The sequence below is a fragment of the Romboutsia sp. LXY-2 genome (genome assembly GCF_056171995.1).
On the sequence record NZ_JBKFGI010000002.1, the window covers coordinates 1 to 115,343 of the forward strand.

The 115,343-nt window shown below is 29.4% G+C and carries 108 protein-coding genes, 1 pseudogene, 1 riboswitch and 1 other annotated feature (1 of these 111 running past the window's edge); of the genes and pseudogenes, 15 read left to right on the top strand and 94 right to left on the bottom strand.

Annotated elements, in window-relative coordinates; translation table 11 throughout:
* From ACI48P_RS05080 to ACI48P_RS05105, 6 genes and pseudogenes are all read right to left on the bottom strand, one after another.
* A pseudogene (locus ACI48P_RS05080) lies at nt 1-231 on the bottom strand (3-phosphoshikimate 1-carboxyvinyltransferase); the annotation flags it as partial.
* Complete coding sequence (aroB, locus tag ACI48P_RS05085; RefSeq protein ID WP_475214174.1) at nt 224-1,270, bottom strand: 3-dehydroquinate synthase; 1,047 nt, start codon at nt 1,268-1,270, stop codon at nt 224-226. The gene aroB and the pseudogene ACI48P_RS05080, both read right to left, overlap by 8 nt.
* Nucleotides 1,258-2,427, bottom strand: a complete 1,170-nt coding sequence (aroC, locus tag ACI48P_RS05090) for a chorismate synthase (protein ID WP_475214176.1) — start codon at nt 2,425-2,427, stop codon at nt 1,258-1,260. Before aroC ends, aroB begins: the two co-directional genes overlap by 13 nt.
* A 100-nt stretch (nt 2,428-2,527) precedes the next feature.
* Entirely contained in the window at nt 2,528-3,127 is a 600-nt protein-coding gene (locus ACI48P_RS05095) for a flavodoxin family protein (RefSeq protein WP_475214178.1), read from the bottom strand.
* Between the two features lie 9 nt (nt 3,128-3,136).
* A complete protein-coding gene (locus ACI48P_RS05100) occupies nt 3,137-4,900 on the bottom strand; it encodes a GAF domain-containing SpoIIE family protein phosphatase (protein WP_475214180.1) in 1,764 nt (587 codons plus the stop codon).
* A 30-nt stretch (nt 4,901-4,930) separates the two neighbouring features.
* Nucleotides 4,931-5,404, bottom strand: a complete 474-nt coding sequence (locus ACI48P_RS05105) for a hypothetical protein (protein WP_475214181.1) — start codon at nt 5,402-5,404, stop codon at nt 4,931-4,933.
* A 176-nt stretch (nt 5,405-5,580) separates the two neighbouring features.
* Here ACI48P_RS05105 and ACI48P_RS05110 point away from each other — a divergent pair, with 176 nt between their 5' ends.
* Nucleotides 5,581-6,054 (top strand): hypothetical protein, encoded by a 474-nt coding sequence (locus ACI48P_RS05110; protein WP_475214182.1) that lies wholly within the window; start codon nt 5,581-5,583, stop codon nt 6,052-6,054.
* 57 nt (nt 6,055-6,111) lie between these two features.
* On the opposite strand, the gene ACI48P_RS05115 is transcribed toward ACI48P_RS05110, so the two are convergent.
* From ACI48P_RS05115 to hpt, 5 genes are all read right to left on the bottom strand, one after another.
* A complete protein-coding gene (locus ACI48P_RS05115) occupies nt 6,112-6,282 on the bottom strand; it encodes a hypothetical protein (protein WP_475214183.1) in 171 nt (56 codons plus the stop codon).
* A gap of 291 nt (nt 6,283-6,573) precedes the next feature.
* Nucleotides 6,574-6,789, bottom strand: coding sequence for a small, acid-soluble spore protein, alpha/beta type (locus ACI48P_RS05120; protein WP_475214184.1), 216 nt, complete (start codon nt 6,787-6,789; stop codon nt 6,574-6,576).
* A gap of 117 nt (nt 6,790-6,906) precedes the next feature.
* Nucleotides 6,907-8,133, bottom strand: coding sequence for a BaiN/RdsA family NAD(P)/FAD-dependent oxidoreductase (locus tag ACI48P_RS05125; RefSeq protein ID WP_475214185.1), 1,227 nt, complete (start codon nt 8,131-8,133; stop codon nt 6,907-6,909).
* A 24-nt stretch (nt 8,134-8,157) separates the two neighbouring features.
* Complete coding sequence (locus tag ACI48P_RS05130; RefSeq protein WP_475214186.1) at nt 8,158-9,102, bottom strand: phosphatase PAP2 family protein; 945 nt, start codon at nt 9,100-9,102, stop codon at nt 8,158-8,160.
* Nucleotides 9,103-9,468: 366 nt separating this feature from the next.
* Nucleotides 9,469-9,993, bottom strand: coding sequence for a hypoxanthine phosphoribosyltransferase (gene hpt, locus ACI48P_RS05135; RefSeq protein ID WP_475214188.1), 525 nt, complete (start codon nt 9,991-9,993; stop codon nt 9,469-9,471).
* A gap of 387 nt (nt 9,994-10,380) precedes the next feature.
* On the opposite strand from hpt, the gene ACI48P_RS05140 reads away from it, so the two are divergent.
* Nucleotides 10,381-11,457 (top strand): pyridoxal phosphate-dependent aminotransferase, encoded by a 1,077-nt coding sequence (locus tag ACI48P_RS05140; protein ID WP_475214191.1) that lies wholly within the window; start codon nt 10,381-10,383, stop codon nt 11,455-11,457.
* Between the two features lie 84 nt (nt 11,458-11,541).
* Here the strand turns inward: ACI48P_RS05140 and ACI48P_RS05145 are convergent, their stop codons facing one another.
* From ACI48P_RS05145 to asnA, 3 genes are all read right to left on the bottom strand, one after another.
* On the bottom strand, nt 11,542-12,051 hold the full coding sequence (locus ACI48P_RS05145; protein WP_475214193.1) for a signal peptidase I: 510 nt from the start codon (nt 12,049-12,051) through the stop codon (nt 11,542-11,544).
* Between the two features lie 232 nt (nt 12,052-12,283).
* Nucleotides 12,284-12,673: a YkvA family protein gene (locus tag ACI48P_RS05150; protein WP_475214195.1), complete on the bottom strand. Its 390-nt coding sequence runs from the start codon at nt 12,671-12,673 to the stop codon at nt 12,284-12,286.
* An 86-nt stretch (nt 12,674-12,759) separates the two neighbouring features.
* Nucleotides 12,760-13,764 carry an aspartate--ammonia ligase gene (asnA, locus tag ACI48P_RS05155; RefSeq protein WP_475214196.1) on the bottom strand — a complete coding sequence of 335 codons (1,005 nt, stop codon included), beginning with the start codon at nt 13,762-13,764 and terminating at the stop codon, nt 12,760-12,762.
* Nucleotides 13,765-13,874: 110 nt separating this feature from the next.
* Nucleotides 13,875-14,141, bottom strand: a binding site (T-box leader).
* Nucleotides 14,142-14,610: 469 nt separating this feature from the next.
* On the opposite strand from asnA, the gene ACI48P_RS05160 reads away from it, so the two are divergent.
* From ACI48P_RS05160 to ACI48P_RS05170, 3 genes are all read left to right on the top strand, one after another.
* The gene (locus ACI48P_RS05160) at nt 14,611-16,125 is read left to right on the top strand and encodes a bifunctional metallophosphatase/5'-nucleotidase (protein WP_475214199.1); all 1,515 of its coding nucleotides are present in this window, start codon (nt 14,611-14,613) and stop codon (nt 16,123-16,125) included.
* Between the two features lie 130 nt (nt 16,126-16,255).
* A complete protein-coding gene (locus tag ACI48P_RS05165; protein ID WP_475214201.1) occupies nt 16,256-16,426 on the top strand; it encodes a hypothetical protein in 171 nt (56 codons plus the stop codon).
* A gap of 383 nt (nt 16,427-16,809) precedes the next feature.
* A complete protein-coding gene (locus ACI48P_RS05170; protein ID WP_475214391.1) occupies nt 16,810-17,868 on the top strand; it encodes an NAD(P)H-dependent flavin oxidoreductase in 1,059 nt (352 codons plus the stop codon).
* Between the two features lie 150 nt (nt 17,869-18,018).
* On the opposite strand, the gene ACI48P_RS05175 is transcribed toward ACI48P_RS05170, so the two are convergent.
* The 18 genes from ACI48P_RS05175 to fsa all read right to left on the bottom strand — a co-directional run bounded on the left by ACI48P_RS05175 (nt 18,019) and on the right by fsa (nt 33,034).
* A complete protein-coding gene (locus ACI48P_RS05175) occupies nt 18,019-18,471 on the bottom strand; it encodes a MarR family winged helix-turn-helix transcriptional regulator (protein WP_475214203.1) in 453 nt (150 codons plus the stop codon).
* 118 nt (nt 18,472-18,589) lie between these two features.
* The gene (locus ACI48P_RS05180; RefSeq protein ID WP_475214205.1) at nt 18,590-19,405 is read right to left on the bottom strand and encodes an acetyl-CoA carboxylase carboxyltransferase subunit alpha; all 816 of its coding nucleotides are present in this window, start codon (nt 19,403-19,405) and stop codon (nt 18,590-18,592) included.
* Nucleotides 19,398-20,279: an acetyl-CoA carboxylase, carboxyltransferase subunit beta gene (gene accD / locus ACI48P_RS05185; protein WP_475214207.1), complete on the bottom strand. Its 882-nt coding sequence runs from the start codon at nt 20,277-20,279 to the stop codon at nt 19,398-19,400. Before accD ends, ACI48P_RS05180 begins: the two co-directional genes overlap by 8 nt.
* The gene (locus ACI48P_RS05190) at nt 20,272-21,624 is read right to left on the bottom strand and encodes an acetyl-CoA carboxylase biotin carboxylase subunit (protein ID WP_475214209.1); all 1,353 of its coding nucleotides are present in this window, start codon (nt 21,622-21,624) and stop codon (nt 20,272-20,274) included. Before ACI48P_RS05190 ends, accD begins: the two co-directional genes overlap by 8 nt.
* Before the next feature lie 8 nt (nt 21,625-21,632).
* Nucleotides 21,633-22,055 carry a 3-hydroxyacyl-ACP dehydratase FabZ gene (fabZ, locus tag ACI48P_RS05195; RefSeq protein WP_475214211.1) on the bottom strand — a complete coding sequence of 141 codons (423 nt, stop codon included), beginning with the start codon at nt 22,053-22,055 and terminating at the stop codon, nt 21,633-21,635.
* A gap of 3 nt (nt 22,056-22,058) precedes the next feature.
* A complete protein-coding gene (gene accB, locus ACI48P_RS05200) occupies nt 22,059-22,544 on the bottom strand; it encodes an acetyl-CoA carboxylase biotin carboxyl carrier protein (protein ID WP_475214213.1) in 486 nt (161 codons plus the stop codon).
* Between the two features lie 18 nt (nt 22,545-22,562).
* Nucleotides 22,563-23,798: a beta-ketoacyl-ACP synthase II gene (gene fabF, locus ACI48P_RS05205; protein WP_475214215.1), complete on the bottom strand. Its 1,236-nt coding sequence runs from the start codon at nt 23,796-23,798 to the stop codon at nt 22,563-22,565.
* A gap of 10 nt (nt 23,799-23,808) precedes the next feature.
* Nucleotides 23,809-24,549: a 3-oxoacyl-[acyl-carrier-protein] reductase gene (fabG, locus tag ACI48P_RS05210; protein ID WP_475214217.1), complete on the bottom strand. Its 741-nt coding sequence runs from the start codon at nt 24,547-24,549 to the stop codon at nt 23,809-23,811.
* A gap of 13 nt (nt 24,550-24,562) precedes the next feature.
* Entirely contained in the window at nt 24,563-25,507 is a 945-nt protein-coding gene (gene fabD / locus ACI48P_RS05215; protein WP_475214219.1) for an ACP S-malonyltransferase, read from the bottom strand.
* Nucleotides 25,500-26,432 (bottom strand): enoyl-[acyl-carrier-protein] reductase FabK, encoded by a 933-nt coding sequence (gene fabK / locus ACI48P_RS05220; protein ID WP_475214221.1) that lies wholly within the window; start codon nt 26,430-26,432, stop codon nt 25,500-25,502. The genes fabD and fabK overlap by 8 nt, the downstream gene beginning before the upstream one ends.
* 36 nt (nt 26,433-26,468) lie before the next feature.
* The gene (locus ACI48P_RS05225; RefSeq protein WP_475214223.1) at nt 26,469-26,693 is read right to left on the bottom strand and encodes an acyl carrier protein; all 225 of its coding nucleotides are present in this window, start codon (nt 26,691-26,693) and stop codon (nt 26,469-26,471) included.
* An 82-nt stretch (nt 26,694-26,775) separates the two neighbouring features.
* The gene (locus ACI48P_RS05230) at nt 26,776-27,753 is read right to left on the bottom strand and encodes a beta-ketoacyl-ACP synthase III (RefSeq protein ID WP_475214225.1); all 978 of its coding nucleotides are present in this window, start codon (nt 27,751-27,753) and stop codon (nt 26,776-26,778) included.
* Between the two features lie 321 nt (nt 27,754-28,074).
* Nucleotides 28,075-28,890 (bottom strand): ABC transporter permease subunit, encoded by an 816-nt coding sequence (locus ACI48P_RS05235; protein ID WP_475214227.1) that lies wholly within the window; start codon nt 28,888-28,890, stop codon nt 28,075-28,077.
* Nucleotides 28,890-29,780, bottom strand: coding sequence for an ABC transporter ATP-binding protein (locus ACI48P_RS05240; RefSeq protein WP_475214229.1), 891 nt, complete (start codon nt 29,778-29,780; stop codon nt 28,890-28,892). Before ACI48P_RS05240 ends, ACI48P_RS05235 begins: the two co-directional genes overlap by 1 nt.
* Nucleotides 29,781-29,794: 14 nt before the next feature.
* Nucleotides 29,795-30,229: a hypothetical protein gene (locus tag ACI48P_RS05245; protein WP_475214231.1), complete on the bottom strand. Its 435-nt coding sequence runs from the start codon at nt 30,227-30,229 to the stop codon at nt 29,795-29,797.
* Nucleotides 30,230-30,242: 13 nt separating this feature from the next.
* Nucleotides 30,243-30,680 carry a LytTR family DNA-binding domain-containing protein gene (locus ACI48P_RS05250; RefSeq protein ID WP_475214233.1) on the bottom strand — a complete coding sequence of 146 codons (438 nt, stop codon included), beginning with the start codon at nt 30,678-30,680 and terminating at the stop codon, nt 30,243-30,245.
* Nucleotides 30,681-30,871: 191 nt separating this feature from the next.
* Nucleotides 30,872-32,269, bottom strand: coding sequence for a cation:dicarboxylate symporter family transporter (locus ACI48P_RS05255; RefSeq protein WP_475214235.1), 1,398 nt, complete (start codon nt 32,267-32,269; stop codon nt 30,872-30,874).
* Nucleotides 32,270-32,365: 96 nt separating this feature from the next.
* Nucleotides 32,366-33,034 carry a fructose-6-phosphate aldolase gene (fsa, locus tag ACI48P_RS05260; protein ID WP_475214237.1) on the bottom strand — a complete coding sequence of 223 codons (669 nt, stop codon included), beginning with the start codon at nt 33,032-33,034 and terminating at the stop codon, nt 32,366-32,368.
* A gap of 384 nt (nt 33,035-33,418) precedes the next feature.
* Here fsa and ACI48P_RS05265 point away from each other — a divergent pair, with 384 nt between their 5' ends.
* Nucleotides 33,419-34,315, top strand: a complete 897-nt coding sequence (locus ACI48P_RS05265) for a cation diffusion facilitator family transporter (RefSeq protein WP_475214239.1) — start codon at nt 33,419-33,421, stop codon at nt 34,313-34,315.
* 62 nt (nt 34,316-34,377) lie between these two features.
* Here ACI48P_RS05265 and ACI48P_RS05270 read toward each other — a convergent pair whose 3' ends face one another.
* The 10 genes from ACI48P_RS05270 to uppS all read right to left on the bottom strand — a co-directional run bounded on the left by ACI48P_RS05270 (nt 34,378) and on the right by uppS (nt 46,444).
* Nucleotides 34,378-35,013 carry a pentapeptide repeat-containing protein gene (locus tag ACI48P_RS05270; protein ID WP_475214241.1) on the bottom strand — a complete coding sequence of 212 codons (636 nt, stop codon included), beginning with the start codon at nt 35,011-35,013 and terminating at the stop codon, nt 34,378-34,380.
* 533 nt (nt 35,014-35,546) lie between these two features.
* Entirely contained in the window at nt 35,547-37,259 is a 1,713-nt protein-coding gene (gene ptsP, locus ACI48P_RS05275; RefSeq protein WP_475214243.1) for a phosphoenolpyruvate--protein phosphotransferase, read from the bottom strand.
* A 163-nt stretch (nt 37,260-37,422) separates the two neighbouring features.
* Nucleotides 37,423-37,683 carry an HPr family phosphocarrier protein gene (locus ACI48P_RS05280; protein ID WP_475214245.1) on the bottom strand — a complete coding sequence of 87 codons (261 nt, stop codon included), beginning with the start codon at nt 37,681-37,683 and terminating at the stop codon, nt 37,423-37,425.
* Nucleotides 37,684-37,810: 127 nt separating this feature from the next.
* Nucleotides 37,811-39,022 carry a patatin-like phospholipase family protein gene (locus ACI48P_RS05285; protein WP_475214247.1) on the bottom strand — a complete coding sequence of 404 codons (1,212 nt, stop codon included), beginning with the start codon at nt 39,020-39,022 and terminating at the stop codon, nt 37,811-37,813.
* Nucleotides 39,023-39,140: 118 nt separating this feature from the next.
* Nucleotides 39,141-39,485, bottom strand: a complete 345-nt coding sequence (locus ACI48P_RS05290; RefSeq protein ID WP_475214249.1) for a hypothetical protein — start codon at nt 39,483-39,485, stop codon at nt 39,141-39,143.
* Nucleotides 39,486-39,547: 62 nt separating this feature from the next.
* Entirely contained in the window at nt 39,548-41,278 is a 1,731-nt protein-coding gene (locus tag ACI48P_RS05295; protein ID WP_475214251.1) for an Eco57I restriction-modification methylase domain-containing protein, read from the bottom strand.
* A 67-nt stretch (nt 41,279-41,345) separates the two neighbouring features.
* Entirely contained in the window at nt 41,346-42,245 is a 900-nt protein-coding gene (locus tag ACI48P_RS05300) for a patatin-like phospholipase family protein (protein ID WP_475214253.1), read from the bottom strand.
* Nucleotides 42,246-42,436: 191 nt separating this feature from the next.
* A complete protein-coding gene (locus ACI48P_RS05305; protein WP_475214255.1) occupies nt 42,437-44,701 on the bottom strand; it encodes a bifunctional diguanylate cyclase/phosphodiesterase in 2,265 nt (754 codons plus the stop codon).
* A gap of 175 nt (nt 44,702-44,876) precedes the next feature.
* Nucleotides 44,877-45,707 (bottom strand): N-acetylmuramoyl-L-alanine amidase family protein, encoded by an 831-nt coding sequence (locus ACI48P_RS05310; protein ID WP_475214256.1) that lies wholly within the window; start codon nt 45,705-45,707, stop codon nt 44,877-44,879.
* A gap of 92 nt (nt 45,708-45,799) precedes the next feature.
* Nucleotides 45,800-46,444 (bottom strand): polyprenyl diphosphate synthase, encoded by a 645-nt coding sequence (uppS, locus tag ACI48P_RS05315; protein ID WP_475214258.1) that lies wholly within the window; start codon nt 46,442-46,444, stop codon nt 45,800-45,802.
* 144 nt (nt 46,445-46,588) lie between these two features.
* Between uppS and ACI48P_RS05320 the strand changes: the two genes are divergently transcribed.
* From ACI48P_RS05320 to ACI48P_RS05335, 4 genes are all read left to right on the top strand, one after another.
* On the top strand, nt 46,589-47,059 hold the full coding sequence (locus tag ACI48P_RS05320; RefSeq protein ID WP_475214260.1) for a DUF4358 domain-containing protein: 471 nt from the start codon (nt 46,589-46,591) through the stop codon (nt 47,057-47,059).
* A 171-nt stretch (nt 47,060-47,230) separates the two neighbouring features.
* On the top strand, nt 47,231-48,607 hold the full coding sequence (locus ACI48P_RS05325; RefSeq protein WP_475214262.1) for an MBOAT family O-acyltransferase: 1,377 nt from the start codon (nt 47,231-47,233) through the stop codon (nt 48,605-48,607).
* A gap of 15 nt (nt 48,608-48,622) precedes the next feature.
* Entirely contained in the window at nt 48,623-49,750 is a 1,128-nt protein-coding gene (locus ACI48P_RS05330) for a DHHW family protein (RefSeq protein ID WP_475214264.1), read from the top strand.
* Nucleotides 49,751-49,765: 15 nt separating this feature from the next.
* Nucleotides 49,766-50,809 carry an NADH:flavin oxidoreductase gene (locus tag ACI48P_RS05335; protein ID WP_475214266.1) on the top strand — a complete coding sequence of 348 codons (1,044 nt, stop codon included), beginning with the start codon at nt 49,766-49,768 and terminating at the stop codon, nt 50,807-50,809.
* Between the two features lie 52 nt (nt 50,810-50,861).
* On the opposite strand, the gene ACI48P_RS05340 is transcribed toward ACI48P_RS05335, so the two are convergent.
* The 9 genes from ACI48P_RS05340 to ACI48P_RS05380 all read right to left on the bottom strand — a co-directional run bounded on the left by ACI48P_RS05340 (nt 50,862) and on the right by ACI48P_RS05380 (nt 61,397).
* Entirely contained in the window at nt 50,862-51,431 is a 570-nt protein-coding gene (locus ACI48P_RS05340) for a hypothetical protein (RefSeq protein ID WP_475214268.1), read from the bottom strand.
* Nucleotides 51,432-51,533: 102 nt separating this feature from the next.
* On the bottom strand, nt 51,534-53,549 hold the full coding sequence (locus ACI48P_RS05345) for an ABC transporter permease (RefSeq protein ID WP_475214270.1): 2,016 nt from the start codon (nt 53,547-53,549) through the stop codon (nt 51,534-51,536).
* Nucleotides 53,539-54,306 (bottom strand): ABC transporter ATP-binding protein, encoded by a 768-nt coding sequence (locus ACI48P_RS05350; RefSeq protein WP_475214272.1) that lies wholly within the window; start codon nt 54,304-54,306, stop codon nt 53,539-53,541. The genes ACI48P_RS05345 and ACI48P_RS05350 overlap by 11 nt, the downstream gene beginning before the upstream one ends.
* Nucleotides 54,307-54,597: 291 nt before the next feature.
* Nucleotides 54,598-55,614 carry a sensor histidine kinase gene (locus ACI48P_RS05355; RefSeq protein ID WP_475214274.1) on the bottom strand — a complete coding sequence of 339 codons (1,017 nt, stop codon included), beginning with the start codon at nt 55,612-55,614 and terminating at the stop codon, nt 54,598-54,600.
* Nucleotides 55,611-56,282: a response regulator transcription factor gene (locus ACI48P_RS05360; RefSeq protein WP_475214276.1), complete on the bottom strand. Its 672-nt coding sequence runs from the start codon at nt 56,280-56,282 to the stop codon at nt 55,611-55,613. The genes ACI48P_RS05355 and ACI48P_RS05360 overlap by 4 nt, the downstream gene beginning before the upstream one ends.
* A gap of 475 nt (nt 56,283-56,757) precedes the next feature.
* Nucleotides 56,758-59,385, bottom strand: a complete 2,628-nt coding sequence (locus ACI48P_RS05365; RefSeq protein ID WP_475214278.1) for a cation-translocating P-type ATPase — start codon at nt 59,383-59,385, stop codon at nt 56,758-56,760.
* A gap of 372 nt (nt 59,386-59,757) precedes the next feature.
* Nucleotides 59,758-60,006, bottom strand: a complete 249-nt coding sequence (locus ACI48P_RS05370; RefSeq protein ID WP_475214280.1) for a TIGR03905 family TSCPD domain-containing protein — start codon at nt 60,004-60,006, stop codon at nt 59,758-59,760.
* A gap of 218 nt (nt 60,007-60,224) precedes the next feature.
* Nucleotides 60,225-60,743: an amidase domain-containing protein gene (locus ACI48P_RS05375; RefSeq protein WP_475214282.1), complete on the bottom strand. Its 519-nt coding sequence runs from the start codon at nt 60,741-60,743 to the stop codon at nt 60,225-60,227.
* The gene (locus ACI48P_RS05380) at nt 60,744-61,397 is read right to left on the bottom strand and encodes a DUF3298 domain-containing protein (protein WP_475214284.1); all 654 of its coding nucleotides are present in this window, start codon (nt 61,395-61,397) and stop codon (nt 60,744-60,746) included.
* Nucleotides 61,398-61,565: 168 nt separating this feature from the next.
* Here ACI48P_RS05380 and ACI48P_RS05385 point away from each other — a divergent pair, with 168 nt between their 5' ends.
* Complete coding sequence (locus ACI48P_RS05385) at nt 61,566-62,549, top strand: LCP family protein (RefSeq protein ID WP_475214286.1); 984 nt, start codon at nt 61,566-61,568, stop codon at nt 62,547-62,549.
* Nucleotides 62,550-62,605: 56 nt separating this feature from the next.
* Here ACI48P_RS05385 and ACI48P_RS05390 read toward each other — a convergent pair whose 3' ends face one another.
* The 35 genes from ACI48P_RS05390 to ACI48P_RS05560 form a co-directional block, all read right to left on the bottom strand.
* A complete protein-coding gene (locus ACI48P_RS05390; protein ID WP_475214288.1) occupies nt 62,606-64,714 on the bottom strand; it encodes a family 10 glycosylhydrolase in 2,109 nt (702 codons plus the stop codon).
* Between the two features lie 223 nt (nt 64,715-64,937).
* Nucleotides 64,938-65,888: a C40 family peptidase gene (locus ACI48P_RS05395; RefSeq protein WP_475214290.1), complete on the bottom strand. Its 951-nt coding sequence runs from the start codon at nt 65,886-65,888 to the stop codon at nt 64,938-64,940.
* A 102-nt stretch (nt 65,889-65,990) separates the two neighbouring features.
* Nucleotides 65,991-67,418, bottom strand: a complete 1,428-nt coding sequence (locus tag ACI48P_RS05400; RefSeq protein WP_475214292.1) for an N-acetylmuramoyl-L-alanine amidase family protein — start codon at nt 67,416-67,418, stop codon at nt 65,991-65,993.
* 445 nt (nt 67,419-67,863) lie between these two features.
* On the bottom strand, nt 67,864-69,513 hold the full coding sequence (locus ACI48P_RS05405) for an N-acetylmuramoyl-L-alanine amidase family protein (protein WP_475214294.1): 1,650 nt from the start codon (nt 69,511-69,513) through the stop codon (nt 67,864-67,866).
* 74 nt (nt 69,514-69,587) lie between these two features.
* Nucleotides 69,588-70,919 (bottom strand): M15 family metallopeptidase, encoded by a 1,332-nt coding sequence (locus ACI48P_RS05410; protein ID WP_475214296.1) that lies wholly within the window; start codon nt 70,917-70,919, stop codon nt 69,588-69,590.
* Nucleotides 70,920-71,156: 237 nt separating this feature from the next.
* Nucleotides 71,157-71,849: a sugar phosphate nucleotidyltransferase gene (locus ACI48P_RS05415; RefSeq protein WP_475214298.1), complete on the bottom strand. Its 693-nt coding sequence runs from the start codon at nt 71,847-71,849 to the stop codon at nt 71,157-71,159.
* Nucleotides 71,850-71,868: 19 nt separating this feature from the next.
* Entirely contained in the window at nt 71,869-72,834 is a 966-nt protein-coding gene (locus ACI48P_RS05420) for a DMT family transporter (RefSeq protein ID WP_475214300.1), read from the bottom strand.
* Between the two features lie 17 nt (nt 72,835-72,851).
* Nucleotides 72,852-74,729: an NTP transferase domain-containing protein gene (locus ACI48P_RS05425; protein WP_475214302.1), complete on the bottom strand. Its 1,878-nt coding sequence runs from the start codon at nt 74,727-74,729 to the stop codon at nt 72,852-72,854.
* 203 nt (nt 74,730-74,932) lie between these two features.
* Nucleotides 74,933-75,037: a hypothetical protein gene (locus ACI48P_RS05430; RefSeq protein ID WP_475214392.1), complete on the bottom strand. Its 105-nt coding sequence runs from the start codon at nt 75,035-75,037 to the stop codon at nt 74,933-74,935.
* Nucleotides 75,038-75,078: 41 nt separating this feature from the next.
* Nucleotides 75,079-75,936, bottom strand: coding sequence for an N-acetylmuramoyl-L-alanine amidase (locus ACI48P_RS05435; RefSeq protein ID WP_475214303.1), 858 nt, complete (start codon nt 75,934-75,936; stop codon nt 75,079-75,081).
* Between the two features lie 138 nt (nt 75,937-76,074).
* Entirely contained in the window at nt 76,075-77,613 is a 1,539-nt protein-coding gene (gene murJ, locus ACI48P_RS05440) for a murein biosynthesis integral membrane protein MurJ (protein ID WP_475214305.1), read from the bottom strand.
* A gap of 18 nt (nt 77,614-77,631) precedes the next feature.
* The gene (locus ACI48P_RS05445) at nt 77,632-78,450 is read right to left on the bottom strand and encodes a LicD family protein (RefSeq protein WP_475214307.1); all 819 of its coding nucleotides are present in this window, start codon (nt 78,448-78,450) and stop codon (nt 77,632-77,634) included.
* 50 nt (nt 78,451-78,500) lie between these two features.
* Nucleotides 78,501-79,592, bottom strand: a complete 1,092-nt coding sequence (locus ACI48P_RS05450; protein WP_475214309.1) for a glycosyltransferase — start codon at nt 79,590-79,592, stop codon at nt 78,501-78,503.
* Nucleotides 79,593-79,608: 16 nt separating this feature from the next.
* A complete protein-coding gene (locus ACI48P_RS05455; RefSeq protein ID WP_475214310.1) occupies nt 79,609-80,904 on the bottom strand; it encodes a UDP-glucose dehydrogenase family protein in 1,296 nt (431 codons plus the stop codon).
* A 27-nt stretch (nt 80,905-80,931) separates the two neighbouring features.
* The gene (locus ACI48P_RS05460) at nt 80,932-81,684 is read right to left on the bottom strand and encodes a glycosyltransferase family 2 protein (protein ID WP_475214312.1); all 753 of its coding nucleotides are present in this window, start codon (nt 81,682-81,684) and stop codon (nt 80,932-80,934) included.
* Nucleotides 81,685-81,709: 25 nt separating this feature from the next.
* Nucleotides 81,710-82,810: a hypothetical protein gene (locus tag ACI48P_RS05465; protein ID WP_475214314.1), complete on the bottom strand. Its 1,101-nt coding sequence runs from the start codon at nt 82,808-82,810 to the stop codon at nt 81,710-81,712.
* Nucleotides 82,811-82,834: 24 nt separating this feature from the next.
* On the bottom strand, nt 82,835-84,037 hold the full coding sequence (locus ACI48P_RS05470) for a CDP-glycerol glycerophosphotransferase family protein (RefSeq protein WP_475214316.1): 1,203 nt from the start codon (nt 84,035-84,037) through the stop codon (nt 82,835-82,837).
* A 29-nt stretch (nt 84,038-84,066) separates the two neighbouring features.
* Nucleotides 84,067-84,879, bottom strand: a complete 813-nt coding sequence (locus ACI48P_RS05475; protein WP_475214318.1) for a glycosyltransferase family A protein — start codon at nt 84,877-84,879, stop codon at nt 84,067-84,069.
* A gap of 21 nt (nt 84,880-84,900) precedes the next feature.
* Nucleotides 84,901-85,671 (bottom strand): glycosyltransferase family 2 protein, encoded by a 771-nt coding sequence (locus ACI48P_RS05480; protein ID WP_475214320.1) that lies wholly within the window; start codon nt 85,669-85,671, stop codon nt 84,901-84,903.
* Between the two features lie 85 nt (nt 85,672-85,756).
* Entirely contained in the window at nt 85,757-86,419 is a 663-nt protein-coding gene (locus ACI48P_RS05485; RefSeq protein ID WP_475214322.1) for a sugar transferase, read from the bottom strand.
* A gap of 106 nt (nt 86,420-86,525) precedes the next feature.
* On the bottom strand, nt 86,526-87,593 hold the full coding sequence (locus ACI48P_RS05490; protein WP_475214323.1) for a cell wall-binding repeat-containing protein: 1,068 nt from the start codon (nt 87,591-87,593) through the stop codon (nt 86,526-86,528).
* A 14-nt stretch (nt 87,594-87,607) separates the two neighbouring features.
* Nucleotides 87,608-89,587 carry a cell wall-binding repeat-containing protein gene (locus tag ACI48P_RS05495; RefSeq protein WP_475214325.1) on the bottom strand — a complete coding sequence of 660 codons (1,980 nt, stop codon included), beginning with the start codon at nt 89,585-89,587 and terminating at the stop codon, nt 87,608-87,610.
* Nucleotides 89,588-89,689: 102 nt separating this feature from the next.
* Nucleotides 89,690-90,733: an acyltransferase family protein gene (locus ACI48P_RS05500; RefSeq protein WP_475214327.1), complete on the bottom strand. Its 1,044-nt coding sequence runs from the start codon at nt 90,731-90,733 to the stop codon at nt 89,690-89,692.
* 395 nt (nt 90,734-91,128) lie between these two features.
* Nucleotides 91,129-93,471, bottom strand: coding sequence for a preprotein translocase subunit SecA (gene secA, locus ACI48P_RS05505; protein ID WP_475214329.1), 2,343 nt, complete (start codon nt 93,469-93,471; stop codon nt 91,129-91,131).
* 168 nt (nt 93,472-93,639) lie between these two features.
* The gene (locus tag ACI48P_RS05510) at nt 93,640-95,751 is read right to left on the bottom strand and encodes a cell wall-binding repeat-containing protein (protein WP_475214331.1); all 2,112 of its coding nucleotides are present in this window, start codon (nt 95,749-95,751) and stop codon (nt 93,640-93,642) included.
* Nucleotides 95,752-96,143: 392 nt separating this feature from the next.
* The gene (locus tag ACI48P_RS05515) at nt 96,144-99,302 is read right to left on the bottom strand and encodes a cell wall-binding repeat-containing protein (RefSeq protein WP_475214333.1); all 3,159 of its coding nucleotides are present in this window, start codon (nt 99,300-99,302) and stop codon (nt 96,144-96,146) included.
* Between the two features lie 126 nt (nt 99,303-99,428).
* Entirely contained in the window at nt 99,429-100,697 is a 1,269-nt protein-coding gene (locus ACI48P_RS05520) for a hypothetical protein (RefSeq protein ID WP_475214335.1), read from the bottom strand.
* A gap of 40 nt (nt 100,698-100,737) precedes the next feature.
* On the bottom strand, nt 100,738-101,175 hold the full coding sequence (locus ACI48P_RS05525; protein WP_475214337.1) for a COG2426 family protein: 438 nt from the start codon (nt 101,173-101,175) through the stop codon (nt 100,738-100,740).
* Nucleotides 101,163-102,434 (bottom strand): hypothetical protein, encoded by a 1,272-nt coding sequence (locus ACI48P_RS05530; RefSeq protein ID WP_475214339.1) that lies wholly within the window; start codon nt 102,432-102,434, stop codon nt 101,163-101,165. Before ACI48P_RS05530 ends, ACI48P_RS05525 begins: the two co-directional genes overlap by 13 nt.
* Before the next feature lies 1 nt (nt 102,435).
* Nucleotides 102,436-103,371, bottom strand: coding sequence for a glycosyltransferase family 2 protein (locus tag ACI48P_RS05535; RefSeq protein WP_475214341.1), 936 nt, complete (start codon nt 103,369-103,371; stop codon nt 102,436-102,438).
* A 33-nt stretch (nt 103,372-103,404) separates the two neighbouring features.
* Nucleotides 103,405-103,809: a GtrA family protein gene (locus tag ACI48P_RS05540; protein WP_475214343.1), complete on the bottom strand. Its 405-nt coding sequence runs from the start codon at nt 103,807-103,809 to the stop codon at nt 103,405-103,407.
* Between the two features lie 153 nt (nt 103,810-103,962).
* Nucleotides 103,963-104,949 (bottom strand): hypothetical protein, encoded by a 987-nt coding sequence (locus ACI48P_RS05545; protein ID WP_475214345.1) that lies wholly within the window; start codon nt 104,947-104,949, stop codon nt 103,963-103,965.
* 141 nt (nt 104,950-105,090) lie between these two features.
* Nucleotides 105,091-106,335 (bottom strand): D-alanyl-D-alanine carboxypeptidase family protein, encoded by a 1,245-nt coding sequence (locus tag ACI48P_RS05550; protein ID WP_475214347.1) that lies wholly within the window; start codon nt 106,333-106,335, stop codon nt 105,091-105,093.
* A gap of 135 nt (nt 106,336-106,470) precedes the next feature.
* A complete protein-coding gene (locus tag ACI48P_RS05555) occupies nt 106,471-107,442 on the bottom strand; it encodes a L,D-transpeptidase (RefSeq protein WP_475214349.1) in 972 nt (323 codons plus the stop codon).
* Between the two features lie 306 nt (nt 107,443-107,748).
* Nucleotides 107,749-108,003 (bottom strand): Mor transcription activator family protein, encoded by a 255-nt coding sequence (locus ACI48P_RS05560; RefSeq protein ID WP_475214351.1) that lies wholly within the window; start codon nt 108,001-108,003, stop codon nt 107,749-107,751.
* Nucleotides 108,004-108,214: 211 nt separating this feature from the next.
* Here ACI48P_RS05560 and ACI48P_RS05565 point away from each other — a divergent pair, with 211 nt between their 5' ends.
* Nucleotides 108,215-108,436, top strand: coding sequence for a DUF1659 domain-containing protein (locus ACI48P_RS05565; protein WP_475214353.1), 222 nt, complete (start codon nt 108,215-108,217; stop codon nt 108,434-108,436).
* A 32-nt stretch (nt 108,437-108,468) separates the two neighbouring features.
* Complete coding sequence (locus tag ACI48P_RS05570) at nt 108,469-108,696, top strand: DUF2922 domain-containing protein (protein ID WP_475214355.1); 228 nt, start codon at nt 108,469-108,471, stop codon at nt 108,694-108,696.
* A 119-nt stretch (nt 108,697-108,815) separates the two neighbouring features.
* On the opposite strand, the gene ACI48P_RS05575 is transcribed toward ACI48P_RS05570, so the two are convergent.
* Genes ACI48P_RS05575 through ACI48P_RS05585 form a run of 3 tightly spaced genes read right to left on the bottom strand, consistent with a single transcriptional unit; the run spans nt 108,816 to nt 110,846 of the window.
* Complete coding sequence (locus tag ACI48P_RS05575) at nt 108,816-109,076, bottom strand: Mor transcription activator family protein (protein WP_475214357.1); 261 nt, start codon at nt 109,074-109,076, stop codon at nt 108,816-108,818.
* A gap of 28 nt (nt 109,077-109,104) precedes the next feature.
* The gene (locus tag ACI48P_RS05580; RefSeq protein WP_475214359.1) at nt 109,105-110,406 is read right to left on the bottom strand and encodes a replicative DNA helicase; all 1,302 of its coding nucleotides are present in this window, start codon (nt 110,404-110,406) and stop codon (nt 109,105-109,107) included.
* A gap of 11 nt (nt 110,407-110,417) precedes the next feature.
* Nucleotides 110,418-110,846 (bottom strand): hypothetical protein, encoded by a 429-nt coding sequence (locus ACI48P_RS05585; protein WP_475214361.1) that lies wholly within the window; start codon nt 110,844-110,846, stop codon nt 110,418-110,420.
* Nucleotides 110,847-111,069: 223 nt separating this feature from the next.
* On the opposite strand from ACI48P_RS05585, the gene ACI48P_RS05590 reads away from it, so the two are divergent.
* On the top strand, nt 111,070-111,438 hold the full coding sequence (locus tag ACI48P_RS05590; RefSeq protein WP_475214363.1) for a helix-turn-helix domain-containing protein: 369 nt from the start codon (nt 111,070-111,072) through the stop codon (nt 111,436-111,438).
* Between the two features lie 164 nt (nt 111,439-111,602).
* On the top strand, nt 111,603-111,953 hold the full coding sequence (locus tag ACI48P_RS05595) for a hypothetical protein (RefSeq protein WP_475214365.1): 351 nt from the start codon (nt 111,603-111,605) through the stop codon (nt 111,951-111,953).
* Nucleotides 111,954-112,075: 122 nt separating this feature from the next.
* On the opposite strand, the gene ACI48P_RS05600 is transcribed toward ACI48P_RS05595, so the two are convergent.
* The 5 genes from ACI48P_RS05600 to ACI48P_RS05620 form a co-directional block, all read right to left on the bottom strand.
* Complete coding sequence (locus ACI48P_RS05600; protein ID WP_475214367.1) at nt 112,076-112,681, bottom strand: LuxR C-terminal-related transcriptional regulator; 606 nt, start codon at nt 112,679-112,681, stop codon at nt 112,076-112,078.
* A gap of 22 nt (nt 112,682-112,703) precedes the next feature.
* A riboswitch (cyclic di-GMP riboswitch) is annotated at nt 112,704-112,788 on the bottom strand.
* 314 nt (nt 112,789-113,102) lie between these two features.
* The gene (locus ACI48P_RS05605) at nt 113,103-113,525 is read right to left on the bottom strand and encodes a response regulator transcription factor (RefSeq protein ID WP_475214369.1); all 423 of its coding nucleotides are present in this window, start codon (nt 113,523-113,525) and stop codon (nt 113,103-113,105) included.
* Nucleotides 113,526-113,613: 88 nt separating this feature from the next.
* Entirely contained in the window at nt 113,614-114,303 is a 690-nt protein-coding gene (locus ACI48P_RS05610) for a glycoside hydrolase family 113 (RefSeq protein ID WP_475214371.1), read from the bottom strand.
* Nucleotides 114,304-114,336: 33 nt separating this feature from the next.
* Nucleotides 114,337-114,744, bottom strand: a complete 408-nt coding sequence (locus ACI48P_RS05615) for a hypothetical protein (RefSeq protein WP_475214373.1) — start codon at nt 114,742-114,744, stop codon at nt 114,337-114,339.
* Between the two features lies 1 nt (nt 114,745).
* A protein-coding gene (locus tag ACI48P_RS05620; protein ID WP_475214375.1) for a DUF2334 domain-containing protein crosses the window boundary here: on the bottom strand, nt 114,746-115,343 show its final stretch. Its footprint extends 1,001 nt past the window's final position; only the last 598 of its 1,599 coding nucleotides appear in the window; the start codon falls outside the window, past its right edge — the gene reads right to left on this strand; its stop codon occupies nt 114,746-114,748.

Genomic DNA, 115,343 nt, shown 5'->3' on the forward strand with positions numbered 1-115,343 from the left:
AATATCACCCGGTCTTTTTAATCCTCTAAGTCCATTACCTTTTACAAAAACGTCTTTTCCTTCTATATTGATATCTATTCCCATTTGTCTAAAGCAAGATATTGTGCTTAAACAATCTTCTCCCATTAAAAAATTACTTATTTTATTATTTCCTTTTGCTATAGACGAAAACATTATCGCCCTATGAGAAATAGACTTGTCCCCTATAAGTTCAAAACTTCCTTTAAGCATTTTTACACCTCTTTATTGTCTCTAATATCTTACTTTCGCTAATATCTTCTGCCACTTTTACTTCACCACGTCCAACTGGAAGAATTAAAGCTATATTTCCAAAGCTGTTTTTCTTATCACTTCTCATAACTTGAAGTATTTCTTCTTCATTTATATAATCATATCCTAGTTCAATATTATATTTTTTGCATAAATTTATAAATTCATTATAGTAAGCTTCATCTATTATACTTTCTTTTAATGCTAAATTAAAAGCCATATTCATTCCTATTCCTATAGCTTTTCCATGACTTAATTGCCCTAGTTTTTCTACTCCATGTCCAAAGGTGTGCCCAAAGTTTAGTATTTTTCTTAAACTAGATTCTTTTTCATCTTTTTCAACTATCTCTGCCTTTATTCGTACACATTTACTTGCTATGTAAGATAAACAATCTGTATCTCTATCTAATATTCTTTCACTATGCTTATATAGATAATCTAAAAACTCATAGTCATATATTATTCCATACTTTATTACTTCACTAATTCCATCCAAAAACTCTTCTTCAGGTAAGGTCTTTAGTGATGATATATTTATATATGTAAATACAGGTTGATAAAAGCTACCTATAATATTTTTAAATTCTCCTAAGTTTATTGCTGTTTTTCCCCCTACAGAAGAATCTACTTGTGATAGTAAACTAGTAGGAATTTGGATAACATCTATTCCTCTCATATATGTAGATGCTATAAATCCTGCTAAATCTCCAACTACACCTCCACCTAAAGCTATAATTGCTGATTTTCTTGATAAGTTTATTCTTATACAGTATTTCATTATCTCTTCATAAACTTCCAGTGACTTTGAATCTTCACCTGGCGGAATAATATATTCATATATAGTTTTACACACTACATTATCTATAAATTTATTAATTTGGTGATTATAAACATTTTGGTCTGTTATAATAAGTACATTATCATATTTTTTAGGTAATTCGAAAGATTTATAACTATTGTCTATTAATATGTTGCATACCTTATTCTCTATTTTTTCCATCCTCTATCACCTAGCCTTTTTACATATAAATTATAATTTGATTTTATATCTTGTAAATTATCTCCACCTATTTTATCTAAAAAATATTTACAAATTACAAAAGCTACTACATTTTCACAAACAATACTACATGCAGGTACTGCACAATTGTCCGACCTTTCAATACTAGCTTGGTATGTTTCTAAAGTGTTTATATTAATAGAGTTTAAAGGTTTATATAAAGTAGGTATTGGCTTCATTGCACATCTAATTATTATTTCTTCTCCTGTTGTCATTCCGCCTTCAATTCCACCTAATCTATTTGTTTTTCTAGTTATTCCATTATTATTTGAATAAGTTATTTCGTCCATTACTTCAGAACCATAATTACTTGCAACATCAAATCCTATTCCTATTTCTACACCTTTGATAGCTTGTGTACCCATAAGATGCATAGCTAGCTCTCCATCGATTTTTTTATCAAAGTGAGTGTATGAACCTAACCCTGGGATAACATTTTTTACTCTTATCTCAACAACTCCACCTATTGTATCCCCTTGAGCTTTTACCTTATCTATTTCTTTTATCATTTCTTCTTCTACAACTTTATTAACACATCTTACTGCACTACTATCTACATTTTCTTTTATGTAATTAAATTCATTTATTTCACTATTTTTAACTTTTCCTATTTGTATAACATGAGAAACAAAATCTATATCAAAGTTTTTAAGAATTTGTTTACATATAGCACCCACCGCAACTCTACTTGCAGTTTCTCTTGCACTTGATCTTTCTAAAACATTTCTTGCATCTTCAAAATCATACTTTAAACATCCAACTAAATCTGCATGCCCTGGTCTTACATTGCTTACTTTTTTGCTTTCAAAATCAACTTCTTCCATTGGATTCATGTAACTTGTCCAATTTTCATAATCCTTATTTATTATTTCTATTGATATTGGTGCACCTAAGGTTTTTTTACCTCTTACTCCTCCCAATATATTTATTTTATCTTGTTCTATTTTCATTCTTCCACCGCGACCATATCCACCTTGTCGCTTTTTTAATTCTTCATTTATTTCATCTATATTTAGCTCTACATTTGCTGGTACTCCATCTAATATAGAAATCAGACTTTTTCCATGAGATTCTCCACTAGTCAAATATCTAAGCATATCTTTCTCCTTGTCTATTATATTAAGCATTAAAAGGTATGAAATACTGTGTAATTCCATACCTTCTCTAATCTTGTTTAACTTTATTATTTATTAATTTTTATTTGTTTTTTACATCCTTTATATACAGCTCTAATTGCCTATTAAGATTATTTCTAAATTCATCATTTTCTAAAAATGATACTTTATCTGTATTATTTAAGTGTAAGTTATATAATAGTTTTGTATTTATACTCTTAAAGAAAAAGTCCATTACTAGTTGTCCCGCTTTAAACTGGGTTTCGTAAGTTCCACTTCCTCCAACTGCTATAAACATACCTACTCTTTTTTTACTTCTATCTATACAAGATTTTTTTAATATATATTTACTTGCATATATTGCTTGAGTTCTATCTACTACTGTCTTTAATTTTGCAGATATACAGTCAAAATGAACAGGGCTTATAACTATGCAACCTTCAGCTTCATCAAACATTTTATACATAGGAGTCATATCATCTTTTATCCTGCAATATCCTGTTTTATCACAAAATCCACATGCATTACAATAATCTATATCCATGTCATATATATCAAATACTTTATTGCTAATATTATTATTATCTAGCTCTTCTGATATATTTTTTACAATTTCACTGCAATTTTTACCTTTTCTTGCACTTCCATTTATTATTAATATTTGTGGGTATTTATTTTCCATAAACTCCTCCTACTTATTTTTCAGCATAACTACCAAGATATCATCGTCATAATCATCTAGTGATGAAAATAATTTTAGGTCTTTCTTTAAGCTTACTATTATTTCTTCTTGGCTAAGTTCATAATGTTTATGTAGGAATTTTTTTAGTCCGTCTACTCCATACTCTTCTTTTTCTTTATTTTTTATTTCTAAAATACCATCTGTATACATACATACCATAGAATACTTACTAATATCAAAGGTATTACTCTCATATTCTATATCATCTAATATTCCTAATGGTATTCCTTTTTTACATTTTAAGGCTTCTTCTATCGCCCCATCATCTTTTATTATTATCGGACTATAATGTCCTGCATTACAAACAGACATTATATTTTCTTTAGTATTCACTACACTTATCATACATGTAGTAAATACCCCCATTTTGTCAAATTCATCATATAAAGTTCTATTTAATTCTGACATTATTTCACCAGGCGTTCTATACCTATGACATAGTACCTTAAATGCACCTTTTATCATAGCTACTACGTAGTTCGAAACTATACCATGACCCATTACATCTGCAACTATATATATAATATTTTCTTCATCAATTTTGTAAGCATAATAAAAATCTCCTCCTACTACGGTAGCTGGTTTATGATAAAAGTATAATTCTTTTTCATCATTACAATCCATCTTACTTTTATCCATAATTAATTTTTGCTGCTTGCTTAATACATTAAGCTCATTTGCTAATACTTTATGTCTTACTTCTGTAATGTTATATTCATAAAGTTGCATACCAACAGATACTTGTTTAGCCAGAATGCTTAATATATTTAAATCATCATTTGTATAATTCTTACTATTTACACATACTATGCTTCCAAATATCCGATTTCTATCCTCTAATTTATAGTATATATAACTATCTACACCATTGTATTCTTCCGATTTTGCTTTATTACTATAAGCACCCATATCTTTTTTTCCAAAAATATTATCTATAACGGGATAACTATTTAGTTTCTTGTTTGAATCATGATTATAGTAACTAAATGTCCTCTTTTTATTATTAGTCTCATTAATTACAATTAATGCTTCTTTACTATTAGTAATGTTGCATGCTTGCTTACTTAAATGTTCTAAGAATTCATTTATATTTTTATTTTGATAAAGTCTTTTGGTTGCTTCATTTATAGAACTTATAGCCGCTCTTAATTTGTGTATTATCATTTTAGTATTACTATTATTTGAAGTAACTTCTATTGATAAACTTATTAGTGATGCAACAGAAGAAATATAATCAATATCATCTTGATTTATATAATCTTCATTAGTTAAGAAGCATGTCATAAATCCAATTACTGCATTATTACTAATAAGTGGGAATACTATTCTTCCCGTATATCCTTCTTCTCTAGCTAAATCCCACTCATCTTTTGCTCTTTCATCTTTAAATATATCTTCTATATATATTATTTTCTTTTCCTTAACTGCTTCGTGTATGTATTTTGGGTAAACATTAAAATCAATTTTTACTCCTGTTGGGTTTTCCATAGGAAAGACTTGTGGTACAAATTCTAAAGTTTGTGAACATACTAAATAGGCATGTTTATAGTTATTTTTATAAAATAAATTAACACATGCCTTTGTTGGATGAACTACTTCTAGCATCTTTTCTACTATTTTATCTTTTATACTAAAGAAATCTGATGATTGAGCAACCATAGATGATATTTGTACTAAATTACTCATTCTTTTGCTATCATTATTTTTGTTCATTTGACCCTTCCTCTCCCCCTAATTTATTATCTATTTTATCTTACTATATATATCTTTCATAGTAAACATAAAAACAGTTATAAAACTAAGTACTATTGCCCAATTAAAACTTGTCAATAGTCCGATAATAAGTAAAATAATCAATACATTTATTCCACTCTTACCTCGCTCACTTATTATGTCTATTGATGTGGCTTCTATATTATTTTTAATATTATATATTCTTTCTTTAACTTGTTGTTCAACATTTCTTTTGTAAACTACATAAGCTATTTCAACCAATAAAATTCCTATGCCACACATAATATTAATATTGAATGCTATTAATAATACGGCTAAACCTATTATTAATTTAATAATTTTAAATAGTAGGCTATCTATTTTTAGTGTTATGTTTTTTAGTTCCTTGCATTCTTCTCTTAATGTATATCCTTGAGATGGCATAGACTTCATTTTAGTTTTTACTACCTCAGAGTAAAATAACTTAATTATTCCATTTATCATTCTATCAACTCCTATTTTTAAGCATAATAATTTAAACTACATATTATTTTTAATTATTGCAATTATATTTTTTTTTATACTTGTCAATAATAAAAATATGGAATTTTTTATTTTATATGCAGTATATGTATTTACAAATTATTTTCATTATATATTTATCAAAGGAGTGTTTTTTTATGCAAATCGATCAACTTGATTTAGAGACACGTAGCAAATTATATGGCTATACAAAAAAGGTACTTAGAAAATATCAAAAAGGAATAGTAACTGGTAAATTAACCGCTGACAAATTTGCAGATAACATTTTATCTAACGATTCAATTGGAGATATATTAGATGAAGAATTATTATCACAGCAAGATTTTAAGACATCCTATATAGACTATATAGATACACTAATAAAAATGCAAAATACTAATTTATCAAATTCTAAAAAGAAAAAAAATGATTCTTCTAAAGATAAACCAACCATAAGTCAAAAAATTCAACTTAGAAACTTACTCGATTCTACAGGTTACAATTTATCTATACCTGATCAATATCTAACAGGAATTGATGTTGAAAATATTACAAAATACATAACTACAGGGTCAATTGATTTAGGAAATGAAAGAATATACAATTATGTTAGTAAATCAACTACGCATTAAAAAAAGAAGTCTCACGACTTCTTTTTTTAATTGACCTAACTCATTATAAAATTTTGTTTATCCTAGTGCTTTTTCCAATTTTGATAGATATTGAATTGGATAGTATTTTAGCAACTCTCTAAATTGCTCTACAGATAGTCCTTCCGTAGTTGTATAAATACGTATTTTTCCATCTAAATCTGCATTTATGAAATTAGTTTTAATTTCTTCAAAATTAACAGTAGACATGTCTGGACCTCCTTGTTTTTTATGTACTATCAATTCTATTTTTACCATTAATAGATTTTTTATAATGTTTTTATATAAATTTTATGTTAAATAATAAAAAATTCACTTTGCTCATGTCGCCAACGTCTGCTCGACAAGCTTTGAGCGACTACGTCTGCGAACCACTTCACATACCGTTGCTCAAGTTGAAAGCTGTGGGGTTTAAAACTAAAATAAAAGAAGATATGTATCTATAAAAGCTACATATCTTCCCTTACTATTTAATATTTAATTTACTTTATTAATTTTTGATTATTGTTGCTTTCCAGCCATTTGTTGCTCAGCCATTTCTACAAGTTTCTTAGTCATGTATCCACCTACATAACCATTTTCTCTAGCTGTAAGGTTTCCTTTATCTACTTGTTGATAGTTAGACATACCAAGTTCGTTAGCTATTTCTAATTTCATTTGGTTAAGTGCTGCTTTTGCTCCTGGAACTACTGTTGTGTTGTTATTGTTGTTTGACATTTTAACTACCTCTTTCTGTAAATAATTTTGTTTCTTGGTAGTATTATATGAATTTACAATTTTTTAATCCGAGGTAATTTTAACCTATTTTTTCAGTTTGAACCAACAACAAATTTACTAACAGTTATATCCCGCTAAATAAGCTGTAGAGAATGCTATCTGTAGGTTAAATCCGCCTGTATAAGCATCTACATCTATTACTTCTCCTGCAAAAAATAAGCCTTCAACTAATTTCGATTCCATAGTACTCGCATTTATTTCACCAACTTTTACGCCACCTGAAGTTATAATTGCTTCTTCAATTGGTCTATATCTTTTTACTGTTAATGTTAAATTCTTAAGTACGTGAATTAGTTTCTTTCTTTGCTCTCTTGATACTTGATGTACCACTGTTTCTGGTGGTATTTCACTTAATTCAATTATTATAGGTATTAATTTTTGTGGAAGTAAATCATCTAGTGATTTTTCAAACTTCTTATTTGTATATTTTTGGAAGTCCTTTTGGACTCTTTTATCTAATTTTTCTTCGTCTAAAGCCGGCTTTAAGTCAATTACAATTTTATAATTTTCCTTAGTAGTATCTTTCATTCTGCAACTTGCAGATTTTATTGTAGGTCCATCTAATCCATATTTAGTAAATTCTAACTCTCCAAAGTCATCATAAACTTTCTTATTTTTGCTATTATATACTGATATAGCAATATTTCTAAGTGATAGCTTTTCTAAGTCTTTCACATAATTTTCTTGGACTTCTATCCCTATTAAAGACGGCTTTATATCAGTGATAGTATGTCCATGATATTTTGCAAATTTATAACCATCTCCAGTTGAACCAGTTAAAGGATAACTTAATCCTCCAGTTGCAACTATTACTGAATCACACTCTATTTCTTTTTTATCGCTTAATATTACTTTTTCTATTTTATTATCCTTAGAAACAATTTTATCTACTTTAGAATTAAGCATTACCTTAACCTTTTTGTTTCTTAACTGCTTTTCTAAAGCAGCTACAACATCATGCGCTTTATCACTTTCAGGGAATACTCTTTTCCCTCTTTCTGTCTTAGTTTTTAATCCTAAGCTATTGAACATATCAATAACGTCAGTATTTGTAAATGTATAAAATGCACTATATAAAAACTTTCCATTAGTAGGAACATTTTCTATAAGTTCTTCAATATCACAATCATTAGTTATATTACATCTACCTTTACCCGTTATTAATATTTTTCTTCCTAATCTATGATTTTTTTCTAGTAGAGTTACATCCATACCTCTGTCAGCTGCTACTGCTGCTGCCATCATACCTGCAGCTCCTCCGCCTATTACTACTATTTTCTTCAAATAATCACCTTCCAGTAAATCTATCTATTGATCTAAGTTTAATTTTTTAAATAATGCAGGTGCACCTGCTACTGCGTAAAATACTATAATTGTATACCTTATGTAGTCTAGTATCATGGTTAATCTTTGTGTATTTGCCATTATTTCACTTACTATTAAAAACTCTGCTAAATACTTTAATCCTACGTATACTAGTCCTAAAGTTATTATTCCAATAATAAATCTATATATATTTATTGTTAACTTATTTTTGTTTTCAAATCTTCTCGTTTTGTTACCAAAGTTAATTTTTCGTCTATATTCCTCACCTGTTTTAAATTGAATAAATTGATCTTCAACTATATAACCAAATACAAACCCTGTAAGTAAACCAAACATTTTTACATACTCAACACTATTTAATAAAAATACTATTATTGCAAATGGAATCAGTAACAACAATAATAGATAATATTCTTTTGTATCATCTACCCTATCAAATATTTTAAGTAAAATAAGAGTAAACAATATAGCAAATATCCAGCCACATAATACGTCTATTGGCCAATGTACTGCTAAGTATAATCTAGATATACCTATTCCTAGAATCATTATCGTTCCAAGAATATACATCCAATTTGTTTTAAATACTTTCATTAAACTAACCCAAAAAGTAGTTCCTATTTGAGTGTGACCACTAGGGAAAGAATATCCTGTAGCTGTTGAAGTTCTTAAAGATTCTAAACCTGGTGTACCAATAGGTCTAGGTGCTTTGACAAACTCTTTTATCCCAGTGTTTATAGCTATATTTCCAACTAATGCAAATAAAATTCTCTGACCATACTTTTTATTTATACACCAGTACATAATAGCAGTAAATAAAATAATTACTGGTAATTCAGTACTAATAGTAAATATTAAAAATAACCCACTTAATAGAGGTGATCTTATACTCTGAAAAAATTGTAATATATTTAATTGAATATCCATAACTAAAAAACTCCTCCTTATAAAAATCTTTTGCCCTGTAAATATTTTAAAACACCTTAATATGTAAAAACATCTCCTATGAGATTATACCTAAATTTTGTTTAGAAATATACCTATTTGTCAAATATATGCTAAAATTCACTTTTACTATATGTAAAAAATTCGCTTCGCTTGAGCGACTACGTCTGCGAACTACTTCATGTCTCCAACGACTTCGTCCGTTGCTCAAAATCTTTTTTACGCTCAAAACCAGTCTATTGATATTACTTAAGTTCAGAAATTATCCACATAATTCGAAGTATTATAATATCATTAAGCGTAAAAAAGGTAAGTATCAAATTTACTATTTAATACTTACCTTTAATATTAAGCTTCTCCTACTACACCTATGTATGGTAGGTTTCTATATTTCTCAGCATAGTCTATTCCGTATCCAACTATGAACTTATCTTCGATAACAAATCCTACATAGTCAACAGGTATGTTTACTTTTCTTCTTTCTGGCTTGTCTAGTAATGTACATAACTTTAATGACTTAGGATTTCTAACCTTTAATGTTTCAACTAAATTACTTAATGTTAATCCAGAATCTATTATATCTTCAACTATTAGAACATTCTTTCCTTCTATATCCACATCAAGGTCTTTTATTATTTTAACTGTTCCTGAACTTTCTGTAGAGTTTCCATAACTAGAAACACTCATAAAATCTATATTAACGTCTAAATCAATAGTTCTTATTAAATCTGCTACAAATACACTTGCACCTTTTAATATTCCAACTACTAATAATTCTTCTCCTGCAAAATCTTTCTCTATTCGTTTACCTAATTCTTGAACTTTCGCTTTTAACTGCTCTTCAGATATCATTGTTTCTGTGATCTTGAACATTGTTAATCCTCCCGATATTCCGTATATTATGCTAATTTATTATAACATACTATCTCATTTTATTGAATATTTTTTTTGATTTTTATTATATAATTCGTAATTTTTATCATTTCAAATATATATTCCTTATATATTTTTCCTAATAACGAATATTTTATTTGATAATTCTTCACAAAATATTTATTAAAAAAATTCGCTTCGCTCATGTCGCCAACGTCTGCTCGGCAAGCTCACATCCCGTTGCTCAAGTTTGAAGGCGTTGATAAAAAATAAGTATAAAATATATTTAATCGTTAAATAAACCAATACTCCTTGTAATTTGAATTTTCTTTATACTATAATTTATATATGCAACAATAATTATACTTTAATTTTGGAGGTGCTTTTATGAGTGTTAATCATGGCGCTAATTTATACGATTTGTCTAGCAAATTTGGTTTTTCTAAAGAAGAATTTATGGACTTTAGTTCTAATATAAATCCTCTAGGAACTTCTAAACTTGCAAAAGAATATATAGTAAATAATATAGATATGGTATCTATGTATCCAGATCCAGATTACATAAATTTAAAAAAATCAATTTCTACATACTGTAACTGTCAACCTAACAATATAATACTTGGAAGTGGTGCAACAGAACTTATTTCTGCTTTTATAGAAACAATTAATCCTTCTAAGGCCTTACTTCTTTCTCCTGCTTATTCTGAGTATGAAAAAGAATTAAATAAAATAAGCTGTAATATTACTAAATACTACTATAAAGCTGAAGATAATTTTAGAAATGATGAAGAAGACCTTATTACCACTATCAATAGTGATAACTATCAATTGGTAATAATATGTAATCCTAATAATCCTACAGGATTTACATTTTCAAAATCTCAAATAGAAAAAATATTAAAAAATACCAATGCATTTGTAATGGTAGATGAAACATATATTGAATTCACTAATACAGAAGAGTTTTCTTCCGCTCAATTAGTGGATAATTACAGTAACTTATTTGTAATTAGAGGTACTTCTAAATTTTTCTCTACACCTGGTATAAGACTTGGATATGGACTTATCGGAAATGTACATATAAAAGAAAATATCTGCTCTAACTTAGATTTATGGAATATTAATATTTTTGCTTCTTCTATGGGTGAGATAATGTTTACAGATAATGATTTTATAAAAACTACTACTGATATTATGCTTAAAGAAAGAGACTATTTAACAAAAGAGCTTAGCTCATTAACTGATCTTAAAGTTTTTGAAAGCCAAGGAAACTTCATATTATGTAATATAAAATCTAAAAAGATTACAGCTAGAGAACTTAGAGAGCAGCTTATACCTCATAAAATAATAATAAGAGATTGTTCTTCATTTGATGGACTTGATGAGTATTACTTTAGAGTATGTATACTAAAGCCTGAAGAAAACAGAATATTAATTAATAATATAAAAAATATATTTAATTAAGTATATAAATAGGAGATATCTTTATATTAAGATATCTTCTATTATAGAAGTAATAAGTTTCTACTTTTATTTGTGCCTTTATTTTTAATTATTATGGGTATCTTTACTCCTACTATTAATAAGTATTAAAACTCCCATTAAAATCAATTCTGACCCTATAACCCAACTTTGAGAAAGAAGCTTAGAAACATATCCTACCTTAGGTATTTTAAATACGACTTTTCCGATAATATCTTCCTCTTTAACTAATTCCTCGTCTACAGAATTATTATTATCTCCTTTTGTTACATAACCTTTCTCATCAATTTGTTCTATTCTATGTGTGATAACTTGATTATTGCTATTAAAAGTAATAATATCTCCTACTTCTAATTTTTTAGGGTTAGATTTAAATGTAAATATTAAATCCCCTGGATAAAGATTTGGTTCCATACTTCCAGACAAAACAACGTAGCTTCTATATTTTATTATGTTATATGCTTTATCAGATTTTTGAGAAATTAAGTTTAATGCCATAATAACTAAGATGACTATTAAAATGCAATAAGTTAGATTTGCTAATGATGTCTTTTTATTTATTACTTTACTTTCCATAATTTTTCTCCTTTTAATTCAAGGCTCTATATAAATAATAATTAACCTAGGATTATATATTTATACTATTTTTCATCCTTATACAAAAAATTCGATTAGCTTGAGCAACTACGTCTGCGATTTTATTTTACTTACTATTAGCACATTGGCCTCACTTGGTTGCATGAGTTATTCACAGATTATGAGCCATTATAATCACCTAATACGCAAAAAAGAGTAAGGTTATTAAACCTTACTCCATATCATCTTTTATTGTAAAATCTACATCATCTATTACATTTGGGTCGTGTTCATCTTTAAGCATCGCTTTATACTTTTCTATTTCTTCATTAGCTATACCTAAACTCCATATGATTACAAATATATCATCAATAAATCCAAATATACCAGCAATCATCTCAGGTATTAAATCTATTCCAGAAATCATATATATTAATGCCGTTGCTAATGCAAATATTAATCTAGATTTGTTAATTATATTTACTCTTTTATCTATAAGAAAATCAGGTATCTTGAATATGTTAATTATAAATCCAAGTCCAAATTTGGCTTTTCTAAATCTTACTAAAACTCTTTTTAAAGAATCTAAAAGTATATCTATTATTCTAGTTAGGTTTTCCATATTTATCACCCCTCACTAACTTTCTTAATACAAGTTTATCATATATTATATACCATATAGTGAGTTTGATAAATATTTTTTAAATTTTATAGTAGGTGAATTCCTGAGGCACTACACTCTCTTACCATGTCTTCTCCCCATAAACCAACTTGAACTTCTCCTATATGTGCTTTATTTAAGAAATACATACAGATTCTAGATTGACCTATTCCTCCACCTATTGTGTATGGTAATTCTCCTTCTAATAAAGCTTTGTGGTAGTCTAATTCTTTTCTCTCTTCACAACCTGACATTTTTAACTGTCTTTCTAAGCTTTCTTCATCTACTCTTATTCCCATTGATGATAGTTCTATTGCTCTATCTAAAACAGGGTTGTAGAATAATATATCTCCGTTTAATTCCCAGTCATCATAGTCCGGACTTCTTCCATCATGCTTTTCTCCTGTTGTTAAGTCTTTACCTATTTGCATTAGGAAAACAGCACCTTTATCTTTAACGATTTTATCTTCTCTTTCCTTAGGACTTAATCCAGGATACATATCTAATAATTCTTGAGAAGTTATAAAGGTTATTTTTTCAGGTAATACTGATTCTAAACCTTCATACATACCGTGAATATGTTCTTCTGTTTCTTTAAATACGCTATATATTTTTTCTACCACACTCTTTAATGTTTGAGTATGTCTATCTTTTTTATCTATTATTAATTCCCAGTCCCATTGATCAACGTATAGAGAATGTAAGTTATCTAGTTCTTCATCTTTTCTTATTGCATTCATATCAGTATAAATCCCTTTACCTACTTCAAATCCATACTTCTTAAGAGCCATACGCTTCCATTTTGCTAAGGAATGTACTATTTCTGCCGTTTTATCCATATCTGGTACATGGAATTTTACTGCTGTTTCTATTCCGTTTAAGTTATCATTCATACCTGATTCCGGTAACACAAATAGTGGTGATGATACTCTAGTTAACTGTAATTTTTCTCCTAATTTATTTTCAAAAAAGTCCTTTAAATCCTTTATTGCTTGTTGAGTTTCTATTACTCCTAATTTACTTTCATATCTTTCTGGTATTACTAAACACATATTAATCACTCCTTGTAAATTTTTATTTTATAGTTGTTTAAAAATTTAGGAGTATGGCGCCATATCTCACAAATTAATTTTTTATAATAAAAAAAGCCCTTCATCCCTATAAAAGGGACGAAAGGCTACTCTTCCGCGGTACCACCCTGATTAGTTTGAAATTAATCAAACTCTACTCAAAACATGTACGGAGTATAATACTCGATACATCTCCAATTTGATAACGGTTTGGGTTCCGGCTAAGCCTACTCTTTAGGGTGAAAATTTCGGTTAGCGACTCCAGGATGTTCTTCAATATAGCTCTCGTGTTGGACTTCCACTACCACCAACTCGCTGTGACTACCTTCTATATTTACTCTTCCTTTCACTGTCTTTAAGGGTTTTATAAATTATATTATAGTAATGATAAGTTAAAAAAATACTATTGTCAACAATAATAATTTTTTTATTATATTAAATATTGATATTTATTATTACTAATATTTAATATAATATTCATTATATTTTATTTTGTTACACAATTTTTAATTTATTGCTTAATTAATAAAGTAATATGTAGAATTTTTTTTATTTAACCAACTCTTATTTTTTTTATCTCAATTGCTTTTTTTTACTTTTAAAACAACTATAGGTACAAACATTCCTTCATCTCCCAATATAGAAAGTATCCCCTTTTTCTTTTTAATTTCATAGGTATTTTGCTAATTAATAAAAATTTACTTTTTGGATATTTTAAATACTAATGCTATTATTTTAAGGCTTGATATTACTTTGTTTCTTATAATTTAATTATTTATACTATGATATAATTAATATAATATTATTAACTATCAGCGAGGTGTTATAATGAAAAATTTAAAAATATACTTTACATCAGATTTACATGGATATGTATATCCAACTAACTATGTAGATAAAACTCAAAAAAATATAGGTCTACTAAATATAATCAATGGATTTGAAAAAGATGGAAATACTTTAGTGATAGATTCTGGAGATACTATCCAAGGCTCTCCTTTTACAAATTACTTAAGCAATGCAAAATTTGATATTCATCCAATGGCTACTATAATGAATGCTGGTGGATATGACTACATAACTTTAGGTAATCATGACTTTAATTACGGATATGATTACTTAAAAAAATATCTTAATAACTTAAACGCAAAATGTTTATGTTGTAATGTAGAAGATAAAACTTCTCAAGTTGAAATACTGCCTTACGATATAAAAACAATGGAAAATGGGCTTAAAGTTGGTTTAATCGGCTTTACTACTGACTTTATAAATAGATGGGAAAGAGCTGAACATATTGCAAACTTCACAATTAGTGATACTTTTAACGCTGTAGAAAATATATATGACAAAGTTAAAAATCAGTGTGATTTATTAATAGGTATTTATCACGGTGGATTTGAGTATGATTTAGAAACTCACAAACAGTTAAGTAAAACTTCTGAAAACATAGCATACAAAATATGTAAAGAGTTTGATTTTGATGTGCTTCTTACAGGTCATCAGCATCTGGAAATAGGAGGACATAATTTACATGGAACTTACATAGCTCAAACACCTCCTAATGGTTCTAAATTCTTAGAATTAGATTTAGAGATAAGTGATGATAATAATATAAATATAAATTCTTCACTAAAAAATGTAGAACTAAATCCTAATAAAGAAATGTATGAACTATTTTTACCTCTTGAAACTAAAGTTCAAGAATGGTTAGATACTCCAGTTGGGTTCTTAGATAGTGATCTACAACCTTCTACCCATCTAGATATGGCAATAAACGGTTCACATTTAGCTAACTTTATAAATCAAATTCAATTAGAAGAAAGTGGCGCAGATATTTCATGTACTTCTTTTGCCAACTCGATCAAAGGATTTGATAAAAATGTTACTGTAAGGGATATAATGTCTACTTACATGTACCCTAATACTCTAGTACTCCTTGAAGTTAGCAGAGAAGATTTAAAGCTTGCTTTAGAAAGGTCTGCTAGCTACTTTAACAATAATAGTGGAGAGTTATCTGTATCAGATTTATTCTTAAAGCCTAAAGTTGAACACTATAACTACGACTATTTTGCAAATATAAATTATACTTTCGATTTAAATAAAGAGATTGGTAATAGAGTTACTTCTATTAAGTATAAAGGAGAAGAATTATCTGAAAATGATAGACTTACTCTTGTTATGAACAACTATAGAGCAACTGGTGCAGGTGGATATGAATTCTACAATGACTGTAAAATAATAAAAGAAATTCTTGTTGAAATGCCTGAAGTTATAATTAATTACTTTAAAAATAATAAAAATGTTGTAGTTGATAAGTCTAAATATATCAATATAATTTACTAATAATACACAACAATAGTATAGCCAATAGGTAAAAATTATTAAGTTTAAAAACACCCTTTCAGGAAATTCTATTATTGAATGGATTTATATATGAGTTATCCATTTAATAAAATAATGAAAGGGTGTTTTTATGAGACAATCAAAAAAATATAAAGAAAATAAAAACCAATCTATACAAAATATAGTGAATCACGCTCAAGGTGATACTGATTTAAAAGCTCAAGTTGAAGAAAAACAATCAGTTAAAATGAAAGTTCCTGAAAAAGGTCAAGATTTAGTGAAAAAGAATAATCTTTCTTAAATTATATATAGCTTAATTCTGTTGTTACTTAGAATTATTTAAGCTTATGTATCTAGCTTATTCGTAAAATTTCTGTAGACTTTATGTAATAGTAAAGACCGCAGAAATTTTTACGTATAAGGAATTTTTGATAGCTAATAATCTGTATATCACACCTAGAACCAAGTTCAAATAATCATCACTACACTACCTCTATTTTACCTTCTAAATCTATATAAAAATGTCCTTAAATTATAGTCATAAATTTAACACTTTTTTTCTTACATATTAGTATTTTACTATGTTTTTAAAGGTGTTTTTATAGTATAATATTAATTAGTACCAGGTGATAATATTTAGTATTATTATTGGTTCTCTAAATCAGAAAAGTAAGGAGAGGATTTATCATAAAACCGTTAATTATAGGAGATTTAATATCCAAGATACCCGTAATACAAGGGGGCATGGGAATCGGAATTTCAAGATCATCATTAGCAGCTGCTGTTGCTAAAGCTGGTGGTATTGGTGTAGTTTCAGGAGCTCAAGTTGGATATGATGAAGATGATTTTGAAAGTAATACTTTAGTCGCTAATTTAAGGGCTTTAAGAAAACATATAACAACTGCAAAGGAGAACTCTTCACAAGGAATAATCGGTGTAAACCTTATGGTTGCTATGAACCACTATGAAGAGCATGTTAAGGAATCTATTAAATCTGGTGTAGATTTAATAATTTCTGGAGCTGGACTTCCTATCAAGCTTCCAAGTTTAGTAAAAGAAAGTAAAGTTAAGATAGCTCCAATAGTATCATCTGCAAAAGCAGCTAGTGTATTATTAAAGATGTGGGATAAAAAAGATAACACTACAGCTGATTTAATAGTTGTTGAAGGTCCAAAAGCAGGTGGACATCTTGGTTTTTCAAATAAAGAATTAGATGATGTTGAAGCAATAGACTATGATAAAGAATTTGTAGATATACTTGAAATCGCTAAAACTTACGGTGAAAAATATAATAAAGAAATTCCAGTAGTTGCAGCTGGAGGTATTTCTACAAGTGATGATGTTAAAAAGTACATTGATATGGGCGCTAGCGGTGTTCAAGTAGGTACTAGATTTGTAACTACTCATGAATGTGATGCACATGAAAACTTTAAAATGGCATATGTAAATGCAACTGAAGATGATATAGCGATAGTTAAAAGTCCTGTTGGTCTTCCTGGAAGAGCACTACAAAACAAGTTTATTGAAGAAGTTACTATAAGTAGACCTGAAATTACAAAATGTTATAGATGTATATCTCATTGTAATCCTAAGACTACTCCATATTGTATATCTAAAGCACTTATAAATGGTGTTAAAGGTGATCTTGACAATGCTTTATTATTCTGTGGAGCAGATGCATATAAAGCAGACAAACTAAGCTCTGTTCAAGAAGTAGTGGATGAATTAGTTTCAAAACTATAATAAAAAAAATGTTAACTATCTCAATATGAGTAGTTAACATTTTTATGTGAATATCTTTAATTAATTAAAATACATATAATTTAACCAGTACGCTTTATATATGATGTATGTTTTTTAGTTTTAAAAATACACAAAAAAATAAAAAGCTTACTATAGTAAGCTTTTATATTTATCCTCAAAGAATACATTTAATTTTTCAAGAGCTACAGTAATAACTTCTTTTTCTTCTGATGTGAAAAGTCCTGTCATCGACTTTACCATTTCTTCATGGAAGACATAATGCTTTTTATATACGTCTTTTCCTGCATCAGTTAGACTTACTAAAACAACTCTTCTATCTTCTTCTATTCTTTTTCTTTCAACATATCCTTTTTTTATAAGCTTATTAATAGCAGTAGTTAAAGTACCCACTGTTATTCTTAGGTCATAGGCAACTTCGCCCATTGTTCTTCCACCTTCTAAGCCTATTGCCTCAATAGTGTGAATTTCTGTCATTGATACATCTTTGTAATCAGTCTGTTTTAAAGACTTTTCCTCAATGTGTAAAATATCATTAAATAGTTGCACCAATAATTTGTTTAATAAAATTTCTGTATTTCCCATTTTTCCGCTCTCCATATTCTATTCTTATTATTAATTATAATAAAGTTTCTACATAATTTCAATTGGTGCTAGACATATTTTGATAATATAATACTTTGATTGATAAAATTATTATATTTTAATAAAAATTCCCCATCTTTCTGAATTTTTCATATCTAATTTCTACTAATTGATCATTGTCCATATCTTTTAGTTCCATTAGATCCGTTATAATTTGTTCTTCTATCTTTTTGGCCATTTCATGAGGATTTTTATGTGCACCGCCTTGAGGTTCAATTATCACATTATCTATCATCTCGAATTCATTTAGATCATAAGAGGTAATTTTCATGACATCCGCCGCTTCTTTTGCTCTAGACGCATCCTTCCAAAGAATTGATGCAAATCCTTCTGGAGATAAAACTGAGTAGATGGAATTTTCTAGCATATATATTTTATCAGCTACAGCTAATGCTAACGCTCCACCACTGCCACCTTCTCCAATAACTATGGATATTATTGGAGTTCTTAGCCTACTCATCTTAAGAAGATTCTGTGCAATAGCATGACCTTGACCTCTTTCTTCCGCTCCAATCCCGCAAAAAGCACCGGGTGTATCAACAAAACAAATTATAGGTCTATTAAACTTTTCTGCTTGTTCCATTAGCCTTAGGGCTTTTCTATATCCTTCTGGGTGAGGCATACCAAAGTTCATATCTATATTTTCTTTTGTTGTCTTACCTTTATTTATTCCAATAACAGTAACATTTATACCTTCAATGGATGCAATTCCACCAATTATAGCTTTATCATCTCGAAAACATCTATCTCCGTGAAGTTCTACAAAATCAGGAAATATATTTTCTATATAAAATCTAGCATTAGGTCTATCCTTATGCCTAGCAGTACTTACTCTATCCCAAGATGAAACTTGGCTTATAATTTCACTATACATTTTTACTCACTCCATGTAAGCTTAATAATTTTGACAAATACTTCTTCATATCTTTTCTCTTAACTATCGCATCTATAAAGCCTTTTTCTAGGCCAAATTCTGCACTTTGAAAATCATCAGGAAGTTTTTGTCCTATTGTACCCTCAATTACTCTTCTTCCAGCAAATCCTACAGTTGCCTCAGGCTCACTTATTATTATATCACCTTGCATTGCAAAACTTGCTGTTACTCCTCCTGTAGTAGGATTTGTAAGAACACTAATATACAAAAGATTTTCTTCATCATGTTTCGCTAGAGCTGAAGATATTTTTGCCATTTGCATTAATGAGAAGATTCCTTCTTGCATTCTAGCTCCACCAGAAGCTGAAAATATTATAACAGGCAATTTATTTTCTGTTGCATATTCAACTATTCTGGCTATCTTTTCTCCAACTGCACTTCCCATACTCCCCATCATAAAGTTGCTATCCATAACTGCTACAGCAGTTTTCTTAGAAAAAATAGTTCCGTAACCTGTTATTACAGCTTCATTTATATTAGACTTTTCTTGATTTACTTGTATTTTCTTTTCGTAGCCTTCAAAGTCTAGTGGATTATGAGAAGTTATATCATCAAATAAAGTAACAAAACTATCCGCATCAAAAATTTGAGCTATTCTAGTTTTAGATCCTACTCTAAAATGATTACCACAATTTATACATACATTGTTGTTATTATCTAAGTCCTCATTATAAATTATGTTTTTACATTTATTACAATTAATCCATTTTCCTTCAGGAACATTAGGTTTTACTTCCTGAACAGTTTCATTGTTCTCCAATGGAATTCTTTTAACAGTTACATATTCTTTTTTCTTAAATAAATTCTTAAGCATACTCTTTTACCATCTTTTCTTCTAAAAATGATGTGGTATAATTTCCAGCAATAAAATCTTTATGTTCTAAAATTTCATATTGGAAATCAATATTTGTAGTAACTCCACCTATTGCAAATTCACCTAAAGATCTCTTCATCTTAACTATAGCTTCTTCTCTATCTTTACCATGAGTAATAAGTTTACCTATCATTGAGTCATAATAGTGAGGTATTTTATAACCACAGTAAATAGCACTATCTATTCTAACTCCAAGTCCTGATGGCATACTTAACTCAGTTATTAGTCCTGGACAAGGTGCAAAATTTCTCTTTGGATCTTCTGCATTTATCCTACACTCTATTGCGTGACCACTTATAACTATATCTTCTTGAGTCATTTCAAGTTTTTGATCACTAGCAATCTTTAGCTGCTCTTTAACTATATCAATATTTGTTATCATCTCTGTAATAGGATGTTCTACTTGGATTCTCGTATTCATCTCCATAAAATAATAATTACTTTGGCTATCAACTAAAAATTCTATAGTACCTACATTTTTATAGTTTACAGCTTTAGCAGCTCTTATTGCATCTTCACCCATTCTTTTTCTTAGTTCTTCATTCAAGAATGATGACGGAGCTTCTTCTAATACTTTTTGATTATTTCTTTGAAGAGAGCATTCTCTTTCTCCTAGATGAATTGTGTTTCCATGTTGATCTGCCATTATTTGAAACTCTATATGTCTTGGATTTTCAATGTATTTTTCAATATATATTTTGTCGTCTCCAAAGCAAGCTCTTGCTTCTGCTTTAGCAGCTTCATAGTTATGTTTGAAATCCTTAAGATCTCTAACTATTCTTATACCTTTACCGCCACCACCGCTAGCAGCTTTTATCATCAGAGGACAACCAATACCTTCTGCTATCTTATAAGCTTCTTCATAAGACTCTATATGCCCTTCATAACCTGGAACTACAGGAACCTTAGCCTTTTTCATTATTTCTCTAGCTCTGGCCTTATCTCCCATTAACTCAATAGTTTCATAATCTGGACCTATAAACTTAATATTACATTCCTCGCACATCTTAGCAAACTTTGGATTTTCTGATAAAAATCCAAAGCCTGGATGTATTCCCTCACATCCTGTTAAGATACATGCGCTTAGAATATTTGTAATGTTTAAGTAACTATCTTTAGAAGCAGGTGCACCTACACAAATAGCTTCATCAGCTAATTGTGTGTGTAGTGCATCTCTATCGCCTTCAGAGTAAATTGCAACAGTTTGTATTCCAAGCTCTCTACAAGCCCTTATTATTCTTACTGCAATTTCACCTCTATTTGCTATAAGTATTTTTCTAAACATTGTATCACCTATCCTATAGCGAACATTATTTCACCTTCGCAAACTATTTTACCATCTACAGTGGCTTTTCCTTTTGCCACCCCTATGTTACCTCTCATTTTTACTAACTCAACGAATAAATCAAGTCTATCTCCTGGTACAACTTGTTTTTTCCATCTTACTTTATCTGCACCTACTAAAAATCCGATTTTCCCTTTGAATTCTTCTTTTGATAATACAGCTACAGCTCCCATTTGAGCTAAAGCTTCTAGTATAAGCACTCCTGGCATAACAGGGTACTCTGGAAAATGCCCATTAAAAAACGCTTCATTTGCACTTACATTTTTATAACCTTTAACACTTTCACCTTCTACTATTTCTTCTATTCTATCTATCATTAAGAATGGATATCTATGAGGTAATATTTCCTTAATCTCTTTAATTCCTAACATAACTTATCTCCTAACTTTGAACATTGGTTGACCATACTCCACCATTTGTCCATTTTCAGCTTCTATACTTAATATCTCACAGTCAAAGTCTGCAACAATTTCATTCATAAGTTTCATAGCTTCAACTATACAAAGTACTTGACCTTTTTTTACCTTTTGACCAACATTTACAAAAGGATCTGCTTCTGGAGATACAGCTTCATAGAATGTTCCAACCATTGGTGAATTAATAAATTCACCATCTTCTTCTTTCGCTGATGCCATTTCTACTTGAGCTGATGGATCTATTTTTTCTATTTGTTCTTTTTTTACTATATCTTTATCAGCACCTTGTATAGGTGTATTATCTACCACTGTGCTAGTTGTTTCACTATTTCTATATAAACTCTTATCCATTTTTACGTAAGTATTTTCATTCTTTACTTCAAAATAAGATAAATCTGAGTCATTAACTAATTGAATTAATTCTTTTACTTGTTCAAATTTCATATAAATAAACCTCCCAGTTTACTCCCATCTCTTAAATAAAAGTGTTGCATTGTGTCCACCAAATCCAAGAGAATTTGTTAAAGCATATTTTAAATTAGCTTCTCTTCCAACATTAGGTACATAGTCTAAGTCTAATTCTTCATCTTTACACTTGTATCCAATTGTAGGCGGTACAAAACCTTCTTCTAATGCTTTGATACATATTATTGATTCTATGGCACCTGCTGCACCTAATAAGTGACCTGTCATAGACTTTGTTGATGAAACTGGTATATTATATGCATTTTCTTTGAATACATTTTTTATAGCTCTAGTCTCGAATAAATCATTATATGGTGTTGATGTACCATGTGCATTTATATATGAAACTTCATTAGGGTCTATATTTGCCTCATTAATAGCTTCAAGCATTGCTCTTGATGCACTATATCCTTCAGGATCTGGTGAAGTTATATGATATGCATCACAAGTACTTCCATAACCAACTATTTCACCGATTATGTTTGCTCCTCTATTTTGAGCATGCTCTAAACTTTCTATAATAAGCGCTCCACAACCTTCACCCATAACAAATCCACTTCTTTCTTTGTCAAATGGTACTGAACCTCTTTGTGGGTCATTATTACTATTTAGTGCTCTCATATTAGAGAATCCTGCAATTGCAATTGGTGTAATAGATGCTTCTGTTCCACCACATATCATTACATCTGCGTACCCATGCTTTATATATCTAAATGCATCACCTATGTTGTTAGTTCCAGTAGCACAAGCAGTAACAGCTGATGTACAAGTACCTTTTGCTTCATACTTAATAGCAACATTTGCCGCTGCTGCATTTATAATCGTCATAGGTATATACATTGGTGATACTCTCTTAGGTCCCTTTGCATGTATGTTATTAAACTCTTGCTCATGAGTATGGAATCCTCCGATTCCTGAACCAAGCATTACACCAAATCTTTCTCTTTCAATATCTGCAGTATCTAAACCAGATTGCTTAATAGCTTCTTCTGTTGCTATCAAAGCATATTGAGTAAATTTATCCAATCTTCTCATATCCTTTTTGTCTAGATAATCTGCTATATTAAGATTCTTAACTTCTCCAGCTATTTTTACTTCTAAGTTTTCAGTATCTATAGATTTTATAAAATCAATTCCTAATTGACCATTCTTTGCATTATTCCAAAATTCTTCTACATTATTCCCTATTGGAGTTACTGCTCCAACTCCTGTTATAACAACTCTCCTACTCATAGGACCTCCTCTACATAGCCATTCCGCCATCAACACTTATTACTTGACCTGTTATATAATTAGACTGATCACTTGCTAAAAATGCTGCTAAATTAGCTACATCCTCAGTAGATCCAAGTCTTTTTAAAGGTACTTGTAATAGCATTGATTTTTTTTGTTCATCAGTTAGCACTTTAGTCATATCAGTATCTATAAAACCTGGCGCTATAGCATTTACATTTATATTTCTACTTCCAAGTTCTCTTGCTAAAGATTTAGTCATCCCTATTACCCCTGCTTTAGAAGCACAGTAATTTACTTGCCCTGGATTTCCTAAAAGTCCTACAACAGAAGACATGTTTATTATTTTTCCACTTTTTTGTTTTAACATTATTGGAGATACTGCTCTTAAGCAGTTAAAAGCTCCTTTTAAGTTAACTTCTATTACTTTATCAAAATCTTCTTCCGTCATTCTTATTATTAATGTATCTTTAGTTATACCAGCGTTATTAACTAAGATATCTATTTTTCCAAATGTATTTTTTGCTTCATTTATTAGATTTGACGCTTGCTCAAAGTCACTTACATCTGCTTTGACAATCAAAGTATTAACTCCTAACTTTTCAAGCTCATTCTTAAGCTCTACTGCTTCAGCATCACTACTTCTATAATTTATAACTATATTTGCTCCTAAAGACGCATACTTAAGGGCGATTTCTCTACCTATCCCTCTAGTAGCTCCTGTTATTACTGCACATTTTCCACTTAACATGACTTAATCCTTCCTAAGAATATACAGGTACTAGTATATCAATAGTGGCTCTTAGAGAATCCATATCTTCTATGTTAAATACCCTTATGTTCTTATCTATTTTCTTTACAAAACCACTTAGGGCTTTTCCAGGACCTATTTCAATAAATGTATCTACACCTTTTGAAATCATGTCTTTTATACTATCTTCAAATAATACTGAAGACATGATCTGTCTTCTTAATAAATCTTTTATGTCATCCTCATTGCAATACGGCATTCCTTTTACATTGCTGTAAACCGTCTTTTCTAGAGAGTTGATTTCAGCTTCTTTTAATTCTTCATAATATTTATAACTTGCTTCTTCATAAAGTGAACTATGGAAAGGACCACTAACCTTAAGAGGTATTGCCATTCCTCCAAGCTCTTTTGCAATTTTAGCACTAGCTTTTATTGCTGGTATTTCTCCTGCTATAACAACTTGCCCTGGGCAGTTGTAGTTAGCTGCTTCAATAACACCAAACTCTGATGCTTTTTCTAATAATTCATTTATTTTTTCTCTGTTTAGTTTTACTACTGCTGCCATACTTCCAGCATCTTTGTCTAAAGAGTTTTCCATTATAGATGCTCTCTTTTTTACAAGCTTTAATCCATCTTCAAAAGATAAAGCTCCTCCATATATAAGTGCAGCATACTCACCTAATGAAAGGCCTGCCACATAATCTGCTTCTATTCCTTCTAATTGTAGTGCTTTAAGGCAAGCCAGAGATGTTAATAATATCGCTGGCTGATTATTTTCTGTCCTAGTAAGTTCTTGTTCAGGTCCTTCAAATATTATTTCTTTTATTGGCATATCTAATAGTTCTTGACCTTTATCAAAAATCTCTTTGCACTCTTTAATATTTTCATATAAGCTTTTTCCCATATTTACATATTGAGCACCTTGGCCAGGAAAAAGAAATGCTATTTTCTTACTCATAGAACCTCCTAAGATTGTTTTCACATTCAGTAACTACTTCTTGTATTATTTGGCTACAACTTTGCTCAGCTTTTACTAAACCTGCAATTTGCCCTGCCATTACTGATCCATTTTCTACGTCTCCATCTTTTACTGCTCTTTTTAAAGCTCCTCTTCCAAGCTCTTCAAGCTCTTCACAGTTTCCTTTTTCTTTTTCTATCTTTAAGTAGTCCCTAGTAAGCTTATTTCTAAGCACTCTTATAGGGTGAGATGTAGACATACCTGTTACTTCCGTATCTATATCTTTTGCTTTTATTACTTTTTCTTTGTATTTTGGATGTACTGTACACTCTGAAGATACTAAGAATCTAGTTCCCATTTGTACACCTTCTGCACCTAACATAAATGATGCAGCCATCCCTCTACCATCTCCTATTCCACCTGCTGCTATTACAGGAATATTAACAGCATCTACAACTTGTGGAACTAAAGACATAGTTGTTAATTGACCTATATGTCCTCCTGCTTCCATACCTTCAACAATTACAGCATCTGCTCCGAATTTCTCCATACGCTTAGCTATTGCAACTGATGGTACAACAGGAATTACTTTTATATTGTGAGCTTTCCATTTTTCCATGTACTTTCCAGGGCTTCCTGCACCTGTAGTTACTACTGTAACACCTTCTTCACAAACTAAATCAGCTATTTCATCTACATTATCTTGCATTAGCATGATATTTACACCAAATGGTTTATCTGTAAGTGATTTAGCCTTTCTTATTTGTTCTCTAACCACCTCAGTAGGTCCTACTCCTGTGATTATACCTAGACCTCCACCTTCACTAACTCCAACAGCTAATGATGCATCTGATATCCAGGCCATCCCACCTTGTAAGATGGGATGTTTTATATTAAGTAATTCTGTAATTTTAGAATTCTTCATATTTCCTCCTATAAGCATTTAGTGCTTAGCTTATTACTATGCTTGAACTTTCGATTCTATATAATCTACAACGTCTTTTATACTCTTCATGTTTTCTGGTGATTCTACTGATATTCCAAATTGCTCTTCTATTTCTATAACTAATTGGAATGTATCTAATGAGTCTATTTCTAAAGATTCAAAAGTACTTTCTAAAGTTATATCGTCTGCCTCTAAAGATAAGTTTTCTACCATTATTTCTTTTACTTTATTTAATATCATTTTTCATTACCTCCAAAATTTTAATTAGTATTTTTTATATTTCAGGAAACTTTATATTTCCAAATTTATGATTTTAATTAAGCTATATGCTCCATTCTATTAGTGAAGCCCCATAAGTTAAGCCTCCACCAAATCCAACTAGTATGACCTTATTATTTTTCTTTAACAAGTTCTTCTCTTGCATTTCACTAAGAGCCATTGGTATTGATGCTGCTGATGTATTTCCATAATTTTGTATATTCATATAGAATTTATCTGTTGAAATCTTTAGCTTTTTCGCAGCATATTCAATAATTCTTGTATTTGCTTGATGAGGAACTATGTAGTCAATGTCATCAATCGTTAAGTTTGATTTTTCTAATATTTCTTTTATTAAACTTGGTATTATTGATGTTGCAAATTTAAATACTTCTTGACCATACATTCCTAACATTTTATCTTTTTCAGTTTCCTTTTCATAAAAAGGATTTGAAACATCATTGGCACCAAGAGTAATATACTCACCTTTTTCTCCATCACTGCCACATATTGTTTTTATGATTCCACCTTCATTACTCTTTGATAATACTGCTGCTCCAGCACCATCAGCAAATAATACACATGTACCTCTATCTTCCCAGTTAACTACTTTTGACAAGTTCTCTGATCCAATAACAAGAGCATGTTTAAAGTCATTAGTCTTCATAAGTGACTCTGCTACTTGTAAGCCATATATAAAACCAGTACATGCTGCACTAATGTCAAAGGCTAATGCATTTTTTGCTCCTATGTTTGCTTGAACAATACATGCTGTAGATGGAATAAACATATCTGGTGTACAGGTTGCTAATACTATTAAGTCTATATCTAAAGCTGATATTTTAGCCACTTCTAAAGCTTTTTTACTAGCTTCTGTTGCCATATGAGAAGTATCTTCCCCTTGAGATATACGCCTTTCTTTTATACCAGTTCTACCTGCTATCCATTCATCGTTAGTCTCAACAATTTTGCTAAGGTCCTCATTGGTAACAATCTTTGAAGGTGTATATAATCCCATACCTTCTATGATTATATTGTCCATATTTGTCTCCTTATTTGTTTTTTTGATATTCATATATTTAGATAATCAAAATATACAAATAAATTTTTTTCACTCTTTCGAGTAAAGGATTTTGATTTTTAAATATTACGATAATCAAAATATAATATATTCAAAACACATTGTCAACACTTTTACTCTAAATTTCTTTCCCCATAATTTTACACAAATAATTTTTAAAGCTTGAAGACAAGCAATTTACTAAGTTCTATAAATCTAAAATTATTAAAAAAAAATTAGAAAATAAATTACTTATTTTCTAATTTTTAATTTGTATTTCTATTTATTTAATTGTTTATATTTTTAGATATTCATATCTTTTTTGCTATAAGATACATAAGTACCTATTAGTGATGCTACTATTATAACTAGACCTATGACTACAAATTTCATTTCAAATCCGTCATTCATTATTTTATTTGGAGCGTAATAATCAAATGGTGAAAAATATGTTACCCACTCAAAGCTTTCTTTTAGCTTTCCAATTATACCTATAAAATAACTTACAAAAAATATTCCTATAGATATTGGTATTGCGCCTTTATCACTTTTTATAATAGATGATATAAGCATTCCTATTGACATAAATATAAGTCCTAATAATGATATTCCAATAAATACTGATTTTAGTTTTATTATCATATCCATAGCTTCTATATCTTCAGGTTTTACTGCATAACATACTCCCATTGTAAATATACCTACTATGATAATATATAAGTAAAACGCTACAAAATTTGATAATAGTTTTGATGTAACAATTTTAGTTCTAGTAACAGGCTTTGAGTATAAAAACTCTATAGTCCCTTGACTTTCTTCTCTTATAAGAGAATTAACTCCTAATATAGCACCATAAATTGCACTTGCCATTGCAATATATTGAATGCAATATCCTAAGTAATTAAATATATTTGAAAAGTCCATACTTTCATCAATGTTAAATGCTTTTAGTATTTCTTTAGGAAGTGCATCCATCTTATCATTTACCAAGGATTGCATTCCCATATCTTTCATAGAAGGGAATAAGGCCATAAATAATACTACTAATCCTCCACATATTAAAGACCATATAATGCAAGATTTTAATAATCTTTTAAATTCAAATTTAAATATATTCATTACATTTCCCCCTTGTGATCTTCATAATAATTTAAAAATGCATCTTCAAGATTCTCTTTTTCTATTAATAATTCTTCAATATTGTACTTACTAATCTCTTTTAATAGATAATTCATATCTTTTGAGTATATAAATGTATAGCTTTCTTTATTTTTAGATAGTATTTTGTCTCCTAACTTTAAAATAATTTCTTCACTAATCTCATTACTACATAAGGTTATTTTTAAACCTAATTTTGTCGTAGCTTTTTCAACTTCTATTATATCTACAATATTACCTTCTTTTATTACACATACTCTATCACATAAATTTTGAACTTCTACAAGGTTGTGAGAGGATAAAAATACTGTAGTTCCTTTTTGCTTTTCATTTATTAATATATTAAATAATTTCTTCTGCATTAATGGATCTAATCCATTAGTCGGTTCATCTAAAATTAAAACCTTAGGCTTATGAATAAGTGATTGTGCTATTGCTACTTTCTTTTTATTTCCAAGACTTAGCTCGCCCATTTTCTTATTCATATCTAATTCTAATTCATTACAAATTTGTTCTACTTCCTCATTATTAGCTTTCGGATAAAAACTTTGAGCATATTTTATAATGTCTTTAACTTTTACATCATCATAATATCTTACTTCACTAGGAACATAACCAATGTATTCTTTAATCTTTTCACTTTCTTTAACACTATCCATGCCAAGTATTTTCGCGCTTCCACTAGTAGGGTAAATAAAGTTTAGTATTGTTTTAATAGTTGTAGACTTTCCAGCTCCATTTGGTCCTATAAAACCAAATATTTCACCTTTTTCTACAGAAATATTAACATTTTGAATACCTCTATTTTTACCATAATTTTTAGTTAAATTATTTATTTCTATAACATTCACTTAAATATCCCCCTTTATTTTTTATTTTTGTAGCTATTTAGTTTCTCGTTAAACCTTTCTCCTGTGATTTTGTAGTATATTGCCATTGCAGTAAATACAATTATGTACATTATTGTAAATATTATTGCTGCCTTATTAAAACTTTTCATATTAGATATATCAAATAATTCAAATATATTTGAACTTATTACAAATATACTTAGCATACTTATATAATGAACTATTGTTCTTATATAAACTGATATTTTTAGTGCTTTATCATATGTATAAAATAAATATTGAAAAATAACAATAATAAACGCTAGAAGCAATAGCTGAATTAATGTAGTTATATTTATATAGTTAATTCCATTTATATAGGATATAAATCCATAAATAAAAACTTCTCCCATAAAAAACATAGATGTTAGTGCTTTTATTTCATATAAAAATTTAAGTTTATCTTTCATATCTTTTTCCTTTCTAGTAATTTATTTTTTTCTTCAGAACAGGAACATATTGCCTTGATACTAATTGTTTTTCTTCATTTTCTAATAAAACTTCTACCTTACCTCCAAATAAAGGCTTAATCATTTTAATCTTAGCTACATTAATTATTGTAGATTTAGACGCTCTAAACAAATCTGTATCACTATAAGTTTCTTCTATTTCATATAATCTTAATGATATTTCATAAACCTCTTCTTCTGTATAAGCAAATGTTCTCTTATCTACTGATTCAAAATATAAAATACTATCTATGTCTAATACAAATAAATTATTATCTTTATTTGCAGTGATTTTTTTATCCTTAGATTTTATTAGAGATATAATCCTAAGCAAATTTTCATCGATTTTATTACAGTTTATTACTATTTCTAATTCTTCATTAGAAGGACTTTCATTTATTATTAATTTCATAACTATAATCACCTTTTTAAATTTATACTATTAGTATATTTATCTTCTATTGTAATTACAAACATTTAAAACTAAGTTGTAGTATTTTGTTACTAAGTTGCTAATATGTACTCCTACATTATTAATTATATATTTTTTCAAAAAAAATATGGGATATAGACTTATTTTAGTCTTATCCCATATTTGTTATTTTAAGCTACTATATTTTTATTTTCATCTACGTTATTTAAAACATTCTTATCTAATTTGTCTATTGAATTCGCAACAGTTACTGCAGATGTCATAGTTCCATTAACGTTTAACATAGTACGCCCCATATCTAGTATTGGATCTATCGCAAGTATTCCACCTGCTAATGGGAAGTATGCTCCAAGTCCCATACCTGATATTACTACAGATACGGCCATAGTAGCTGTACCTGGTATACCAGCTATTCCTATAGAACCTATTGTTATAACTACTATTAGCATTGCATAGAAACTAAAGTTCATTTCAACACCTGCCATATTAGCTATTGTTACTGCCATTAATGCTGGATATATTCCTGCACATCCGTTCATACCCATATTTGTACCTAAACTTCCAACGAAACTTGCTGTTCCCGAATCTACACCTACATTATCAGTTAATGTTTCTATAGTTACAGGTAAAGTTCCTAAGCTTGAACGAGAAGTAAATGCTAAGATTAACGGCTTTGATACTTTCTTTAAATAAGTAAATGGATTAACCCCATTTATTGATAGTATTATTAAATGTATTATAAACATTATAGCTACACTTACATATAAAGCTATTATAAAGTCTATAACTTCAAATATTGATTGTATTCCTCTTCCTGCAATAGTGTTAGCCATAAGTGCTATTACTGCGTATGGCATTAACTTTATTATTGTTATAGATACGCTTATTATTATTTTGTAAAATGCTTCAACTAAATCAACGAAAGGCTTTATAATTTCTGCATACTTCTTATTTAATCTTCTAACTGATAATCCTATAAATGTCGCAAATATTACTACACCAACGATATTCGCATCTGCCATTGCTTTAACTGGATTTGATGGTAATAATCCTCTAATTGTATCTACTACTGGCATTATTTCTCTCATCTCATCTACAGCTTGTACTGCTTCACTACCAACACCTAACTTGAAGAAGTTCCCTACTATCAGTCCTATAATAGCCGCTATTGCTGTAGTTCCTAATAGCATGAACACTGATTTAGAAGTTAACTTTCCTAAGTTTTCTCCTTCTTTCATATTCATTATTACTCTTATTATTGAAACGAATACTAAAGGTACTACTAACATCTTTAATAAATCCATAAATCCATAACCAAATAATCCATACCATTTTGTTACTTCATTTAACCAAGTTATTTGTGAAGGATCACTTGGGAATTTAGCTATAAACTGAATGATAACTCCTAACATTGTTCCTGCTAATGTAGAAATTATCATTAGTTGTGTAAACTTAAACTTCTTATTTAACTTACTAGTTAAAAAGAATAGACCTACTAGTACAAATATAAATGCTATTGTTTTTATATCTGTTACCATCATAAATTGTGATAAAAATGTACTACTCATATTATTGCCCCCTTGTTATTATCATTTTGATAAAACCTATTTTAGCATTATCAAAATGATAATACAAGAGTTTTTTAATATTATTTTTTCTAATTATTATTCTTGTGTTGTAACTTCGCCAAATACCTTAGTCCAATCTTCTATAAACTTATCTACACTCCAGTCTGTAAGAGGGTGGTTCATCATTGCTCTGCATATATCTGCTGGAACTGTTACACTATGAACACCATGAGTCATTAGATCTATAACTTGCTGAGGATTTTTAAAGCTTGCTGCTAATACTTTAGTATTCATATTGTAAGTATCTATTATTTTAACTAAATCTCTTACTACACCTACTCCATCAGCAGATATGTTATCTAATCTATTAACATATGGAGCCACATAATCAGCACCAGCCTTTGCTGCTAAAAATCCTTGATGTGCTGTAAATATTGCAGTAGCAGTTATATTTATATTTAACTTTTTTAATTCCTTTATTGCTCTTAATCCATCTTTTGTAACTGGTATTTTTACGTACATATTTTTTCTTAAGTTACTTATATATTTGGCTTCCTTTACTATTTCCCCATATTCAGTACTTAACACCTGTGCATGTATTGGAGTATCCTCTCCTACTACTTCATCTATTTCTTTAATTAGCTCTTTAAATGGCTTACCTTCTTTTGCTACAATGCTTGGGTTTGTAGTAACTCCATCTATTGGTAAATGAGTGTATAAATCCTTAATTTCATTTATGTTTCCTGTATCTAATATTAATTGCATATCTATATCCCCCTTTTTTATTTTATTATATTTTATTATTTATTATTATATTTTATTTATTTTTATTATATATCATTACATCTAATCCTTCAATAATCTATGTAAATTTTTGCCTGTTCTTTTCTATCTATAGAAAAAATATTTAAACACGCTAAAATACGAGCTTTTGTAGATTCTACTTTATCACTGTAAATCGGCCTTGATTAAAGCCATATTATTTTGGGTAATAGTTAATAGGTATTATCAATCGATATAATCTAGTATTGTAAACCTTATTCTCAATTGAGATAGGTAATTGATAATCACATCTTGTTTTTATCTTGCATATACTGTATTATTATAATATCAATTGATAATAATATATTTTACGTTTGGGGTGATTTTTTGGAAACAAGGTACGATGAAGCTAATAAGGTTACAACCTTATCTATAATATGGAATATTATATTAACTATTATTAAAGTCTTTGCAGGTGTAGTAGGTAAGTCTAGCGCTATGATAGCCGATGGTTTACATTCTGCATCAGATATAATAAGTTCAATAGGTGTTTTAATTGGTAACAGAATTTCGAGAACTCCTAATGACAAAGAGCATAATTATGGACATGAAAAAGCAGAAACTTTAGTTTCTTTCTTACTTGCAATTTTATTAATATTAGTTTCTTTAAAGATAGGTATTGGTGGAATACAGTCATTATTTAATTTAGAAGATGTTCAAATTCCTACTGTATTACCTCTTATAGTTTCTGTTATTTCTATAGCTATTAAGGAATATCAATACAGAATAACTATTAAGGTAGCTAAGGAAATAAACTCTCCTGCTTTAAAGGCTGATGCTTGGCATCATAGATCAGATGCATTATCATCTGTTGCCGCATTTATTGGTATAGGTGGTGCATTATTAGGATTTAAAGCATTAGATCCACTAGCTTCTATAGCAGTAGCCTTCTTTGTTGCTAAAGTTGGATTAGATATTTTGAAAGACTCTACTAATGAACTTATGGATTATTCTATACATCCTGATCAAGAGTCTCAGATAAAAGCTATTGCAAATAATACAAATGGTGTAATAAACTTAGGAGAACTAAGAACTAGAAAGCACGGAGCTATGGCTTATGTTGACTTAACAATTTGTGTTGAAAAAGACTTAACAGTCTTTGAAGGACATGAGATAGCTCATAATTTAGAAGTTGATATACTTGATAATATGCAGTTTGTAAAAGGAATAACTGTACACGTTGAGCCTTGTATAAAGTGCTCAAACAATGCTTGTAGCATATAATACTATATTGCTATATAGTAGCTATAAAATTTAATAATTTACAAAAATAAAGATAAAATAAGCTATTTTATCTTTATTTTCATTAATCTTGTCAAATCTAAGGCTTGCATAGTGTTTAATGTGCAGCCTTCTATTTCTTTTATGCCTACCTCTATACCATCTATATTACAACTTGTAAAATCTATATTTTTCAAACTTGATTGATGGAAATTACTTTCTGTTAAATTACTTTCTTCAAACTCCATCTTTTCAAACACTACTTGTTGAAAAACAGAATTTTGTAACTGACTTTCTTTTATATGTACTGTTTTAAATTTTGAAAAAGAAAAATTAGTATACTTCCCTAAGACATTTTCAAATAACACATTTTTTAATATACAATCTTCAAGTCTAGCACCTATCATCTTACAGTTTTTAAATTCTACCCTGTATAAGCTACCATCTCTAAAAGACACATTAGACAAATCACAATTTTCAAAAATAACATCAACCAAGTCAATCTTTCTAAAATCACACTCAAAGAAATCAACATTTTTAAAAACACAAGAATCCATACTAATCTTAATATCTTCTATATCACAGATACTTCTATTCTCAACAATCTTATTTCTCAAAGTCTCATAATCATAAATATATTCACAAATATCATCACAAACCTCAAGCTCTTCAACAAACTTAGGCTTTTGAACCTTAATCATAACACTCCTCCTAACTCCTATATCTATACGTATTTTTTATTTAATAATACCACTAATATATATAATTAACAAACGTATATAAAGTAATAACTAATCTTAAAAATACTATAGTTAAATAGATGACTCTAAGCTAAATACTACTTGTATATTAATACTTTATTGATAATTTATATTTTGGATTACTCATTCCTCACTTACTCAAAATATAAGCCATTTTATTAATTTTCATTTACATACAGTAGAAGCTGACGCTTTTAACTAATTTAAAAGATATTAGTTGAAAAAAGTAGGTACTATAAAAATAAAGCTAACGCTTAAAAAGTCTTTTAAGCTTTTTTCTTTTTTACGCCTTCCCCCCATATGTAAAAAAAGATTTCTATAGAACTTTTAATATGCGAGAAAAGTTAGCGCAGGGAGGAATAACTAAGTTCAACGAACATTTGCAGGCTCGTTTCTGGCCTGCATGGAGTGAACTTAGTTATCCTCCCGGAGCGGTGTCTTCCGCATATAAAGTTCTAAGAAATCTTTTATAATTACATATTAAAAGTTTTATCTATGTGGTTTTTGATTTCTTCAGCAGTTCCCATACCTAATACTTCATCAGCAAAGTTCTTCATATCTTCATACTTAACAGAAGTTATAAACTTTCTAGCTGGCAGTATAGATATTGGACTCATTGAGAATTCATCTAGTCCCATACCTAATAATACTGGTATCATTCTAGCGTCTCCTGCAGACTCTCCACACATTCCTGCCCACTTTCCTTCTTTATGAGCATTGTCTATAACCATCTTTATTAATCTAAGTACTGCTGGGTTGAATTGGTTGTAAAGATAACTTATCTTTTGGTTCATTCTATCAACTGCACAAGTGTATTGGATTAAGTCGTTTGTTCCTATAGAGAAGAAGTCAACGTGCTTAGCTAATATGTCAGATATTACAGCTGCTGATGGTATTTCTATCATCATACCAACTTCAACATCTTTAGCATATGCGATTCCTTCTGCATCTAATTCTGCTAAAACTTCTTTAACAACTTCTTTAGCAGCTAATAATTCTTCTAATGAAGATATCATTGGGAACATTATTCTTAATTTTCCATGAACAGATGCTCTATATAAAGCTCTTAATTGAGTCTTGAATATATCTGTTCTATCTAAACATATTCTTATAGCTCTGTATCCTAAGAATGGGTTCATTTCAGCGTCCATGTGGAAATATGGTAATTCCTTATCTCCACCTATATCTAATGTTCTTATAACGATTGGCTTTCCATTCATTCCTTCAAGAACAGCTTTGTACGCTTCATATTGCTCATCTTCTGTTGGGAATGCATCTTCTTTATCCATGTATAAGAATTCTGTTCTGTAAAGACCAACACCCTCAGCATCATTCTTTAGTAATCCTTCTACATCATTAGGACTTCCTATGTTTCCAGCTAACTCTACGTGTCTTCCATCAACTGTTACAGAAGCTTGTCCTTTTAATAATTCTAAAGATTTTCTGTAATCTTCAAAATCAGTCTTAAGCTTAGCATATTTAGCTTTAGTTTCTTCATCTGGGTTAACTATAACTTCACCAGTATCTCCGTTAAATACTATGAAATCTCCATCCTTAACTTTTTGTGTTATATCAGTAAGACCAACTACTGCAGCTATTTCTAATGTTCTAGCCATTATAGCAGTGTGAGAAGTTCTTCCTCCTATATCAGTTAAGAACCCAAGAACCATTTTCTTGTTCATTGTAGCTGTGTCTGATGGAGTTAAGTCGTGTGCTATTAATACAACTTCTTCATCTAATCCTGCTAAATCAACAACCTTAACACCTAATATATGTCTTAATATTCTATTAGTAACGTCTTTTATATCTGCCGCTCTTTCTCTCATGTATTCGTTGTCCATAGCTTCAAACATGCCAACGAACATTTCTTTTATTTCATTTAATGCAAAATCAGCATTAACTTTTTCATCTCTTATTTTAGCTTCTGCAGAACCTATTAACTCTGGATCTTCTAAAACTAATAAGTGTGCTTCGAATATTTCTGCTTCGTGTTCTCCAAGTTCTTGAGAAGCCTTTTCCTTAACCTTAGTTAATTCTTCCTTAGATATTTGCACAGCGTTTTGTAATTTAGCTACTTCCGCCTCTACATCTTCTATACTTTTCTTTTCTATAACTAATTCACTATGCTCAACTACTAATGCTTTTCCTAAAGCAATACCAGGTGATGCTCCTGTTCCTTTGTACATGACCCTAACTCCTCCTGCAATCGTATATTTTCATCTATGTCTTAAGTGTCTATTTCTATAGGTAAAATTCAAGGTGTAATAGAACTAAAAGTTTATTCAATTTTAAATCGAATAGCTTCATAGCTCTATTACACCTAGCTTTTAGATTGAAATAACTTCTTTATTATTCTCCAAATCCGCTTTCAACTAATTCTACTAATGCATTAACAGCAGCTTCTTGGTCTTCACCGTTAGCAACTACAGTTAACTCATCTCCTTGAGCTAATCCTAAGCTCATTATTCCCATTATAGATTTAGCATTTACAGTTTTTCCTTTAGCTATAACTTCAACTGTAGCTTTGAATTCAGCAGCTTTCTTAACAAACATTCCTGCTGGTCTAGCGTGTAATCCACTTGCATTTTTTATACTTACTATCTTTTCCATTTTTAAAGTCCTCCAATAAATTTATTCTTAAAGTATTTTGTTTACTTTATTAGCGTGTTTAGTTTTGAAACTTCGTTACATTTTTGTCCTGCGGTACACTTTTTGTCCCATTCTCAATATGCTAAGACTATATTTTTTTACTCAAGTCCTTTATTATTGCATTTGTTAATAGCTTTGTTGTCTTATTTTTTTGCAGTGTGATAATTGGTTTAACCTCAAAATATGATGTTATATTTGCATTTTCATTAGCATTTTTGTTTACAACATCTACCACTTTATTAAAGTCATAAAGCTTAATCCTATTAATATTATTTTCTTCAAGCTTTTTTTCATATATACAGTAAAATAAATCCTTATATGAAAATTCTTTACCTAGATTTAATAACTCTCCAACACTTGGAATTATATTTTCTAGAAGAGTTCTTAGCGATGGCTCTCTTTTTATTCCTAGTAAATTACAAAGCCCTTCTATTGTTTCTTTATCTAATTTTGATAATTTTTCAAAGCAATAGTCATCACTGTATTTATAATCTAAATTAAAATAATATTTATTTCCTTCATATCTTTGGTACACTTTCATAGTGTCCAAAAATCCTAAGTTAATATTTCTTTGGATATTATCTTTGTCTTTATTTAAAGTTCCTCCTAAGTATTCAGAAGGTGTTACAGTTTTTAGATTTAAATCTTGGTGTCTATTTATATTCATTTTACCAAAGAAATCATCTAAGCACCTAACGACAACAATATCTTTATATCCTTTTTCTTCTAACATACTTATTGGCATATTGTCACAAAACACACCGTCTAAAAATAACTTATCATCCATTGTGTTTTGTTGAAAAATAGGTAAACTTGCGCTTGCTATTAGGTAGTCAATTAGTCTTCCTTCTGGAATATCACCTAAATATAATGGGTGAGGATTTATTTTTTTATCCCAAAAAGCTGTTACTAAACCGAAATCTTTCCCTGATTTTCTAATAGCGTTTTCATTTAGTGTGCTTTCTAACAATTTTCTCAAAGGGCTAATATCAATACCTTCATTGCGTCTAGCCTTATTTATTAGCTCTACTACAGTACCAAGATTTTTAGCAGTGAAATCAACATTTTTAAACTTTTCATAACTTTCCTCATCTAAATTCATAAAATGAGTATAATCATAAGTTAACCATATATCTTCCATAACTTCAATATCATTTTGTATAATATAAGCACCATTTAGTGCTCCTATTGAAGTTCCTGCTACACCCTGAAATTCTAGTCCAAGTTCTCTTAGTGCTTTATATGCACCTATTTGGTATGCACCTTTAGTGCCTCCACCTTCTAATACTAAGCCTTTCATATATATCACCTATTAACTGAGAAAGACATGTAACTTAATTTCAAATATATTTTATCATATTTTCGATAAAAAAGTACATATCTTTCATATTTTTTATAGACAATAAAACTTTATTATATTATCTTACATCTTCTTTTTTAGATACCACTTTCACAGATTTCATAAACATTTTCTTTTCTATAGGCCCTAAAGACATAGTACTCATTATATAGTTGTTTGGATCTACTATATACATATGTCTATAGCTTGATTTATAAAATGCCATACAAACATTCCTAATATCTTCGTTATTTTCACATTCAAATAAAGAAGTATTAACTACTAGTCTGTATTGTGAAGTCCTAACATTTTTTGTCATCTGCTTATACTGTGCTAAAAACTGTTTTGCATCCTTACTACTAATATATCCACTAACATCCACTATTACTTTTTTTTCATCATCTAATATATTTGCAAAAATCATAATAGTACCCCCTTTATAAAATACGTCTATAGCATTATATGAAGGTTTTGTGTTATTAGTGATTATATACCAAGTGATATCTTTACTAAATTATCTATTTCATTTTGAAGAGTCTCAACTTTTCTGAAATCTTTAGATTTATTATTATATAATATATTTATTATTTCCTTCGATAAAGACTCTATTTTATTGTAGTTTTTGTCTTTGAAAACTTTAATTTTCATTACCTTATTTGGATAATAATCATAAATACTTTTACTCATTTTTTTTGCAGTTATTTTAAAATATTTATCATATATAGAAGAATTAAGAATACCTACTAGATATTCATGAGAGAACTCCTCTTTATATTCTTCTTTAATATAGAAAGAATATACGTCTGCGCTAGAAAAATTATTGCTATAATCAATGGCAAATCTGTTTTCTTTGGACTTATATGGATACATTATTTTTTCTCTTTCAAATAAATGTTTTTCTCTTCCCCATTGAAGTTCATACCATTTCCTTAAATTTCTAACGCATTCCCTACGTTTTTCTAGTCTTTCTTTATACGGATAAATACAATCATTTATTACTTTTTGATAGTTTTCTTCATTATCTATGTCATTTGAATATATAAGCTTATGATCACAGTCATTTAATATATATTTGTCTATATTCTTATTTTTTACCCATGGCTTTATTAATTCCTTTTGAATGTAGTTTAGCCTTGTATCATCATCTTTTAATATAAAAGCTTTGTCGCATCCCGTTATAATACCTTGAAAACTTTCACTTATTTCTTCAAGTGTATAGTTACATTTTAATTGTATATTATTATAAAAGTTCTTTTCACAAGATTTCACTAACATCCATTCATTATTTAGTGAGCTTTTATCTACTTTGAAATGCTCAAATTCTTCATTTAATTTTTCTTTTAAGTTAATATTTTCTTTAAGACTTATATTTTCATCTTTTACTTTATAAATATCTATCTCTTTATTATTTTGTTCTTTATTGAAAGTTAGTATACAACTTGCAACACCTATATTTTTGAATATGTTTGCACCTAAAAAATCTACAATCTCAATAATATTAACATTGTTTTTCATATAATCCCTAAGATGTTTACCAGAAGGACTTTCTAAAAAATACCTTGGCGTTATTACGCCACATTTGCCACTATCTTTAAGAATATCTACTATCTTTTTATAAAAACAAAAATACACATCAGCCTTATCTCTATAGACAGCCTTGTAATTTTCTAAAAGATATTTTTTGTATTCTTTATCTAAACTTTTGTGTCCAATGTATGGTGGATTTCCAATTATATAATCAAACTTATAATCCCACATTTTCTTTAATCCATCACAACAATAAATGTTAAATTTGTCTACTTCTGAATCTTCATCTTTTGATTTTAAACTTTCTTTTAAGATTTTAATCGCATCTTCATCTATATCTAACCCATAAATACAGTTGCTTATAATATGATTGTGTATATTATCATATCTCCAGTAATCATTATTATACTTTTCCCTCAGTTCGTAAACATTTTCCTCGAACATATTATACAAAATATCATAAGCTTGTAATAAAAAATTACCACACCCACAGGAAATATCTAGTATTTTAGGATATGGATTATTTAATATATCATGCTTTTTTAAGGTATTTTCAATAATATAATCCACGATTACTTTTGGAGTATAATATATCCCCTTATTTTTTTTTGTTTCTATATCTAAACTACTTTCATAATCTTTAGATATGCTAAAATTATCTTTAGCTTTTACCCCTATGTCTATTCCCATGTTCCCCTCCAAACAGGTTAACACATTCAAAAATACTATCATAATTATAACATATCACAACCTTTGACTACCATTTTTCTTTCATCCAATTAACAGTATCTTCCATGTTATAATCTTCTCCAACAGACATTAAATATTCTAAAGACTCATAATCATCCATGCTAACATCTCTGTTCATTCTCGGGTTTATTCTATAAAAATTATCTTTTAATAATTTCTTTGAAAAAGACTGGCTCATTTGACAATTTCCTTCTAGTGTTACAGATATAATAGGTAATCCAGGAGGTTTGCTCATAAGCCATTCAAGTATGCCCCATTTTGTAGTATCTTCTTTTATACTGTTATGAACATATCCTGTTCCTATGGATAGTAATCTTATGTCTTTAGGATTTCTATCCAGTTCTTCATCTATTGAATGTACTATACATGACAAGCTAGGATCTGTTGCTATTATACCTCCATCAATATGATTTTGATAAGTTGGAAAATACACAGGTGCAGCACTACTTGCCATAGCAACATCTACTACTCTAGCATTTTCTGTTGGTGAGTTTGGCAGGTTATTATAAAATATAGCCTTCCACTCACTAGTTTCACTTCCTATATAAAAAGTTGGTATTACTACTAATTTTCCAAGATCTTTTAACTTAAGATCCTCAGGAAATACACTAAGCAATACTTCTTTTAAGTTATCACTATTATATTTTGGTCTTAACATTTCAGAGTACGATTTATTGAAAATATATTTTGCATTATCAATAGAATAAAATTCCTTAATTTTTGTAGGACTTAGACCATATGCTAAACCAAGTGCTATAAGACTTCCTGTTGATGTTCCTCCAAACATATTTACACTTTTCATTATGTTTGGAAACTCTTTTTGTAATCTTTCGAAAAGGCATATGCTTATACTTCCTTTTAAACCACCACCGTCAAAAGTAACTATATTGAATTTAGAATCCTCCATAATATCTCCCCTCCAAATACTCTTATATTTAACTTATGAAGAAATCTAAAAGTTGACTCAATATAAAAAAAAATTATGCTTATTTATTAAATAAGCATAATTTTTTTATCTTAATTTTTATATTAATTGTCTATATTACTAATGTGTATATCATATCTAGGCTTCTTATAGTTTTTATACAACCTAACTTATTAGGATAATGTAGATTCTAAAATAGATGTTTTACTTTTAGCCTTACATTTTAATAAGTATTTATATTGTTTTTTATTTATTGGTTTAGAAAAAACATAACCTTGGATAACCTTACAACCTATACTTTTTAATATTTCAACTTGTTCCATACGTTCTACACCTTCACATACTACATCAAGGTTTAAGTGATTAGAAATATTTATTATACTTTCTACTACTACCTTACTCTTAATATTAGTTTCTATATCTATTAAAATTGATCTATCAATTTTGATAACATCCATTGGAATATCTTTTAAATTGCCAATGTTTGAATTTCCAGCACCAAAATCATCCATAGCAACTTTAATTCCTAAATCTTTAATTTGATATACCTTATCACTAATAAAGTTCATATCATTTAATGTAGATGTTTCTGTTATTTCTAACTCTACAAGCTCTGGTGACACATTATAATCACTAAGTGTTTCTTCTAAAAACTTTATTAAATTATCTTGATAAAGCTCCACTCTTGATAAATTTACTGATACCGGTACAATTTCAATACCTTCATCACTCCACATTCTTAATGTTTTACAAACTTCATTAAATACCCATTTACCTATTTCATTTATATGACCATTTTTTTCAGCTATAGGTATGAATTTATCAGGTCTAATAAACCCCATAATAGGATGATTCCATCTTATTAGTGCCTCTGAACCTATTATTTCACCTGTAGTTATATTAAACTTAGGTTGATAATATATATTAAACTCCTCATTTTCTATTGCGTTTAATAGATCTTGCTCTATCTTTACTTTTTTCTTTTTTTCTTCTCTCATTGCTTCATCAAAAACTAAGTAGTCTATGTGCTTCATCGACTTTGACTTAAACCTAGCCATATCTGCATTATCAATTATTTTTTTTATATTAATATATTCATCATTATCTCCTATTAGATATATACCTATAGATGTATCTATTTTTATATTTAAATTAATACTATTCATGTTTTTGGTATTAGCAATCTCTTCTTTTATTATTTTCGATATATTATGAATATCATCTTCTTTATTAACTATATCAATTAATAATCCAAATGTATCTCCCGTCAATCTACCGTAAATAGCGCTATCTTTAAAGATCTTTCGTAAATTTTTTGAAATTTCCTTAAGTATATTGTCACCTACTTGATATCCATAAATATCATTTAATAATTTGAATTTTTCTATATCAAACACTATTAGTGCATAACTTGTATTATCACTTGTCTTTAAGAATTCATTACAATCAATTATAAACTTTTCATAATTATTTATCTCTGTCAAATGATCCTCAAAAACTGCTTTATCAAGTTTCTTTCTATTAACATAATTAGACTTTATTATATAAAAACTTATAATTATAAATGCAAATATACAAATAGCTAAAATAGCAATTGTAATTTCTATTATATGTTGTGCATCAATAAATACAGTTGACATAGGTATAGTGGTTACTATATACCAATCATTTGTTGATTTTATTTTGGAGTAAGCTACATATCTTTGTTCACCAGTTATATATTTAATGTTAACACCCGAATCTAATATCTTTGCATCTTTTAATTTTACTTCTTGTATAAAATCATCTGCTGCTTCTTTTTCATAAAAACCTATGTGATCTTTTGATATATGATTTTCTAAAACTAATGTTCCTTCTTTATTTATTATATAATAACAGCCTTGGTTATCATAAACTTGTGTCTTTAACTGATTCTCCACCAAGTCAGAGTTGTTAATGCCGCAAATGACACCAATTATATTACCATTTTCTACAATTGGCACTGAGTATACTATAATATTTTTATAGTATTTTTCTGAATTTAAAGGATCTGATACTGATATTACACCTTTTTTGGTATTTTCAAAAAACTGTTCATCACCAATATCTACTATATTATTATGGCTATCAATACCATAACCATTAAGATCTACTGCTACTATTTCACTAAATAATCCTGAATCTATCTCAAATCTTAATATTTTGCTTAATTCTTCACTACTTACAGCATCACTTAATATTAAGTTTCTTGCTATCAAATTTAAATTATGTAAATAAGATTCTATCTTGCTACTTATATTTTCAGATATTTGTACCGTAACTTCTTCGACATGCATTTTATTTTGGCTTACTACTTTTTCAGTCACCTCACCAGCACACATTACTCCACCTAGAGCAACTAATATAGCTAATAAAGCACTTATTATAATTCCAAGTTTATAATTATCATTTTTCCTCATATTTCTCTCCTATTGGTAAAAATGCACTATATTATTACTATTTTTTACCATGCGATATAATGATATTATAATCTAGAAGTATACCTAAATCAACGTAAAATCCTTTCAAATTAAAAAGGATATCAAAAAACATTTTATGTAAAATCTGTTTTTTAATATCCTTATTTTATCTATTTTATTTATTCTGTTTTGCTATATTATCTAAGTATGATAATATACCTTGAACAATACCTTCTGCTAATTGATCTTGGTATTTATTGCTAGTAAGCTTCTTTTCTTCTTCCGGATTTGTTAGGAATCCTGTCTCTATTAATATAGCCGGCATAGTTACACCTTTTACCATATCATAGTTTTCAGCTCTTGCACCTCTATCTCTCGCTTCTACATGTGATATTATTGAACTTTGAACTATTTCCGCAAGTTCTTTAGATCCATCTGTTGCTCCTCTTCTATAATATGTCTCTACACCTGCTGCTGTGTTTCCTCCCGACTCTGCATTAAGATGCACAGAAACAGATAAATCAACATTTCGGCTGTTTGCAAGCTCCATTCTATCTAATAAACTAACAAATGTATCATCCGTTCTACTGATTATTACTTCGATATCATTTTGCTTTGATAATTTGCTAGCTACTTTTTTTGCAATTTCTAAAGCAACATCTTTTTCGTACACATTATTTTTTCCATTTTCTATATTTCTAGAGCTTTCCGTTCCTATGTCATGACCACCGTGGCCTGGATCTACGAGTATAGTATATTTCTTTTTTAGGGTTCCTTTTTCATCTTCTAAGTCAAATTGCTTATCTGAATTAGTTTCTTCATTGCTTATAGGAGCTTTTCCTCCTAAATTTGATAAGAAGCTATATATTCCTTTACTTAGCTTAGTTACCCCAAATATAAGTGCACATAATACCATAATAAGTATTATTATTTTTATAGGGTTAAGTCTTCTTCTTTTTTTAGGTTTATTAATATAAGTTATATTTCTGCTGTTTCTTTTTGACATACTTTCACCTTTCCAGTCCATTTTTTGGCAAAATGAAATTAATTATTAATTAACATTTTACCATTTAGAAAGATGATTTTCAATATTTTATATTACCCTCCTAAGGTAATATCTTGTTCTTTATACCAGTTAAGTGCGTCATATATATGATCTTCTTTAAAATCTGGCCAGTAATCATCAATTACATAAAAATCTGCATAAATAGATTGAACTGGTAAAAATCCACTTAACCTTCTTCTTCCTCCCCATCGTATTATCATATCTAATCTTGAAATGTTGTACGACTGTATGTAATCTTGAATATTATTTTTATTTACCTTCTGGGCATCTGCTAATGTATTTAAATCCCAATGCCAACCGTAATTAACCAAAAGGTTTGCTTTTATCTGACCTTCTTTTGATTCTGTTCTTTTTGTGTAAGGTAATAGCTCTTTAGGAAACATTGGCGATTTTTCATTTCCTATTACTAAAAGAGCTGCCCCTTCTTCTAATAGCATGTTAGCTGCATCTACGCAGGCCTGAGTAAATGCTTGTGTTTGATAAGATGGTCTTTTAGTATTATCTGTAGTAAAACCATAGAAAGTAACTTCTTCTACACCATTATCTCTACATAGTCTATAAGCTTGCAATCCTGGATCTAATCCATTTTCATAACCTTTATCTTTTTCCATACCATTGTTTTGTGCCCATCTTCTATTCCCATCAGGAATTATACCTATATGCTTTGGTACATTCATATGTAATCACCTCTTGAGGTATTATTGACTTTTACTAGTATTTTTAAACAATTTAATATACATAATACTAGTAAAAGACTTTTAATTTTGTAGTTTTAATAGTACACTATAAAAATAGATATATATGACATTTGGAGGTGAAATATGAAAAAGATTTGGTTGTTGTTATCTGTCGCTTTTTCTCTTATACTTGTCGGTTGCTCTCAAGGCGAATATAAAAATGTTTCTGTATCTGATATAGAAAAAGCTATAGAAAAATCAAATTTATTATTAGAGCATTCTACTACGATAGATATTACTGAAACTGACTACTTTAATGATGTTGAAGAATTGATAATAGAAGGGTACATAACTAGACCAACTTCAAATCTTCATCTAGAAGATGTTATAGTTATAAAGTGTGAAACCGAAAATATAGATGCAGTATATGATCAAATGCAAAGTTATAAAAAGAATATGATTATGAACATTTTTGGAAATGGTCTAAGTTCTGAAGAAAACGCTACAATAGCATCTAACACTATAGTTGAAAAAAAAGGCGGATATGCATATTTAATATCAAGTAAAAATGCCCAAGAAATTGAAGCTAAAATATTAGATGTCATAACAAAATAATTAAAATACAATTTATATAAGTTATATATTATAGGCTATATCAAAATTAATTTATTTACTATAAGCAGAAGTAAATAAATTAGAGTGGGTTTTTAAAACCTAACATATAAATTTTGAGATTAGCCTATTATTATAATTACTTATAAATAATTCTATAAAGGGGGTACTTCTTTGGTATTTAGTAGTATAACGTTTTTATTTTATTTTTTACCCTTAGTATTTTTATGCTACTTTCTTTCTCCTTACAAATTAAAGAATTTCACTTTATTATTCTTTAGTTTAATATTCTATGCGTGGGGAGAGCCTGTATACATATTAATAATGATATTTTCAAGTATTGTTGATTATACACACGCAATGCTTATTGATAAATATAGGGGTACATACAAAGCTAAACTAGCCTTGATTTCTTCAGTGGTAGTAAATTTAGGCTTACTTGGCTTCTTTAAATATAGTGATTTCTTAATATCAATATTTAATGATATTTTTAGTAAGAACATACCTTTATTAAATTTAAGCTTACCTATAGGTATTAGCTTTTACACATTCCAGACAATGTCTTATTCTATAGATGTTTATCGAAACGAAGCGCCAGTTCAGAAAAATATAATATCACTCGCTACATATGTTACTTTATTCCCTCAGCTGGTAGCAGGTCCTATAGTTAGATATTCAGACATTGCTAGAGACCTAAATCACCGTAAACATTCAATAGACAAGATCTATGATGGTATTTATAGATTTATTATTGGTCTTTCTAAAAAAGTTATTTTGGCAAATAACCTCGGTGCTATTTGGTATAGTATAAAAGCTACGCCTTACCATACTTTATCATCTTCAACAGCCTGGCTTGGTATTATAGCTTTTACACTTCAGATTTACTTTGATTTCTCAGGATATTCTGATATGGCTATTGGTCTTGGTAAAATATTTGGATTCGAATTTTTAGAAAACTTCAATTTTCCTTATATTTCAAAATCAATAACTGAATTTTGGAGAAGATGGCATATGTCTCTTGGTATTTGGTTTAGAGATTATATTTATATACCTTTAGGCGGAAATAGAACTTCTAAATCAAGATGGTTCTTCAATATATTTGTAGTATGGTTTTTAACAGGGTTATGGCATGGAGCTAGTTTCAACTTTATTTTATGGGGACTTTATTTTGGCATAATCTTAGTAATTGAAAAATTATTCATGTTAGATATATTAAAAAAGCTTCCAAATGTTTTTAGGCATTTTTATGTAATGCTTTTAGTTATAATAAGTTTTGTTTTATTTGATATTACAAATCTAAGTGATGTGGGTAGCTATTTAAGTGCTATGTTTAATGCTAATCAAACTTTCATAGATACTAACTTTTTCTATTACTTTATTCCAAACATAATATTATTGGTAATTTCTATTTTAGCAGCTACACCACTATTTAAAAATATATTGGATAAATACAAATACATCAGGGTAGTATTTTTACTTTTTGGATTAATAATTTCTACAGCTTTCTTAGTAGATGCAACCTTTAATCCATTTTTATACTTTAGGTTCTAAGGGTAGGTGATTATTATGAAAAAGATAAACAAAGATACTTTTATAAAATATACAACTATTATATTCTTCTTCGGGTTTATATTTACTTTTCCTATTGTAACTTTATCTACTCCTGATAAGAAAATAAATGAAATAGAAAATAAAATACTTACTCAATTACCTATACCTTCTATAGATAAAATAATCAACGGTTCTTTTATGAAGAACTTTGATAACTATAGTTCTGACCAATTTCCTTCGAGGACAGAATTTATTAAGTTAAAGAATTTATACAGTTATTCTATGGGAATTCGAGAATATAGGGATATTTATGTAGGAATTAATGGTCGTCTTATGGAGAAATTTATTTTTAATAAGGAAATGGTGGATAATAACATTTCCCAGGTAATACAATTTTCGAGTTACTTATATGATAAGTATGAAATTCCATCTACAATTATGGTAATTCCTACTTCCATAGCATTTTATGATGACAAACTTCCGAAATATGCTGTCACCGATAGTCAAAAATATGTGCTAAATTATATTAATAATCAGTTTGAAAATAATAAGAACTCTAATTCTTATACAAACTTTTATAGTCCTTACGAAGTACTAAATAGCAATAAAGATAAATATATTTATTTTAATACTGATCATCACTGGACTCAATTAGGTGCTATGTTGGCCTATAAAGATTTTTATGGTGAAGTTAGTGGAGATTATAGTGAAGTAGCAAAGGACTTTTATGGTACCTATTACTCTAAGGCAATACTTCCTCAAATAAAAGGTGATACTATTTATTCCTTCGATGATTACAATAATTTTAAAATAAATATGGATTTTAATAAAAACTACAATACGCTTTATGCAAAAGATAAATTATCTGGCAAAAACAAATATCAATACTTCCTTCATGGAGATCCAGCTATTGCAGTTATTGAAGGCAATACTAATAACACTGATGAAGTATTAGTACTTAAGGATTCATACGCACATAATTTTATTCCTTTTTTAACTTCTAAATACAAAAAAATTCATGTGGTAGATCCTAGATACTATAAACTTGATATAGATGATTATATTAAGAATAATGAGAAAATTAAAGAAGTCTTATTTTTTAATAACATATCTACCTTTAATTCTTCTCTTTTATTTAAATAATATGGAGGTGTTATTTTGAAGACATTATTTGATAAAACTAAAATAAAAAATATGGAACTAAAAAATAGATTTGTAAGATCAGCCACATGGGAAGGTCTTGCAAATGAAGATGGACACATTAATGAAGAAATAAACAAGGTCTATGAAGATTTAGCTAAAGGAGATATGGGACTTATTATCACTAGCTACTCTTATATACTTGAAGACGAACAACCAAATAGAAATATGCTTGGTATTTATGATGATTCTTTTATTGAGGACTACAAGCCTTTAATAGATAAAGTTCATTCATATGATTCAAAAATAATGATGCAAATTGTTTATGGTGGCTCTAATACTAGTTACAATGTAGGCGAAAGAACTATATTATGTCCTTCTAGGATACCTCAAATAAGTAGAGGTACTGTACCTTGTGAAATGAGCAAAGATGATATTAATAATGTTATTAAGGCTTTTGCTGACGCTGCCTTAAGATGTAAGAAAGCAGGCTTTGACGGTGTGCAAATACACGGTGCACACGGATATCTCCTAAGCCAATTTTTAGATCCATATCATAATAGAAGATGCGATGAATATGGTGGTTCTACACAAAATAGAGCTAGATTAATACTTGAAGTTTATAAAGCTGTAAGAGAAAGGGTCGGAAAAGATTATCATGTAGGCATAAAAATAAACTGTAGTGATTTTAGAGATTCTGGTGCTTCCTTTGACGATTGTAAGTATGTAGTTTATGAGCTTGATAAACTTGGAATAGATTCTGTTGAAGTTAGCGGTGGAGATTTTAGGAGCTTTAAAGGAGAATCTTTCTTTAAAGATTATGCAAGTGAACTAGCTAATAATGTTTCTTGTCCTATAATGTTAGTTGGTGGAAATAAAACTTTTAAAAATATGGAATCTGTATTAAATAATACTAATATTGAACTTTTCTCTATTTGTAGACCTTTAATATGTGAGCCTGATTTAGTTAGTAAATTTATGAATGATGTTAATTATAAGCACAAGTGTGTAAGCTGTAATAAATGTATGTCTACAGATAAGCTTTGTATTTTACATAAGTAGTTAAAAATCTCTAGAGGAATAATACTTACTCCTCTAGAGACTTTTTTTGTGACTATTCAGTTGCCATAACTGTTTCTTCTTTACTACTTTTTATTAATATATCAAATAATTCTTTAAATCTATCTCTTACCTTTCCAAAATCTTGGAACTGGAATTTTGGCGAGCTAAGTAATTTAGTGTCTTTTGTTGGTAGTTCCATATTCATATAGTGAATAAATTCATTGTATAGCATTGCATCATCTACTAAAGATATTTGCTCTTCTTCTTCCTCTGTTAAGCTTCTACCTATAAACTTTTCATATATATTACTTTGTAAATTCTCTTCTATTACTAAATACTGTTCTAGGTTTCTCTTTACTGGTCTTGTTATATCTGCTAAATATGCTTCACTAGCATCATGTAATAGACAAGCAAGAGCTACTGTGTTACTGTATCCTCTTTCTATAGCTTCCTCACAACAGAATACACTATGTTGTCCTACTGAGTAAAATTCAGAAAAATGTCCATTAGCTCTACACATCAATGATAGCGCATGAGCAATATCCTCTATTAAAATACCTTCTTTATTCGGCTCTATAGGATTAAATTTAGTTTTTGAATATGTTGTTATAAAATTTCTCATATTTTTACTCCTCCATTTGACGTGATTTTACTATATTAAAAAGGTTGTGTCAAATTGACACAACCTTAGTTAAGGTAATCTAATGTGAGATTATTAATTTTCTTAAGAATTTTTAACTATATTTTTATATCCTGTATATGTTGCATAGAAGTATCCTAAGTATACCACTATAAATATACCAGCCGTCATTAATGCTGATGTACCTATATTTGGTTTTCCAAACATAATTATAAATTCATTTACTACTTTTATACCAACTACTGCATGTATAAATGCTAGTATTAAAGGAAGTGTAAAGTATATTAATGTTTGAATAAATATTGTTTTGTTTATCATCTTATCATTAGCACCGATTCTCTTTAAAGACTTATATCTATCTACACTATCACTTGCTTCTGATAATTGTTGTAATGATAATACAGCCATACTAGAAATTAAGAATACTATTCCTAAGTATATACCTATAAATAATGTTGTTGTAGTCATACCTTTGTTTGCAGCATATACTAGATCTCTTGTGTATCCTATAATAAATCCACCTTTCTCATAGTCATACTTTCCATCCCTGAAACCTTCAAATAAATCAACATATTTTTTCTCTGATTCTTCTTTCTGCGTTTCATCAAAGTTAATATTTAAATAAGATGTATTTGGTTTTAAGTCTTTTACAAAATCATCATTAACTATTATTGTATAAATATTATCACTGAACCCTGTTGTACGCATAGCATCAGTAATAACTTCCTTATTTTTTACTACATATTGTTTGTTATCTAAGTCTATTTTATTATTATACTTTAGTATATCATTTACTAAGTCTACTGTTTGTGAATCATTTGAAGTAAATAAAACTTCATTATAATTTAATGTTATAGCCTCTTTATTTTCTAATTCCCTCATTTTGTTATATTCTGATATTTTTATTAAGTATGTTTTTGCATATTTATACCTTTTACTATCAAACTTTTGATCCTTATTCATATATCTGCTAAATAAGTCTTCAAATTTTCCATCTATACTATATTCAAAGAAATAAGCATACTTTTCATTATTATTAAATTTAAAGTTTAAGTTTTTAAGAGATTCTTCTATATTTTTAACCTTGTCTTCTTCATTTATAAACATAGTTGCAGTAGCATCAAAAGGTGTTGTATTTTCTAGATTCTTTTGTAGTGCATCATTAAAGCTAAGGCCTGTAGATAATATTCCCATAGTCAAAAACAACATTAAGCATATTACAGACATGGATAAAAAGTTTGTATTTACTTTACTGTTTATTTGTCTAAGGATAAATATATTAAGATCTTTAAAGTATATATTTTTACTTCTTTGTATTAAGTTTAATCCAAAACCAGCTAAACTAAAGAATACTAAAACTGTACCTATTACACCTAGTAATATCGATATTTTGAATCTTATATTACTTATATCTAAACCAACTTCTATAACAAATTTATATGCTACACCTAAGCTTATTACAGCTATTATAAATATCACTATATATACTAATGAATTCTTTATTTTAAAGCTTTCATTTTTTCTACCTGATGTTAATAGATCTATTATTTTATATCTTGATATTATCAACGTATTAAGTATCATAACCAACACAAATATTATACCAAAGTATAATGTTGTCTTACCTATAGCACTAAATGAAATAATAAATTGATACTCAGACATTGAAACTTCAAATAGTTTACTAGTAAGTACAGATAAACCTTGAGATAAAACAAGACCTAATGCTAAACCACTTATAAGTGATAATACTCCTACTATTACTGTTTCTAATAATAATATTCTTGATATTTTACCTTTCCCCATTCCCAATGTCATATAAATACCAAGTTCTTTTTTACGTTTTTTAATTAGGAAGTTGTTAGCATATACAATCAGTCCCCCTAATATAAAACTTACAAATACTGAAATCATAGATATTAATTGCATCATCATGTCTATGTTTTTAGAATCACTAGCACTCATCTCTAAGATCGATTTTTGAGATTCTATAGAGTTAAAACTATAAAATACACAAACTGCTAGGGTTAATGTTAAGAAATATATAGTATAATCTTTAAAACTCTTTTTTACGTTACCTATTGCTATTTTAGAATACATTATCGTCGTCACCCCCAAGTAGAGTTACTACTTCCATTATTCTACTGAAGAATTCTTTTCTGCTATCTTTTCCTCTTACTAATTCTGTAAATATCTTACCATCTTTTATAAATAGAATTCTGTGAGCATAACTTGCTGTAAATGCATCGTGAGTAACCATAAGTATTGTTGCTTTTAAGTCTTGATTTAATGCTTCAAATCTTTCAAGTAATAATCTTGATGACTTTGAATCTAGTGCTCCTGTTGGCTCATCTGCTAAAACTAAGGACGGATTAGTAACTATTGCTCTAGCTGATGCTACCCTTTGCTTTTGTCCACCCGACATTTGATATGGATATTTTTGTAATACTTCTTCTATTTCTAAGTACTTTGCTACTTCTTTTATTTTTGAATCTATGTTAGAAGCTTTTTCCCCTTTTATTGTTAATGCTAAAGCTATATTTTCATATGCTGTTAATGTATCTAGTAAATTGAAATCTTGGAATATAAATCCTAGTTCATTTTGTCTAAAGCTATCTAATGCTTTTGATTTTAATTTTGTTATGTTTTTGTCGTTTATTATTATGTTACCTGTAGATACGCTATCTATTGTTGAGATACAGTTTAGTAATGTTGTTTTACCACTACCACTTGGTCCCATTATTCCTACGAATTCTCCTTCTTCTACGTTTAAAGTTATGTTGTCTATTGCTTTTGTTATGTTCCCTTTGTTACCGTAATATTTTTCTATATTTTGAACACTTAGTATAGTTTTCATTTTTTTATTTCCTCCTGTGTTGTTTGTTATGTGTTTATTTTATCCTATATTTTTGGATATTAATATCGAATCACATTACACCCCCCTTACAAAATTGTAAGAAAAGAGGCACATAATTAATGTGTTGCGTAATCGCCGCTCCGGGGAATATATGTGTGTTCTCATCCATGCAGGCATAATGCGCGCCTGCAAATGGCTGGTGAACTCACATATATTCCCCTACGCTAGATTTTTTCGCAATATATTAACTACGTGCCTTTTCTAGATGGAGATATATTATTTGAAGATATTTTAGGAGGAAATATAATGATTTTTTCCTTTTGGGAAGATTATGTTTACTTCTGTTCCTTGGTTTTCTTTTGAGGTTAGTTTTATTCCTAATCCTAGTTTTTTGCAAAGTTTACTACATAGGTATAACCCTATTCCTGTTGATTTTCCGTAGGTTCTTCCATTTTCTCCTGTGAAGCCTTTTTCGAAAACTCTTTTTAGGTCTTTGTTGTTTATTCCTACTCCGTTATCTTTTATTGTTAGTACTGTGTTGTTTTTGTTTTCTGTTGTGTATATTGTTACTTTTGCATTTTGATTTTTTGAGTATTTTATTGAGTTTCCTACTATTTGATTTATTATGAATTCTACCCATTTAGGGTCGCTGTAGGCTTCTCCTTTTAGATTTTCAATGTCTATTGCAATTTTTTTGTTTATAAAATCGTTGGCATTTCTTTTTATTACGTTTCTTACACATTTTTCTATGCTAAAGTTTTTTACTATGTAATCTTTGCTTACTTCATTACTTCTTGAGTAATATAGTACTTGTTCTACGTAGTCTTCTACTTTTCTTATTTCATACTTCATGTTGTATGGTATTGTTTCTTCATTATTTTCTATTATCAGCATTGATGATGCTATTGGTGTTTTGATTTCATGTACCCAAGTTTCTATGTATTCTTGATATTCACTTTGCATATTCTTGTAGTACTTAACCATTTCCTGCATATCTCGGTTGCTTACCTTTAGTATTTCATGAGTTATTTTTCCCTCAATAAAGTTAGGTTCCTCTATTACTTCTGAGATTAAGTATTTTCTATCTAAGTTTTCACTTATGTTTATTAATTCATTGTAGTATTTTTTAAACTTTAAATATTCTACTATCATATAAGTAATAATTGGCCCAAACCATATTATAAATACTAATGATATTACTCCAAGTCCCATGTGCACAATACTCATAAAGATTAATACTACAAAAAAGGTTATTATATTTATTCCAATAAATAATGCTCTATCTTTTAGATAATCTATAAATCTCATTTCATTATATACCCTAATCCTCTTCTAGTTTCTATATAATCCACTAAATCAAGTTCTTCTAGTTTTTTTCTTAATCTATTTACATTAACAGACAAAGTATTGTCATCTACAAAAACATCTGAATTCCACATATAGTTCATTAACTTATCTCTAGATATTATATTACCTTTGTTCTTCATTAAATAAGATAATATTTTAAGTTCATTTTTACTTAATTCTAAAGTCTTATTACTTGCTTCTATACTTCCCTCTGATAAATTTAATTTTAAATCTCTATATGTAAGTACATCACTAGCTTCCATATCACCATAGGCTCTCTTTAAAACAGAGTTAATTCGAGCAAGTAGTATTTGAGTATTATATGGCTTAGTTACAAAATCATCAGCTCCTAAATTCATACTCATAAGCTCGTCCATTTCGCTATCTCTACTTGTTACTATTATTATTGGTACTTTTGATTCTTTTCTTATTTCTCTACAAATATAATATCCATCAAAAACTGGTAGGTTTATATCTAATAATATTAAATTTGGATTTTGGTTCATTGCAAACTCGATAATATTATCAAATGAATCCGGAGCTATTACCTCATATCCATATCTAGTTAATAATAATTTAAGCTCATCTCTTATTACCTGAGAGTCTTCTATAATAAGTATCTTCTTCACAAATCTACCTCCTTCTATATCATTAATAATCAACATCATTGCTTAACTACAATAACGTTGATTATATAAATTATTATTTTATATATACCACACTTCAGATATTTTTTCCAATTATATCGTTCTATACTCTATTACAATTTAAAATATAAGTAATCATTTTCACATTATATATACCTCTTTGCTTAAAGTACATTGCATCATTAACTGCATAGTCCTTAAAATAATTATCAAGCATATTTATATAGTCTTTTTCTATTTTTATTTATTAACTTCTTTTTTTATCTTTAATATCTTTTTATCTTTAACTTCTTTTCTTAATCCCTTACTCCCTTAAAGATGAGTTCAAAGTAGTTCCTACGGCGAAACTAAGCGAAAGGGGGAAATCTATATTCAACTGTCATTCGCAGACCCGTTCTTGGTCTGCATGCCAGTGAATATAGATTTCCCCCTGAGCGCTAGTCGCGCAAGTAAGTAACTATTTTACAACCATCTTCTTAACTTCCATTATTATTGTTGATGTTAATGCTAATCCTAGACATATTCCAAACTGCATTAATCCAAAAGTACTTGGTATTGAGAATATTTCTCTAACTCCAGGAATTAAAGTTATACTATAAAGTAAGAAACAAACAACTACTGCTCCTAGTGAATATTTATTACTAAATAAACCTAATTGGAATACTGTTTGCTCATTTGATCTAGCTGGTAATGTTTGAAGTATTCTAGCTATAATCAGTGTTGAGAATGCCATTGCAACTCCTAATTCAGGTGATGTTTTTAATCCTATATATTGAGCTGCTATTGTAACAACACCTATGATTAATCCTCTAAATATTACTGCTTGTAATGTTCCACCTGCTAATATACTTTCATCAGGATCTCTTGGTGATTTTTTCATTATGCTTTTTTCTGGTTTTTCAAGACCTAAAGCTATTGCAGGTAATGAGTCATTTACAAGGTTTATGAATAATAATTGTAATGCAGTAAATGGATTTGACCAGTTAGCGAAAACTGCAAATAGTATTGCAAGTATTGCTCCAAAGTTTCCTGCAAATAAATAAGTTATAGATTTTTTAATGTTATCGTATACACTTCTACCTACTTCTACTGCACTAATTATACTTGTAAAGTTATCATCTACAAGTATCATAGATGAAGCATCTTTAGATACGTCTGTTCCACTACCCATACCTATACCTATATTTGCTTGTTTTAATGATGGTGCATCATTTACACCGTCACCAGTCATTGCTGTTATTTTTCCTTTTTTCTGCCAAGCTCTTACTATTCTTATTTTATTTTCTGGGGAAACCCTAGCATATACACTTATTTTTTCAAGATTTTGATCTAGTTTAGTGTCATCCATTTCATCAAGTTCTTTACCTGTAAGTGCTAAATCTCCTTCTTCCATAATTCCTATTTGCTTAGCTATAGCAGCTGCAGTAGTCTTATGGTCACCAGTAATCATTATTGTTTTTATTCCAGCATCTTTAGCTTCTTTTATTGCTGAAAATACTTCTTCTCTTGGAGGGTCTATCATAGCCATAAGACCTACTAATATCATATCAACTTCATCTTCAACTGCTGGAACAAAGTCAACATCTGGTACATCTTTCATAGCAAATGCTAATACCCTTAATGCTTTATTAGAAAAACCTTCATTTACTTTTTTGTATTCATTAAGTATTTCATCAGTCATTTCTACAACGCTACCATTATTTAATGCATATTTACATCTACTAAATAAAACGTCTGGAGCACCTTTTGTGTACATTACTGCATCTCCATAAACATCATTTACAGTAGACATAAGCTTTCTATCTGAATCGAAAGGTATTTCTCCTACCCTTACATATTTATCTCTTAATGTACTGTAGTTTAAGTCATTTTTATCTGAAAATGATATTAAAGCTACTTCAGTTGGATCCCCTATTTCATTACCTTCCTTAGTAATATGAGAGTCATTACATAAAGTAGATATTAATGTTAGAAGTTTAGCTTGATATGAGTAGTTTACATTATCTTTAGTAAGGTTATCTTTATCTGTTCCATACATATAATAATCTACTACTGTCATTTTATTTTGTGTTAATGTACCTGTTTTATCACTACATATAACACTTGTAGAACCTAATGTTTCAACAGCTGGAAGTTTTCTTATTATTACATGTCTTTTAGCCATGTTATTAGTTCCAACGGCTAATACTATTGTAACTATTGAAGACAATGCTTCAGGAATAGCCGCTACTGCTACCGCTACTGCAAACATAAATGAATCTAGTGCTACTTGACCCATATTACCTGCACCATTTGACATATAAGCTCTAGCCACTTGAATACCAAATATCATTAAAGCTAATACAACTATACCTATACCTAACTTCTTACTAAACTCTTCCAGTTTTACTTGAAGTGGTGTTAATTTACTTTCTGATGTTTCAAGAAGTCCTGCTATTTTACCCATTTCTGTGTTCATACCAGTTCCAGTTACTACAAAAGTACCTCTACCATAAACAACTATAGCACCACTAAATACCATATTCTTTTGATCGCCTAAGCTTACATCTTCACTTATAGCATCACTATGCTTTAGTACTGGCTCTGATTCTCCAGTAAGCATTCCTTCTACTACTTTTAGTGTTTGAGCTTCCATTATTCTACCATCTGCTGGAATATAATCTCCTGCTTCTAGAATAACTATATCTCCAGGAACTAGCTCCCTTGATGGTATAGTAGTTTTTTGATTATTTCTAATTACCTTTGCATTAGGCGCTGATAGTTTCTTTAAACTTTCTAGTGAGCCTTCTGCTTTTTTAGTTTGAACTACACCAAGAACTGAGTTGATTATTATAACCGCAAATATTATTGCAGACTCAACTATTTCTCCCAGAAATACTTGAACGATTGCCGCTATTAATAAAATTATTACTAGTGGATCTTTGAAGGACTCTAAGAACAATTTGTATGTCGGTACCTTAGCTTTTTCTTGAAGCTCATTGTACCCGTCCTTTTCTAATATTGTCTTCACTTGTTCTTCTGTCAAACCTTGCAATGATGAGTTGAAGTTTTGTATAACTTCCTCGCTACTTTTTTTATAGAACATACTAAACCTCCTATATTTTAATTTTCGCCTCTTAATCATCTATACTTTATTTTGTGGATATTTCTTCTATTTTATCCTTTATCAAAATAAAAAAAGACCCCCAAAATAAACATATAGCATGATTATTTTGAAGGTCTTGCTTACAAGGTCTGCCTTGCTAATTAGCCGGGTATTTCTACCGCGTTGACGACTAATTATCACTTTCGTGCAAGCTACTCCCCTTCGAGTAGTTTTTCAGTTGTTCATATAAATATTATATATGATGTGATATCAAAAAGATACCTTTATTTTCTTATGTTAAGATTTTTTAACAATATCTATTATTTAACTGTTAGATTGCACTTTAATAAATAGTCTGAGTAGGTCTTATTTTTATAAATTAGCTTTTATTGCTTTTGATAGCTGATCTGGGCAAGAAGTAAGCTTATCTCCACATCTAACATTCGCTAACCTTTCTGCAACTTCATTAGCATTTTGTCCTTCAACTAATTGTTTTATTCCAACTAGGTTTCCAGCACATCCTCCAATAAATTCTGCAGATTGTATGATATTATTCTCATCAACCACTAAATTAATCTCTCTACAGCATGTTCCACTTGTTTTGTAATGAATATTTTTCATCCAAAATCCCCCCTTATGATATTTTGCTTCTGTCAGCATAAAGTTTGCTTCCAATTTCTAACCCCTGTGAACTAAAAGTAAATTTTGTCCTTAAAAATAAAAAACAAAATAAATCTATCTTCAATACTAACAATATAAAAAATAGATTTCAATATGTTTCAATAATTTTTCTTTCATTATATATTGTTTAAATATTAACTACAATCATCCTTTTATGTCTATTTATAATAACCTAATATTTTTATATATCTTTTCTCTCCCTCTTTCATACTAAGAGGATAGTCCAGTAAATCGTAATCATGCTGACATATTAAGTAATCCAACAAGTATTCTCCTTCTAATAGTACCTCACTTATTATCATAGAATGATAAGCTTTACCATCATAAACAAGTTGCACAATATCTCCTGGATCAAGTTCATTATATTTAGCTATTCTTGCATATATACCATAGTTATCTCTCTTCTCATTGTTATTATTTATAATGTAGTGATAAAGTAGTTCTGCTGATGTCCAAGATGGGGTTCTATCTTTGTCACTGTACCAATACCATCTTTTATATTCTTGATCTCCACTATGGTCAAATGGTATTTTACCTGCATATAAGCACTGAGATATAAAGTTTGTGCAGTCCCCACCCCATGGCTCATAATCTTTATATTTAGGATTTCTTCCTAGTGCCCATTTTTGAGCATATTCTACTGCTGCATCTCTATCATAATTCATTAATTGTTTCAATTAATATCCCCCTTCCCATATTTCTTTCATTGCATAATCTGTTAAATACTCTTCATAATCACAGAATAATATACTTACTTCTATCGGGTTTGGAAATTTATGCCCTAATTCATAACTGGAAAAACAAATCACTACTTTGTCTGGCTCAATGTAGAAGGTTTGGTCTTCATATATTTGTATAAAATCATTAGCGTCTTCAAAAGATAATTCTGTATAAATAGATTCCATATTGCCTACAATTTGATTTATTTGACTTTGTATATCTATACTTATAATATCTAGGTACTCTGAGTCTGATTTAAATATGTCTCTCAGCTCTAGTTTTTTATTTTGTGATAAGTCATAATTATATGCGTTTACATAAGAAATTGATTGAGTTCCTGATAGTTCTTCAAAGAGTTCTATAATACTGATAATTTGTTTTTTCTTAAGAGGTACTCTATAGTCTGTGTGTGAATAATTTATTATGTCATCTTCAGTCTCTACTAGTTCTTTAAAACATAATATGTCTTGTTTAATTTCTTCATTAATTTTTGATATTATAGTATCATTTGCTGAAGTTTTGGGATATATATTTATAAGACTAGGATAATAAAATCCTTTGCTGGGTTCACTTTTTTCGTCTTGTATCCTACACCTTTTTATGGATAACATGTCTATCTCTCCTATTCTTTTTAATCTATATTATTTAATATGAATAGAGAGTAAAATTTGTTATCATACTTTATACATTTTTGTTACATATATCCTATTGAATATATTGCCAATTCCTAATATAATAAAGGATATGTTAATTAAAAAATTGTGAAAGAAGGGATAAATTTGTCAAATTTAAAGAAGTTCGTTATTTTCTTGGCAGTTATGGTCGTAGTTCTTCCCGCTTCGGCTTTTGGATATGTCTACTATAAGTTGAATATTATGTATGACTCTAATGCTAATCACGATGTTCTGAACAAAGAAAATTACGTGAATGAAAAAGGAGTTACAAATGTATTATTAGTTGGTACGGATGCTAGACCTGGTGAAGAGGAAGCACGTTCTGATGCTATGATGATTCTTACTATTGATGGTAAGAATAAAAGCTTAAAGCTTACTTCAATAGCTCGTGATACTTATGCTGATATTCCTGGTTATGGACAACAAAAACTTACACACGCTATGGTTTACGGTGGAATCAACCTACTAACTGAAACTATTGAGCAGAATTTTAATCTTGATATACAAAATTATGCAGTAGTTAATTTCTTCTCATTTATGGATATAGTAGATGCTTTAGGAGGAGTTACTGTAGATGTTCAAGCTTCTGAAATATCTGAGCTTAATAAATTCATAAATGAAACTTATTCTTGGAATGATAATCCTGATAAAGGTCCTAAAGAATACATTCAATCTGCTGGTACTCAAAAGCTAAACGGATACCAAACATTATCATATTCACGTATAAGAAAAAATGATAGTGCTTTAGAAAGAGATAGAAGACAAAGAGCTGTAATACAAGGATTAATAAACGGAGTTACAGATTTACCTGTTACTAAATATCCTAATCTAGTGGATACAATACTACCTTATGTTAAGACTAATATGAAGCCAACACAAATAATAAGCTTAGGTACTCAACTATTAAGTATAGGTAATCTTGATTTAAAACAAATGGAATTCCCTATTGATGATGAAATCCATAGTACAGGTGGAATACTTGGTGATGCTGGATGGGTATTACAATTTGACCCTGATTCTTTAGATATATTACATGACTTTATATTTAATGATATAATGCCTGAAGATAATCCAAAAATGAACGAATAGATATATATAAATAAAAAGTCTTAAGTGCAATGCACTTAAGACTTTTTTTATTTATATTATTTTTTTAATAAACTTACTACATTATTAAAAGCAGATTGATTTATTCCTCCACCTACTTCATATACTAAACTAGTAGACTTTGATTTTAATACACTATTTTGACTCGTACTTACACTGTTTCCTATTATTACTATCGGAGATTTTTTCTTAGCAGCTAAAGGTCCAGCTGTAAGGGCATCTACTAATGGATCATGCTTAGTAACCAGTACTGATGGATAACTTGCACTAGTATAGAATTTCTCTATTACTTTAGCATTAGTTTCTTGTCTAGTCTCACCAGCTATTCTATTTCCAGCTACGTTGTTTGTTATAACTGAATTTACCCTAGTTATTACATTGTTAGATAAAACTGCTGCTCCACCTATAAAGTAGGCATTTTTAACATTTTTACTTTTTATCCAATTGTATATATTATCACTAATATTATCTTTTGATGCTAATATAATAGGTTGTTTTTCTTCCCCGGCCTTAGATGCAATAGAAAGAGCATCTGCTTCCCCTATGCCACTAGCTACATATACGGTATTAATAGTATTAGTTGTTGCTATATCTTTAGCTATCAATAAAGATGTTTCATATCTATCACTACCGCCAATTCTACTTGTTGTAGCATTAGGTAATATAGATTTAACCTCATTCATAACCTTATCTTGCACTACGGTACTACCGCCAACTATTATTACTTTACTTGGCTTTAATCTTGAAAGCTCAGTTTTTGTTGCTGCTGGAACTTTATCTTTATCAACTAACAGTATTGGTGCGTCATTTGTTGTAGCAAGTGGTGTGGCTGTTACACCATCAACTATTGAATTTGAACTTACTAAAACTACTGTATTTGAACCAGAAGGCCAGCCTTCTTTGCTTATTTCTACTGCAGTATCATACCTTAAATTTCCTTTTAATGATTTAGTTACCATAGTATCTGTAACTATATCAGTATATGTTTCTTTTAAATCATTTGATAATTGGCTATTGTTTACAATATCTCTTGCAGAGAAATGCATACTACCTTTTATTTCGCTATAAGTTCTATTTAAAGTTATTTGATCTTTTATTTGTGCTGCTACATTTTCATTAGGATAACTACCTGTTCCTTGTTTATAAATTCCTTGCCCTATATACAAGTCTACATTAGTATTTTTCACTTCATTTGACCACCAAGATACTAACTTAGAATAGTCTGCAACTGAGTTTCCTATTTCCCAATATATTTGTGGAACTATATAGTCAACTAATCCTTGATTTATCCATGTTCTACTATCTGCATAGTGCTTATAGTAACTTTCATTTCCTCTTGTCTCCGAACCAGTTGAATCAGATCCCTTATTTTTCCATATCCCTGCTGGACTTACACCAAACTGAACACTAGAATCAATCTTCTTTATTGATGCTTTTACTTCTCTTAGAAGAGTATTTACATTTTCTCTTCTCCAGTCGTCCCTATTCATGTTATTTCCATACTTAGTATACGATGCATCATCTTTAACATCATCCCCTGTACCTCTATAGAAATAATCATCAAAATGTACACCATCTACATCATATTTTCTAACAACTTCTTCTACAGTATCTACAATATGCTTTCTTACTTCAGGTAATCCTGGATCATACATAAGTGCATCATAGCTTCCGTTTTTATGTTGTAATAACCAATCAGGATTTTTTCTTGCTATATGATTTGCATCTAAAGTCGTTAAATCTGTAGTGCTTGTTGTTACTCTGTATGGATTAAACCATGCATGGAACTCCATACCTCTTTTGTGGGCTTCCTCTATTAAGAAAGGTAATGGATCATATCCTGGATTTTTACCTTGAGTTCCAGTTAAAAACTCAGACCATGGATTTATACTTGACTCATATATAGCATCTGCCTTTGGTCTTACTTGAACTACTACTGCGTTCATCCCCGAAGCTTTTAGCTTATCTAATAAATCTGTGTATTCCTTTTTTTGTTGTTCTGGATTATTTTTTGTTTTTGGCCAATCTTGATTAAATACGGTTCCTATCCACGCCGCTCTCATTTCTTTATTTGCTGCTGAAATATCTACTTTAAACATAGTAAATATCATCAGCAAAGACAATAATAATACTTTGATTTTCCTCATATTTCCCCCTTAAGTATTTAATAAATACAAATTTAATAATCATTCTACATTTTTCTATATTTAAAAGTATATATAAATCCTACTAGCCAGTCAATTAAATTCAAATCTTTAGAATACGTTGTCCAGCTTGCACTACCTATCCCCTAGACACAAAAAAAATATATAAAAGGGAGGAAATCCCTTTTATATATTTTCTAGGCTTACAATAACTAAATACTACATTTTATGATACTATTCTTCTCGCAGTTACATATGTTCTTGCATAGTATCCTGAGTCAAGTTTATGTACTTTAACTGTATCACCTGGTTGGGTAGAATGTATGAATTCACCATCACCTAAATACATGCCAACATGGCTTATACCACTTCCAGATGTATTAAAAAATACTAAATCTCCTGCTCTTAGGTTACTTTTTTCTATCTTAGTACCAGCTCTAGACTGCTCCTTTGAGGTTCTAGGTAATGTAACATTTGCTCCATTTTTATATGAGTAATACATTAGACCAGAACAATCAAATGAATTAGGTCCACTAGATCCCCACGCATACGGCTTACCTATTTGATTCTTAGATATATCGATTACTTTTTGAACTTTTTCATTTATAGTTTCTGTATTTGAACTATTTTGCATAGTTATATACTCATTGCTAACCCATCCTGCAGCTGAATTTCCTAGCTTCACTTTAGACCAACCATTACTAGAGTCTAAAACTTCTACCAAATTATTCGTATATACTTTATCTACAACAGAATAACTAGTTCCTGGCCCAGTTCTCATATTTAAAAAGTCACACGGTTTTACCTTAGCTACTTTCATATCTTTTTGATCGCTCATTCTTCCACTTGCGAAAAATCTATAATATACCCCATTTATATTTAGTATTTGATTAGAAACCATTCTTCCATCATTGCCTAACCAATACCAACTTCCATCTTTATCTTTTAGCCAACCAGTTTTTTTATTACCATTTTCATAGTAATACCACTGATTATTTTCTTTTACCCATTCATTTTTATTGTTTTGTCTAGAGTTATTTATATTTATAGAGTTTTCATTTGGTTGTGCATTAATTAATCCTATATTTGTAGAAAAAGAAATAGAACCAGAGATAATTACCATTGCAAAAATCTTAGATAATACCTTTTTCCTTTTTATTTCTCTCTTAATTTGCATTCCTAAATTCCCCTTTTTTAACCAAAATTTGTTAATATGGGATAATTGTAACACATTTGTCATAAAATTGTAACAATTTTGTAATTAATACCTCATTTTATCTTAATATAAATTATTATTTTTTAATTCTCCATTATCATTAAAATAATATTCTTCTCCATCAATTATTACTGTCCCAGTCTTCATAACACCATTTTCATCTAAGTAGTAAGTTTTTTCGCCTAATTCTAACCATCCTGTTAGCATAGCTCCATTAGCCGCAAAATAATACCACTCATTATTATGTATTAACCATCCAGTCTTCATTGCTCCACTTTCAGTTAAGTAGTATTTGTTACCTTGGTCTTCTAACCAACCAATTTGCATTGCTCCACTTGTGTTTAGATAGTACCAAACATTATTATCTTTTAGCCAACCAGTTTTCATTGCTCCACTGCCTTCTAAGTAGTACCATGTTCCATTAACTGACTCCCAGCCTGTTTGCATAGCTCCACTTTTATCTAGATAATACCATTTCCCATTATCCTTAACCCAGCCAGTCAGCATTGCTCCACTACCTTCTAAATAATACCATTTATTATTATCTTTTAGCCAACCTGTCTTCATTGCTCCGCTTCCGTCTAAATAGTACCACTTTCCATTAACTGACTCCCAACCTGTTTGCATTTCTCCAGTTGAATCTAAATAATACCATTTATCTGCATCTTTTAACCATCCAACTTTTTTTATTTTAGTTGCTGAATCATAATATTTCCACTTAGTTTTTACTCTTGTCCATCCTTTGAAATTTTCATTTATTGTTTTATATATACCATCTGCAACAGCATTCCCCATTATTTCTCTTTTCTCAACCGTATCCACTGCTTTTATATCATTAGCGTTCATATATGAATGCTCAACAATAACTGCCGGCATATTAGTTTCCCTTATTACATAATAGTAATCTAAATCATTTCTATCAGGATAATATCTAGACCATATAGGACTACTTGCTTTAAGGTTTTGAGTAGTATTAGATTTTATACTATTTCCAATATTAGTAGCTAGTGTTTTACTTATTCCTCCATTTCTATCATGGATAGAGTGAATTATATGTGATCCATCACCATTTCCCTCTGGAGTATCATTGTGTGCACTTATAAATAGATCTGCATTTGCTACATTTGCAAGTTGAGTCCTCTCTCCTAAAGCTAAATATCTATCGTCCGTTCTTGTCATTATTACGTTAATTCCGTACGAACTTAATCTTTTTTGAATAGCTTTTGCTATATCTATATTTAGATTTTTTTCTGAAATATTTAGAGTTTTATTTACTGCACCTGAGTCACTTCCCCCATGTCCAGCATCAATTACAACAGTAAATTCATCATTTTGTCCACTTGCTTTAGTTATTGCCGCTTTTGATGTTTGATACGGAATCGCTAATTCTTCTGCTTCTTCACTATATGCTGATACATTTGTTGTATTAGATATAATGATTGGTGATGCTATTAGAGAAGCTACTAATAGCTTTTTTAACATATTCTTCATTTCGTTCCTCCCTCATACGATTTTACTTGGATGACCTTTCTAATTAATGCTAAATTTTACATATGATATAAAGTTTGTATTAATTAGTCAATTCTTCATGTTAAAGTATATCTAACTTTTAATTATAATGTCAATATTTTGGAGTACTCCACTTTTATCCATAAGGTATTACTCCTATATTAATATACATTCTGTAATTATATTTTTAACAAAATTCGCTTCGCTTGAGCGACTACGTCCGCGAACTACTTCATGTCGCCAACGACTTTGTGCGTTGCTCAAAATCTTTTTTACGCTCAAAACCAATCTATTGATATTACTTAGATTCAGAAGTTATCCATATAATTCGAAGTATTATAATATTCTTAAGCGTAAAAAAGCTGTTGCTTAACTAATTATTAAACTAGTTAGGCAACAGCCATTTTCTATTATACTATTTTAATTTTTATCTAACACATACATTACAAGGATCTGATTTTCCTTGAGCTTTAGCTTGGCTTAATGTTGTAGATATAATAGTTGTGCTTCTTTTTAATGTAGTACAATTTCTGCTATTATGATATGATTTTCCACCTGGAGTAATATATACTGTAGAGCTGTTAGTATTAGAGCTTCCACCATTGCTGCTACCTATATATGTTGCTACACCATTATGATTTATAGACCAGTTATCAATAACTGTATTAGTAGCCATTGCTCCGCTAGAGTATAAATAGTACCAATTACTACCTACTTGTTGCCAACCTGTTGCCATTTTTCCACTTGATTTTAGGTAATACCAGTTTCCACTTAGATCTAACCAACCTGTCACCATTTTTCCACTTGTTCTTAGATAATACCATGTTCCATTTAAGTCTAACCAACCTGTAGCCATTTTTCCACTTGATCTTAAATAGTACCATGTTCCGTTTAAGTCTAACCAACCTGTAGCCATCGCTCCACTTGATTTTAGATAGTACCATGTTCCATTTAAGTCTAACCAACCTGTAGCCATTGCTCCACTTGATTTTAGATAGTACCATGTTCCATTTATTTGTTTCCAACCGGTAGCCATTACACCACTAGATTCTAAATAATACCATGTTCCATTTATATTTAGCCAACCTGTTTGCATAACTCCGTTTGAGTCTAAATAATACCACTTTTCACTATCTTTTAACCAACCTGTTTGCTTTACACCTTGTACAATATAGTACCACTTACCATCAATATATTCCCATCTACCCGAATTGTAATTTTTTCCATTACTATCAATTATAGAGTAATCTTTTCCATCTGTAGTTACTACGATATTGCCACTAGTTGCATTTTTCCAAATTGTTGATCCGGATTGTTTTATTCTATTTAGTGTATCTGGATACATATCATCTTCTCTACCAGAAATAATTGTATGTTTAGGTTTAATTCTATCTAAGAATTCCTTTGATGATGTATTTTCAGAGGCATGATCGCTAGCTTTAAATATTTCTACATTTTTAGGATATTCATAGCCATAGTATAAGATTCTCTCTTCAACTTCACTCTGTACATCTCCCATAAATAACATTTCTACGTCGTTGTAATCAAGTAATATAATAGAACTCCCATTTCTGTTATCTCCTACACCACTGCTATAGTATGTACTTAAAAATCCTATTGATATATCTTTATCTTGGTGTATAGTAAATAATCTATTAGAATCTACTATACTGCATCCTTGCTCTTTAGCCAATTTTAAAATCGGATCTAATACATAATCAGTTCCATTTGTTGCTAACTTGTGAGGATAGTACAGCTTTTCAACTTTAAATTCTTTTAAAATTGTTTCAAATCCTCCCATCCTGTTAGAAGCTAAATTCGTCGCTATTAAATATTCAATATCCATATCTGGCTCTTGGTTTTTTAAATATTCTACTACCTTACTGACTTGTATACGATTCCCTGCATCAATTAATATATCTGTACCATCTGGTAACTCTATATATACACTCTCTCCATAATCCAAGTCTATATAATGTACTTCTAACTTTGAATCCGCATTTGCTTGATATGAAGTACTAATGAATAGCATAAATGCTATGGCAATAACAGATATAAAATTTTTAAATAATTTCATGTTGTCCCCTCCTTATGTTGCTATGCATTATTACGCCTGATATTTATAATTTAACACTGCCAAATGATTTTGTATTACTCCACAATATCTGGGTTTGGTTCTGGTTCAGGATTTGGATTTGGTTCCGGATTTGGGTTTGGTTCTGGGCTTGGCTCTGGACTTGGTTCTGGCTCTGGTTCAGGTTCAGGTTCTATAACTATTTCTGTGCCAACACCACTAGAGTCAATTTGCCAACCATCTATTATAGTATCAACAGCCATCTCACCATTAGAATACAAGTAATACCACTTGTTATCAACCTTTTTCCATCCTATTGCCATATCCCCTAATGGATTTAAATAATACCACTTATTATCAAGTTTTTTCCATCCTGTTACCATATCTCCTGACGAATTTAAGTAATACCACTTGTTATCAACCTTTTTCCAGCCTGTTGCCATTTCGCCTGATGATAATAAATAGTACCACTTGTTATCAACCTTTTTCCATCCTGTCGCCATATCTCCTGATGCATTTAAGTAATACCACTTGTCATTAAGCTTTTTCCAACCTGTTGACATATCTCCTGATGCATTTAAGTAATACCACTTATTGTCAACCATTTTCCAGCCTGTAGCCATTTCTCCTGATGATAGTAAATAGTACCACTTATTATTAACCTTTTTCCAGCCTGTTACCATTAAGCCATTTTGTTCAAAATAATACCATTTATTCGATATTTTTTTCCATCCTACTACATACTTATTATTTTCATAGTAATACCAGTTATCGTTAGATTTTTGCCATCCATTTTTATATACTCCTAAGTATTCTTCTAAAGATAACCCTGAGTCATATATTTTTTTAGCTAAATCTTTACCTACATACCTAAAGTGCCAAGGCTCAAATATATATCCAGTTATATGTTCTTTGCCTTTATCGTACCTTAAGATAAATCCATATTTGTGAGCATTATATTTTAGCCATTTCCCTTCAGCTGTGTTTGCAAATTTTTGAGAACCCCATAAGCTAGAATTTTTTCCACCAATATCAAAAGCAAGTCCTGTTTGATGTTCACTGTGACCTGGCCTAGCAGAGTATTTATCTGCCTTTTCTTGACCATCCCTTTTAACATAATTCCAATATAAATTGTGTTGATATGAATAAGATCTAAACCCACTAAATATAGTTAAATATATGTTGCTCTTAGCTGCATCTTTTTTCATATTTTCAAAAGCATTTCTAGCTTCCCTATTCTCCCCTGGATTATAGTTTTTTGGTAGCGCAAACTGCTTGTTAACTAATAGTGTTCCATTTACATATGTTATTTTGCTTGCCGCATATGATTGGACCAGACCTACATTTATAGCAATAATTAACACTGCTACAACTAATAAATTTTTACTTCTTACTTTGTTTTTTTTCATACTTCAAATTACCCCTACCTAAATTTTACATAATATATAATATTAACCGTATCTATTTTAATATAAAATGAAATAAAATTCTACAAAAACATATATTTTACAACATTTATCATTAAATTTAGACTACTAATCATATTTTTTATATAGGATAAAATGAATTTTAAACTCAACAATATTAAATCTGTTAAATTATAGAAAATAAAAAGAATAAGTGAATTCACTTATTCTTTTTATTTTCTATAATTTAATCTTTTCTAAATACTTATTTACCTTCTCTAAATCACTTAGTGAATCTATTTCAAAGCAATCATCAGAATTTATTTTTCTTATATAAACATCTAAGTCTTTTAAATTCTCTTTAACTATATCATCCCAGTATAGATTCTCAAAAGACTCACTTTGGATTGCTTCTTCTAGTTTTTTGACTATAGTGTTACCATCTTCTTCTGACCAGTATGAAACACCGCAAAGAATATACCCTTGGTCATCTCCTACAAATATATTATATACTTTATCATTTTCATCAGACTCTATTATCCACTCACCTTTAAAATCTTCTTTATATCCACTAAAGTAAGTGGATTTTTTAACCTTATCATCTATAAAGTTATTGTGTAAATATACATCTGCATCAATAACATAACTTCCTGCTAAATAATCCTTAACTAAATACATAGTATAAATATTATTGTAAACATCATATTTATCATTATGAACTAGCTTAACATTATACTTTTCTTTAAGATAATCAAATTTTTCTTTTAGATAACCAGTTACTACTATTATCTCTTCTATTCCTTTTTCTCTTAAAAACTGTATTTGTCTTTCTAGCATTTTGTTTCCATCAACTTCAACCAATGATTTTGGAGTATCTAAAGTTAATGGTCTTAATCTTGTTCCCATGCCAGCAGCTAAAAGTATTGCTCTCATCTGTTTCGTCCCTTCATCTTTAATTTTTAGACACCATTACTGATCCTATAATTATTAGTATACTACAAAGTATTAACTTTGGAGTAAATGTTCCTCCTAATAATATTACATCAAATACTATTGCCCATATTGAATAAGTAATATTAAGACCTGTTGCCTTAACTGGACCTATTTTATCTATGGCATTATAGTAGAAGATGTATGATAAAGTTCCTACTAACGCTACACCTACTATTAATACCAGTAAATCTGAAGTAACTGCTACTTTTGTTAATCCCAAACCTCCTACAAAAGGTACTATTATTATACCGTATGTTAGAGCAGATACTAACTGTCTTATTTGTAAAGCTTGTGTTGGGCTTACTTCATCATCTTTCATACCATATGCACAAATTACACTTTCAAGAGACCATCCTAATACACAGACTAAGGCACATCCAAATCCTATTAAGAAGTTTGTAGGATTTCCACTGTTTGGAGTGTATCCAATTATTATTACTGATAATATACTCAGACATAATCCTAACCAACCAGTTTTGCTTAACTTTTCTTTCAAAAATATATATGCAAAGAAGGCTCCCATAGCTGGATATATTGCAGATATACTAGCAGTGTATCCTGCACCAATATAGTTGATAGCCATTAGATATGCAGCCATACCTATAGGACCTCCAAATATTGCTGCAACACATACAAACTTACCACTTCTAGTTTTTAATAATTTTATAGTCTTTACTAACTCTCCTTTTATTAAAGAGAATAATACCATCCATATACTTGAAAAAGTATCATGTAAAAATGCACTAACAATTGGTGCAATAAGTATAGCTTGTGATGTATCTATAAATGGTGATTTACCAAGTATTAAACCCGTTATTGCAGTATCTAATCCCCATAATACTCCCGATAATATACCCGATGTTACTCCTACAGTTCCATTATTTTGAGCTGTAGTAGAAAAGTTTAATTTATTAACATTACTCATCCTACCCCTCCAGTATTTTAGTTTGCTATATCCATATTTTTGTCATAGTTTTTTAGCTTTAGAAGATTCTCTTTTGCTCTATTGTATCTATCTATTCCGTAACTACCAAAATCATCACCTTTTGCTTCTTTTAAATTAGTCCATATACTCCATAAGAAGTCTTGGCATATTTTATATATAAGTATCTTCTTTTTGTATCTTTCTTCAACAGATACATTTTCACCAAAATAATAGTGTAAGAATAATTCTTCTTCATCTTTACTAAAATCACATTCTATAATATGGGCCGCCAAATCCCACATTGGATCATTCATTCCTGAATACTCCCAGTCAATTAAATAAATTCTATCGTTTCCTTTTATAAAGTTTTCTGGCACAGTATCATTGTGACAAGACTTCAGCTCTCTACCTAAAGAATCTAACATTTCATTTAAATCTAATACTTGATCTTTAACTATTTCATAATCCTCAAAGTTTTTACCTTTTGCTTCTTCTAATAACTTTTCATATTTTTCTATTTCTCTAAATACATTAAATTCATTTTCAAAATCTATACATGAGTTATGAAGTTTTCTAAGTATTTCAGTAGTTAGCTTCATATTTTCATCTCTTTTTGCAGTACTTTGATTGATAGTTTCTGCATTTTCTATTAACCTACTTATCTTAATTCCACTTTCTGCATCACAGTATAGTATGTCAGTATCTAAACCAAGAATATTTGCTAGCCTACTGTTATACTTTTCATTATCTCTACTTATCATTTGCTCGGTTCCAACACCTGGCATTCTTAAGATATAGTATTCATCTTGAATATTAATCTTATAGTTTTTGTTTGTCATTCCTCCAGCTGGAACTATCTCCTTTATATCTTCTTCACATATATCTAGTATCTCAACAAGCTTGTCCTTTATATTATTTATCTTTATTTCTTGCTCTTTTCTTACAAGCTTACTGTAAATATGCTTAACTACTTTTTCATGGTGTTTCATTGTATCTATTTCTGACCATACTAAATCATCTATTTTTGTATATCCTATTTTGTATTCTCTTCCAATATCCAGAAGAGCATATTCATAGTTTAAGTAAGGATTTTTGTTGTCTTCAAATTCTTCTAACATCTTATTAAATACTTCATAAGATATTTTACTTAAGCCGATCATCTCTCCATCAATCTTATTAAATTGATGTATGTCTTTAGACATTTTGTATACATATCCATCTCTTATTTCTACTAAAGCTTCATCTCCAGATCCACTTTCACTTGTTATTATCATACAGTCTCTATCTTTACTTTCTAGAAGCTCTTTTATTGCTCTTTCTTCAAAGATTAAGTCATTTTCTAAAAGTAAGAAGTCATCACTAATTTCTTCTTTTACTAAAGACAGTGATGCCATGGTTCCTGTCCATTTATATTTATCATTTTTTACAAGTACAATATTGCTATTATTTTTAGCATACTCTTCATAGTATGAACTTTCATATCCTGTAACTATTACTACTTTTTCTATTCCGTTTTCAGTTAGTAAATCCATAAATCTATCTATTATTTTCTTTTCATTTAATTCTAAAAATGCTATTGGTTTACCAAACTCTTTTTTCTCTCCTGCTGCTAATATTACAGCTTGCTTTACCATTTTTTTATCATTTTGGTGTAATCTTATTTTTTTTGATTGTTCTGTTTGTATGTATTCTTCTAGAAGTTTAATGCCTTTACTAGTTAAGCTGTACATTGTTTTTTTATTATCTTTTTTTGTTTCTATATATTTTTCTGCTTCTAAATTTTTTATTATTGAATTAACTCCACCTATGGATAAACCTGATTGAGTTGCTAATTTTCTTTGTGTTATTTCTTCATTGTTATTTATTAAGTATAATATTTCATATAATTTTCCCATTTTTACCTCCTATATAGTTCATTTTTTGAACATAGGTTAATAGTAATATTAATTCTACCCATTGTCAATAATATTGCCTAAAATCGACTAATTATTTGTTCATTTTTTGAATATATTCTATTGACTTGATTCCATCATTAAAATATAAACTACAAAAAAAAGATATTGGCAATATAATACCAATATCTTTCATAAATCTAAATTTACTTTATTTTACTTCCTACTCCACTTGAATTTATTCTCCATCCGTCAATTGTAGTGTTTTTTGCCATTGATCCACCACTATATAAATAATACTTTATTCTAATTCAAACTTTAACTTATTTCTAGATTCTATTCTTCTAGAAAACTATAGATTGATAGCCTTGATAAGCTCTCCACTTTTAGCAAAAGAATATCTTTTTCCACTTATATCTACATGATTATTTTCCATTGCTCCACTCTCATTTAGATAATATTTTTTTCCATTATCCTCAAGCCATCCTATAGCCATAGATCCATCACTATTTAAATAATACCATTTGTCATTATCTTTAATCCATCCAGTTTGCATTTTGCAGTCCTGATTAAAGTAGTACCACTTATTATTATTCTTTTTCCATCCAATTACAGCATATCCTTTATTATTAAAGTAATACCATATATTACTTATTTTCCTCCAACAATTATATAACCATTTACCATTTTTTTTGTAGGACCATCCATCACTATATTTAGCCCAGCCATCACTTGATTTATTAATTTCTCTATTTACTCTATTTATAAAATCTTGATGGTCAGTAGTACTTGGACAATTTTTTCCACTCCAGTGTTTATGTGGTTTTAATTTGTCTACTCCTAGATTAAATTGTTTTAGAAGTTGAGCACATACTTCTACTGCATTAGCCTCTGCCTTTTTAAACTTTGGATTATCTTTGCCTAGAGCATTATAACATATTTCTACACTTATACTCTTTCTGTTACCATTACCATTGCCATCTCCTGCATTCCACGTGTTTCTATCAAATGGAATACCTTGTATTGCTTCTATATCATCAACAGCTACATGAAAGGATACTTCTTTATCATTACTTATCATATAATTGATTTCGTCTTTAGCAGATGCAGAATTATCTGTATTATGAAAAGTTATATATTCTGGAACCATAAGATAAGGACACTTAATATTATACTTTTCAGATCTAACCAAATTTTGTTTGATTTGCATTCTTACACCTCCTAATAAATATATGATTTTTAACTATATTTAGTTACTTTTTTACATAATTTTACATAATCTGTTATTTATAAATAAAAAAGTATCTTACAAAACAATAATTCTATTATTTCATAAGATACCTATAATTTATTTTTTAAATTTACTTTTAACCATATCTACTATACTTATAAGCTCTTCAGATTTTAGTAAGTACATCATTATAAAGTATATAAGAGCTCCTACACCAATCGATGAGCCTAAAGCTATTGCTTCATTTATAAAACCAGTACCTAAAATGCCACTTGCCCAATTAAATATAAATTTAGATACAATCCCCATCACTAAAGCTGATGCTAAAGCTTTAAAGAATGCTACAAAGATTTTATTTTGTTCAAAATCTCCAATTTTCTTTCTTAAATTTATATAGAACAATACTAATCCTATATATGCGGCTATAGTACTTGCTAAAGCAAGCCCTTGGTAACCTAGAGGTTTTATAAATAATAAGTTAAGTACAATATTAAACACAATAGCAATCATACCATTTACCATAGGCGTTTTACTATCTTGCAGAGAGTAGAATCCTCTAGACATAACATCTCTTATTGCAAAGGCTAATACACCAACAGTATATAACTTAAGAATATTTGCAGTCATAACAGTATCCTCATATGTGAACTTACCTCTTTGAAGCAATATCTTAACTATAGGAATAGCTAAAACAGAAGCTCCAACTACTACAGGCACTAATAATGTTATTACCACATTTATAGTTTTTCTAAGTGATGTTTTAAATGCTTTAGTGTCATCCTTAACCATCAACTTAGAAAGCTTTGGATATACAACAGCAAGTATAGATGTTATAAATAATGCTTGTACAAACTCATATAATCTATTAGCATAGTTAAAAGATGCAACAACATTCATTCCTAATGTGGAAGCAAGAGTCTTATCTACAATTGAGTTTATTTGATTAACTCCAACACCTATTACAACAGGAAGTACAAGTACTAGTATTTCCTTCATCGCAGGATCTTTAAGATTCATCTTAAATGAGTATCTAAATCCTTTTTTGTATGCAAAAGGTACTTGGAATAAAAACTTACACATAATGGCTATTAGTGTTCCGTACACTAATATATACACACTATGATTAATACTTAGATAAATAGATATAATAATAACTACACTATAAGGTATACCTATTAACCCCGGTATTAAGAAGCTATTTTTTATTTGTAAGTAACTAGTCATTATAAATGATAGTCCTACAAAAACAATACTCACTAACAATATTCTTGCAAAACTTATAGTTGTAGCAAGTACCTCTCCTTCATAACCTGCAGCAAATAATTTTACCAAAGGCTCAGTGAATATTATTCCTAGACCTGCCATTATAATACAAGCAATAGATACTATATTTATTAAAGTATTTGTAAATTCTAGTGCCCTTTTTTCTCCAGACTCTTCTCTTAGCTTGTTGTACATTGGAATCAAGCTAGTAGCCAGAGCTGAAGCTATTACTGAGAATAATACAACCGGTATATTATTAGCAGTAGTATATGCTGCTGCATACAATCCCGTCCCATAGGCTGCCGCTAGAACTTGTTCTCTGACTAAGCCTAGCACCTTTGATAGTACTGTTACTATCATTAGCCCTAAAGCTGCTTTAGCTGTTTTAGACATTTTTATTGCTCCTTCATTTTAAAGTTTTAAGTCTAGTACATGAGGAATTCTCTCACTCTCAGGTGGAACTTGCATATAGTCACCATACATTTGAGTTAGATAATTATGACAGTTATTAGGTGCATAGAATTTATATCCTTCAAACTCAACTTCTGTTAATGGATATATATCTTCTTTCTTCTGTAAATAATTTTCCTTCATAAACGGAGTATCTACTCCATAGATAATATGGGTAGCTTTTCCGCTTTCCTCTAGCTTATTACACTTATTTATCCATAAATCTTCTATCTTCATTTTTTGTAATACATACTTAAAGCGCGCTTTCAAAGTCTTTGGATTAACGTTTCTAAAATAAGCAACTGTATGCATAAATCTTGCATACTTTGTTGTACACATTCCAGCAACAACAGAATCCATAGGGAATATATCAACAAATACTCCTCTACAATTTAACTTTGAATCTCTATCAAATCCTTTAAAGTGGTCTATATAATATAATTTTGCAAAAGATGGTTTTATATCTATATCACCTTGACTCCATTCTCTAGAATCTTTATTTTCATATTTAATTCCGTCTGGAAGCTTGCTTTCTACAATATTTATAAACTTTTCATAATCTTTTCTTGGCATACAAATATCGCAATCATCATCCCATGGAATAAATCCCCCATGTCTGATTGCGCCTAATAAAGTTCCTGCATCAAGCCAATATGTAATATTATTCTCTCTACAAATCTCATCTACTACTAAAAGTATCTCTAATATTGTTTGGTGCGCTTTTTGTAAAACATCAGTGTTCGGATTTTGTATTATAGTTTCTACCTTGTTCCTAAACATAAGCTTTCTCCTAACTAAAATAGTAAGATAGTCAAATATACTTATCTATATTAATTATTGTTTAATATAGATAAGTATATTTGTTCTATTTCATTAAAGTTTAAATTCACTTCATAATTTTTCGCGATGAACTCTCTACCTTTTTTTCCCATATCAAGTTTTAAATCTTCATTTTCCATAATTTTTATTATAGACTCTTGAAGATTATTTATATCTTCACATTTTACAACAATTCCACTTTGATTGTCTAGTACTACTTCTGGATGTCCACCTACATCACTTATAATAACAGGAATCTCACATGACTGAGCTTCAATAGCTGCTACTCCAAAACTTTCTCTTAGTGAAGGGAATACAGCCACATCAAAGGTATTGAATGTATGAGCAACTTTATCTAATGGTATTCTTCCTAAAAATTCAACATCATCTTGTATATTAAGCTCTTTAGTTAAAGAAACAAGGTTGTCCATTTGACTTCCTGAACCACCTATCTTTAACTTAATTACTTTGTCTTTATTACTATCTTTTACAAGCTTAAAAGCTTTTATTAAATAATCTATACCATACTTTTTTTCTAGAGTTTTTATAGTCCCTATTACAAAAGTATTATTTTCTTTAGTTACATCTTCTATTGGCTTAAATATATCCATATCCACCCCAAAAGGAGTTATATAAATCTTCTTGTCTGTATATTTATTAGTTTCTTTTGCCATATCTTTACTTGTAGAAAATATGTAGTCAGCTTTTTTTAGATTGTGCTTTATTATAGATTTTTGGATAAATCCACTATTTGGAAAATCATATATATCTGTTCCCCATACTGATATAACATATGGATGATAATTTAACATACTTCCTATTAAACCATAACTACTAGCATAGTGAGCATGTAAGATATCAGGCTTAATTTCTTTTATGATTTTTTTTATTTCACCTATAGCCGTAATATACTTCATCTTTTTAAAAGGACTTTTATTTTTTAGTTCTTTTACATTATAACTAAAATTGTGTACAGTTACACCATCTATTTGCCCTTCATTCAATGAAATAACATGTATATTGTATCCTTTACCTTTAAAATAATTACACCATTTAATAGTATGAGGATTTGATGCATCTGCTAAATAACAAATTGTACTCATAGCATCCCCTTTCTCTTTATCTTCCTATAGAATAATATTCTATCCCTATATTTTTCATATGCTCTGGGTTGTAACAATTTCTTCCATCTAATACTAAAGCTCTATTCATCTTTTCTTTATAATTTTGTGTATTATATTTTATAATCTCTTTCCACTCAGTCATTATAAAACAAATATCAGCACCATCTATGGCTTCATCTATACTTTCAGTGTACTCGATAGTATCCTTAAATATTTTTTTAGTGTTCTCTATTCCTACAGGATCATATGCTACTACATTTGCTCCTCTTTCAACTAGATAATGAATATTCGGAATAGAAGGAGCTTCTCTTAAGTCATCAGTTTCTGGTTTGAAAGTCAGTCCCAAGATTGCTACTTTAAGATCTTTAAAACTATCTACTAAGTTAGAAGCTTTTCTTGCTAACTTAAGCTTTTGATTTTCATTTACTTCTATTGCAGCCTTTACAGTCTTTAACTCATATCCATTATGTGAGGCTAACCAATGAAGAGCTTTTGTATCCTTAGGGAAACAAGATCCTCCATAACCTATTCCAGCTTTCAAGAATTTACTTCCTATTCTATCGTCAAAGCTCATACCTTTAGCCACATCTTCAACATTAGCTCCTACGATTTCACAAAGATTTGCAATATCATTCATAAAAGATATTTTTAGTGCTAAGAAGTCATTTGATGCATATTTTATCATCTCTGCACTATTTCTATTAGTTACTACTATTGGCTGATTAAATGGCTTGTAGATATTTTCTAGTATATCTTTTGCCCATTCACTTTCAACACCGATAACTATTCTAGATGCTTGAAGCGTATCTTTTACTGCAGTTCCCTGAGACAAAAACTCAGGGTTAGATGCTAATTCTATTTTAACTTTATGTTTTAAATTTTTTCTTATATATGCTTCTATCTCATCATTTGTTCCTATAGGAACTGTTGATTTTATTACTATTAATGTATCTTTAGTAATATTTTGTGCAACTTGTTTAGCAACTTGCTTAATATAATCCAAATTAGGGCTTCCGTCACTTCTTTCCGGAGTACCTACGGCTATTATAATTACATCTGCGTCCTCGTATGCACTTTTATAGTCTGTAGTATAATCTAATCTATTTAAGTTATAGTTTTTAACCATAAGTTCTTCTAAATCTTCTTCATAGATTGGTGATTTTCCAGACTTCATAGCTTGTACTTTTTTTTCATCTATATCAACGCATACTACGTTTTTATGACCTGCTTCTGCCAAACAAACCCCTGTTACCAATCCCACATAACCAGTTCCTGCTACAGCTATTTTCATACTCTTTCCCTCCGAATTGCACAAAACTTATACTCTCTTCTTTATCGCATTAAACACATAAAAACAAAACACATATGCACTCTTTATTAAGCTTAGTTTTTCTACATTTCTGTAGGTATTCCATGTTCTTTTCAATGCTATTACCTTATTACTTGATATAGACCCATCAACCAATCTATAATTAACTAATGGTTCTACTATACCATAGGCATACTTTTCTTTTTTAAGTATTTTTAGCCAAGTCGCAGTGTCTTGCCCTCTTCTAATTAAAGGCATATCAAAATCTCCAACTATATCTTTGTCAATTACTACTGTGGAACATCCTATAATAGTATTTCTTAATAAGCCTTCATAATTTATTTTGTATGGTGCTTTTGCTACTTTGGTAGTTTTTGTACCATCTTCTTTCATATATCTATAAGAAGTGAAAGTAAATCCAATATTTTCTTTTAACATATAGTTAATTTGAGTTTCTAATTTTTTAGGCTCCCATAAATCATCACTATCTACAAAAGATACAAATCTACCTTTAGCTTTTTTTAAACCATAATTTCTAGTTACAGCCGCCCCAGAGTTTTTTTCCATCTTTATATATTTAATTCGGTTATCTTCCTCTTGATGCTTTGCTATTATAGATGCTGAATCATCTGTAGAGCAATCATCAACCAATAAAAGTTCCCAAGTTTTGTATGTTTGGTTTTGAATTGATCTTATAGTTTCTTCTATAAAATCAGATGAATTATATACAGGAGTTATTATTGATACTAAATACTCATTCATAATTTCTTCCTCCTTACTTAACTCTTTACTTGCTTAATTTTCTATGGTGTGTTTTTTTATACAATTTACTAAGAGCATATGGTATAAATATAAAACTTATATTTACAGCTAAATCTAATAATATACTTTCTGCAAATGCATATATAAGTATAGAAGTTACTAACATAACCTCTGCTTTTTTATTATCATTGCACAATGAGTAAATAGCATAAGCATATAATAACATTAGTACTATAAACACAACAATCCCAGCTGTATATAATGTTAATATATAACCGCTGTCTAACGGTAATCTGGGTTTAAAAACAATCTCTCTTATATTATCATTATAGCCCATAAGCTTTAATCCATATTCTTCATGTGTAAGGTACCTATACCAATACAACGGTCTATGAGATAATAATTTATTCATCAACGGACTATTTCTATACATATAAGCAATAAACACACTGCCACTAGATATTATTATTGGCACCAACACTAAAGGTATTTTTATCCATTTTTTTGTAATATCTATTTTTTTCAAAATTATAGTAAGAACAAAAGCAAATACTACTGTTAAAAATCCAGTTCTAGTCTCTGTCTCAGCATATACAACTATCGGAAATATTACTAGTAGTATTAAATCTTTCTTATCTAATTCATTAAATTTAAGATATAGATAAGCTAAATATATTACAAAAAATGACACATATGCTCCATTCGGATTTCCAAATCCAAGGTCATTTCTATTACCTACATATTCTGTAGGCATAATATTTATTAGGTTAAGTACTATCGATATTATAAAAAATAATAGACTTGTAACAATATAATTTTTCATTATATCTTTCATATTTATATTTAAAAGAGCTAGCGCTAGTGTATATGCATATATTAAAGAAGTACTTCTTGTAAATATAAATTGTATGCACAATAATCCGAACATCCCCAAGTGATATATATTGTATTTTTTTATATTGTTAAATACCAAAAACAACGCTAGCAATCCAGTTATAACCATGCATATTTTTGCAACAGGAATAGGTCCACCTTCAAAAAACCTATTTGAATAATATTTCGCTACAATAAAAAATACTAGTAAAGTTCCTGCAACATTATTATAGTTTTTATCTATCCTATTCATTAATTCACCTACTCTCCTCTAAAACTACATAGATTTTATAGCCTCGAAGTTTCTTTGGCAGTTTTTATTATCTCTTCGATTAAATGTACAATCTATTCTCTTTTTAAAAACAGGTTCTACAGCAAAATTGTTATTAATATACTCTTCTAATACATCAACCATTTCTTCTTCTTCGCCTATTATTTTTCCAAACCCATCTACTTCATAATCAAAGTATCCATATTTGTAGTGCTCTAACTCATCAAAATGATAGTAGACTATTGGCTTTTGCATATATGCAAAGTCAAAAGCAACACTTGAGTAATCTGTTATTAATAACTTTGATTCTTTCAATAATACTTGGACATCGTAGTCGTCTTTACTAGCTATAGTTATATTTTTGCAGCTAGTTTTAAAGTATTTTCTATATGGTTGCATCTCATAGTGTGGATAGAATATAAATTTACAATTATTTTTTTCTAAGATTTCCTGTAATCTTTTGTTGTTTATTAAAGAGTTATACCTTTCAAAATACTGAGAATTTAAAAACAATCTATCATCCACTGATTTATGTTTTATATATGATGGATTTATTATGTCTTTCCTCCACGTTGGCATAAGTACAATTTGATTTTTAGTTGTGAAATCATATAGATTATCTAGTCTAGCGATACCTGTTTGTACAACTTCATTCTTTTCATATCCGTAAGATTCACCACATATAGATTCATACTCTTTCGTAGTTGTTGTTATAAACAAATCTATTTTACTATCTTTCTTACTAAGAATATCACTTAAATCATGTAATATTATACCATGTTGTAAAAATATAAATTTTTTCTTATTTTTTCTGTCTAATATAAGTTTGTATAATTTATAACTCCAAGGCTCTAAAAAACCTATATGAGTACACAATGCCTTCTCACATAATAAGAATGCTATTTTGTGTTCAAAGCTACCGTATTCTATTATATTTCCTAAGTCTTTAACTTTGCTATAATCTGTTGTTTTGCTACTATCCATTAGGTAATGAGCATTTATCTCTGGATGAGTTTCTCTTAAATACTTAAAGAACACATATCCGTTATCTTTAGCCTCATTTCCCCTCTCACTTATCAACCACATATCCTTATACTTATCTTTATTCTTATATAAAATAGATATGGGGTAATAGTAAATCATATTTAGAGCTTGTACACTTAATCGTAGAATCTTTCTAAACAATTCAACAAATTTATTTTTATTCATCAGTCATTTGGCTCCCCTTCTATAATCATTTATACTTCAAACTTTTTAAACTCTTCTATAGCTTTTTTGTATACCTTCCAAAACTGTCCATTTGAAAATTTATCTACCATACTCTTCTTTTTTATAGCAAATGCTATAAACATAGGTAATCCTATGCTGCTTCCAAATAATCTTTTGAATACAGGACCTTTTCCTATAAATGCTTTTTCATCTAGATAATTACATTCTTTTTTAGGATGATATGCTACTATCACAGGAAAATAATCCATTTTCTTATATCCTTTATTATAAATATCCATTAAATATATATTTTCTTCTCCAGAGTTGTACTCTTTTCCAACCCCAAACCTTTCATCGAAACCATCTTTATAAACAGGCACTTTGTTCATATTAATATATATATCTAAAGATAATTGCTTTAATATTCGTCTCTTACCAAATCCTAAAATCATCTTGTCTGGATATACCGTCGTATACTCTTGTTTATCTGGGTCTATATGTTTAAAACTAAGAACATCTGAGTCATATTTTTCCACATATTCTTTTACTATCTTTAAAGCATTTTCATCGTACCATCCATCATCATCCGAAAATGCAAGTATATCTCCACTAACATAAGGTAGACCTGTATTTTTTGCTAATGATGTCCCTCTACCATCCATGGGTATATGATTATACTCAAATTTATAATTAGAAAGAATCTCTGCTATTTTTTTATGGTTTCCTTGTGAAACTACTATAAGTTCAAAATTCTTATAAGTTTGTTTTTCTAAACTATCAAATAATCTTATAAGCTCCTCTTCTCTTGAACCTAAAGTTGGTAATAACATACTAAATTTCATTTTTAGTTCCTCTCTTATTATTTATGATTTTACGTTAAAAAATCTTTTCTTAATGTTAACAAGTGCATAATTAGTAAAACAATATATAGCTTTTGGCAATGGTACTTCTTCTATATTCCTAATTATGTTCCAAGTCCACATTGCAGACTTTAATTTATTTCCTGATAAAGAATTCGCTCTTACTCTATATAAAGCTAAATTTTCATCTAAGCCATATGCTTTATAACCTTTTTTAAGTATAGATAACCAAGTTGCATAGTCTTCATGATGAATTGTTGGCATAAAAACCTCACCTATAATATTCTTGTCAATAACAACTGTTAAACAAGGTATACAGTTTTGCTTTAATAAGTCATCATAAGAAACTTCTTTTCTAGCATTAACTATATTTCTTAATATTTGACCTTGTTCATTTATATATTGGTATCCTGTGAAAGTAAACCCATAATTATTTTCAATCATAAATTTAACTTGTTTTTCTATTTTATCTTTTGACCATAAGTCATCGCTATCTAAAAATGCGATATATCTTCCACTAGCATTTTTTATTCCTACGTTTCTAGCATTTGCTACACCCTTATTTTCCGTTAAAAAAATTGGCTTTATATTATCATATTTTTCTTCATATTTTGTTATTATTTCTCTAGAGTTATCTTTAGACATATCGTCTACAAGTATTATTTCTATATTTTCATAAGTTTGACTAAGGGCACTATCCAATGTGTCTACTAAAAAGTGCTCTGCATTATAAACTGGCATAATTACTGATACCAAGTTATCATTTGTTGCCATTATTTTTCCTCCCTATTAGAATAGAAGTTCTGCATAAAAAAACAATATACCCAAAAATTAATTTGAATACATTGTTATTAACTAATTATCTTGCGCCTTCTCCTGTGAAAACTACTTTTATCGTTTTAAACAATATATTCATATCCATCAGGAAACTCCTATTTTTTATATAGTATATATCTGCTTTAAGCTTCTCCTCTGGAGTAATATCATATCCCCCATTTACTTGTGCCCATCCAGTTAGTCCAGGCTTTATAGCTAATCTATTAACAAACCCTGGTATTTCTTCGTTAAATTGTACTGTAAAAGATGGTCTTTCTGGTCTAGGTCCTATAATACTCATATCTCCCTTTAATATGTTAAACAATTGTGGAATTTCATCAATTCTTGTTTTTCTGATAAATTTACCTACTTTAGTAATTCTAGGATCATCTTTTTCTGCCCATTGAGCACCAAACTTTTCAGCATCAGTTCTCATAGACCTTAATTTATAGATATAAAACTTTTTTCCGCTTTTTCCTAGTCTTTCTTGTTTATAAGTGATTGGTCCATTATCTTCTAACTTTATAAGAATTCCAAATATAGCTATTATTGGGATACCTATTACCAAACCTACCAAGGATACTAAAATATCTAGTAACCTTTGGTATGCGTCAAATATAGCCTTTCCTTTAACTATACTATAGTCAATCTCATTTACATACTTAGGGTAATTAAACTCAAAACCATTGCTCATATATTCAGACATAATTACCTCCACTTTTATAATTTTAATAAAAAATCATAGTTCGACTAATTTTAATATTATTTTAATATTATACTCAAAATTCGTCATATTATCAATACAATATCTGTTATTGAGTCAAACGAATTCGCTTTAGAGTTATTATAGCTAAGATTGTTATTATTATTGTGTTTAAAATTCTAAAAGTTTCTTTTGTAATAAGTCTCGGTCTTGTTAATTCAAAACCAACTTGAGTTATTTTTTCTATTTTTGAATCTTTTAAAAATGCTGATTGTTCTTTTGTTACAGCTTTATGTTCAGCAAATAATATTGGAATATTATTTTTAGCTGCTATAGGAGCTAAAGATAATGTATCTAAAAACTCAGCATGTGTTTCTATTCCACCTTTAGTATAATACACTTCATTAATTTCATCTGATTTATAGAAAGTTTTTATTATATTTAGATTAGTTTCAAATCTGTCTTTTCCGCTAATTCTTGTAGTATTTGGCATCATATCTGCAAATACTTGAGGGAATTGACCTTCACTTCCTATAAAGTACGTATTCTTAATATTATGCTTCTTAGCAAATTCTATTACTTCTTTTCTGTTGCTTTTTTTCATTAATATAATAGGCATGTCTGATTTTGCAGCAGCTGATGATAAAGAAACACCATCTGGCATTCCATACATTATGCTTACTAATGCTAAATCTTCTATATCTACTATTTTTGACATTTCTTCTGCAACTAATACAGATGTCTCAAATCCATTTTTGCCACCTATTCTAACTACAGAAAATCCTTCTCTTGAAAGTATTTTTGTTTGATATGTAGATATAGCTTTATCTCTTCCTATTGCATATATATTTTCTACGCCTAGATTTTTTAATTGGTCTAGGATCTTTTCATTCATTTCGTCAGTGCTAGTAAAGAAAATAGGTATATTTTTTGCCTTTGCAAAAGGTACTGCACATATAGCATCACTTATTGACTTAGAGTTAACAAGTACAGCTTCCTTTGCACTAGTAAAGCCTTCTTCACTAATATTGACCATAGTCTCATATCTATCACTACCTACAATCTTATCTTTTTCATATTCTTTCAGGTAGTTTTGGTCTAAATACACTTTCAGACCAAAACCAGCTACTAAAAGAACTAGTATTGCAGATAGAGCAATAATAATTTTTTTGCCCATTTTTTATCTCCTTGTTACTTTAGAGTATCTTCTATCCCCTTAGCTATTTGAACACCTATGTCTCTTCTTTTTTGTTCAGTGTCTAATTGTTTTATATCACTTGCATTATCAATGAATGCACACTCAACTAATGCTGCTGGAGCAGTTGATTCTCTATTTACATATAAGTAATCTTTTCCGTCATTTCTTAATCTTATCTTTATGCCTCTATTTCTAAATGAGTATTTTTCTAGTACTCTGTTTAGTATATTTGTAGATAATGTCTTACTTGGTCCACCCTTTTCATCTTTACTTTGGTAATAAACTTCTGTTCCTCCGCTATTGTTTCCTTTATCGTAAGCGTTGTAGTGAATACTTACAAAGTAGTCAGGGTTTATAGCATTACTGATGCTAACTTTTGTTGGAACATCTTGAGTAATATCGCTATCTCTAGTAAGTACTACATTTATTCCTTGTTGTCTAAGATATTCATTAGCTCCTAGAGCCGCGTCTAATGTATAATTTTTCTCTTGTATCGAACCATCCAGATGGTTAACTGCTCCTGAATCTGCTCCTCCGTGACCTGCATCTATTACAACAGTAGCAGTACCAGAGTTATGTTTTGATAGCTTGTATGCTATATCATTCATTACATTTGATTGTATTGTTCCACCAATTTGATATACAATACCAGCAGATTTTTTACTTAGGTTATTTTCATGGTATTTTGATACATATGTTGTTGGTGTTATTAGTATTGGTGAATTTAACTTAGCTGCTAATGGTCCTGCAGATAATGCATCTACCAAAACATCTGATCTAGCTACTAATACAGCCTCTAACTCATCTTGTGTATAAAATCTTTCTATAACCTTTGCATTTGTTTCGTGTCTATCAGATCCATATACTCTATTTGAGTAGGCGCTGTTTGATGTTATATCATTAGCTTGGTGTATAACAGAAGTAGCTATTACACTTTCTCCTCCTATAAAGTAAGCATCTTTTAATTTTTGACTTTTCAGCCATGTATAAGTATCTTTAGGTATTTCTTCTTTATGAGTTAATATTATTGGCTCTTTATCACTACCAGCTTTTGCTGCTATTGTAAGGGCATCTACTTCACCATTATACCCATTTGCCATGTATATTTTTGTTATATCATGATTTGCATCTATTTCTTGAGCTATTTTTAGCGATGTATCATGTCTGTCTTTTCCTGCAAGACGTCTCACTTTCGTGTTTGTAGTTGATTTTACTTGGTTAATTACACTTTCCGAGATAACACTGTCTCCACCTACTACTATTACCTCACTTGGATTAAGTCTCTTTATTTCTTCTTTTGTTTCATTAGATATAGAGTCTTTTGTAGAGAGAAGTATAGGTGCATCATAAGTATTGGCTAAAGGTGTAGCTGTTATACCATCTGCTATGGCAGATCCATTTACTATTATTACTTTATTTGCTCCACCGCTCCATCCTTCTTTACTTATTGATATAGCAGTATCTTGTCTTTCAGCTCCTGCTAACTTCTTTATTGGAGCTGCTGTTTTTTCCATGTAGCTAGCTAAGCTTGCATTGTTGTATACAAGGTACTCTTGAATTATATCGTATTGTTTTAAATCTAAACCTTCTTTTTCTAAGTCTTCTTTAGTTATAGTTTGTGGATTGTCTACACTGTTTATTACTATGTTGTCTATACTCCATACATATAATGATTCTGGTGATTTATTGAAGTTTATTGTTCCTTCATAAGCCTTTGTTGATTCATTATATGTTAGTTCTGTGCTTAAAGGCATATCATAGCATATTAAGTTTAATGTTATACTGTCGCTATTAGGTTTTTCTTTAAAAGATATACTTACTTTTGATGTATCTCCTAATAGTATGCTTCTTTTTTCTATATTTATATTAATATTATTATTTTCTACTGTTTCAGCTGCTACAAATGCTACGTTTGGCATGACCATAGATAGTGATAACATTCCTGCTGTTGCTAGCTTTGTACTTTTTTTCATAAAAATCCCCCTATTTTCGTTAAATCACTATTTATTATATCATATTAACTATCAAAACAACATAAATTTACCAGTATCAATAAATTATTCACACAAAATAACTTATATTTTTATAAATATTTTTTTGTAGTACATTGCGGATGTTATAAATATCCACACTAACATATATATCACCATAAAATTAAATGAATCTACATTAAATAATATAATGTTTGATAATATTTTAGTCCTATTTATTATCTCTGATAACATATATATAAATATTGGGCTACTTCCTAAGGCAATTATAGGCATAAATATTTTGTATTTTTGCTTTATATCACAAATAAAGTATAAAAGTGATAACAATATTCCATATGAACCTGCAGTTATAAGTACAAAAGAGCTTGACCATAATCTTTTGTTAAACGGAAAATACTTATTAAATATTAGCCCACCTAATGTACACACTATTCCTAATAGTAGTATTTGTGTAAATTTCTTATTTTCTTCAATTTTTTTATCTATTATAATACATCCAAGTATGCATCCTAATAATCCAGATGATATAGAAACTACAGTAGTAAGAAGCCCTTCTGGATCAAAGGTTGGCGTGTATAAGTGATTTTTTAGTATGTATGCGTCTACAATACTTGCCAGGTTTCCTTGCTCTGAGAACCCGAAAGGAAGTCCTATTATGTAGTAAGCTATTATTATTGTTGTTGACAGTACAATTAACCATAGAATTTTCATTTTAGTTTTGTCTGTTATTTTTGCTAGTAATAAATATACTAAGCTAGTTGCAAGGTATACTATTCCTAATCTTTGAAGAACCCCCATTATCCTTATCGTACTTAAATCTTTGTTTGAAATATAATTTAAAAATAATCCAAATAAAAAAAGTATTATGCTTCTTTTAATTATATCTACTATTATATATGCGTTAGATTTATTTTTAGATATTTTATTCTTTATTGATATTGGCACTGCTACTCCCAATGATATTATAAAGAATGGAAAAGCAAAATCAGCTAATGTTATGCCATTCCATGGAGCATGTGAGAGCTGTGAAAAATTTGTTTTCCAGCTACCATGTGTATTTACTACTATCATAAGGGCAATGGCTAGTCCCCTAATTATATCGATCGAATTTACCCTTTTATTCATATTATCCCCCTGTGTTTATTAATAATTTTACATTTTTTCTTTTCATTATATCACATGGTTATTTTTTTATCCCTACCTTCAACTTTTGGGATTTAGTAATGTTATTACTTTGATATACTATCTTTAAAATTCACTCGTAAGTTTTTAATAAATTAAATTTTGTGTTCTATTGTTATATACAGTTTTTTACAATGAAAGGTAACAATTTTGTAAATTTTTACCTACTAAAATTTTGTATTTTCTCGACTTTTGTATTCACTTATAGTATAATCTTAATAAGGAAAAAAGAATGAATGCATCTCTTTTTCCGTATTTCTCACACTAAAATGCCTTGGAGACTTCCAGGGCATTTTAATTTGCAAAAAGCTCACACTATTAAGTGTGAGCTTTTTATATTAGTTAAATTTATATAAATATTTTATTGTCTCTGTTCTTATCTGATTGTTTAATTCTTCAAACATATCATATGCTTGTACTGCATATTCTTTAACAGGATCCTTTTGACCTATAGCCATTAGACCTATCCCTTGTCTTAACTGATCCATAGCATCTATATGGTCTATCCAATATGAATCTACAACTTCTAATAAAACTCTCTTTTCTAATTCCCCAAGTTTCTCAACACCGACAACCATCTTTTTAAGATCATAGACTCTTTTAGATATGCCATATGTGTATTCCACTATTTCTTCTTGAGACATCTTATCCATATCAGGTATTATAAGAGATTCCTTAGGCATAAAAGCATTATGAATACTATTTAAGAAACCATAGTAATCTTTATTTTTCTTAATAAATCTCTCAGCTTTATCTTCAATGATTTTTCTTACCATCTTTTGGATATCTTCTTCTAACCCACTATTATCTAATACTTTGTTTCTTTCAGCATAAATAACTTTTCTTTGCTGATTTATTATATCATCATATTTTAATACATTTTTTCTTATTTCAAAATCGCGCCCTTCTATTGCTTTTTGAGCTCTCTCAATAGCCTTTGACAAGTTTTTATTTTCTATAGCTTCATTATCACTCTGGCTTACTTTTTTCATTATCTTTTCTATACTTGCCCCGCCATAAAGCTTAATAACATCATCTTCCAAACTCACAAAAAATCTTGAAGTACCAGGGTCTCCCTGTCTACCAGAACGACCTCTAAGCTGATTATCTATTCTTCTTGTTTCGTGTCTTTCTGTTCCTATTACGTATAGACCACCAAGTTCTTTTACTTTCTCTTCTTCTTCTTTATCTCCTGCACCTAAAGATATATCAGTCCCTCTACCTGCCATATTTGTAGCAATAGTTACAGCTCCTAACTTTCCAGCTTTGGCTACTATATCTGCTTCTTTCTCATGATTCTTAGCGTTTAGCACATTGTGTTCTATACCACGCTTTTTTAGCATACTTGATAGTAGCTCCGATTTATCTATAGATACAGTCCCCACTAACACAGGTTGCTTAGTTTCATGGATTCTAGCTATTTCCTCTACTACTGCTTTGTATTTAGCTTTTTCTGTTTTAAATACTTTATCATTTAAATCAACTCTTAGTACAGGTTTGTTGGTAGGTATTTGAACAACATTCATACTATAAGTTGACTCAAATTCCCCTTCTTCAGTCTTTGCTGTACCTGTCATTCCAGATAGTTTTTTGTACATTCTAAAGAAATTCTGGAAGGTTACTGTAGCAAGTGTCTTAGATTCCCTTTTTATCTCAACACCTTCTTTGGCTTCTATAGCTTGATGAAGACCATCAGAATACCTTCTCCCATCCATTATTCTTCCTGTAAACTCATCTACTATTAGTATTTCATTGTCTTTAACAACATAGTCTACATCCTTGTCCATCATTTTATGTGCTCTTAATGCTTGGTTAATATGATGATATATTTCTATATGATCTATGTTTGTTATGTTATCTATATTAAAGAAGGTTTCTGCACTTTTCATCCCTTCTTCTGTAAGCGCTATTGTTTTATCTTTTTCATCTTTTTCATATTCTGATTCTTTAAGAGATTTTACAAAAGTATCAGCATAATTATAAAGTTTGTTACTTTCATCACCAGTTCCTGAGATTATTAGTGGTGTTCTCGCTTCATCTATTAGTATTGAGTCCACCTCATCTACTATTGCAAAGTTAAGCTCTCTTTGAACTGCATCAGATTTATTTGTTACCATATTATCTTTTAAGTAATCAAATCCGTATTCATTGTTAGTACCATATGTAATATCACATTGGTATTGTTGCTTTCTTGTTATTGGATCTTGATCATGTATTATTACTCCCACACTCATTCCTAAAAACTCATAAACTGGTTGCATGATTTCTTTATCACGCTTTGCTAAGTAATCATTTACTGTTACTACATGTACCCCTTTACCAGAAAGAGCATTAAGATATACTGGTGCCACCGCAACAAGAGTCTTACCTTCTCCAGTTCTCATCTCTGCGATTTTACCTTGGTGAAGAACTATTCCACCTATAAGCTGAACTCTGTATTGACGCATACCAAGGACTCTTCTTGATGCTTCTCTTGCTACTGCAAAAGCTTCTACTAGTATGTCGTCTAAAGTCTCCCCATTGTTTAATCTATCTTTAAATATGTTTGTCATATTTTTTAGTTCATCATCACTTAATGATTGGATTTTTTCTTCTTGTTGGTCTATTTTATCCACTAATTGATTTAGCCTTTTTATTTCTATGTCGTCTGATTTGCTTATTATTTTGTCTAAAACTGACATCTTTTTCCCCCCTTACAAGTTGTACTCTTTTATTATACAGTAATTTTACTAACTACGGGAATTTTTTAACAGTAAAGAAATAAGTTTATATATTATATTTTTTTGTAGAAATAAAAAGAGACTTCTCAAGATGAGAAATCCCTTTTTATCATTTATTAATAATAGTAATTATTGTATGTTTAATAATTTAACTATTTTGTTCATAACTGTTGTAGCAACACCTTTACCAGCTTGAGTTAACTTATTAGTGTTAGAATCAGCATTATTTATTCCTATTGATGCTTTTAATGCAGTATTTTGTTCAGCAGTTAAATCTTCAGTAGCTAAAACTATTGGAGCTGCATTTTTACCAGCTAAAGGAGCAACTGTTAATGCATCTATTAATTTTCCATTACCTTCTGCATATCCATCTTTAGCAACTACAACATTAGTTATTGAGTTTGCTGCGAAGTATTTTTTAACAACTTCTGCGTTAGTTTCATGTCTAGTTTCACCAGCAACTCTATCTACAGTTGTAAGATTAGAGTTATCTTGTATATCTTTTATCACTTGCTTAGAAACTTTACTAGTTCCACCTATTACGTCTACATCTGTTAAATTCGCTCTATTAGCATATAAGAAATCTTTAGCATTAGAAGTAAGTCCTGAAGCTGGAGATACTATGATTGGAGCTATGCTACCAGTTTTTGAAGCTATTGCCGCTATACTCATAGCATCAGCTTCACCATCAGCACCTACAACATAAGCAGTTGTTAAGTTTCCACCACCTTTAACCTCTTTAGCTACTTTTAAAGATGTTTCACTTCTATCATCTCCTGCTAATCTTACTATCTTAGCATTCATTTCTTTTATTAATTGAGCTTCAACTTCTTTACTTATTACATTTTCTCCACCAACTAAGTATATAGTAGAGTCTTTAGCTACAACTCTTTTTATTTCATTCATAGTTTCATCAGTAACTACATCTTTCTTAGCTAATAATATAGGAGCATTATTTTTAGCTGCTAACGGAGCTGCCGCTAAACCATCAACTATCGCATCTTCTCCTACTAATACAACAGCACCTGCTTTTTTATTACCAGCTGCTACATCATGCTTATCAAATGATTCTTTACTTATTTCTACAGCTGTTTCAAATCTATTAGCTCCAGCTAAAACATCATATTTAGGAGTAGCTTCTTCAATAACATTTGATCCATTTATATCATTTACAACTTGTAATAATTGTGTATGTGATTGAGAAGTTATTACTATCTTAATATCTTTACCTTTAGTTGCCATATCAGCAACATCTTTGTTTAATATTACTTTAACAGGTATTGTTACTTCATATTTGCCCTCTTTATTAACTTTTACAGCAGCAGCCGTTGTTAAATCTGTAGCATCCATTGCATACTCTTTACCATTGTGTACAACTGTTGTTCTTCCATCAGCATGACTTCCAGCACCTGCAGCTCTTAATTTAGTTACTAAATTAACACCTTCTTTTGTATATCCATCTTCTGTATAGTAATCACTTAAATTTCTTTCTACTTTACTATCTTCTTTAACATTAAATTCAAATGATTCTACTAATTTGCTAGGTACTGGCACATCTGCAGAAGTCGTTTCTAATGTCTTGAATCCAACTATTTGCTTAGCTATTTGAGGGTCTCCTTTAGCTGCAACTAAATCAACTAAGTTACCATTAGCATCTACTGCTTCTGAGAATTGTAATTGCTTATCTCCAACTGCTAACTTTATTTCTTTTCCACTAGCTAATGTTATAACTGCTTCCTTAGCTGTAGTATCTAAAGCTGAACTTAACTTAACTCCGTATGCATCTAGGAAATCAACATTTTTAACTATTGATGAACCTAGAGTAGTTGTTGCAGCAGTATCTACTAATGTATGTAATGATTCTCCATTGAATCCAACCACTGAATCACTATCTTGGTAGAATCTATTTTTAGTATTTAAAGTTTTTTCTATTCTTCCATTTGTTTTAACATGTCCCTTATCTTCTATTGTTACAGTTAAGCTTGTATCATTTATTTTAGCATCAGCTACTGCTGATTCTAAAGCTTTTATATCTGTTATCGGTGTAACTGATCCATTTAGCTTAACTTCATAAACCTTATCTGTTGAATTGAAGTAAGTAACATCTATTACTTCCTTAACCTTTGCTATTAACGTTGCTTCGTCAACGTTTTGAGTTTCTACTGCAGCGAATACTGGAGCAACTGAAGTTGCAACTGTAGCAGCGGCCATTACCATTGCTATATTCTTTTTCTTTAACATATTGTATTTCCTCCCCAACATTTTTATATTACATCTCTTTATGTAAATTATAATTTTTTCGTATCTCTCACAAATAAATCATAATATATAATCAATCAGTTTTCAACGTTTTTAATACCATTTTTTTCCAACAAATTCCTCTATTTTTCAACGTTTTATCGCATTTTATTACATTATTTTTATACATGCAAATCACTCTTTATTTTTCGACATTTTACACCTTTAATTTATTAAATAATCATAAGTTTTTTTAAATTTGTTTATTTTTTAAAATTTATACTTTATTTTTTTTCGACATTGTTATATAATAAAAATACGTTAAAAAGAATTTAACATCTCTTTAACGTATTTCTCACATAAAAAGCCTTGGTCAATGACCAAGGCTTTTTTTATTAATTATTAGGTATATTAACATCTACTGTAATATTTTTAAATGGCGTTTTACTCTCAGAATAGTCTCCGTGGTATAACCTTGCTATAATATAGCCTATCTTACCTTTTTGACCACTTGCTAAACTTATCTTTGTATAGTCAGTTCTTGCAGGAGTAGTCTCAACTATATTTGATAGTTCTATGTTAACAGTCGATAATATTAAATCTGTAATATCTCCCGTAGTAGTTAACTTACCATCTCCATTTTCATCTATAAATAAAGTAGCTTCTGCTTTATCTGGATCAGTACTATTTATAGACATAAGTACTTCTGGAGATGCATATCCATTTAGAACTATTCCTCCAACTACTTTTTTGAATTTAGCTTCATTATCTTTATCATTCTCCGTTGCACTTGGATCTATCTTTACATAACTTATATCAAACAAATCTTCTATATTGAATTCAGGTGTTCTATCAGTGCTAAACTTAGTTATAGCTGACGGTTGATTTATCTTAGTTCTCGCTACATCAATTGTTGGAGTAGAATCTTTAACTGTAACAGATATATTCCCTCCTATTTGTTTTTTAGTAGTCCCATTAGTCTCATATAATCTAACAATAGCACTTCCTGTTAAGTCATTCGCTATTGTGTTTATCTTTATTGTACCAGTTGTTGTTCCTTTTTCAGCTGTTACTATTGTATTATTTGATGTTCCATTACTATTGAATACTTCAATTGTATATTTTGTATATTCTGAATCAGATATATCCTTAGGTCCTATAACATATCCATTTGACGATAATTCATTAACTGTTACAATTAGTTCATCATCTTTCTTAGATGCATCTTGCTTAGGATAGTATTTATCTAGTATATAATCTTTTCCAGTCGGTATATCCATTCTATACGTAGTAGTATTACTTACTTTAGCTACCGATACATTTAAAGTACCAATATCTTTGATTGTACTGTTTTCTGTTTTTTGGATTCTAAGTATTCCATTTCCTATTTTATCCACATCCTCAGATCGAAGTACTAATTCAGCTTCACCTTTACTATTAAATGTAGGACTAGGATTAGTTACTTTCGCCACAGTAAGAGCCGTAGTTGCTGTAGTATCTATATTTTGCTTTATAGAAAAATCTTCTTCTATAGGATCTCCATGTTGATCTACAACCTTAACTTTTACTGATAGGTTTCTAGATCCACTTACCATATTTACTGTTGATACTGCACTATTTCCTAAATAGAAAGTTGCACGATTCGGTACTCTTGCGTTTGTTGAAGCCTTTACTACATTTACAGAAAATTGTTTGCTTACGCTTCCTGATTTTATAGTTATTGTTGAAGATCCCTCTGATCCAGCTTTTATATTAGTACCATTAACTGTCAATACAGTTGGGTTAGAAGATGTTATTTCAATTCCCGCCCCTAGTATTTGGGAACTTGTACTCAATGTTTCCTCTGTCCCATTTTGTTTATCTACTTTCATATTTTTTATATCAAAAGCTTCCCCTACTAATAATTTACTACTTTCAAATTGCATTTTTGATTCAGTGAATTCTCTGTCATATGATTTTATATTTTTTATAGAATTATTTTCTGCCTTAACAATTACAGCTTGCTTTTCGCTATTTAATACTGTACTCCCTTTAGTTAAAGTTACCTCATATATAAATTCAGTTGGCAGCGTTCCGCTAGTCATTAACTTTCCACTTTTAGAAGTTGTTGTTGCCGAAGCTGCTGGATTTGTTTCATTATAGAATATTGCTGAAGCTGATTTAAACTGAACTGTCCATCCAAGGGCTTTTAGTTCTTCTATACTTCTTTCTTGGTTTCCATTTACTGTAAACTTAAGATATTGAATCCCATTTGGAGCTACCGTTTTAGTAGTCGCTTGAACACTACTTATTGTACTACCATAAGAAAAAGTATGTGTAGTAGTGTTACCTATATTACTTGTTACCTTTACAGTATTTGTTCCATTATTGAATGCATTTGTAAATACTACAGTTGCTTTTGTTGATGAATCAGCACTATATGATGCTACTGAGTTTCCACTCATATATATACTAGATGCACTTAACTTATCTAAATCAGTACCTCTTAGCTCTATAGTCTTATAGTTAACCATAGATACACCTGTTACTTTAGCCTCAACATCAGCTTGAGTATTTTTTATATCATTTATACTTTGAGTAGGTATACCATTACCTACTTGAGTTATTCTACTAAACTCTTTACCAGCAAGTAAAGTTTTTTGACTATCGCCTAAACTCTTTCCTACTATAAGTACAGGATCATTATTCTTAGCCGCAAGTACTCCAACAGCCAGTGCATCAACCAGCTCTTCATTATTTTTTACATATCCAGACTTAGCTACATATATATTGTCTAATGATCTACTTGAATAAAACTCTCTTATAACCTTAGTATTAGTATCATGTCTATCAGTTCCACCTAGTCGAGTCTTTGTTCCTGGTAAGCTGTTCATTATACTATCAGATACAGCACCAGTCTGACCTATAACATAGCTTCTATATATAGATTCCCTATCAATAAACGCTTTAGCTTGACTTACACCAGTCTTAGGATCAGATAATAATATAGGCATATTGTTATCTGCAGCAGGTGCAGCTATACTAACAGCATCAGGTAATCCTGTCCATCCGTTAACTACCGCCACTTTAGAAACATCAGATATAGCATCTATAGCTTCAGCTACTTTTACAGATGTTTCAAATCTATCTTTCCCAGCTATTCTTTTAACTGTTATTCCCATTCCTTTTAATTCATTTTCTACAGCAGTAGAAACAACAGCTGTTCCACCTACTATATCAACATTCTTTACATTCATCCTAGTAAGTCTTGCTTTTGTTTCTGCTGTTAACTTATCTTTGCTTGTGATAAGTATTGGAGCATTTTTTGAAGATGCATATGGAGTTGCTGTAAGTGCATCTACAAGTCCTTTATCTCCATTGATTAATACTGCATTTGTAGCAGTTGTCCAACCACTTTCACTAATTTTTACAGCTGTCTCATATCTATTTGCTCCAGCTAAAGTGCTACTAGACACCGACAGTGCACTAGCATTTACTACAAACATAGATGCTATACTTGTAGTTATCATCGTTGTAGCTATCAACTTTGATATTATCTTTTTTCTCTTTAACATATCTCTCACCTCATGTTATTTTATGGAATATTTTACCATTAATATACGTATATTGTACCTTATTTACTTAAGTATAGCAATATCTGTAATAACTACTTCTTACATACAACAAAAAAATCCTTTATTTTAATAAAGGATTTTTTTCTTATCTATACAATTTGCCATAAAAGTCAGTATACTAAACACCGTAACAGCTAGACTTCTATAAGTAAACCAAAAATGTACCATAGAATGATTCTTAAGCACCACATACCATACAAAAGGCATAAGCCCTATAACAAGTACGGGTAAAAACTTAACTATATCTACCGTATCTTTTCTAAAAAATATCATAGCTATAATCCATAGTACAAATAATACTACAAATATCTTTGATGTCAAATCATTAAATATAAGCTCTGTATTACTGTTTATCACATCTATAGCCGTAATAGCACCGCCAGAAGTAGAATCCCCTGTCCTAACTAATATCTGACCAAGAGCATCAGCCACAACATTCTCCTTAAGAACCACACTAGCAATAACCCACTTACTTGCCCAAGTAACTCCATATCCAAGTGCCCACAGTATAGAGGTCTTTATTATATCTACAAAGTTTGTTACAAAGCTTTGCTTTTCCTTCAATAATGTATATATCATAAGTGGTATACCCAGTGTAATAAGTGGTACAGTAAGAAGATCTAAAAAACTAGCTACTGAACCAATAATAAAGAACACATACACCAACCACTCATTTCTTTCTATCTTTTTATGATTGAGTAATATATATATCATACTAATAAACATTACATAAAACATACTTGAAAACTGTATGGACATAGGAACAATAATAAACATTACGGTCATCATACTAAAGAAGAAACTAAGCATAACACCAGTTCCAAGCTTCTTTTTAAGCAAATAACTTACCGTCATAAACAGTAAGAACAGTCCACACATATTTAAGAACCTTATTTCTTGATAGCTAAAGAATAAAAGTAATGGTCTTAGTATTCCCATATACCCATGCCAATATCTACTATAAGTTTCTCTTGTAGTATTGTCTGGGTTATATACCGCTTCTTTTAAATTTTCTATCTTTGTATATTTACCTTCTGCATATCCATTAGCTGATATATGAGGATTTTCTAAAGCTGACTTTATAATATTGTCACTATCGGCGCTATATGCCATATTAATCATCCAAGAGTCAGTAAAGTTATCTAACTGAGCAGCACTACTTCCAAAAAACATCTTTGGATATACTCCTTCAGCTTCAAACTGCTCTATAGAATCAGCTACATGCCAGTTTATTCTTTTGTTAGGTATAGCATAAGCTGAAACAATCACTGCTAAAAATGTTATTATTAACAATGCGTATATTATTAATAGTTTTTTTGTTTTTTTCAGAAACATAGTCTTATAAGTCCTCTGCTTTTTATATATTATATTTCTTTTATATTATGTGAAGAGATAGCATAGATACTATTATCCCTGACATTATATTCCCCACTAATACACCAAATATAGCATCCTTTAATCTCATATGTAAAATAGATGCCACTGCAGAAGCTGTCCAGCTTCCTGTAGTAGGTAGTGGTACACCTACAAAAAGTATTATACCTAGTATAGATGCTTTCTTCATTTTTTTGACACCTTTGTCTATTTTGTTATCTATCTTTTTAATAATACCTGGAAAGAGATTATTTTTTTTCATAAAAAATAATATATGTCTAAAAGTAAGTATCAAAGGTATAGCTACAAGAGTAGAACCCAAAACGCTTGCTATATATACTCCTATAGGATTAAGATTCATAGCAATCCCTATAGGTATTGCACCTCTAAGCTCCGTCACAGGTATCATTGAAAGTACTAGTATTTTTAAATATTCCAATGATAGCCTCCTAGTTTATACATTATTTTATCATTATCCAAACATCTACCCATAAACGCTAGTATAGCAAATATACTTACTGCCAAACTTCTATATGTGAACCAATAATGTATACTTGAGTGATTTTTAAGAACAATATACCATACTATTGGCATACAAGCTATTAATAATAGCGGTGTAGCTTTTAAGATACTTTGTATGCTTCCAAAGAATATTAGACTTATTAGCCAAATCACTATAATTACTGCAAATATTTTTATTGTAAGGTCATTAAAAATCATATCGGTATTATTTTTTATAGTATCCATCGCTGTATAGCTTATTTCATTTGCTGTGTCTGAAGTTCTCACTAGTATTTGGTCTAGTGCATTTTTTATTATATTTTCTTTTAATACTATAGTTGCTATTATCCATTTGCTAGCCCATGTTAATCCATAGCCTAATGCCCATATAATAGAACCTTTTATTACTTCTAAGAAGTCTTCTAAGGTAGTTCTTTTATTTATTAACATTATATACACTGCCATAGGTATGCCTATAGTTATCAGTGGTACTGTTAATAAATCTAAAAAGCTTGCTACTGCTCCTATTATAAAGAAAAGATATAGTGATAAGTTTTCTTTATCAATCTTTTCATATAAGGTTAGTACTACTATCATAGCAATAAACATTATATAAAACGTACTAGAAAACTGTATAGACATAGGTACTATCATAAACATTACAAGCATCATACTAAATAAAAATCCAAGCATAACCCTTGTTCCTAGTTTCTTTTTTAGCAATATGTTTACTATTGTAAATAATAAAAATAGTGTACACATATTCAAAAATCTTATTTCGCTATAATTAAGTACTAATAATAATGGTCTTAAGAAAGTTAAGTATCCATGCCAGTACCTACTATAGCTACTCATCCTTGTGTCACCAGGATTATATGCTGCTTTTTCAAGTTGCTGTACTTGGTCTCCATCTGAAGCCATGTAATCATTTTTTAGAGATGATTTTATAGGATTATCGCTGTCTGCCGATAATGCTATATTAAGCATCCATGTATCTGTAAAGTTGTCTAACTGAGCTGCTGGTGTACCAAAAAATAATCTTGGATAAACTCCTTCTGCTTTAAATTGCTCTACTGATTCTTGTACATGCCACTTTATTCTAGTATTTGGTATCCTATAAGAAAGTGACATACTCCCAAAGAATCCAGCTATAAGGACTATAAATATTATAAATATATTTATACTTTTTTTCTTCAAATTAACAATCCCCTTTTCTAGCTGATTCTATCATGTTTAATGATATTTCGTAGAATTGGTCAGAGTGTTTTTTTACTGTGTCTAGTATTAGACCACATGCTAGAGATACTATTGAACATATTAACATACCTACAGCTACTATTAGTGTTGGGAACCTGTGTACTAGACCTGTTTTAAAGTATGCATTTAGTACTGGTACCATCATAGCTCCACCTACTATTGCTAGTATTAGAGATATTATCCCAAAGAAAGCAAGTGGTTTATAATCTTTAAATAAGTTTATTATAGTTTTTATAACTCTAAATCCATCTCTGAAAGTGTTAAGCTTCGATTCACTTCCTTCTGGTCTATCTCTATATGCTATAGGTACTTCACCTATTATGAATCCTTTGTCTAGTGCATGTATACTCATTTCTGTTTCTATTTCAAATCCCTTCGATAATACTGGGAATGATTTTACAAAAGTCCTATTAAATGCTCTACATCCTGTCATTATATCTTTTACATTGTTTTTAAATATTTTATTTATAAGCATTCTTACTAGTCTATTTCCTGTATTGTGGAAAGGTCTTTTGTTTTCTGTAAAATATGTGCTTGATAATCTATCCCCTATTGCCATATCTGCCTTACCTTCTAATACTAGCTTAGCTACGTTGTAAGCATCTTGCGCTGGGTAAGTATCATCCCCATCTACCATTATATAACAATCAGCTTCTATATTTCTAAACATACTTCTGACAACATTCCCCTTACCTTGACGATACTCTGGAACTACTATCGCTCCTGCTTCTTTAGCTATTTTTGCTGTATTGTCTTTAGAGTTATTATCATATACATATATATCTGCTTCTGGTATTGTATTTTTGAAGTCTTCTATTACTGCTTTTATAGTAAGTTCTTCATTATAACATGGTACTAAAACTGCTATTTTTTTCATAAGTTTACTCCCTTATTTCTCCCTTAATTTTATTTATTTCTTGTTCTTAAATATAATCAACTTGCTAAATATAAAGTTTAATATTACTACTACTACGTTTGTAATTATCTTTACTACAAAGTCATTTATTAACATTAGGTCAATCATTACATACATAAGTCCCATCTCTGTAACTCCAGATAAAATCCTACAACTTACAAATGATGTAAATTCTTTTATTAAAAACTTAGATTCTACGCTCTTACTTTCAAACACAAAAAATTTATTGGTTATATATGCAAATAAAACTGCCGTAATCCATGCCATAGCATTTGATATTAGGAAGTTAACTCCTAAGGCTCTTGTAAAGAATAAATAAGTCCCTATATTTACTATTGTTGATAGTACTCCAAAGAATAAATAAAGAATGGTCTCTTTGTATTTTTGAAAAAGTGACATATTTTGTCCCCCTTGTTTAATATTCAACAACCTTTTTATTATAGCATATATCAATACTAAAAGATTAAAAGTCTATTTATTAAGCAAAAAAAATATTACTGAGAATTAATATTTTCAGTAATACTTTTTATCATTTTATTCTAATTTATAAATTTATGGGTTTTGGCATACTCCATTTGCATCAAATATATAGTCTTTTCCATTAATATTATATATAAAATCTTTGTACATACATCCATACTCATTAACATAATACCATTTACCAGCGCTATTTATCCACTGGTCTATTTTTACTGTTCCATCACCTTTACTATAGAACCAATTCTTTTCATAGCCATCAAAAACACTTACCCATCCCTTTTTCTCTATCATTGCACCACTACTATCAAATAAATATATGTCCCCTTTTACTTCATATACTCCTCCTTGGTACATAATACCTGCTGTATATCCATTATTTTCTCCAAAGTAGTACCACTTATTGTTCTCTTTCATCCATTGATCTATATTCATAGTACCATCGCCCTTTGCATAGTACCATACTGGTCCTCCCACCATATGGTCTGTCAATTGTATCCAGCCTTTTTTGTCTACCATTTTCCCATTTTTATCAAATATGTACCACTTACCGTTGATGTTTTGCGCTTGCTCACAGATTAATCGGCCATCAAACCATGCATAATACCACTTATTATTTTCTTTTATCCACTGCTCGATCTTTACTGTTCCATCTCCATTACTATAATACCAGTCAGTATAACCACTAGATCCATCAACATATCCCTCAAATGAAAAACTAATCCATCCCTTTTTGTAAATTACCAATCCCTCTTCATCAAAAATATAGTACTTTCCATCTACTAAATGAGTTCCCTTTGTTACCATATTTCCATAGTTGCTTAAATAATACCAGTTTCCATTTGATTGAATCCATTGATCCATTAACATAGCTCCATTTTGGTAATAATACCAATGTCCGCTTTCTTTAACCCAACCATTTAGTATCTCTGATTGTTGTGTTGATATTTTCTCATTTAAATCCTTAAATTTAACTTCTTCCTGTGCATTTGATAAACTTATTGACCCCATTGATAACATTAATGCCATGCTAGCAATTATACTTACTTTTTTTAATAGCATTTTTCATCCCCCATATTTTTCTTATACTATAGATTAAATTGTATATACTAGTTGACCTATTTTATTGTTATTTTCTGTTGTCAATTGAATATTTGTTTACGACAAAAAAGACTAGAGCTATTTACCCTAGTCTTAATACATCTATTCTTGAGGTGATGCTACACCATTATTATCTATTATCCATCCATCTATTATTGTGTTTGTTACCATATTACCATCTACATTAAAATAGTACCACTTGTTATTATAGTATAACCAGCCCTTCTTCATAGAGCCATCTTCTGTTAGGTAATACCACTCATTATTGTATTGTAACCATCCTACCTTCATATCACCATCTACATTAAAGTAGTACCACTTGTTATTATAATTTAACCAACTAGTCTTCATATCACCATTTTTATTAAAGTAATACCATTTATTGTTATATTTTAGCCATCCTTTTTTCATATTGCCTGATTTATCATAATAATACCATTGGTTATCATACTCACACCATCCTGTAACTGTACCATAGTTTTTATACGTATATGTTAGTAGCTTTTCTATATCCTGATACATTCTAGATAATGAAGATTTTCCAAAAAATGCACAGATCACCTCTCTACCATTCTTATCTCTAGCGGTAGTAGATAATACATATCCTGCTGCATCTGTGTATCCTGTTTTTGTTCCGATAATTTTATATCGATCTTTTGGATAATATTCTCCTCTTAAAAATTTATTTGTATTTTTTAGTGTTTTTGTTGTTCCATTATAATAATTATTTATTGTATATGATGGCTTGCAAACTATATTACGTATTGTGCTATTTTTCATTACGTATCTTGTTAGCTTTGTCATATCGCTAGCTGTTGAGTAATTATTTGGATAGTCTTTTCCATCTAGACCTATTGGATTATCAAATCTTGTGTTGTTCATTCCAAGGGTCTTTGCTCTATCTGTCATCATCTTAGCAAAGTTTTCTATAGAGCCTGCTACTTCTACAGCTATTATATCTGCTGCATCTGCTGCTGAATAAACTAAAAGCATGTTTAATAATTCTCCCATTGTGTATGTATAGCCTACTTTAAGCCCTGCTTGAGTTGCATAGCTTGGTGTTTTTGATATTACACTCTGCTTAACTGTTATTTTTTTTGATAAATCGCAGTTTTCCATTGCTACTAGAGCTGTCATTAGTTTTGTTGTACTCGCAGGATAAATCTTTTTATCTGCATCTTGAGAAAGTAACACCTTCCCTGTTTTCGAATCCATCACTACATATGCGTGTGCCAATACACTTGGCTTCATACTGCTAGCATCTACCTTTGATGTAGTGCCTATTGATACAAAACATATTATCATTGCTAGCAACACCGACATCATTTTATTAAGCCTTCCCCTCAATCTATTATCCCCCTTATTTTTTTGCTTTTATATACAATATTAAGCACAATTCTTACTTTTCCTTTATTTTATTTCGAAATAAAATAAAAAGCACGAACTATACATCCGCGCTTTTCATTATTGATTTTATTTTTGTTATATATAAGGACTTATTGCCACTCCATCAGAGTTAATTGTCCAGTTATCTATAGTAGTGTCGTGTGCCATACTTCCATCTTTATTAAAATAGTACCAGTTTCCTTTTATTTGTTGCCAACCTATCTTCATGTATCCATCTTCTAAGAAGTAATACCAGTTGTCTTTATCTAGCAACCAACCAGTCTTCATACCTCCATCCTCTCTAAGATAGAACCAATTATTATTATATTCTAACCATCTTGTTTTCATTGTTCCATTACTATTTAGATAGTACCAATCTTTACCTACTTTTTTCCAACCAGTTTGCATTGTACCTTTTTCATTAAAGTAGTACCAGTGCTCTTTTACTTTTAACCATCCATCTTTATGATATTTCTTGTCTTGTTTTACATAATACCAATCATTACCTACTTTTTCCCATCCAGGTTTTTTTTCTGGTTCTGGGTTTTCTATATTTATACCGTATTTAGCTGCTATTTGTTTGTAAGATTCATTTGTATTTTTTACTATTATATAAGATTTTACTGGTATTTGATCAAACAGCCATCTAACTTCTTTGTTGTACATTCTTATACATCCGTCAGTGATGTTTTTTCCTATTGATGATTCGTTGCTTGTGCCGTGTACTCCATATAAAGATCCCATAGTTCCGTTGATATTTAGACCTAGCCATCTATCTCCTAGTGGATTATTTGGGCTACCTCCAGGTATTCCACCTGTATAGTATGGTCTATTTTTGATTTTGTTTACTATTTGAAATTTGCCTTGTGGTGTAGGTGAGCTTGATCTTCCTGTAGATATTTTAAATTCTTTTACGAATTTATTATTTACATAATATGCCATAGTATTTTTCTTTGAGTTTGCTATAAGTAAGTGATCATTGGCTGCATTTGATACAGAGACTCCACCTACCATTACTAGCGATAGTGTTAGCATTATGGTAAAGTATTTTTTTATTAGTTTTTTCATTTTCATCCCCCCATATATTATTAATACAACTATGGGTATGCTAATCCCTTTGAATTTCGTTTTTCAAATAAATTCATATTATTTAGTAATATAATTAATTTTGACAAATTACATAATTAAAGCTTTTTGCAATAAAAAAGAGTTATAGTATAACTAACCCCTACATTAGCTATATTACAACTCCAAAATCCGTTCATTTTCCCCTATTAACCTTGCTTATTACCAATTATTTTACACTTTCATTATATATTCTACGCCAAAATAACACAAGTGAAATCGTTTTACTTTATTCGACAAATTTCACCATTACTCATTTTTACCTACAATCCTTCTTACTTGATTAGCTGTTATCCCATACTCTATCGCAAGCTGCTTAGTATTAACCCCATTAAACCTTTTTATAATATCCCTATTTCTATTATTCCTTATAGTACTTTTGTAAGTCGGTATGTAAATAGTAGTCCCACCATACATCTTAGTTACTTCTAAGTATTCTTTTTCTCCTATTATCTCAAATAAAATCTCTAAATTATAGCAAATATCTTCTCTTTTTATACTCATATTGCCCTCCTTATATATTTTATATTTTCTATGCTCTACCTTAGTTCTTTAATAATTTAAGTGTATACCTTAAGAACACAGTTTTCTAGAAATATAGGTTATAACTTATCTTAGTAAAGAATGTTAAAACTGCAGGATTTTATGAGAGCTTATTATATAAATATAGGCAAACATAAAGCTTATAAAAAATATTAAAAGGGGGAATTTAACAATGGCTGTTACTGCAATTAATAATCCATCTGGATTAAAACTTAAGTACGACTGTGGGAAAGACGATAACGGAAAGGCAATAAGAAGAACCAAAACTTATTCAAATTTAAGACACAACGCTTTGCATGATGACATATATACTGTTGCTACTATGATAGCAAGTCTTCAAGATAATATCTTGATGGATGTATCTAAAGTAGATAATACTACTATTGCGCAATAAAAAAATAATTAATATAAGGGGGATTTTGGATTATGGAAACGAAAACTAAATTACTTATGACTTTTAAAGATTCTGGAGGAAAAAGAGTTTCTCTAGCTATTGATGCTCCTAGAGCTGATGTAACTGAAGAAGAAATACGTGATACTATGGCTCTTATAGTAGAAAAAGATATATTTTCTCCTGGAGGTGAAAAACTTGAAACTATGGTGGAGGCTAAGATTGTCGCAACTGATACTACTGAGTACGATTTAATATTCTAAAACTTGTACTATCTAGTATAAAGTAAAAAGGACTACATATAGGTTTGTATAAATTCAAAACCGTCTGTAGTCCTTTTATTTTGAGTTTTTTAGATTTTTATTTAAGTTGTTTTAGTTTTTTATTTAGCTTTTCTTATTATACTTTTTAGGTATATTTCGCTAATTCCAAACTCTTTTGCCAAAACCTTACTATTTGTACCATCATATCTTCTTATTATTTCTCTATTACGATAGCCTCTTAGTATACTTTTTTTACTTGGCATATATATATGGCATCCACCAAATTCTTCACAAAAATTTAAAAACATGTCCATTCCCATAAAAGAAGCTATAGGTATTAATTCCTCTGGCAATTCTTCTAATTTTACTATTATTCCCATATTGCTATATTCCCCTCCCAATATTTTTCTAATAATTTAATTCTTGAAATTGTAGTTTTGGACCGTTGTATTTGTAGTGTCTTAGCTTACTTTCTCCATCCCTACACTTTGCCACTATAATATCTACAAGCCTTATTCCACTATTTTTTGCTTTTAGTACTTCTTTTCGATCTCCCTTTATTGTAGTTATTGCTGCTTCTAAGTCTCCCCCTACTGGCTCATGTATGTAGATTACGTTATTTGAGTCATGAAATATGGCCTTACTATCTCGCATAGGTCTTTCTCCCCAAGGTCTAAAATCTTTCATTTCATCATTAAGCTGGCTAAGTTGTATTACAGGTATATCAAAATCCAAGGTGATATTTTTTAAATCTCTAGATAAGCTCGCTACTTCTCTTTCTCTACTTTGGTAACCCCCTTCAGAGTTTAGAAGTTGTAGATAGTCTATAATTACTAAGTCAGGCCTTAATTGTCTTATTCTTTTTTTGATTCCGTTTATTGTACTTATTCTGTCATTTATATATATTAATTTTGATTTATTTAGCTTTTCCATAGAAGATATTATTTTTATCCAGTCTTCATCCTTAAACTCTTTGTACTTCATTTTTTTAGCACTTATTCCTGTATCCTTTGATATAGTTCTCATTAGTATCTGTTCGTTGCTCATTTCTCTACTTATAAATAACACCTTTTTATTTTGTTCCACGGCATTTTGCATTATTTGGTGGGCTAGTGCTGTTTTTCCATTTCCACTTTTGGCTGCTATTGTTGTAAGCTCTCCTTTAAACAAACCTCCTATGGTGTAATCTAATATGTTAATTCCAAATCTAAAGCCTTTTTCATCATTGTTTTCCAGAAAATTTAGCACATTTTCACATATTGAAGAAACATCGTCTTTGTATTTATCTTCTTGGTCTAATATTTGTTCTAATTTATTTTGAAACTTATATATTGATGTATCTAAGTTTTCTCCTTGTCCCATACTTTCAAATAATTTTTTACAATTTTTCACTATACATCTTCTTATGTATGTTTCTTTTAGTAGCTCAATATGTGTATCTATTGCATAGCACTGACATATTACTGTTAGATTGCTTAAGTATGATACTGTTGCTTCTACTGCTTGTTCATCTAGTTTTGTTTTTATTGTTTGTATATCTAGTGTTTTATTTTCTTTAAAAAGATTGTTCATTATATTAAAAATATTTTTGTTCAATTGTACTGTAAACATATCTTCTTTTAGCTCTTGTATTTTATAAGCTAGACCCTCATCCACTATGAAGCTTCCAAGTATTGATTGCTCTATGTTTATAGCTTGTAGTGACTTCATCTAATCCCTCCCTATCTACCAAACTCCGTCATCCAAAGTTTAAGATCTTTTGTATTTATATTATCTATTTTAGATGTTCCAAAATCTGTTCCAAAACTTGTTCCAAAACTGGTGCTATTTTTTACTGTGGTGTTATTTTTTGTTGCTGTAACGTATTTATATATTGATGATGTCTTAGTCTTCTTTCCATCTTCTACAAGCTCTATTATGTTTAATTTCTCAAACTCTTTTAGCATACGATGGGTTGCTCCTATAGACATATTTAGATCTTTTGATATAGCTCTTACTGTTAGTGGAAAATGCCCTGGCTCTAATTTTTTATTCATAGCACTTAGATTTTCTTTTCTCATAAGATAATGATTAAATATAATTTTTTGTAAGTCTTTTTCATAATCAAACTTCAATACTTCCCTATTCATTTTGTAATATCCTTTTGCCACATCTACTCACTCCCCTTTTAATTCATGTTCATGTTAATCTTTTAAATATTTTTTGTGTTAACTTTTCAATATAAGTTACTCTTTATGTTAACCATTTATTTTAATGATAGTTCCGTTTGTGTTAACTTTCAAGTATTATTTTACATATTTTCTAAAAATATGTTTTTAAAGTTTACATTTACAAAACTTTGTACTATACTTTTCTTATAGTGAGGTGGGTAACATGACTTTTGGGCAGAGATTTAAAGAGCTACGATTAGAAAAAAATTACACTCAACAAGAATTAGTTGATGACTTTAATAAATCTTATGACTATTCATTTTCCAAGGCTGCTATATCACAATATGAAAACGATAAAAGAATTCCAGAAACTGAAGCGCTTATAAAGTTCGCATTTTACTTTGATGTTTCTCTAGACTATTTGCTAGGTTTAAATTCAGAGAGAAATATGGACAAGCCAGATAAAGAAGTCGACTTAGTATCGGAGTTTCTTTCAGTTGGAAATGATTTATTTGATAACGATAATTTGAGCCGAAAAGAAAAAGATGCAATTTTTGAGAAATTATCAAAAATGTATTTTAGCTCTTTATAATTTTGCTACATGAGGTGGCAAAATTTTTTTAACTACCCACGGAACATGTGTTTGATTTTTAAAATATATTTTTATTTTTTTTATAAAATTTATTTGATTTTATTTATATTTTAAGTTTTGTTTTGCAATTTTATTTATATATTATTTTTTAGTGGGGTATTATTATGATTAGATTTGATGAGAGATTTAGGCAATTGTTGCTTGAGAAAGATTATAGTTTTGATGATTTTTCTCGTGAATTTGAGATGGAGAGTGGATATTATTTAGATTGTAGTGATTTTACTCAGCCAGATATGGATTTACCTCCATTTAATGTAGTTATTGATTTGTGTGGATTTTTTGGGGTTAGTTGTAATTATTTATTAGGGATTAGTACAGTAAGAGAGCCTGGTAGTATTGGTAATACTTATGACCAGTTTATTACTTTGGCTGCTTTGATTATTGAGAGTGATGGGTATGATAATGATTTTAAGAGGGATTTTTTTATGGGTATTAAAAATAAGTTTGGATGTTAATTGTGTTTATGAGTTTTAATTAGAAACAATTCGTGTACTTTATATAGCTAAAAGCAGCTATTTCTTATCAGAAATAGCTGCTTTCTATCAAAATAGCTGTTTTTTATTATTATTTATTTTATTTATAAACTAGCAATTCCTCTATTATAAGCAAACAAAGCTGCTTGCATTCTATCTTTAAGATTTAATTTTGATAAAATACTACTTATATGTTTTTTTACAGTATGCTCAGTAATAAATAATTCTTTAGATATTTCTGAGTTACTTCTTCCTTTTGCTATATACATTAAAATCTCATGTTCTCTCTTTGTTAATCCCTCTACATGTTCAGACTGACCATGTGATAGATATTCTTCTATTAGATCAGCATCATAATATTTCTTACCTCTAAATAACTGCTTTATAGCATACCCCATATCTTCTCCATTAATATTGGCCAATATATATCCATCTATTCCTGATTTCATGCACTTTGAAAATAATTTTGGATTTTCATAAAAATCTAGTACCATGATCATAGACGTAGAATTTTCCTTTATCTTTTGAAGTTCTGGCAAAAACTTCTCATTATTTCTATTTAGATCAATTAGTATTAAGTCATACTCATTTTTATATATGTCTGAAAATATATGACTTTCTTTAATATCCTTTACACATGCTTCGTTATATATAATCTTTGATATTCCCCTTCTGATTATTAATGATTCTGATATTACAATAACTTTCATACTTAATCCCCCCAAAATACGCCCGTTATTTAGCCGGCTGTACTATTAGCTCTATATACCTCTAAGTACCCACATCTAAGATATACTTCTTAGTTTCTAAATACTGCTTAATTATATTTAGTATTTAATTTATTATTTTTTAGCTTGTTAAATCCTTGTTTCCTGTATTATTATTTATACTTATATTTTAGGATATTTCTATTTATAGGTAATCATTAATAGTGAGTATCTTTTTTTCTACTAAAGTATAATACGTTATACACATTATGACATGTTAATTTTTTAAAAGACTTTTCAGATATAATAATTTGTAGCATTATGTCCGTTTTAGCTTATTTTACACATTGATTTAAATACAATATAAATTTTCTTGTTCATTATAAAAATCACATACTCATGCACAAAAAAACTTAGTTAGCTTTTAAACTTTGTTTTTAGTTGGTTTATTAGTTATATACTGAATTAATTCTGAATCATAAAATTTTTTGCCACTCATTACTTTCTTTATAATATATATTAATTCATCTTCATATGAAACATTACTTATATATCCATTAACACCTATTTTAGTGAATTTTAAAAAAAGATTTCTATCTTTATTGACGTCTAGTACAATTATTTTCAGTTTCTGAAAAACACTTTTTATATTAGCTAATTTTTCTACTAGTTCAGTATTATTTTTATTAACATCTATAAATATAATGTCTAGCTTAGACAAATCTTGATTATCTAATTTGTCACAATTTTGAACTACTTTTATATCAGTTACTTTACATATTTTTGTAAATAAATGACCTATTGAGTCTCTCGTTAGAAATGATTCTGATACAACTAAAATATTCATCTTAATATACCTCCACTGTACTCATAAAGAAATAATCTAATAATTACTTCTTTATGAGCATTCTTCTATTGATTTACATAATATAGTTTTATTTATACCAATTTTTAATGATTTTTTTTGATCTTATACATGGATAATAAGCCTTTTCATATGATTTGTCCCCTATCGCAAATATCGAAAATCCTATTAACCAATCTTCATTTTTAAATACTTTATTGTAAGCTTTAAAGCAATTCACCTGTTGAGAGGATGAATATATACGTGATAAATATGAATTGTGTGGCTCTATAGATGCTCCTAGACGCTTCGGGAAACCTAATTCTCCAAAAAATATAGGTTTATTCCATTTTTCATAGAAATTATATACTTCTTGTTTGACATTTTGATTTCTATTGTATACATTTGTACTTGTTAAAGCATTGACAATATCGTCTACATCAGCATTCATTTGATCAGTTAACTCAAAATAAGCAGATACCGATATGAAATCAAGTTCTCCAAAAAGCTTATTATTAAGCTTATTTTCGTATCTTTTCTGTGTTTCTGCATCTCCTTCTAATGTATACCACCAGTTAGTCCTATATGTCACAAGCCCATCATATTCTTGCCTGACAAAAGCTATTACATCTAACCACTCCGTTTCATATGATTCAATACGAACTAAATTTGATGATATATTTAAAGCATCTATATCATAAATATCGCATATATTCTTTATCAAATAATCTATTACAATATTTTTCCAATTATAAAAAAATGTGCTTATATCAGATGGCATCCATTCTGTTTCAGATAATCTGCCATCATTAATTCAAGGATATGGCTCTAGTATTATACTAATATTTTTCCCTTCTAATTCTTTTAATAAATTTATTGCTTTTTCTACACTATTTTTATCGACATCCATTGTGTTGGAAGTTAATGTATCAATATTAATTACTATAGGAATATTTATTGTATTCAATCCCATTTTATTAATATTCTTTAAAACATTCTCTATTTCATAATCAGTTGACAAATTTGAGCTTATAATTTTTTGGTTAAATTTATGATTTAAAGCTTTTTCAGAGTAACTAACTAAATTATTATGATCTATAGAAAAAAGCATAACTATACAAGATAATGGCACAATAGCGATTAGTAATTTATATTTATATTTCTTTTTCTTTTTCTTTCTTATTATTCTCTTATTTATTCTACCTTTAGCTCTTTTTTTCATATTATTTTTTCTTGAATAATTTTATTTGGAATACATACTTCACTCCAACTAATAAAATTATTACTACTACTCCTATACATGCATATTCTGAATATACTCTGGCTTGATAAGGTGATATTTTACTAGATTTTTCTACTTCGATATCACCATCGCTAACTTCAATTTTTAAATCTGATGTTTTTGTTATACTGTCTATACTTCTTAAGTCAAACCACTCTAAATTTGGAGTACTTTCTTCTAAGGTTTCTATTAATAATCTTAATTTTTCTATACCTAAATGTGGGTGATAAAATACACCTATCATGCCATCTGAAAAATCACTATACATAGTGGAATTATATTTTATACTCTTTAAATCTTCTTCAAAACTATTTTCACCTAGAAAACCTAAGTTTTCTGGAATAACTGTCATTCCATTTAAAAATGTAGGGTTAGACTTATACACTGGTGAATATGTGGTTTCCATCGTTTCATCTGAAATTTGTATTTGTCCCACATATGTTGAGAAATACTCTGATACTATTTTATATCCATTTTGTGATATGGCATAGTGAGGTGCTTCAAATGCAATCGGATATAGATCATGAGTAACTAACTGT

What these genes read in the sequence shown, in the direction of transcription:
- asnA (WP_475214196.1), bottom strand. Translation starts at nt 13,764, where the DNA reads ATGTGTTTAGTAATACCAGAAAGATATGAAAGTAAATTAGGAGTAATA.
- ACI48P_RS05390 (WP_475214288.1), bottom strand. Translation starts at nt 64,714, where the DNA reads ATGAGGAAAATCAAAGTATTATTATTGTCTTTGCTGATGATATTTACT.
- fabD (WP_475214219.1), bottom strand. Translation starts at nt 25,507, where the DNA reads ATGAGTAAGAAAATAGCATTTCTTTTTCCTGGCCAAGGTGCTCAATAT.
- ACI48P_RS05410 (WP_475214296.1), bottom strand. Translation starts at nt 70,919, where the DNA reads ATGAAAAAAAACAAAGTAAGAAGTAAAAATTTATTAGTTGTAGCAGTG.
- ACI48P_RS05570 (WP_475214355.1), top strand. Translation starts at nt 108,469, where the DNA reads ATGGAAACGAAAACTAAATTACTTATGACTTTTAAAGATTCTGGAGGA.
- ACI48P_RS05345 (WP_475214270.1), bottom strand. Translation starts at nt 53,549, where the DNA reads ATGTATTCTAAAATAGCAATAGGTAACGTAAAAAAGAGTTTTAAAGAT.
- ACI48P_RS05560 (WP_475214351.1), bottom strand. Translation starts at nt 108,003, where the DNA reads ATGAGTATAAAAAGAGAAGATATTTGCTATAATTTAGAGATTTTATTT.
- ACI48P_RS05310 (WP_475214256.1), bottom strand. Translation starts at nt 45,707, where the DNA reads ATGTCAAAAAGAAACAGCAGAAATATAACTTATATTAATAAACCTAAA.
- ACI48P_RS05130 (WP_475214186.1), bottom strand. Translation starts at nt 9,102, where the DNA reads ATGGATATTCAATTAAATATATTACAATTTTTTCAGAGTATAAGATCA.
- ACI48P_RS05515 (WP_475214333.1), bottom strand. Translation starts at nt 99,302, where the DNA reads ATGTTAAAGAGAAAAAAGATAATATCAAAGTTGATAGCTACAACGATG.
- accB (WP_475214213.1), bottom strand. Translation starts at nt 22,544, where the DNA reads ATGAAATTTGAACAAGTAAAAGAATTAATTCAATTAGTTAATGACTCA.
- ptsP (WP_475214243.1), bottom strand. Translation starts at nt 37,259, where the DNA reads ATGTACAAAGGAACAGGAGCATCACCTGGTATTGCTTTAGGAAAAGCA.
- fabZ (WP_475214211.1), bottom strand. Translation starts at nt 22,055, where the DNA reads ATGTTAGGAATTAAAGAGATTAAGGAAATATTACCTCATAGATATCCA.
- ACI48P_RS05175 (WP_475214203.1), bottom strand. Translation starts at nt 18,471, where the DNA reads ATGGGAAATACAGAAATTTTATTAAACAAATTATTGGTGCAACTATTT.
- ACI48P_RS05250 (WP_475214233.1), bottom strand. Translation starts at nt 30,680, where the DNA reads ATGAAATTAATAATAAATGAAAGTCCTTCTAATGAAGAATTAGAAATA.
- ACI48P_RS05285 (WP_475214247.1), bottom strand. Translation starts at nt 39,022, where the DNA reads ATGAAAGGCTTAGTATTAGAAGGTGGAGGCACTAAAGGTGCATACCAA.
- ACI48P_RS05565 (WP_475214353.1), top strand. Translation starts at nt 108,215, where the DNA reads ATGGCTGTTACTGCAATTAATAATCCATCTGGATTAAAACTTAAGTAC.
- ACI48P_RS05535 (WP_475214341.1), bottom strand. Translation starts at nt 103,371, where the DNA reads ATGAAAAAAATAGCAGTTTTAGTACCATGTTATAATGAAGAACTTACT.
- ACI48P_RS05555 (WP_475214349.1), bottom strand. Translation starts at nt 107,442, where the DNA reads ATGAAAAAACTAATAAAAAAATACTTTACCATAATGCTAACACTATCG.
- ACI48P_RS05380 (WP_475214284.1), bottom strand. Translation starts at nt 61,397, where the DNA reads ATGTTATCCATAAAAAGGTGTAGGATACAAGACGAAAAAAGTGAACCC.
- ACI48P_RS05405 (WP_475214294.1), bottom strand. Translation starts at nt 69,513, where the DNA reads ATGAAATTATTTAAAAATTTTATATCTGTTATTGCCATAGCATTTATG.
- ACI48P_RS05105 (WP_475214181.1), bottom strand. Translation starts at nt 5,404, where the DNA reads ATGATAAATGGAATAATTAAGTTATTTTACTCTGAGGTAGTAAAAACT.
- ACI48P_RS05365 (WP_475214278.1), bottom strand. Translation starts at nt 59,385, where the DNA reads ATGTTCTATAAAAAAAGTAGCGAGGAAGTTATACAAAACTTCAACTCA.
- ACI48P_RS05490 (WP_475214323.1), bottom strand. Translation starts at nt 87,593, where the DNA reads ATGGGCAAAAAAATTATTATTGCTCTATCTGCAATACTAGTTCTTTTA.
- ACI48P_RS05610 (WP_475214371.1), bottom strand. Translation starts at nt 114,303, where the DNA reads ATGCCATCTGATATAAGCACATTTTTTTATAATTGGAAAAATATTGTA.
- ACI48P_RS05370 (WP_475214280.1), bottom strand. Translation starts at nt 60,006, where the DNA reads ATGAAAAATATTCATTACAAAACAAGTGGAACATGCTGTAGAGAGATT.
- ACI48P_RS05590 (WP_475214363.1), top strand. Translation starts at nt 111,070, where the DNA reads ATGACTTTTGGGCAGAGATTTAAAGAGCTACGATTAGAAAAAAATTAC.
- ACI48P_RS05545 (WP_475214345.1), bottom strand. Translation starts at nt 104,949, where the DNA reads ATGCTATTAAAAAAAGTAAGTATAATTGCTAGCATGGCATTAATGTTA.
- ACI48P_RS05605 (WP_475214369.1), bottom strand. Translation starts at nt 113,525, where the DNA reads ATGAATATTTTAGTTGTATCAGAATCATTTCTAACGAGAGACTCAATA.
- ACI48P_RS05110 (WP_475214182.1), top strand. Translation starts at nt 5,581, where the DNA reads ATGCAAATCGATCAACTTGATTTAGAGACACGTAGCAAATTATATGGC.
- ACI48P_RS05235 (WP_475214227.1), bottom strand. Translation starts at nt 28,890, where the DNA reads ATGAATATATTTAAATTTGAATTTAAAAGATTATTAAAATCTTGCATT.
- ACI48P_RS05245 (WP_475214231.1), bottom strand. Translation starts at nt 30,229, where the DNA reads ATGAAAGATAAACTTAAATTTTTATATGAAATAAAAGCACTAACATCT.
- fabG (WP_475214217.1), bottom strand. Translation starts at nt 24,549, where the DNA reads ATGTTAAGTGGAAAATGTGCAGTAATAACAGGAGCTACTAGAGGGATA.
- ACI48P_RS05520 (WP_475214335.1), bottom strand. Translation starts at nt 100,697, where the DNA reads ATGTTTCTGAAAAAAACAAAAAAACTATTAATAATATACGCATTGTTA.
- ACI48P_RS05480 (WP_475214320.1), bottom strand. Translation starts at nt 85,671, where the DNA reads ATGGCAACAAATGATAACTTGGTATCAGTAATTATGCCAGTTTATAAT.
- ACI48P_RS05495 (WP_475214325.1), bottom strand. Translation starts at nt 89,587, where the DNA reads ATGAAAAAAAGTACAAAGCTAGCAACAGCAGGAATGTTATCACTATCT.
- ACI48P_RS05485 (WP_475214322.1), bottom strand. Translation starts at nt 86,419, where the DNA reads ATGTCTGAATATATGAGCAATGGTTTTGAGTTTAATTACCCTAAGTAT.
- ACI48P_RS05575 (WP_475214357.1), bottom strand. Translation starts at nt 109,076, where the DNA reads ATGGGAATAATAGTAAAATTAGAAGAATTGCCAGAGGAATTAATACCT.
- ACI48P_RS05465 (WP_475214314.1), bottom strand. Translation starts at nt 82,810, where the DNA reads ATGAATAGGATAGATAAAAACTATAATAATGTTGCAGGAACTTTACTA.
- ACI48P_RS05425 (WP_475214302.1), bottom strand. Translation starts at nt 74,729, where the DNA reads ATGGGAAAATTATATGAAATATTATACTTAATAAATAACAATGAAGAA.
- ACI48P_RS05470 (WP_475214316.1), bottom strand. Translation starts at nt 84,037, where the DNA reads ATGAATAAAAATAAATTTGTTGAATTGTTTAGAAAGATTCTACGATTA.
- ACI48P_RS05400 (WP_475214292.1), bottom strand. Translation starts at nt 67,418, where the DNA reads ATGAAGAATATGTTAAAAAAGCTATTAGTAGCTTCTCTAATAGCATCA.
- ACI48P_RS05225 (WP_475214223.1), bottom strand. Translation starts at nt 26,693, where the DNA reads ATGATATTAAATAAAGTAAAAGAAATAATGGTAGAAAACTTATCTTTA.
- ACI48P_RS05115 (WP_475214183.1), bottom strand. Translation starts at nt 6,282, where the DNA reads ATGTCTACTGTTAATTTTGAAGAAATTAAAACTAATTTCATAAATGCA.
- ACI48P_RS05145 (WP_475214193.1), bottom strand. Translation starts at nt 12,051, where the DNA reads ATGGAAAGTAAAGTAATAAATAAAAAGACATCATTAGCAAATCTAACT.
- fabF (WP_475214215.1), bottom strand. Translation starts at nt 23,798, where the DNA reads ATGAGTAGGAGAGTTGTTATAACAGGAGTTGGAGCAGTAACTCCAATA.
- hpt (WP_475214188.1), bottom strand. Translation starts at nt 9,993, where the DNA reads ATGTTCAAGATCACAGAAACAATGATATCTGAAGAGCAGTTAAAAGCG.
- accD (WP_475214207.1), bottom strand. Translation starts at nt 20,279, where the DNA reads ATGCTTAAGAATTTATTTAAGAAAAAAGAATATGTAACTGTTAAAAGA.
- ACI48P_RS05455 (WP_475214310.1), bottom strand. Translation starts at nt 80,904, where the DNA reads ATGAAAATAGCTGTAGCAGGAACTGGTTATGTGGGATTGGTAACAGGG.
- aroC (WP_475214176.1), bottom strand. Translation starts at nt 2,427, where the DNA reads ATGCTTAGATATTTGACTAGTGGAGAATCTCATGGAAAAAGTCTGATT.
- uppS (WP_475214258.1), bottom strand. Translation starts at nt 46,444, where the DNA reads ATGAATGTACCAAAGCATATAGGTATAATTCCTGATGGGAATAGAAGA.
- ACI48P_RS05445 (WP_475214307.1), bottom strand. Translation starts at nt 78,450, where the DNA reads ATGTTTAGGAACAAGGTAGAAACTATAATACAAAATCCGAACACTGAT.
- ACI48P_RS05340 (WP_475214268.1), bottom strand. Translation starts at nt 51,431, where the DNA reads ATGAGAAATTTTATAACAACATATTCAAAAACTAAATTTAATCCTATA.
- ACI48P_RS05355 (WP_475214274.1), bottom strand. Translation starts at nt 55,614, where the DNA reads ATGAGATTTATAGATTATCTAAAAGATAGAGCATTATTTATTGGAATA.
- ACI48P_RS05460 (WP_475214312.1), bottom strand. Translation starts at nt 81,684, where the DNA reads ATGAATGAGTATTTAGTATCAATAATAACTCCTGTATATAATTCATCT.
- ACI48P_RS05295 (WP_475214251.1), bottom strand. Translation starts at nt 41,278, where the DNA reads ATGGGAATAGACATAGGGGTAAAAGCTAAAGATAATTTTAGCATATCT.
- ACI48P_RS05120 (WP_475214184.1), bottom strand. Translation starts at nt 6,789, where the DNA reads ATGTCAAACAACAATAACAACACAACAGTAGTTCCAGGAGCAAAAGCA.
- ACI48P_RS05190 (WP_475214209.1), bottom strand. Translation starts at nt 21,624, where the DNA reads ATGTTTAGAAAAATACTTATAGCAAATAGAGGTGAAATTGCAGTAAGA.
- murJ (WP_475214305.1), bottom strand. Translation starts at nt 77,613, where the DNA reads ATGTCTAAAACAGCTAAAGCAGCTTTAGGGCTAATGATAGTAACAGTA.
- ACI48P_RS05230 (WP_475214225.1), bottom strand. Translation starts at nt 27,753, where the DNA reads ATGGACAATATAATCATAGAAGGTATGGGATTATATACACCTTCAAAG.
- ACI48P_RS05095 (WP_475214178.1), bottom strand. Translation starts at nt 3,127, where the DNA reads ATGGAAAATAAATACCCACAAATATTAATAATAAATGGAAGTGCAAGA.
- ACI48P_RS05395 (WP_475214290.1), bottom strand. Translation starts at nt 65,888, where the DNA reads ATGCAAATTAAGAGAGAAATAAAAAGGAAAAAGGTATTATCTAAGATT.
- ACI48P_RS05350 (WP_475214272.1), bottom strand. Translation starts at nt 54,306, where the DNA reads ATGAAAACTATACTAAGTGTTCAAAATATAGAAAAATATTACGGTAAC.
- ACI48P_RS05100 (WP_475214180.1), bottom strand. Translation starts at nt 4,900, where the DNA reads ATGAACAAAAATAATGATAGCAAAAGAATGAGTAATTTAGTACAAATA.
- ACI48P_RS05180 (WP_475214205.1), bottom strand. Translation starts at nt 19,405, where the DNA reads ATGTATAGTGAAATTATAAGCCAAGTTTCATCTTGGGATAGAGTAAGT.
- ACI48P_RS05160 (WP_475214199.1), top strand. Translation starts at nt 14,611, where the DNA reads ATGAAAAATTTAAAAATATACTTTACATCAGATTTACATGGATATGTA.
- ACI48P_RS05450 (WP_475214309.1), bottom strand. Translation starts at nt 79,592, where the DNA reads ATGAGTACAATTTGTTATTTAGCAGATGCATCAAATCCTCATACTATT.
- ACI48P_RS05615 (WP_475214373.1), bottom strand. Translation starts at nt 114,744, where the DNA reads ATGAAAAAAAGAGCTAAAGGTAGAATAAATAAGAGAATAATAAGAAAG.
- ACI48P_RS05435 (WP_475214303.1), bottom strand. Translation starts at nt 75,936, where the DNA reads ATGCAAATCAAACAAAATTTGGTTAGATCTGAAAAGTATAATATTAAG.
- ACI48P_RS05415 (WP_475214298.1), bottom strand. Translation starts at nt 71,849, where the DNA reads ATGAGAGCAATACTTTTAGCTGCTGGCATGGGAACAAGATTAAGACCA.
- ACI48P_RS05150 (WP_475214195.1), bottom strand. Translation starts at nt 12,673, where the DNA reads ATGGAAAACCTAACTAGAATAATAGATATACTTTTAGATTCTTTAAAA.
- ACI48P_RS05475 (WP_475214318.1), bottom strand. Translation starts at nt 84,879, where the DNA reads ATGAAATTTAGTATGTTATTACCAACTTTAGGTTCAAGAGAAGAGGAG.
- ACI48P_RS05595 (WP_475214365.1), top strand. Translation starts at nt 111,603, where the DNA reads ATGATTAGATTTGATGAGAGATTTAGGCAATTGTTGCTTGAGAAAGAT.
- aroB (WP_475214174.1), bottom strand. Translation starts at nt 1,270, where the DNA reads ATGGAAAAAATAGAGAATAAGGTATGCAACATATTAATAGACAATAGT.
- ACI48P_RS05165 (WP_475214201.1), top strand. Translation starts at nt 16,256, where the DNA reads ATGAGACAATCAAAAAAATATAAAGAAAATAAAAACCAATCTATACAA.
- ACI48P_RS05420 (WP_475214300.1), bottom strand. Translation starts at nt 72,834, where the DNA reads ATGAGTAATGTTAATAAATTAAACTTTTCTACTACAGCTCAAAATAAT.
- ACI48P_RS05140 (WP_475214191.1), top strand. Translation starts at nt 10,381, where the DNA reads ATGAGTGTTAATCATGGCGCTAATTTATACGATTTGTCTAGCAAATTT.
- ACI48P_RS05320 (WP_475214260.1), top strand. Translation starts at nt 46,589, where the DNA reads ATGAAAAAGATTTGGTTGTTGTTATCTGTCGCTTTTTCTCTTATACTT.
- ACI48P_RS05305 (WP_475214255.1), bottom strand. Translation starts at nt 44,701, where the DNA reads ATGAGGAAAAATGATAATTATAAACTTGGAATTATAATAAGTGCTTTA.
- ACI48P_RS05580 (WP_475214359.1), bottom strand. Translation starts at nt 110,406, where the DNA reads ATGAAGTCACTACAAGCTATAAACATAGAGCAATCAATACTTGGAAGC.
- ACI48P_RS05510 (WP_475214331.1), bottom strand. Translation starts at nt 95,751, where the DNA reads ATGTTAAAGAAAAAGAATATAGCAATGGTAATGGCCGCTGCTACAGTT.
- fsa (WP_475214237.1), bottom strand. Translation starts at nt 33,034, where the DNA reads ATGCAATTAATATTAGATACAGGAAACATAAATGAAATTAAGGATTTA.
- ACI48P_RS05330 (WP_475214264.1), top strand. Translation starts at nt 48,623, where the DNA reads ATGAAAAAGATAAACAAAGATACTTTTATAAAATATACAACTATTATA.
- fabK (WP_475214221.1), bottom strand. Translation starts at nt 26,432, where the DNA reads ATGAAGAATTCTAAAATTACAGAATTACTTAATATAAAACATCCCATC.
- ACI48P_RS05540 (WP_475214343.1), bottom strand. Translation starts at nt 103,809, where the DNA reads ATGTCACTTTTTCAAAAATACAAAGAGACCATTCTTTATTTATTCTTT.
- ACI48P_RS05500 (WP_475214327.1), bottom strand. Translation starts at nt 90,733, where the DNA reads ATGAATAAAAGGGTAAATTCGATCGATATAATTAGGGGACTAGCCATT.
- ACI48P_RS05255 (WP_475214235.1), bottom strand. Translation starts at nt 32,269, where the DNA reads ATGAGTAGTACATTTTTATCACAATTTATGATGGTAACAGATATAAAA.
- secA (WP_475214329.1), bottom strand. Translation starts at nt 93,471, where the DNA reads ATGTCAGTTTTAGACAAAATAATAAGCAAATCAGACGACATAGAAATA.
- ACI48P_RS05600 (WP_475214367.1), bottom strand. Translation starts at nt 112,681, where the DNA reads ATGAAAGTTATTGTAATATCAGAATCATTAATAATCAGAAGGGGAATA.
- ACI48P_RS05280 (WP_475214245.1), bottom strand. Translation starts at nt 37,683, where the DNA reads ATGGAAAAGATAGTAAGTATAAAAAATGCAAGTGGATTACACGCTAGA.
- ACI48P_RS05270 (WP_475214241.1), bottom strand. Translation starts at nt 35,013, where the DNA reads ATGATTAAGGTTCAAAAGCCTAAGTTTGTTGAAGAGCTTGAGGTTTGT.
- ACI48P_RS05290 (WP_475214249.1), bottom strand. Translation starts at nt 39,485, where the DNA reads ATGATTTTTGCAAATATATTAGATGATGAAAAAAAAGTAATAGTGGAT.
- ACI48P_RS05300 (WP_475214253.1), bottom strand. Translation starts at nt 42,245, where the DNA reads ATGGAGGATTCTAAATTCAATATAGTTACTTTTGACGGTGGTGGTTTA.